Genomic DNA, 115,343 nt, shown 5'->3' with positions numbered 1-115,343 from the left:
GAGCGGCTGGGACGGCATCGACGAATTTGTGGCGGTGGCGGAAGCCGGCAGCTTCTCCCGTGCGGCGGAGCGTCTGCGCGTCTCCTCCTCCCACGTCAGCCGCAGCGTGGCACGGCTGGAGGACCGGTTGCAGGCCCGGCTGTTCTACCGCACCACCCGCAAAGTCAGCCTGACCGAGAGCGGACGCGCCTTCCTGGCCCGTTGCCGGCGGCTGGCGGAGCAGCGCGACGACGCTTTCCTGGCGGTCGGCGCCTTGCAGGGCGGCAGCGACAGCGAGGTGAAGGGATTGCTGCGCATGACCTGCTCCACCGCCTATGGTGAGCAGTTCATCATGCCGCTGATCAACGATCTGATGGAGCGCCACCCACAGTTGAGCATCGAGGTGGAACTGACGAACCGGCAGCTCGATCTGGTGCAAGAGGGGTGCGATCTGGCCATCCGCCTTGGCCGGCTCAGCGAATCGAGCCTGGTGGCGACGCGCATCGCCCCGCGCGTGATGCATCTGTGCGCCGCTCCGGCCTATCTGGAGCGCCACGGCACGCCCGACAGCCTGACCAGCCTCAGCACCCACCAATGCCTGATCGGTACCTCAGATCATTGGCTGTTCGACGACAACGGTCAGGACTGGCTTTTCCGTCCGCGCGGCCGCTGGCGCTGCAACAGCGGATTCTCGGTGCTGGACGCGGCATTGCGCGGCTTTGGACTGTGCCAGTTGCCGGACTATTACGTACGCGGGGCCGTGGCCGAGGGACGGCTGGTTTCGCTGCTGGACCGCCACCGGCCGCCCAACACGGCGGTCTGGGCGGTCTATCCGCAGAAGCGCCATGTGCCGGCCAAAGTCCATGCGGCGATCCGGCACCTGAAGGACGGGCTGGCACGGCGGGCGGAATACCGGTAACGGCAGTCAACCGCGTTCAGCCGTGATGGCGCAGATAGGCGCGCGGGTCGCATTCCTCTCCCAGCGCCATGGCGCGGGCGCGGTGGATGTGCTGCATCAGCACGTCGCGGAACTCCTGCGCCGTCAGGTCGCTCCATTCCGGCGTCTCGCCGGCGAAGGTCATCTGCGCGGCGGTCGCCTCGAACAGCCGCAGCCATTCGTCCGCCTTGCCTGCCGGGTTGTCGTCCTTGCGGAACATCTCCGCCATCATCTTGGTCATCAGCGTGCCAAGGGCCAGCAGGTTCACATGCAGCAGCATGTTGCCCAGCATCACGTCGGGCTTTTCATCGAGCATGGGTTTGTCACTCCGGGCGATGTCGTGACAGGTCACACGGACGGTGTGCCCAAAGCTGGCGCAAAATCTTCCTTGAAAAAGAAAGCCCTCCCCACAGGTGCGGAGAGGGCCAGTTTCGGGAGGACGCCCGAGAGGAAACGGATAAGGGTCAGGCGTGCGCGCCGGCCCCCTGGACCGCCGGCTTCGGTGCTGCCGCGGCGGCCACCGGCTTCTTCAGAATACGCAGGGCGACGGCGGTCACCACGGTGCCGACGACCAGCGCCACCACATAGCCCAGCAGATGCGTCACCGCGTTGGGGATCGGCAGGACGAAGACGCCGCCATGGGGCACCTTCAGCTCCGCCCCCACCGCCATCGACATCGCACCGGTCAGCGCACCGCCGATCATCAGCGACGGGATGACGCGCAGCGGATCACGGGCGGCGAAGGGAATGGCGCCTTCGGTGATGAAGGCAATGCCCAGGACCGCGGCGGCGTTGCCGGCCTCGCGCTCCTCATGGGTGAAACGGTCGGCAAACAGCTTGGTGGCGAGCGCCAGACCCAGCGGCGGCACCATGCCGGCGGCCATGGCGGCGGCCATCGGGGTATAGACCTGGCTGGCGATCAGGCCGGTGGAGAAGGCGTAGGCCGCCTTGTTGACCGGACCGCCCATGTCGAAGGCCATCATGGCGCCGAGCAGCAGGCCGAGCAGGATGGCACTGCTGCCCTGCATGCCCTTCAGCCAGGCGCTCATCCAGGCCAGTGCCTCGGCGACGGGGGTGCCGACGACGTAGATCATCAGCAGGCCGGTCAGCAGCGAGCCCAGCAGCGGAAGGATCAGCACCGGCTTCAACCCTTCCAGGTTGCGGTGCAGCTTGATGTGCCGGTTGAGGAAGGCGGTGCCGTAACCGGCGATGAAGCCGGCGACGATGCCGCCCAGGAAGCCGGCGCCGATGCTGCCGGCAAGCATGCCGCCCACCATGCCGGGGGCAATGCCGGGACGGTCGGCGATGGAATAAGCAATGTAGCCGGCCAGCGCCGGAACCATCAGGGCGAAGGCGCCCTTGGCGCCGATCTGGAACAGGGCATAGCCCAGCGTGCCGGCGTTGGCCTCCTCATAGACGTAGATGCCGCCCAGCGCGAAGGCCAGCGCGATCAGCAGGCCGCCCGTCACCACGAAGGGCAGCATGAAGGACACGCCGGTCATCAGATGCTTATAGGGGCCGGTGCGCTGGGCAGACCGTTCCGCCTTGCCGGCGGCGACGGCATCGGCCAGCGGGACGGCAGCGCCATGCACCTTCGCCTCGGCCAGGGCGCGGTTGACCAGCGCCTTGCCATCGTTGATGGCAGGCTTGGTGCCGCTCATGAACACGCGCTTGCCGGCAAAGCGGGACAGGTCGATCTGTGTGTCGGCGGCAATCAGCACGACGTCCGCCTCGCGGATCTCGTCTTCGGTCAGCGTGTCTCGCGCACCGACGGACCCCTGCGTCTCCACCCGGACCTTGTGGCCCAGTGCCGTCGCCGCCTGCTGGATGCCTTCGGCCGCCATGAAGGTATGGGCGATGCCCGTCGGGCAGGAGGTGATCGCGACGATCCGGCGCTGTGCCGACGCCGCGGTGGAGGCGGCGGAGGACAGCGCCTTCTCCAGCACGGCACCGGCATTGCCCAGCACATCGTCCAGCGAGGCGGTGCTGCGCTTCAGCGTGGCGAACCGTCCGTCATCATGGTCGCCAGTACCGACCAGGATCACCCCGTCGGCTGTTGACAGCTCGGTGGAGTTGAGCGAGGCCTGGATGCCAAGGCTGGTGCGGATCTCGACCTGGATGCGATGGCCGGCCTTCGCCGCCGCCTTGCGCAGGGCTTCGGCTGCCAGAACGGCCTGGGTGGTGAGGTCGCCCGCCGCGATCACGGCCAACAGGTTCGCCATTGTTTCCTCCTGGCGGGTTCGCGCCCGCGCCTGTCACTATGTTGAGTCCAGTCCGATCCCATCGGAAAAATCAGTCAAGTCCGGTCGGCAAGCCGGGTCAGCACCACCTGGGATGCAAGCGACCGCACCGCCGCCGGATCGGGCAGGTTGGGGCCGAAGCAGCCGAGCTTGGCGGCAGCGAACGCCACCGACAGCCGGGCGACATCCTCCAGCCCGCCATCCTGCTGGAAGGCGGCGATCAATCCGGCCACCATGGCGTCGCCCGCCCCGACGGTGCTCAGCGCCTGGACCGGCGGCAGCCGGCCATGCAGGGCGCGCGTTCCATCCACGAACAGTGCACCATCCGCCCCCAGTGACACCACCACCACCGACACGCCGCGCTGCCGCAATTGACGGGCCGCGTCCAGCAGGTCGGCATTGGTCGGCAGTGGCCGGCCGGCCCAATCCTCCAGCTCATGCCGGTTGGGCTTGATGCAGTGTGGCAAGGCACCGGTGGAGGCCAGCGCCGCCGCCAGCGGCGCCCCGCTGCTGTCCAGCACGACGCGGGCGCCCGCCGACGCGAAATCGGCGGTCAGCGTGCCGTAGGCATCGACGGGCAGACCCTCGGGTAGGCTGCCGGCCAGCAGGACCGGTGTTCCCGGACCGATCAGCCGGCGGACCGCCTCCTGTACCCGGTCGAGCGCGCTTTCGTCGGCACTCAGGCCCGGCAGGTTGATGTCCGTGGTGTCGTTGGCCGAGAGATCGGCGATCTTGATGTTGACGCGCGTCTCGCCCGAAAGCCGCAGGAAGGCGTCGGCGATGCCCTTGCCCTGGAACAGCGCCTCGAAGGGCGCGGCGTTCGTGGTGCCGAGCAGGCCGGTGGCAACCACTGGCACGCCCCAGTCGGCTAGGCAGCTGGCGACGTTCACGCCCTTGCCGCCGGCATTGTGGCGCACCGCCTTGGCGCGGTGGACGCTGCCGGGCTTCAGCGCCTCGACCGTGATGGTCTGGTCGATGGCCGGATTCAGCGTGACGGTGACGACGGGATTCGTCATGACGCTTCCCCCTCCAGCGCCCGCACCTCGTCGGAGGACTCGCAGTCCAGTGCCCGCTGGGCCAGCACCCGCAGGCCGGCGAGGTCGCTGACGCGCAGCTTGTCCTTGACGCCGGGGATGTCGCGCGGGGTCATCGACAGCTCGCGGACACCGAGACCGGCCAGCAGGGCGGCGCCGAACGGGTCGCCGGCGATGCCACCGCAGACGCCGACCCAGCGGCCATGCTTTTCCGCCCCTTCCACCGTCAGGCGGATCAGGCGCAGCACCGACGGGTGCAGGCTGTCGGCCTCCGCCGCCAGTTCGGGGTGCTGGCGATCGATGGCCAGCGCGTACTGCGTCAGGTCATTGGTGCCGATGGAGAAGAAATCGACATGGCGGGCCAGCACATCGGCCTGGATGGCGGCGGCCGGCACCTCGACCATGATGCCCAGCGGCACCACCGGGGCGTCCAGCTCCGTCCGGATGCGGTCGCAGACGGTGCGCAGCGTCTCGATCTCACGCAGCGTGGTGATCATTGGGAACATGATCAGCAGCGCGCCCGGCTTGGCTCCCTTGGCGGCGCGGTAGAGGGCGCGCAGCTGCGGCTCCAGCAGTTCGGGATGGCGCAGCAGCAGGCGGGCGCCGCGGACGCCGAGGAACGGGTTCTCCTCATGCGGCAGCTGAAGGTGCGGCACCTGCTTGTCGCCGCCGATGTCCAGCGCGCGGACGATCAGCGGACGGCCATCCAGCGCTTCCAGCATGGCGCGGTAGGTCTCGTACTGCTCCTCCTCGCTCGGCGCATCGCCGCGCTCCAGGAACAGGAACTCGGTACGCATCAGACCGACGCCCTCGCCACCCTGCGACAGGGCCATCGCCACCTGATCGGGGCGGTTGACGTTCGCGCCGATCTCCACCGTGTGGCCGTCGCGGGTACGGGCCGGCAGGCTGCGCCGTTCCTCCTGCTGGGCCTTCTTGACGCGCTGCTCCTCGATCCAGCCATGGGCAGCGGCGAGGTCGGTGTCGGTGGGGTCGAGATAGAGCTGGCCGGACTGGCCGTCGAGAATCGCAGTGGTGCCATTGGCAAGCTCGGTCAGCGCGCCACCGCCCGCCACCATCGCCGGCAGCCCCAGCGTGCGCGCCAGGATCGCGGTGTGGGAGGTCGGACCACCCTGCACCGTCGCCAGACCGATGACGCGGCCCATGTCGAGGGCGGCGGTGTCGGACGGCGACAGGTCGTCGGCGACCAGGATGCAGGGGGTGTCCGGCAGGTCGCGGATCGAGCCGCCGCGCAGATCCGGATCGATGCGGGTCAGTACCCGGCGGCCGACGTCGCGCAGGTCGGCGGCACGTCCGGCCAGCACCGGGTTGGGGTTGGCGGCCAGCTTGGCGGCGCTGCGCTCCACCGCCTCGTTCCACGACCAGCCGGGGCCATGCCCCTCCACCATCAGCTGGCAGGCCAGCGTGATGACGTCGGTGTCGTTCAGAAGCTCCGCCTGGGCGGCGAAGATGCCGGCCTCCGCCGGACCCAGCCGGCGGGCGGTGTCGTCAGCCAGCGCCTTCAACTGCTGGCGGGTCAGGTTCAGCGCTTCGTGCAGGCGGTTGCCGCCTTCCAGCAGCGGGGCCGGGCGGTCGGAAACCGTCAGGTCGGCCTTCGGCATCACATGGACCGGACCGATGGCGAGGCCTGGGCTCGCGCCGATGCCGGCGACCACAGGCATCTCGCGGCCAGCCGAGGGCGGCGGGGTCCAGCCCTGCACCACCGCCTTCGCCTTACGCGCCGCGGCGGCGGCATCCGCCTTCTCCCGCGCGCTGAGGCCGGTGATGGTGGCGCGCAGCCGGTTCAGCACCGCCCGCGCGTCGGGACCGTCGGCCGATACGGTGATGTGGTCGCCGGGATGCAGGCCCAGTTGCAGCAGCGCCACCAGCGTCTTGCCGTCGGCGGTCTCCTCGCCATGCCGCACACGGATCCGGCCGGATGCCGCACGGGCGGCCTCCACCCAGGCGGCGGCGGGACGGGCATGCAGGCCGGTCGGGTAATCGACGACCCATTCGAAGCTTTCGGCGAGGTCGTCGGACTCCGACGCAGGTGCCGCCGGCGTGGTCGTCTCGTCCGACAGGGCGGCGGCGAGGTCGGCGGGATTGCCGGTGGTGAACAGGGCATTCAGCCGCGCCTCGTCCTGCATCAGGCGGGTCAGGCGGCGCAGGATGGCGATGTGGGCATCGGACTGCGCGGCGATGGCGACCACCAGCCGGGCGGTCTGCCCGTCGTTCCACACCACGCCGTCCGGCACCTGGAGAATCGCGATGCCGTTGCGGCGGACCAGATTGCGGTCGTCCACCATGCCGTGCGGGATGGCGACGCCGTGGCCGAGGAAGGTGTTCGCCACCGTTTCGCGCCGGATCATGCTGTCGGCATAGGCGGGATCGATGCAGCCCGCGGCGATCAGAAGCTGCGCCGCCTCGCGGATTGCCGCCTCCTTCCCGGCCGGGGCGGCGCCCAGGCGGATCAAATCGGGGGGAAGGCTCAAGGGATGCGTGTCGGTGGCCATGGCGACCGTCTCCTCCGCGGGTTCTTGTCTGTCCTGTTGGAGATAGTGAAAACGATTACAGTTGGACTGTCAACGCTTGTTGCGTTGCAACATCTGGACTTTTCTGGATAACCAGCTTGTCAGACGAACGAAAATGGGGAATGCTTCGAGCAATTATCTGGAAACGTTTTCAGATATCGCGCCGCCCTGGTCATCCTCGGCCCTCAAGGCTAAGGTCGCTTCCCCAAATCGGGACACCTTCCACACGATCGGTCTGGACATGAGCGTCTCGGGAAAAATCGCCAGCATCAAGGACGTGGCCCTGGCCGCCGGGGTGTCGGTCGCCACCGTGTCGCGGGTGCTGAGCAACGGTCCGGTCAGCGATGCTCTGCGCAAGCGGGTTGAGGATGCCGTGCGCGCCACCGGCTACCGCCCCAACCTGTCGGCGCGGCGCCTGCGGTCCCAGCATTCGCAGACCATCGGACTGGTGGTGTCGGACATCCGCAACCCCTTTTTCACCGCCGTCAGCCGCGCGGTGGAGGACGCGGCCTATCGCGCCGGCATGCGCGTCATCCTGTGCAACAGCGACGAGAATCCGGAGCGGGAGGAGCTGTATCTGCGCCTGATGCAGGAAGAGCGGATCACCGGCCTGATCTTCGCCCCGACCCGCGCGATGCTCGACCGGCTGGACGGTCTGGACCTCGACTTTCCGGTCGTGCTGATCGACCGCAATGCGCCGACCGGCCGGCATGATGCGGTAGTACTGGACAACCCGCGCGCCGCGGCGCTGCTGGTGGAGCATCTGCACGCCCAGGGCTATCGCCGGATCGCCGGCCTGTTCGGCAACACCAGCACCACCGGCCAGGAGCGCCATGAGGGCTATCAGGCCGCCATGACGGTCCGCGGCCTGACCCCGGCGGCTCGCTTCCTCGCCCCCCATGCCGACGCTGCGGAGGCGGCGGTGGTGGAGTGGATGGGGCAACGCGACCGACCGGAGGCCTTCATCGTCAGCAACAGCCTGTTTCTGATGGGCGTGGTCAAGGCCGCCCGCCGGCTGAAGCTGACGATCCCCGACGGGATTGCGGTCGCCGGTTTCGACAATGAACCCTGGACCGAACTGGTCGGCCCCGGCCTGACCGTCATCGAGCAGCCGGTGCAGGACATCGGCCAGTCCGCCATGGCCCTGCTGTTCGAACGGCTGGAGGCGCCGGATCGCCCCAGCCGGCGCCTCGTCCTGGGTGGCACCTGCGTCGTACGCGGCTCCACCGCCGCGCGCATGGCCGACGCCGACTGACGGCAACGACGGCCGGAGCGCTACGGCGTTTCCTCTTCCCCACCCGTGTATGATCTGTCCGGCAACGGGTTACCCCCGATGCCGGACAATGGGCGTCGCCGATAACCAGTGCCCGAAAGATACGCTAGGACTCCCGGTTCTGGCCAACGGATGTTCAAAGAAAAATACTCCCCTGGTGTGTGGGAAGAACAGTTCCGAAAGCGGCGTTGACCCTGGCCCAACACCCCACTACCGTCTTGTTTGCAACGCACAACAAATAATGCCCGCTGATACCAATAACGGCGGCTTTTTATCGTTGTTCCTCTTCCCGATAACTTTTCGACTTATCGGGAAACGTTGGTAGGCCAAGCAATTCTTCACCCGAAAAAGTGCACCGATGATGGTTGCGTCAAATCGGGATCGTGCCTGCAACCAGAACAAGAACCGACAAATCGGGGGGACGCAGTGCGCAGACGTCAAAGGCATCAACGGGGGTGACGGCGCGATGCTGAAGGGTTTGATCGGCATAAGGTCGGCGAAACAGCGGACCGGCTTCGCCCGGCATGGTGTTGCGACGGTGCTCGTCACCGCCGCGACGATGGGGCTGGGGCTGCTGACCGGCATCCTGGTCGCTCGCACCATCGGCCCGGACGGCCGGGGGGCGCTGACCGCGGTGCTGACCACGGTGCAACTGCTGGGCTGGCTGTTCGGCATGGGCTGCGGCAAGGCGGTGACCTATGCGCTGTCGCGGGATCATGCCGCCGGCGGGCGGCTGCTCAGCACCTGGACGCTGATCCTGCTTCCGGTGGCGGCGCTGGCGATCGGTATCGGCCATCTGCTGCTGCCGACGCTGCTGGCGGCCCAGCCGGCGGAGACGCTGGAGCTGGCACGGCTCTATCTGCCGATGATCGCCATGGCCCTGCTGTCGGAGCTGATGCTGGGGCTGATCCTGGGCGACCAGGATTTCCGCAGCTTCAACGCGCTGAACTTCATCCAGCCGGCCGGGGTAGCCATCCTCTATGCCCTGCTGTGGGCCGCCGGCCATTTCACGGTGGAGGCCGCCGTCATCGTCCAGGGGGCGATGAGCACGCTGGTGCTGGTGGCGGCGGCCACGCTGCTGGTCCGCCGCCACGGCTTCGGCCGGCCGGACTTCCTGCTCGGGCGACAGACCGTCTGGTATGCCCTGCGCACCCACGGCGACGTGGTGGGCGGCGTCATCACCCAGCGGCTGGACCTGCTGATCATTCCGGCCTTCCTCCCGGCGGCCCAGGTCGGACTCTATGCCCTGGCGACCAGCTTGTCCTGGCTGATCGTGAGCCTGTCCGGCGCACTCGCCACCGTGGTCATGCCCGCCGCCACCCGGCGGGGCCAGTCGGGGCGCGAATTGGTGCTGAACAGCCTTCAGGCAACCTTCGCCATCGGCGGACTGCTGGGCGGCGGCCTGTTCGTCTTCGCCGACATCGCAATCAGGCTGGTCTATGGCCCGTACTTCGCCGACAGCGCGCTTCCACTGCGGCTGCTGTTGCCGGGTGCGGTTCTTTATGCCGCCGCATCCATCCTGCTGAACGGGCTCTATGCGGAGAACCGGCCCTTCACCGCCACCCTGGCCAATCTGCTGGGCATGGTGGTCACGCTCGGCGGGCTGCTGCTGTTCCTGCGCAGCGGCGGGATCCTGGCCGCAGCCATCGTTTCCACCGTCGCCTACACGCTGGTGTTTGCCACCGCGGCTGCGCTCTATCGCCGGGCGACCGGGCTGTCCTGGCGCGTCTTCCTTCCCGACCCGGCGATGCTCGCAGCCTTGCCGCGGCGCCTGTTCGACAAGCCCTCGTCGGTAACCGCATCCCCGGCCGCCAGCACGGTCGCCAGCACGGCCGGCCCTGCGGGCAAGTGACCGAACCCACCGGAAATTCTCCAGGAACTGAGGAAACCGCAATGCGACTGTCGCTCTTGACGCCCGAATACCCACCCGGCGAAAAGCTCGGCGGTATCGCCACGCACACCCACACGATGGCCCGTGCGCTGGCACGGCTCGGCCATACCGTTCAGGTGGTGACCCCATGGAAGGCCGGCGGCCTGCCGGCCGGCACCGCCATCGAGGACGGCGTGACGGTGCAGCGCGTCGATCCGGGTCCGCGCGTGCAGGCGGTGCTGGACCGCTTCCGCACCAACCGCCGGCTGGCCGATGCCGTCCGCGCCTTCCGTCCCGACGTCGTTCATGCGGCGGAGTTCGATGCCGACGCCTGGTGGCTGACCCGCTTCAGCACGATTCCGGTGGTGACGCGGCTGGCGACGCCGACCGGGCTGGTGATGGACACCAACAGCCAGCCCTGGGTGCCGCACACCCATCTGTTGAACGCGCTGGAACGCGACCAGACCAAGCGCAGTGCGGCGATCTACGCCTCCACCCGCGCCATCGCCCGGCGGGTTGCCGATTACTGGCGCATCCCGCCGGAGCTAATCCAGGTCATCCCCAACAGCATCGACCTTGCCGCGGTGGCGGTGAACCAGACGGCCGAACCGCCGATCGAGCTGCCGAAGCGCTTCATCGCCTTCTTCGGCCGTCTGGAGGGGCGTAAGGGCATCGCCACGCTGGGCCGTGCCATACCAAGCGTGCTGGCCGCCAACCCCGACCTGCATCTGATGATGATCGGCGGAGAGGATCCGGCCAGCGCCGCCGTGATCGACCAGTTCCGCCGCGACGTGGCGCCGGTCGCCGGCCGTGTTCATTTCACTGGTGCCCTGCCGCGCAACGACGCGCTGGCCGTGGTGGCGCGGGCGGAAATGGCGGTCGTCCCCTCCCTGTGGGAAAGCTTCGGTTTCGTTGTGGTGGAGGCGATGGCGCTCGGCGTGCCGGTGGTCGCCAGCGACTGCGGCGGCTTCCCGGAGATCATCGAGCATGGCCGTACCGGCTGGCTGGTCCCGCCCGGGGAGGCGGAACCGTTGCGCGACATGCTGATCGCCCGGCTGGCCGACCCCGACGGGCTGAAGGCGGTCGCCGCGGCCGGTCTGGAGCACGCGAAGAGCTTCGACGTCGACACCGTCGCCGCCCGGGTTGCCGCTCTGCTGGAGAATGCCAAGGCCGAGCGCACGCAGGCCGCCGGCTCCGGTATCTACAATAACGGCTACCGCCGTCATTTCCGCCCCGACCACCCGACCACCCCCTTCTACCGCATCTATGACGAGAAGCGGCGCGCGGTGGCGGCGGAGCTGGAACGGCTGCCGCGGATGCGCATCCTCGATGTCGGCGGCGGGTACGGTCGCATCACCGGACCGTTCGCCGGCCGGCACGACGTGACGCTGGTCGACATCTCGCATGACATGCTGGCGGAGGCGAAGGAACGCTTCCCCGCCCTAACCGTCCAGCAGGCCGACGCCCGCAAGCTGCCCTTCCCCGACGACAGCTTCGACCTCGTCATCGCCATGGATCTGCTCTGCCATCTGCCGGACCTGGAGGCCGGCGTGCGCGAGCTGCAACGGGTGGTCAAGCCCGGTGGCCGGATCGCCTGCGACACCACCAATGCGAATCCGCTGTGGGTGATCGCCTATCCCCGCTACTACCGGTGGCGGCCGGACCGGCTGCTGGCGACCATGCGCTGCCACGGCGTGCTGCCGGAATGGAAGGCGCTGGTCCGCCACCATTGGGCGCCGGAGATGCGCAAGGCCATCGCCGCCACCGGCCTGACCCTGCAGAAGACCGATCATTTCGGCCCGCCGGGGGTGGCGAAGTGGCATCTGTGGTGGTGCCGGCGCGGCGGCAAAGGGTCGGAGGGGCACGCATCGTGACGAAACCGCCCCTTCTCCTCTTCCTCGCCCATGGCGGCGACCCGCATCGCGTCGCCATGGCGCCGGCGCTGGCCGCCGCGGCGGAACGCGCCGGCTGGACCTTCGACCTCTATTACGACGGGCGTCGCAGCGGCCGCCATTTCGGCGGCTGGGAGGACGGTAACCGCACCGAGGCGACCGGCACCGGCAGCCTGATGGCCGGCGGCCGGCATCTGGACCACGCTCTATGGCTGACCACCCGCTTCCGTGTCGTGGCGTTGGGCGACCCGGCTTCTCCTCTGTGGCCGGTGGTGGAGGCGGGAGGCGAAAGCGCCCTGCGCAGCACCGATCCGGCCGCACTCTATGAGACCGCCTTCCGCCTGCTGGGCCAGCCGATCCCGGAAGAGGTCGCGGTGCTGGACATGGCGCCGCAGACCCCGCTCGGCATCGTTGCGGCGCCGTTCCTCTATCCGCAGCTGATGGCGGCCCCCTGCCTCGGCATCGACATCAGCGCCGATGCCGGACTGCGGGACCGGTTGGAGGCGTTGGGCGCCCGGCGTTTCACCGGCCATTGCGTCGACCCGGTGCGCGCCCGCGGTTTCCCCGGCGGTCTCGACGCAGCCGAGGGCAAGGTCGCGGGGGAGAGCTATGCCAGCTTCAGCGCCGCGCTGGCCCGACGGCATGCCGGCTGGGGCCACGGCACCCTGTTGGGCGACCCCGACCTGATCGCCGCCCAACTGCCGCTGGCGGCGACCAAGCGCCTGCTGCCGCTCTACGGCCGGCCGCAGACCGACGTGATCGAACGTGCCGCGGACCTGATCCAGGCCGGCGCCGACCCGGTCTACGGCCGGCAGTTCGACGATCACGACTTCTTCGCGCTGGGCCGGCTGGGCCGCGGGTTGCAGATCGTCGATCCCGATCCGCCCTTCGCCAGCACCGCCGCGGTGCCGCTGCGCATCGCCGAGCCGCCACGCCCCTTCACCGATTACGAGCCGGACGACGCCACGCTGCGCCGCTGGGCGTCGGAGGGGCGGGTGCTGACCACGCTGGTGCTGTGGTCCGGCATGATCCGCGAGCTGCACTGCATCCCACGCATCCTCGATCTGGTGGCGGCGACCGGCCTGCGTTGCGGACTGGTGGTCACCGTCGACAGCCTGACTCAGTCCAGCCCCGCCGATCTCGCCCTGCTGTCGGTGCCGGAGGAGCGCGGCGGTGTGCTGGGCCGGGTGGAGCTTCTGCTGGGCAGCACCGGCCGCGGCGTCTGTGCCGAGGGCGAAATGCCGGATGGCGAACTGGCCCGCCTGCTGACCGACGCCCGGGCGGAGATTGCCACCATGCTGCCGCCCGGGCTGATACCGCGCGGCTGGTGGCCGCTGGTCGACTCCCCTCTGGTGCCGGGCCGCACCCCGCGCCTGCATTGGGAGGAGGGGCGGCCCGTCCTGCGCATCTCCCCCCGCCCGCGCCCATCGGAAACCCCGGCGGCGAGCGTCGAGACGGTACCGGAAGGCACGCCGCGCACAGCCCCCCGAACCGGCACATCGGCAATGGATGCCCGGCGCATGATCGGCAATGCGTTGCGCCGCTACCGGCTCGACCGCTTTTACGAGGCGTGGCGTCCCTATGACAGCGCCCGCCCTGGTCTCCTGCGGCCGGAGGTCGCCGCCGCCGTCCAATCCGCCGGTTTCGATTACATGTGGACCAAATCCGGGTTCGGCTCCGCCGAGCCGATGGTGACCGACGGCGGCTTTGTCGCCCTGCCCTTCACCGCCGGCGACTGGGACGGCTGGTCCCCCTTCTACACCATCCGCAACACCACTCAGGTCCGCGCCGCCGAACGCCGCCTGACGCACGACGGCCGACCGGGATGGCTGGCGTCCAACATCGATTCCATCCTGTGGATGCTGCCGGGAGAAGTTCTGGAGAAGGGGCGCGCGCTGTTCCAGGTCGCCCAACTCGTCGCCAATGGCGGCGGGACCGGAACGCTGGTCAACGTCACACCCAACACCGTCGCCCGCTACGCCCGCATCCTGGCGGAGGCGAAGGCCGGACATACCGTTTCCACGCCCCCGAAGCTGCCGCCGGTTCTGCCACCGGAAGCCCCGAACGATACCCGCCAGCCCAGCCGTGACCCGGCCGAGGTCGCCTGAGCCATCTCAGCCGTCTTGCATCACCGCGCACAGTTCGCCCGAGAGGAAGGAGTTCAGCCCATGGACGCACCGGAACACCGATTGCCGTCAGGCACGGCCGGGTTCGCTGCCGGCTTCGTCGCACCGCCGGTCGGAACGGGTGCCGACAAGGTTGACGTCAGTCGGTTGGCCCAGATGCTGTGGCGGCAGAAATGGCTGATCCTCGGGCTGACAGCGGTGCTGTGGTTACCGGCGCTGCTGCTGATCAATGCCATGACCCCGCTCTACAGTTCCTCCGCCGTCGTGGTGATCGACCCGCATCCGAACCGCGTCATCAACATCCCGTCCGTCTCCGAGCCGATGGGGATCTATCTCGACACCGTCAACACGGAGGTCGAAATCCTGCGCTCCCGCGACCTCGCTGCCCGTGTGGCGGAAGCGCTGAACCTGGGACAGGAACCGGAATATGCCGCGACCACCGACAAGCCGGGCCTGCTGACCCCGCTGATGGAGGAAGGCCGCGCCCTGCTGACGGAGGTGGCAGCGCTGCTGCCGGAACCGCTGGCCGTCCTTGTGACGCCGCCGCCACGCCCGGCCCCGCCGACCGGCAATGCGCAGGAGAGGGAAAATGCCCGCCTGACCGACGCCTTCCAGAAGAACCTGCGCATCAGCCCCGGCGTGCAGTCGCGCGCCATCCGCATCACGGTGGAGGCGAAGGACCCGCAGCTCGCCGCCCGCGCCGCCAACGCGGTCGCCGACGCCTACCTCGCCCTCCAGGTGGAGGCGAAGCGCAAGGCCACCCAGAACGCCAGCGAATGGCTGCAAAGCCGTCTGGACGAACTGCGCCAGGACATGACCTCCACCGGCCGCGCGGCGGTCGAGGCGATGCGGTCGGAAACCGGCCTGGTGAAGGGCCGCGACGCTCCGCTGGTGAATGAGGAGATGTCTGCCCTCAATGCCCAGCTCGCGGAGGCGCGGACCGCCCATGCCAACGCCCAGGCCCGGCTGCGCCAGTTGCAGTCTGTCCGGCCGGGCAATCCGGAATCGCTGACCGGTGCCGACATCGGCGGTGATCCGCTGATCACCACCCTGCGCCAGCGTCAGGCGGCGCTGAACGCCCAGCTTGCGGAACTGCGGGCCCAATACGGCGACCGCCACCCGGCGCTGAACCGGCCGACCGCGGAGTTGCGCGAACTGAACGCCACCCTCGCCACCGAGGTCGACCGCGTGGTCCGCAGCCTGCGGGGCGAGGTGGAACAGCAGGTCGCCAAGATCCAGGATCTGTCCCGCCGTCTTGAAGGTCTGCGGACGGAATCCTTCGACACGCTCCAGGCCGACGTGAAGCTGCGCGACCTTCAGCGGCAGGCCGATGCGTCCGACGACAATTATCGCCGCGCCGTCACGCGCCTGAAGGAAACCCAGGTGCTCCAGGCGCTGGAGATGACCCCAGACGTGCGCGTCGTCTCGGCCGCCGCCGTTCCGGGCGGGCCGGTGGGGCCGGGCAAGGCGGTACTGGCCGGCTTGGCAGCCGTCGTCTGCGGCGCCATCGCCACCGGTGTCGCCCTGGTGCGCACCATGCGGCAGCGCGGGGTCTACAGCTCCCATCAGGTGGAGGCGGTGCTGGGCCTGCCCGCCGTCGGCATCGTGCCGCTGCTGGGCCGGACCAAGCGGTCCGCCAGTGCCGAAGCCGATCGTGATCCCTATTCCAACACCGGTGGCGGCGACTTCGCCGAGGCTGTCTGGCGGCTCTGCGCCCGGCTGCATCTGGTCCGCACCGGGGCCGAGCCGGCCAGCATCAAGGGCGGCGAGGTGGTGATGCTGACCTCGTCTGTGGCGGGAGAGGGCAAGACGACGCTGGCGGTCGCCCTGTCCGCCTTCCTGGCCGATACCGGCCGCCGGGTCGTCATCGTCGATTGCGATACTCGCCGCCCTGCCGTCCACCGGCTTCTCGGTGGCGTCCGTCCGCCCAAGGGGCTGACCGACCTGCTGGAAGGCGACGCGACGCTCGATCAGGTGGTGCATGTCGACGACCGTCGCCGTGTGGCGGTGATCGCGGCCGGCCGGCCGGTCGACCGTCCGCAGATCCTGCTCGGTTCCAAGGCCATGCTGTCGCTGCTGGTGGAGCTTGCCGAACGCTACGATGTGGTCGTCCTCGACACGCCGCCGGTGCTGTCGGTATCGGACGCGCTGATCCTGGCACCGCTGGCCGACCGCGTCCTCTATGTCGTGCGCTGGGCGCGCACCGCTTCCAGCCTTGCCAGCGCCGGGATCAAGCAGGTGCGGCAGGTCGGCGGGCGGATCGGCGGGGCGGTGCTGTCGATGGTGAATGCCCGCGAGCATGCGAACCTCGAATATGGCGCCCGCCCGCCCAGCGGCCGCTCCTACCGCCTACGCCGCATCGCCTGAGTTTGAATCCTCGGCTCACGTGAGCGCCGGTCCCTTTCGGGAGAACCCACCATGAAAGTCGCGATCGTCCATTACTGGCTCGTCGGGATGCGCGGGGGCGAGAAGGTCATCGAAGCCCTGTGCGAGCTGTATCCGGAGGCCGACATCTTCACCCATGTCTACCGGCCGGAGCGCATATCACCTGTCATCCGCAGCCACCGGGTCACCACGACCTTCATCGACCGGCTGCCGATGGCCCACCGGATGTACCAGAAATACCTGCCGCTGATGCCGCTGGCGCTGGAACAGCTCGACCTCAGCGCCTACGACCTCGTCATCAGCAGCGAATCCGGCCCGGCGAAGGGTGTGCTGACGCGGCCCGATGCGCTGCATGTCTGCTACTGCCACACGCCGATGCGCTATGTGTGGAGCGGCTATCACGATTACCTGCATTCGGCCGGCCCGATGGTGCGGCCGCTGATGCCCTATGCCATCCACCGGCTTCGGCAATGGGATCTGGCGACGGCGGCGCGGGTCGACCGCTTCATCGCCAACTCGCACACGGTGGCTCAGCGCATCTGGCGGGTCTATCGCCGCGACGCCACCGTCATCCACCCTCCGGTGGAGACGCAGCGCTTCGCTACGGTCACCTCTGCCGACGGTGGTGACCGGAGCGACCATTACCTGTTCGTCAGCCAGCTCGTTTCCTACAAGCGGGCCGACATCGCCATCGAGGCCTTCAACCGCATGGGCCGCAAGCTGGTCGTCGTCGGCGAGGGGGAGGAGTTCAAACGGCTGAAGCAGATGGCCGGACCGACGGTGGAACTGGTCGGCCACTGCTCCCCGGCGGCGCTCGACCGCCACTATGCCTCCTGCCGGGCGCTGATCTTCACGGCGAACGAGGATTTCGGCATCGTCCCGGTGGAGGCGATGGCCGCCGGCCGGCCGGTGATCGCACTGAACCGAGGCGGCGCCACCGAGACGGTGCGCGACGGCCTGTCCGGCCTGTTCTTCGACCAGCAGACGCCGGAAGGCCTGATCGAGGCGGTGGAGCGGTTCGAGGCGCAGGAACCCCGCTTCAACCCCGTTGCCATCCGCGCCCACGCCGCCCGCTTCGACCGCGACGTGTTCAAAATGCGCCTGCGCGAGACCATCGACAGCTGGATGAACGGCGAGGAAGCCTCCCTGGCACCGGAACGGTCCAAGACTGCCAGCCGCCGCGGTCGGGAGCTGGCCCCGGCATGAGCGGCAACATGACCCCGTCAACCATGGCCCGCCCGGTGTCACTGGTCCCGATCGATCCCGACACCGTCGAGCGGCTGGGCGTCACCGTCATCGTCCCGACCTACCGCCGGCCGGACCAGCTCGCCGGCTGTCTGGAGGGGTTGGTCCGCCAGACGCTGGCACCGGTCCAGGTGGTTGTCACCGTGCGTGACAGCGACCCGGACTCCGCAAAGGTCGCCCGCCGCTACTCCCCTGCCCTGCCGGTCCAGATCGTCGGCATCGACGTGCCGGGGCAGGTCGCCGCCATCAATCGCGGCATGGACCATGCCCGTGGCGATATCGTCGCCATCACCGACGACGATGCCGTTCCCCATCCCGACTGGGTCGAGCGGATCGAGGCCTGGTATCGCACCGATCCCCGCATCGGCGGTGTCGGCGGTCGCGATCATGTCTATCACGGCACCGTACCCGAAACCGGGGAGGCGGAGGTGGTCGGCCGGCTGCAATGGTTCGGCCGGGTCATCGGCAACCACCATCTGGGTGTCGGCCCGGGGCGGGACGTCGACGTGCTGAAGGGCGCCAACTGGAGCTTCCGCCGCACGGCAATCGCCGGCCAGCGACTGAACACCCGGCTGCGCGGCAGCGGCGCCCAGGTCCGCAACGAGGTGGATTTCTGCCTGCGGCTGTCCCGCCAGGGCTGGCGGTTGGTCTACGACCCGCTGGTGGCGGTCGATCACTTTCCGGCCGTGCGCTTCGACATCGACCAGCGCGGAGCCGACCATTTCCATCCGCTGGCGCAGGAAAACGCGACCTTCAACGACACGTTGGCCCTGATGGCCCATTTCGGCCCGGCCAACCGCGCCGCCTTCGCCGCCTGGGCGATGCTGGTGGGAACCTGCGAGTTTCCGGGTCTGGCACAATGGGCAAGACTGAGGCTGCGCGGCGACCGGCATGCCGGGGCGAAGCTGCGCGCCACGCTGCGCGGCCGGCTGGCGGGGATGCGTGACTGGCGGGAGACACCGGCATGACCGTCGTCACCACTGGCCTGGAGCGGAGCCATCATGGTGCGGGTCACGCCATCGGCGACCTGCCGTCCGTCGGCAAGCTGGCGGCACCGGTCTTCTGGTTCCTGGTGGCGATGCCGGTGCTGGTCGGCAAGGCCGGCCTGCTGGAGATCATCTTCCCGGTCGGCGCGCTTACCGTCGGCGCGCTGCTGGTGACGCGCGACCCCGCCCGCTTCGCCGCCTTCACCTGGTGGCTGTGGTTCCTGACGCCGGAGGTGCGGCGGCTGGTCGATTACCAAGCGGGGTGGAGCGTCATCAGCCCGGTCATGGTGACGCCCTTCGCCGTCGGCGCGATGACCTGGTTGGTGATCGGACAATATCTGCCGATGTTGCGCTACCGCGCCTATTTCGGTTTCGTGCCGGTGATGCTCGGCATCTTCTACGCCTATTTCAACGGCATTACCCAGGCCGGTGTGGCGGCGGCGACCTTCGCCCTGCTGAACTGGCTGGTCCCAGTAACGCTGGGGCTTTACGTCGCACTCCACTGGCCGCTCTACCCGCAGATGCGCGATGCGGTGCTGCGCGCCTTCGTGCTGGGGCTGGCGCTGGTCGGCGGCTATGGCCTGATCCAATATTTCGTCATGCCGGCCTGGGATGCGCGCTGGCTGATCAATGTCGGCATGACCAACCAGGGCATGCCGCTGCCGATGCAGGTGCGGGTGTTCAGCACGCTGAACTCCTCCGGTCCGATGGCCTTCCTGCTGGTGACCGGGCTGGTGGTGCTGCCGGCGGCGCGCGGCATTCTCGTTCCCGTCGCAGGCGCCCTGGCGCTGGGGTCGCTGCTGCTCAGCCTCGTGCGGGCGGCGTGGCTGGCGGGACTGTTCTCCTTCGCGTGGCTGCTGCTGACCATGCCGGGCCGGCACCGGCTGCGGCTGGTCGCGGTCGGTGTCGGGCTGGTGCTGTGCTCCCTGCCGCTCCTCAGTGTGCCGATGGTCAGTCAGGCCATCATCTCCCGCTTTGACACGCTGAACTCGATGGAGAACGACCGCAGCTATCAGGAGCGGCAGGAGTTCTACGGCCGCTTCCTGATCCAGGCGCTGACCGAGGTGCGCGGCGCCGGGCTCGGCACCATCGACACCGCGACCAAGCTGACCAACGAGGACGGGCAGTTGGGCGCCATGGCCTTCTTCGACAGTGGCATCCTGCGCGTGCCCTACGAGCTCGGCTGGCCCGGCACGCTGGGCTATGTCACCGGCATCATCGCATTGACGGTTGGGATGCTGCGCCGCGGCGGTGCGCCGCCAGACCCGTTCGCCCGCTGTGCCGAGACGGCGGCACTGACCATCCTCGGCTGCATGGTGTTCGAACACACGCTGGTGAAGGTGACGGGCGTCGGCTTCTGGTTTTTCCTGGGCATGGCAATGGCCGCCAAGAACCACGGGCTGGCCAGTCAGCAGGCCGCCATTCAACCCACAGGTCCGGGCCGCCAATTCCAAGAGGACAAGCAATGGACGGAAGCCTGATCCCGCCCGATAGTCTGCCAGGGGAGATGCGGGAGGCCAGCGTGCTTCAACTCGGGCTGGGCTGGTTCCCGGAAAACCATGGCGGGGCGGAGAACATGTTCTACCATCTCGCCCGTTACCTGCCGCAGCAGGGCATCGCCTTTTCCGGGCTGGTGCTTGGCAATGTTTCGGAGACGCTGGACAACGGCGCCCGCATCGACAGCTTCGCCCCGCCGACGGCCTCGCTGCCGCGCCGGCTGGCCGCGGCGCGGGTCGCCATCGCGGAGGCGCTGCGCCGGCAGGGGCCGGACCTCGTCGCGTCGCATTTCGCGCTGAACACGGTGGGCGCCCTGCCCGCCCTGCGCAACCGGCCGCTGGTCGTCCATTTCCATGGCCCCTGGGCGCTGGAAAGTGCGGCGGAGGGCGCCGGTCCGCTGGCAGTGCGGCTGAAATTCATGGTGGAACGGCTGGTCTATCACCGCGCCGCCCGTTTCGTCGTGCTGTCACGCTCCTTCGCCGCCATCCTGGCTGAGAGTTACGGTGTGCGGCCGGAGCGCATTCACCGGGTACCGGGCGGCGTGGATGCCGACCGCTACGACTTGCCGGACAGCAAGCATCAGGCGCGTGCCCGCCTCGGCTGGCCGCAGGGGCGGCCCACCGTACTGACGGTTCGCCGGCTGGTGAAGCGCATGGGGTTGACCGCGCTGGTCGATGCGATGGTGGAGTTGCGCCGGCGGGTGCCCGACGTTCTGCTGGTCGTCGCCGGTCGCGGGCCGGAGGCGGCGGCCCTTCAGGACCGCATCGGCGCGCTGGGGCTCGAGGAGCATGTCCGGCTGCTCGGCTTCGTTCCCGACGCCCATCTGCCGCTGGCCTACCGCGCCGCCGATCTGTGCGTGATGCCGTCGCAGGCGCTGGAGGGCTTCGGCCTGACCGCGCTGGAATCGCTCGCTGCCGGCACGCCGGTGATGGTCACCCCGGTCGGCGGCCTGCCGGAGGTGGTGGAAGAGCTGGACGGCGACCTCGTATTGGCAGGCACCGACGCGCAGTCGATCGGCATCGGCCTTGCTGAGGCGCTGACCGGCGTCCGCCGCCTGCCGGATGCCGCTGCTTGCCAAGCACTGGTGCGCAGCCGCTTCGATTGGCCGGTCATCGCCGCCCGCACCGCAGCGGTCTATCGCGGCGCCCTGCAATGAGCACCCCCTGATGAGCACCATCGTCATCCTCTGCGACCACGCCCACCCCAGCGGCGGGCTGGCGAAGGTCGCCATCGCAAGCGCCGTCGGGTTGGCCGGGCGCGGCCACCGGGTCCAATTCTTCACTGCCGTGCCGCCCATCGATCCGGCGCTGCTGACCGATGGCATCACCGTCCACTGCCTGGAGCAGCCCGACCTGAAGGGCAACGCCGACCGCGTCCAGGCCGCGCTGCGCGGCATCTGGAACCGCGAGGCGGCGCGCGCGCTGGAAGGCTTGCTCGGCACCTGTCCGGCCAACGACACGGTGGTCCATATCCATGGCTGGGCCAAGGCGCTGTCCCCCAGCGTCTTCCCGGTCTGCCGCAAGTCCGGCCTGCCGGTGCTGCTGACCTTGCACGACTATTTCCCGCTCTGCCCCAACGGCGCCTTCTTCGTCTTTCCCGAAGGCGTCAACTGCCCGCACCGGGCACTGTCCGCAGGCTGCCTCGCCACCGACTGCGATGCCCGCGCCCGGCACCACAAATGGTGGCGGGCGGCCCGTCATGCAGCGGGGGCGCTGGCCGGCGGTTTTACCGGGGGCATGGCGCTGGTGACGCTCAGCGACCGCCAGCGCGCGGTGATCGCCTCCCATCTGCCACCCGGGACCGTAACCCTGCCCATCCCGAACCCGGTGGAGGTTGAGGACCATGGCCCCGCTCCAGTTGCCGCCAACCGACAAGTGCTGTTCGTCGGTCGCCTGTCGCGCGAGAAGGGTGCTGCTCTGATGGCCGGCGCGGCGGCACAGGCCGGCTGCCCGGTGCGCTTCGTCGGCGACGGCGACGAGGCGGACGCGGTCCGCCGGCTGAACCCGGAAGCGGAGCTTGCCGGCTGGCTGCCACCCGACGCGGTGCTGGAAGAGATGCGGCGGGCACGCGCACTGGTGGTTCCGTCACTGTGGTACGAGACCTTCGGCCTTGCCGCCTATGAAGCTCTGGCAAATGGCGTTCCCGTCATCGTCAGCGACAATTGCGCGGCGGCGGAAGCGGTGCTGCCCGGCGAGAACGGCTTCCTGTTCCGCAGCGGCGACGCTGCCGACCTCGCCCGTTGCCTGAAACAGCTCTCCCAGGATGCGGAGGTCGAGCGGATGGGCCGCAACGCCTACGACCGCTATTGGCGGGCCCCTTTCACGCTGGACCGCCATCTCGACCGGGTGGAGGAGGTCTATCGCACGGCTCTCAGCAGCGGGCTCAGTCACCCGGTGCGGGCGCGGGCGCCATGAGCTGGGGGGCCGGCTGCCGTATCGGCAGGCGCGCGCTGCTGTCGGCAGCGCTCTCCTTCCCCGCAGCCGTGCAAGCCGCTCAGGGCAAATCCCTGCGCCCACCCCCTGACCCGCCGCGGAACGGCCCGGCCCTGTCGATCCGCGACCGCGGTGCCATCGGCGACGGGCGCAGCCATCCCCTGTCGGAACGCTACAAAAGCCTGGAGGCGGCACGGCGCGTCCATCCGCATGTCCGCTCCCTGGATCAGGAATGCGACTGGGCCGCCCTGCAAGGCGCCGTCCTGGAACTCTCGCGCGCCGGTCAGGGCGGAACGGTGCTGGTTCCACCCGGCCAGTACCGGCTGGACGGCGAGATCATCCTGCCGAACCTCGACCGCTATGATGACGCCTTCAACGAGGTGGAGATCGTCGGCGCCGGCATGCGTGCCTCGCTGCTGTCCTGGCCGGTGGATCTCGGGCCGGGCCGCTTCGCCATCCGCTGCGGCAGCCGGCAGGGTGCACGGGACGACAACAAGGGCTATCAGCGCAGCCGCATCGCGCATCTCAGCCTGCGCGGGCCGAAGCCCGGCAACCGGCCGGGCGATGCGCCGCCGGGCATGGGGGGGATCGCCCTGACTTCCCGCTTCCTGCTGGAACGGGTCGGGGTGTTCGGCTTCCGCGTCGGGGTGGATGTCTGGCGCGACCATTCCTCGCTGATCTCCTGCCAGCTGACCAAGAACCACATCGGCGCCTATTGGTCGGAGGGGACCGACAGCTTCGGCGACCATCTGTTCCTAGACACCGATCTTGCCGGCAACACGCTGGCCTCCATCGCCGTGGCGCCGGAGAACGGCATCGACCATTCCAGCTTCCTCTCCTGCCATTTCGGCTTCTCCCCCTACGCCATCCTGGCGGAGGACGGGGCGCCGAAGCGGACCTTCCTGTCCAACAACAAGTTCCTGGACTGCGCCTTCGAGGCCTGCGGCAACGGCTGGATCCAGGGGCCGATGGCGGAGATGTACGGCAATGTCCTGATCGGGTGCAGCGGCTCGCTCATGCCCGACTACCGCCTGCCCAAACGGCCGGTCACCGGCCTGATCGTGGTGCGGTCGCTGGAGCGCAACCAGTTCACCGGCGGCAGCGCCAGCTTCGGCGACGGCACCAACGACCGAGCCGCCGACATCGAGACCGCAGCATTGGTCGCGTCGTCCGCCGTCGGCAACCGGTTCGAGGATGCGGAACGACTGATCCGTCTCGGCCGCGACGGCTTGGCCCCGGCGCTCAGTGTCTCCGGCGCCTGCCGAGCCAACCGGTTCGAGGCGGTGGACTGCACCGGCGAGTTCCGCAAGGTGGGTTCCGGCGGCGTCGATGCCGGCAATCTGGTTCAACGCGATTACGACCGGGTGCGCCGGCTGGAGCAGGACCATCCGGCCGACGGCGTCGCGCTGACCTCCGCCCCCGCCGGCGGCATCGTGCCCGTCGCCACCAGCGGCACCGCACCGGTCGGCAAGACCCGCGCCGCGGTCCGCATGGGCAGTCTTCTGCACCCAGCAGGCGGGCTTCCCCAGCGGGTCGATTCCACCCCTGGGCCGTTCTTACCGGTCGGCATCGCCGCGACCGACGCTCCGGCGGGAAGCGACAGCGTCATGATGGACTTGCGGCTGGCGTCGCGCTGACGGCCGTTCAGGGAGACGACCCGACCAGCAGCCGCTGCGCCTCGGCCACCTGCCCCGAAGGCCCCGGTTCCTCCAGCAGGTCGGCATAGCGCCCGGCCGTCACCGACCAATCCTGGCCTTCGGCGATGCGGCGGCCGGCGTCGCCCATGCGACGGCGAAGCACCGGGTCGACGGCGAGACTGCGCATGGCGCGCACCAGTTCGGCATGCGCGTCCGGATGGTCCAGCAGAATGGCCGCCCCGTCTTCCAGCAGCCTGCCGGCACCGGCCAGCCGGGTGGTGATGACCGGCAGGCCGCTCGCCGCCGCCTCCAGCAGGACGAGGCCGAAGGGCTCGTAACGGGTCGGGAAGACGAAGAGGTCGGCCGCCCGCATCAGTGCCGCCACATCGCGCCGGTGGCCGAGGAAGCGGACGCGCTCTTCCACGCCCAGCGTCCGCGCCATCGCCGGAAACGGCCCGCCGCGCTCGTCGCCGACCACTGCCAGCGCCAGATCCGGCACCTCGGCCAGGGCATGCAGCACCCCGTCCAGATTCTTGCGGTCGCTGCGGGCATCGCCGACGAACAGCGCCACCGGCCGGCCGGGTGATAGGCCGAACAGCGCCGGGTCCGGCGTGCCCGGTCGGAACTCCCCGACATCGACGCCATTGTCGATCACGCTCAGCCGCTCCGGTTCGATGCCGTCCCGAAAAAGTTCGTCGGCGACGGTGCGCGACACCGCCACCAGCCGGCCGGCACGGCGGAAGCTCCAGCGCTCGAACCCGACATTCAGCAGCGTGTAGACCACCCGGTAGAGCGACAGAGGCGAGACGCCCTTGCGGATCGGGTGGGTGGGGGAGCGCATCCAGGCGGAATGGACGAAATGCACCGCATTCACGTCCGACCGCGCCCAGCTGACGAAGCCGTTCACCACCACGCGATCAATCCCCGTCCGCCTTTCCCGCGCCAGAGCCCGGCTGGCTCGCCAAGCGAACAGCTGGTCCTTTGCCAACTGTGTCGGCACGCCTCCCCCGTCGAGCCGGATCCAGCGCAGGCGGGGATGACGCGTCAACTCGTCGGCCAGCTCGGACGCGATGGCGACGACCTCATGCCCGCGGCGTAGCAGTTCCTCGACCACGACGGCGTTCACGCGCCCCTGCCCGTCATGGCGGACGATCTTCTGCGTAACGACGGCGATGCGCAGGGATTGGGTGCGCATTGGAGGTCTCCTGCCCTGCCTGATCTGCGGTATCCGCGGCGGTTCGTGCCGAAGTGGACCACGGAGCCGGAACCGACGCCAAACAAACGAAAGATACGATCTTCACACAACAGGCTTAAGACTGCCGGTGCCGGACCAAGTCTTTCAGTGTCTGAAGCATTCGCAGGCTCAAAATCGATTTTCCAGGAAGAGTCAAAGATGAGACGGAGTCATGTCCCAACAATGACTCTCTCAATTACATAACCATTCGTGCGACTACTCCCAACGAGAAGGGTAATCCGACCGATACGGGTACCCCAGTTTCGGAAGATCTTAATATCAGATTAATAGGAGTCGTGCCGATGTCGCCCACCGGGTCCAATCTCATCGATGTCACCTTTGCGATCGACGCTTGGGGACAGGCTGCCGGCGGCATCTGGCCGCATCTGGCGCTCAAGCTCGATGGCACGACCATCGGCCAGGCGACGGTGAACAGCAGTACCGCAGGCCGCTACACCATCACCGCCAAGGTTGCCGCCGACAGCGCACACAACCTTCAGCTCGTCTACGACAATGACGGGATGTCCGGCGGTGCAGACCGCAACCTGTTCGTCCGCGCCGTGTCGGTGAACGGCACGGCAATTGCCGCTACCGATCCGTCGGTCACCTATGACAAGGGTGCGGTGGACGGGAAGGACGTGGTGAAGGGCCAGGAAGCCCTCTATTGGGGCGGCGCGCTGAACATGCCGCTGCCTGCCTCCCTATTCCCGGCAACCCCGGCGGCCGACGCGATCCTTGCAACTCCGGTGGCGACCGCGGCCGCGACCAAGTCCTACAGCGTGGTCGTCAATGCCTGGGGTACCAGCGCCGGCGGCGTGCCGCCACATTTCAAGCTGCTGGTCGACGGCAAGGCGGTGGGCGACGCCAAGGTGGCCGCCACCAGCCAGACCGCCTACAAGTTCACGGTCGATCTCGACCCGAGCGTGGCGCACAAGGTCCAGGTCCAGTACGACAACGACGCCGTCGTCAACGGACAGGACCGCAGCCTCTATGTCGGCTCCGTCGTGGTGAACGGGCACAGCGTCGCCTCCACCGCCGCCGGCGTCACCTACGACCGCGGCGCACTGGACGGCAAGGATGTCATCGCCGGCCAGCAGGGGCTGTGGTGGAATGGCACGCTGAACATTCCCGTTACCAAGGACATGCTGGCCAGCACCACGACGACCACTCCCACAGTTCCCACCACTCCGACGGCACCGGCCGTCACGCTGCCGAAAAACGACCACAGCGCCAGCGCCGGGGTCAGCAGCGACCGGCCGCCGCTGATGTCGGACGTGTCGACCATTTCCTGGGGGGCCGACCGCGGGCTGGCACCGCAGCACCTGTTCTGGGAGTCGGTGCCCGACTACTCCAACGCCGCCCATCTGAAGGAGACACGCGACGTTGCCGCCGGCCATCTGGCCGATGGGGTGATGCCGCTGATCGGCCTGCAACTGTGGGAGGATACCTTTGAATCCTCGCAGAGCGGCGGCGAGTTCGCCAGCCTCGGCGGCCACAAGGCGTGGGTGTCCTGGGTGAAGGCCCATCCGCAGTATCTGGGCCGCGACGGCGACGGCAACATCCTGAATTCCGACAGCAGCAACCCCTATGGCTGGGGCTATGTCAGCCCGCTGATGCCGCTGGACGCCAAGGACGCGCCGGCCGGTTGGACCGGCGGCACCGCCTATTACGCCGACTGGATGGCCGATAAGCTGGGGCGCCTGTCCGCCCTGACCGGCACCCGCGGCTATGAATTGGCCGATTTCTTCGACGGCAGCCCGCATTCCGGCGTAATGGACTTCTTCAACAGCCGCATGATTGCGGAATTCAGCAGCAAGACCGGCATCAAGGTGGCCGGCAGCACGCTGGCGCAGCAGGCGCAGGACATCGTCGACAATCACCCGACCCAGTGGCTGGACTACTTCGTCGACGGCTGGGCCTATGGCTGGAAGGCGCTGGACGACGCAATCGTCAAGAACACCGGCAAGGCGGCCTGGCTGACCACCCAGGTATCGTTCACCCCGGCGGCGATGCGCGAGTTCGCCGGGGTCGACGTCCGCGTGATCGCCGACAAGATGAACGAGAAGGACATCCTGTTCAACGTGCAGACCCTCGAGCGCTTCGAGATGCAGCACAAGCAGGCTCCGGCCTCCTACGAGCAGGCAATGCTGGGCATCCATGCCGCCCGCGCGCCGGACGCCCATTTCGGCCATATGATGTCCTCGTCCGAGGATGATTACTGGGGCGCGGTGAACAGCCTCTACACCGGCGTCACCGGCACGGTGCGCGACGAGCTGGGCTGGGGCCGTCTGGAACAAACCTGGCTGCAAAGCGGCTGGACGATGATCGCCGACGACCAGGGCGGCATGCGCCGGGCGGCGGAGCAGTGGTCGCGCAGCTACCACGACTGGGGCGAGGTGAAGCAGCCCTGGCTGGACATGCTGCGCGACATCGTGCCGACCCGCCCCTTCGGCCCGGCGCTCTATTACAGCGCCAATGCCGAAAAGGCGATGAATGCGCTGGAACCGGCCGGCAATTCCATCGGCAATGCCTATCTCGGCGAATTGCTGGAACCGATCACCAAGCTGCACGATGCCGGTGTGCCCTTCGGCTATTACGTCAGCGACGCCGCCCTGTCGACGATGACCAAGGCCAGCACGCCGAGCGCCTTCATCATTCCGCAGGCGACCTACGAGGGGCACAACCTGTTCAGCGACGCCGAAATCGCGGCCCTGAAGGCCAAGGCCCCGGTTCTGATCGGTGACGAGGCGCTGAACTATCACCACCCGCTGAGCTTCACCGACAAGGATCCGGACGCCCAGATCACCGGCTACGGCTTCTACGACCAGAAGGACCGGCTGATCGTGGTCGCCTCCGACCGGGTCGATTTCAACGACACCGCGGCGCGTAAGGCGGTGGCCACCCATGTGGAACTTCAGCTCGCCAATGGCCACTACACGGTACAGGACCTGATCCACAACACCACGCAGGGCTTCGACGTGGTGAACGGTGTCGGCGGCTTCGACACCACTATCGCCCGCTGGGATACCGGCGTCTACGCCGTCACCCACGACGTGGCAGCCTAGGCCCCGGTACAGCTTACCGGAACGAACATGGAGACCCATTTATCGGGTCTCCATGTTCGTTTGCATGGTCAACGAAAATTCTCCTGGTAACGGCTGCTTAAGAGTCTATATTATCGATGGTGAACTCGCATGCGGTCGATAGCGGCGAAGTCAATCCATCTAATATAAGTTGATGAGTGGTAAATTTCCTCTTCTGCTATTGTCAATATCGTTTGACCACCATCTCTTCGGACCGTTCCCATTTGGCGATCCCCACCGGAGATGCCATTGTCTTTAACGGGTAATCACCTCCATATCCCCGCGCAAGAATGACTTATTACTACCGGCCTTCTGACGAAGGACTCTGCCCGGACAGTGGGGTTCTCCCCCCCACTGAGCCTGGAACAATTCCAAAAGTGCAGCAGACAATGCCGTGAGTGCCGGATCATAGTTTGATCTAAATTCGATCGGGCGAGCACGAGATCACCGATACAACGTGCATCGTCCATCGGAACTGTGGCATTGCGCGGCCGAGCGCGGCGATATCGGAGACTGCGGAGGCAACGGTCCGAACGGGGGGCCGAAGATCGACCGCCGGGCAAAAGAACCCGGCAGACCTGCATTGCCACGCACCGGTACCGCCGACGTCCAAGCACAGCGTCCAGGGGGGAAAGCCTGCCTTCCGGCTGCGCGATGCCGTCCACCATTTCGTCTATACTGGGGGAGACGGACATGTCCGATCGCATTCGTGTGATTGTTCACAATCAAAGTCGATTGCTGCGCGAATCCATCCTGAACATCCTGGACGATTGCTTCGAGGTCATCGATCCGCAAAGCCGGCTTGTAACTGGCCTCTCACCCAAGACGATGTGGAATGGCCGGACAAACGGCGGCCCCGACCGCTATTCCGCCGGCATCTCGGCCGGCGGGGCTGTGCTCACGCTGGAAGCGCCGCCCGGAAACGTCTCCGCCGACCGGGCCGCCGACATTGTGCTGTTCGACCTCGCCTCTCTGAAGACCGACGCCTGGAATTTCCGCAGCTGGTACGGCGAGCAGGCCAAGCTGGCGATGATCGCCGACGAATTTTCGGCCCATCACATGCGGATGGCCCTGCGGTTCGGGGTGCGCGGCTATCTGCTGAACCGGATGGCGCCGACAGCCTTCGTCCTGGCCCTGCGCCTGATCCATGCCGGCGAGCCGGTGGTGCCGGAGGAGTGCTTCGACTATTTCTCCCCCACCGCGCTGCGCCGTGGCGGCGAGGATGGGGCGATGACCCAGCACGAAACCGAACTGCTGGGCTATCCCGGCCTTTATCCGCGCCACGCGCGCATCCTGAAGCTGATCATGGACGGATGCAGCAACAAGGAGATCGCGCGCGAGATGGTGATGACCGAGGATCTGGTCAAGCTGCACGTCCGCCACATCATGCAGACCATCAATGTCCGCAACCGCACCCAAGCTGCCCTGTGGGCCGCCCAGAGCGGCATCATCCAGGAGATGGAGTATTTCCTGGAGCGGACAGCGCCTTGAAAACGGCGTGATGGCATGCAGTCCCCTCTCCTGCCCCGCGGGAGAGGGTGGTTTTCAGGCGGGAACCACGCTGTTGCCGAGAAAGACTTCGAACTGATCGATCGGCAGCGGTCGGCTGATCAGGTAGCCCTGGATGCGGGTGCAGCGCTGCTGGCGCAGCATGTCGGCCTGTTCCTGCGTTTCCACCCCCTCGGCGATGGTGTCGAAGCCCAGGCTTTCGGCGAGGTTCACGATGGTGCCGACGATCGCCGGGTCAGTGGTGGATTTGACGATGTCGCGGACGAAGCTGCGGTCGATCTTCAGCGTGTCGATGGGGAAGCGCTTCAGATAGGCCAGCGAGGAATAGCCGGTGCCGAAATCGTCGATGGACAACCTGACGCCGATATCCTTCAGTCCATTGAGGATCGTCACCGCCTTTTCGATGTCGCCGATCATCGCCCCTTCGGTCAGTTCCAGTTCCAGCCGGTCTGCCGGGATGCCGGCGGACTCCACGACGCTGCGCACGAAGCCGACGAGGCGGGCGTCCTGGAACTGGCGTGGCGACAGGTTCACCGAAACCGACGGGATCGGCAGGTCGCGCTGGATCCAGTCGGCCAGCCGGCGGCAGGATTCGATCAGCGTCCAGGCGCCGATTTCCCAGATCAGGCCGGTCTCCTCGGCCAGTGGAATGAACTCCGCCGGGCTGACCATGCCGCGCACCGGGTGGCGCCAGCGGATCAGCGCCTCCGCCCCGATGGTGCGATTGCCGGCAAGATCGATCTTCGGCTGGAAATGCAGCTCGAACTCGCCGCCGCCGCTTGCCCGGCGCAGGTCGCTCTCCAGCCCCAGGGTGAAGCCCGACCGTTCGCGCATCCCGGCGTCGTAGAAGACGTATTTGTGCTCCGGGTTGCGCTTGGCATGGTACATCGCCAGATCGGCGTTGCGCAGAAGCTGGTCCGCCGTGTCGCCATCATCGGGATAGAAGGCGATGCCGATGGAGGCACCGCAAAAAAGCTCCTGATTATGGACGCTGAACGGCTCCGACATCGAATAGAGCACTTTTTCAACCAGCCGGGCGCCGGCGGAACGATCGGCGGCATCGGGGGCGACGATCAGGAACTCGTCCCCGCCCAGCCGGCCGACGGTGTCGGTCATGCGGGTGCAGTTGCGCAGCCGCTTGGCCACCAGCTTCAGCAGCTCGTCGCCGGCATGGTGGCCCAGCGTGTCGTTGACCTGCTTGAAGCGGTTGAGGTCGAGGAAGGCGACGGCGACCTTGCTCTTGCTGCGCTGCGCCCGGGCGATGGCCTCCTCAAGCCGTTCGCAGACCAGCCAGCGGTTGGGAAGGTCGGTCAGCCTGTCGAAGCTGGCCTGATAGCGGATCTGGTGTTCCTGCGACTTGCGCTGGCTGATGTCGGCGATGGTCAGGACATAATGTTCCAGCACGCCGTTCGGCGCGCGGACCGACGTCACCGAAAGGGCGGCGGCGAAGGCGTCGCCGGAATGGCGGAAGCTGGTGACTTCCCCCTGCCAGCGCCCCATCTGCCGCGCCGTGGTCCAGACTGTATCGATGAACTCACGCTCGTGCGAGCCGGGGGCAAAGAGCACCAGCGGCCGGCGCAGCAGTTCCTCCCGCTGGAAGCCGGTCATGATCTCGTAGGCGGGGTTGATCGCCTGGACCGTCAGCTCGGGGTCGACGATCAGGATGCCGTCGGCGACGCTGTCGAACACGGTGGCGAGCAGCCGGATCTTCTCCTCGTGCTGCTTGCGTTCCGTGATGTCCTGGACGGTGCCTTCGTAATAGCGGATGCGGCCGGCGGCGTCGCGCACGCAGCGCGCGCTTTCGGAGATCCAGATGATGGAGCCGTCGCGGCGGAAGACACGCGCCTCGAAACTATGGACGCGGTCCTGGCGGGCCATCAGATCGGCGAAGGCCTCGCGCTTGCCGGGATCGACATAGAGCTGGCAGGCGATATCAGTGAGGTTGGCGATCAGGTCTTCGGGAGAAGCATAGCCGTAGATGTCGGCAAGTGCCGGATTGACCCGCAGGTAACGGCCGTCGACGGTGGTCTGATAGATGCCCTCGACAGCATTCTCGAAGATGCTGCGATACTGCTCTTCAGTCTCATGACTCATGGTACGCGCCTCATCCGACGCCAATCCCGAACCGCCTGGAAACAACATAAGCCTGCAACTCAAACAACGATTGTGGAACTGCCACCTTTCCGCAATGCGGCAAAGTAGACGCCGGTTCGATGAGCCCCGTCAAGCGACATCACCGATACTGTGTCATAGTACGAAGGGAAAATATAACAAAAAGGTAACCGAACCTGACCATTGCCAGAGGATCAACCTCCCATTTCCCGCCAAAGCATTGATTCGGAATGATAGTGCTTCAGGAGACGGTTAAAATTCTGAAAGACTTCCTCCCTGTCGCCGCGGCGGCGACAGCAGCTTACTTGTCAGGTCTCACAATCGCCCCCGCTCGAATGGCTGTTTTTTATCCAGCACCGCCCAGTCTTTGGGCAACTGTGACTCATCTTGGTGTTGCAGCCATAGCGGCAGTGATCGAAATGCCGCCGGTTTGCTGCACTCCGGCGTTTGGCACACCCCGTGCAGATGACATTCCGTTCAAGCCAACGGCGGTTTGACCAGCGCGGACCCAAAGACTGAGGCCCGCACCCAAATCACACGCATGGCGTCCTGCCTCTCCCCGCCCCGCACCGGACCGGTGCCGCGCGGGCTCCACCGGACGCTGCGTGCCGTTTCTTCAGCGCTTGTTCCAAGGGGACTTGTCATGTCGTATCTGGTGCCCTCCGAGTTCGTCACCAAAATGGTGGATGCCGGCGAATCCAAGATTTTGATGTCCACCCGCGACACGGTCATCCGCGCCTACATGGCCGGGGCGATCCTGGCGCTGGCGGCGGTCTTCGCCGTTACGGTCACGGTCCAGACGGGATTTCCGATCATCGGCGCCATCCTGTTCCCGGTCGGCTTCTGCATGCTGTACCTGCTGGGCTTCGACCTGCTGACCGGCGTGTTCGTGCTGACGCCGCTGGCGCTGATCGACAAGCGGCCGGGCGTTACCATCGGCGGCGTGCTGCGCAACTGGGGACTGGTCTTCGTCGGCAATTTCCTGGGCGCGCTGACGGTGGCGCTCATGATGGCCGTCGTCTTCACCTACGGCTTCTCCACCCCGCCGGACAAGGTCGGCTCGGTCATCTCCCACATCGGCGAGAACCGGACGCTGGGCTATGCGCAGTATGGCGCGGCCGGCATGCTGACCATCTTCCTGCGCGGCATGCTGTGCAACTGGATGGTCTCCACCGGCGTGGTCGGCGCCATGATCTCCACCTCGGTCAGCGGCAAGGTGATCGCCATGTGGATGCCGATCATGCTGTTCTTCGGCATGACCTTCGAGCATTCGGTGGTGAACATGTTCCTGTTCCCGTCGGCGATGCTGATGGGCGGCAACTTCTCGATCATGGACTACATGATCTGGAATGAACTGCCGACGGTGCTGGGCAACCTGATCGGTGGTCTGGCCTTTACCGGCCTGACGCTTTACGCCACCCATGTCCGCACGGCGCCCAAGCGCCGCCTGCAGCAGACCAGCCTGCAGCCGGCCGAATAAGCCGTCCTGCCCGTTCATCCGCCACCACCCCGGTCCGTCTTGGGCCGGGGTTTTCCTTGAGTGGAACAGGTACTGTGAAAGAGTTGCGGATCTCCATCGGACAGTGCTCCGACAAGGGTCGGAAGGAGTCCAACCAGGATTTCCACGGGGCGCTGATCCCGACCGCACCGCTGCTGGACATGAAGGGCATCGCGGTGGCGCTGGCCGACGGCATCAGCACCAGCCGGGTCAGCCACATCGCCAGCGAATCCGTAGTGAAGAGCTTCCTGACCGACTATTACTGCACGCCGGAAAGCTGGTCGGTGAGGACGGCGGCTCAGCGGGTGCTGACTGCGACCAACAGCTGGCTGCACGCCCAGAACCGGCGCAGCGAGTACCGTTACGACCAGGATCGCGGCTATGCCTGCACGCTGAGCGCGCTGGTGCTGAAATCCGCCACCGCGCACCTGTTCCATGTCGGCGATTCCCGCATCTACCGTGTCGCCGGCCGGTCGCTGGAACAGCTGACCACCGACCACCGGGTGGTGGTTTCGTCGGAGGTCAGCTATCTCGGCCGGGCGATTGGCGTGGTGCCGCATGTGGAGATCGACTGCCGCGAGTTGCCGGTCGAGCCCGGCGACGTCTTTCTGCTGGCGACCGACGGCGTCTATGAGCATGTCGATGCCGAATTTTTAATCAGCACCATCGCCGATCACGCCGACGACCTTGACCGCGCGGCCCGACTCGCCGTCGAGGAGGCGCTGCGGCGCGGCAGTTCCGACAACCTGACCCTCCAGATCATCCGGATCGACACGGTCCCTGACGCCGATGCCGGCGACCTGTTCCACCGTCTGTCCGACCTGCCCCTGCCGCCCCTGCTGGAGCCGAGGACGGAGTTCGAGGGCTACCGCATCCTCCGCGAACTGTATGCCAGCAGCCGCAGTCACGTCTATCTGGCCCAGGACGGCCTGGGTGGTCCCGCGGTGGCGCTGAAGGTGCCGGCCATCGACCGGCGCGATGACCGCGCCCATCTCCGCCGCTTCCTAATGGAGGAGTGGATCGCCCGCCGGCTCAACAGCCCTCATGTGCTGAAGCCGCCGCCGCAGAGCCGGCCGCGCCGCCACCTCTATGTCGTCACCGAGTATCTGGAGGGGCAGACGCTGACCCAATGGATGCGCGACCATCCCAGCTCCGACCTGCCCACGGTGCGCTCTATCGTCGAGCAGATCGGCAAGGGGCTTCAGGCCTTCCACCGGTTGGAGATGCTGCACCAGGATCTGCGGCCGGACAATGTGATGATCGACGGCACTGGGACAGTTAAAATTGTCGATTTCGGCTCGGTCCTGGTACCCGGCATCCTGGAGACCATGCCCGACGCCGACCGCGGCGAGATTTTGGGCACGCTGCAATACACCGCCCCGGAATACCTGCTGGGCGAGGGCGGAACGCCGGCATCGGATCTCTATGCGCTCGGCGTCATCGCCTATCAGATGCTGACCGGCCGCCTGCCCTATGGCACCGATGCCGCGACGGCCACCACGCGGGCGCGCCAGCGCAAGCTCACCTATCGCACGGCCCTGAACGACCAGCGGGACATTCCCGCCTGGATCGACGGGGTTCTGCGCAAGGCGGTCCATCCGGACCCGGCCAAGCGCTATCAGGAATTGTCGGAGTTCCTGTACGACCTGCGCCACCCGCGCAAGCATGTGGCGGGTACCCGCCGCCCGTTGATCGACCGCAACCCGCTGGCCTTCTGGCAGGGGCTGTCGGCGTTCCTGGCATTGGCCGTGCTGGTCCTGCTGGCCGGCCGCATCTGATCGGCCAGCCGGCAGGACAGGTGCTCGATCAGTGCCCGTGGGCGACCTTGGCGCCTTCCTTCAGCTTGAACAGGCGCGAGCAGTAGGGGCATTCGACCTGGCCTTCGCGATCCAGGGTCAGATAGACCAGCGGATGGCCCAGCGCGCCGCCGCCGCCGTCGCACCCGACGGTCGAGGTTTCAACAAGGATCGTCTCGGTCGGCTGCATGGCAGTCATCCTCTGTTTTGACAGGCGCGCCGGTTCACGCCATCGTGGACACGCCCGCTGTCCGGGCACCCCGATCGGGGTTCCGCGCGCGCGGGCCGGATGATACCCATCGTGCGCCGCGGATCAACGGGGGAAACCACCGGACGCGCGGGCTTTTTCATCAACCGCAATCATCATGGTTCAGGATCAATGGCCGCGCCCACCGATACCCCCACGCCCGTCTCGCTCCCGGCCAATGCGGTGGAGCTGCGCGGCCTGACCAAGATCTACCAGCCGACCGGCAAGGCCGGGCCGAAGCATGCGCTGAAGGGCATCGACCTCGCCATTCCGCGCGGGTCGTTGTTCGGCCTGCTCGGCCCCAACGGCGCGGGCAAGTCGACGATGATCAACATCCTGGCCGGGCTGGTGAACAAGACCGGCGGCACCGCCAGCATCTGGGGCCACGAGGTGTCGGAGCATCCGCGCCGCGCTCGCGCCTCCATCGGCGTGGTGCCGCAGGAACTGAACATGGACCCCTTCTTCACCCCGCGCGAGATGCTGGAGCTTCAGGCCGGCCTCTACGGCGTGCCTAAGAAGGAGCGCCGGACGGAAGAACTGCTGGACGCCGTCGGGCTGGCCGACAAGGCCGATGCCCACGCCCGCTCGCTGTCCGGTGGCATGAAGCGCCGGCTGATGGTGGCCAAGGCGATGGTCCACACCCCGCCGGTGCTGATCCTCGATGAACCCACCGCCGGCGTCGACGTGGAGTTGCGCCGCCAGCTCTGGGACTACGTGCGTGTCCTCAACAAGTCCGGCACAACCGTGCTGCTGACCACCCACTACCTCCAGGAGGCGGAGGAGCTGTGCGACACCATCGCCATCATCAACCACGGTCAGGTGGTGGCGTGCGAGCCGAAGACGACGCTGCTGCGGCGGGTCGACAACAAGGCGCTATGCCTGACGCTGGAGCGCGACCTGACCGCCGCCCCGCCGTCGCTGGACGGCTATACGGTGGAATTGCCGGAGCCGCGGCGGATGATCGTCCGCTATCAGCCGAGCCGCCAGCGTGCCGGCGCCATCCTGTCGGCCCTGGCGGCATCGGGAATTGGGATCGTCGATGTCACGACCGAGGAATCGGATCTTGAAGATATATTCCTCCAACTGACGGGTGGTGCTCACAGCGACACAGGGGTAATCCATGCGGCATAGCGGATTGGCGGCTGTTTTCGGGTTGGGGCTTCTGCTTGGCGGCTGTGCCGCGGATTTCCAACCGATGGGGATGGCCGTCGCCCAGCCGCAGTTGAACGACAAGGTGCTGATCACCGCCGACGGCTTCGAGCTGCCCATGCGCTCCTGGCTGCCGGCCGACGGCAAGGTGCGGGCCGCAGTTGTGGCCCTGCACGGCTACAACGACTATTCCAACGCCTTCGACGGTGCCGGCCGCGATTTCGCCACTGCCGGCATCGCCACTTACGCCTATGACCAGCGCGGTTTCGGCGCTACCCGCGAACGCGGTGTCTGGGCCGGCACCCCCACCTTGGTCAGCGATGCCCGCACGGCGGTGGAGATGGTGCGCAAGCGCCATCCCGGCGTACCGGTCTATCTGATGGGCGAGAGCATGGGCGGGGCGGTGGTGCTGACCGCGATGACCGGCCCCAACCCGCCCAAGGTCGACGGTACCATCCTGGTCGCTCCCGCCGTCTGGGGCCGGCAGGCCATGGGCTTCTTCCCGCGCGCCGCCTTGTGGATCACCTACAACCTCGTGCCCGGCATGGTGGTGCATCCGCCGAAGGACCTCGACATCCACCCGTCCGACAATATCGAGATGCTGCGGGCGCTGGGCCGCGACCCCCTGGTCATCAAGGGCTCCCGCGTCGACGCGCTGGAGGGATTGACCGACCTGATGGGATCGGCACTCGACGCCTGCCAGCATCTCCAGACGCCATCGCTGGTGCTCTATGGCGCCCATGAGGAGGTTCTGCCGCCGCGGCCGGTGGAGCGCGCTCTGAAGGACTTCGAAGCCGGCGGGCGGCATGTCGTCGCCGTCTATCCCGACGGCTATCACATGCTGCTGCGCGACTTGAAGGGCAGGCTGGTGGTCAACGACGTCATTGCCTGGATAGAAAACCCCAAGGTGCCGCTCGCCAGCGGAGCCGATCGGGCGCCGAGGGCTCTGCTGGCCGCCAAGTAAAGCCGGACATATAAAGGCGGGGCATATTTTTATCACAGGAACCTGCGCAATTGCCGGTCCGACGGATTGTTCTTGATCCATCGTGACCTGCGGCATTGGCAGAGGGTTGCCTGATGAATGATAACCCCGCTCTCGACCTGCGGTTGTCCCCGGAGGAGGTCCGGGCGGTGGCCGCCGAATTCAAGGTTTCTCCGTTCTGGGTGCGATTGGCCCTGCTTTTCCGCCCGGCGAACCGCGCGGCCCTGGTGGCATTGCTGGGTTGGGCCAGCGGATTGCCGCTTCCACCTACCTGAAAGGGGCGGCCCGGGACATGGGACCTTTGCAGCCAAAGGTATAGTACCCGTTAGGACCAAAGCCACTCTGCCAGTTCCAGCGGTTGAGAGCTAAGGTACCGCATAAGCGGACACCGCCAGTCCCCATTGGCAGTCCCCGTTGGGAGGAACCATGCACAGCGTCGAATCCCAGGTTACCCCGTCCGGCGCCACGCGCGCCGTACCGACCGCCCAGACGACCATGTCCTCTACCATGGATGTCCAGATCATTGCCGACCGTTACGGCTGGACCACGCCGATGGCCCGCTGGTGGATGTCCTTCGCCGCCTGCTCCGTCGGCCAGAAACCGGACGCGATGATAGACTTCCTCGACAAGACGGTCGGGGGCGTGACGATGATCCGCCGGCGGTGATCGGTGCATTGAAGGAATTGAAAAGAGCGGCCCTGTGAGGCCGCTCTTTTCGTATCCGGCTTGATGGCGAGGTCAGACCCCTGGCGGCACGATCCGCCAGATCGCCGCCGGGTTGCGGTGAGGATCCAGCCAGACATGCTGGAACTTGCCGATCCAGGTGAAGCGGTGGCCGCTGAACAGGTCCTCCACTTGGACATGGGCGCCATCGGGCAGGCCGAGTTCCCACAGCGGCACCTCAATGGTCCCGCCATGACCGTTGTGCGGATCGAGGTTTACCGCGATCAGGATCACATTGTCCTTCGCCGCCGTCATCTTGCCGTAGAGCAGGATGTTGTCGTCGAAGGCGTTGTAGAAGCGCAGGTTGGTGAACTGCTGCAGCGCCGGGTTCTCGCGGCGGATGCGGTTAATGGCGGTCACATAGTCGCGGATGTTGCCGGGCTTGTTCCAGTCCCAGTGGCGGATCTCGTACTTCTCTGAATGGTTGTATTCCTCCTTGCCGGGATAGGCCTCCGCCTCGCACAGCAGATAGGGACCGTAAAGCCCGTAGACGCCGGCCAGCGTCGCCGCCAGCACCGCCCGCATCATGTGTGCTGGCCGGCCGCCACGGGTCAGGATCGGCGGCAGAATGTCCGGCGTGTTGGCGAAGAAGTTCGGCCGCATATACTCCCGCGATTCACCCTGGGTCAGCTCGGTCAGATATTCGGTCAGCTCCGCCTTGGTGGTGCGCCAGGTGAAATAGCTGTAGGACTGGGTGAAGCCGACCTTGGCCAGCCGCTTCATCAGCTTGGGCCGGGTGAAGGCTTCGGCCAGGAACAGGGCGTCGGGGTAGCGGTCCTGCACCTCGCGGATCATCCATTCCCAGAAGGGGAATGGCTTGGTGTGGGGGTTGTCGACACGGAAGATGCGCACCCCCTCCCCGCACCACATCAGCACGACGTCGCGCAGCGCGTACCACAAATCCGGATAGGACTGGCGGTAGAAACTGACATTGACGATGTCCTGGTACTTCTTGGGCGGATTCTCGGCGTAGCGGATGGTGCCGTCGGGCCGCCAGTAGAACCAGTGCGGATGCTCCTTCACCCAGGGATGATCGGGGGAGCACTGGACGGCGAAGTCCAGCGCGATCTCTATGCCATGGCGCTTAGCCTCGCGCACCAACCGGCGGAAGCTGTCGAAGTCGCCGATCATCGGATCGATGGCATCGTGCCCGCCCTCCTCGGCGCCGATGGCATAGGGCACGCCGGGATCGTCGGGACCGGGGTTCAGCGTGTTGTTCTTGCCCTTGCGGAAGGCACGGCCGATGGGATGGACCGGCGGGAAATACAGCACGTCGAAGCCCATGTCGCGCACCATGGGCAGCAGGTTCACCACGTCATCGAAGGTGCCCGGACGCGACGGGTCGGGCGAGGCGGAACGCGGGAAGATCTCGAACCATGCCGAATAGGCACCGGCGGTGCGGTCGACATAGACCTCCAGTTCGCGCACATAGCGGGACTTGTACTGCCGCTCGCCATACTGCTTCATGACCCGGCGCGGTTCGTCTGACAGGGCGTAGTCGATGGCCTCGCGGCCGGTGAGCGACTGCATCCGCTCGATCACCGCCTGCAAGGCGGCGCGGCCGTCACCATGGTTCAGGTCCAGCGCCTGCTCGACGAAGCGGCGGCCCTCCACCAGTTCCAGATCGACGACCATGCCGGCATCGACCTTCTTCTTGAAGTCGGCGCGCCAGCTTTCCCAGACGTCGCGCCAAGCTTCGATGCTGTATGTGTAGCGGGCGTTGCGGGTCAGCGGCACGTGGCCAACCCAGCGGTCGTTCTCGTGGAGGCGCATCGGCGCTTCGTTCCACGCCTCGTCGCCGTTCGCCTTGTACATCACGGAAGCCGCCAGTACGAAGGTGCCGTCGGTGTAGATGTCGGCCCACACCTCCATCACGTCGCCGACCGCGCGCTTGATGGCGAAGCGGCCGCCGTCCAGTTCCGGATAGACGTTCTCGATAGTCATGCGGCCGGCGGCGATGGAATCCATCCATTCCCGCTCCTCCACGTCGTGCAGTTCGACCGGGTGGCTGCGGGCAGCGCGGGCGCGGAAAACGCGCAGTTCCATCGGGCGCAGCATCATCGCCGCACCCGGCTCCATCGGCAGCGGATCGGCCTCCGGCGTCACGTCCTCGAACGCCTCGAAGGTGCCGCCGGTCGCTGCCAGCACCGGCCCGACATCCAACGTGTGCGGCCGGTTCTCATCCGGGTTCAGCACCAGGATCGCGCAGCCGTCGGGCTGGTCGAGTGCTGCGCCGTCCACCTGCCGGATCAGCCCCAGCACCGGGCTGTGGGGCGAGGTGACGCGGCGCTGCGGTCCCTCGACATTCAGCGCCGGGGTAGCGGCCTTCATGGCGTTGACGGCGCCGATGAAGCCGGTCAGGTCCAGCTTCGGCTGCTCCCAATCGGCCGGGCCGGTGCGCACCACGTCCAGCTTGCGGGTGAAGCCATATTCGAAGCCGACCGGCATCATCACGCCGGTGGAGAAGCTGGCGGCGAACAGGTAATGCATCTTCAGCTGGGCGGCGAGCCGCACCGCGTCCTGGCTGCCGACCTCCGCCGCCAGACGGTCGGTGTCGTGGCTTTCCGGGAAGGCGATGGAGGGGGCGATCCAGCGGAACTCCTCATACTGGTCCAGCAGCCAGTCGGCCTTGAAATCCCACCATTTGGCGCTGTTGAACAGGAAGTCGAAGCCGGCGCCGCAAAGCTCGCGCACCTGCTCCACTGTACAGCCCAACGTCTCGGCGAAGAACTTCACTTCCGGGTTCACCGCATGGGCGGCCTCGATCAGGCTCCTCCATACCTCCGCCGGGACCTGATAGGCGGCGTCGCAGCGGAAACCCCGCACGCCCAGCCCGATATAGTGGCGCAGATAGTCGGACCAGTAGCCGACCAGCCCGGCCCGCGACTCCGCCTGATCATAGTCCAGCGAGGCGAGATCGCCCCACACCGTGACATGGGTAGTGTTGTTGGGATCGACGGCACCCGGGCGGTGCAGGTCGCCGTCCGGGCCGCGCTTGTACCAGTCAGGATGGCGGTCGACCAGCAGAGCGTCGCGGGAGGTGTGGTTGATGACGAAGTCCATCATCACCGACTGGCCATGCGCCGTGGCCTCCGCCGTAAAGCGCCGCAGCAGTTCGTCGTCGCTCTCGTGCGACCCGCCGCGGAGCGCGTCGTGCAGGCGGTAGGGATCCTTGATGGCGTACAGGCTGCCGGAGAATCCAGGCTGATGGATCGGGTTCAGAAAGATCCAGTCGAATCCCATCCCCTGGATCCGTGGCAGGTGCCCGGCCCAATCGCGCACAGGACCGACCAGGGTCGGAAACAGGTTGTAAATGCGCGGTCCGACGATGCTCATGGAACCCCCTTCCTTGACCCTGCTTCTCCGTTGACAGCCTGCCGCTCCGCGTTGTGGGATCGACGAAGCGGCATCGGTACTGTTCCCCTCAAGGGTGTGCCGGCGCCGAAACGAAAGCCGACACCATGCCCCCGCCGGACAACCCGCCGGGGCGGTGAAGGTTCCGCCCGCCCTGTCGGCAACCCGCGACCGACCCCACCAGCACAGGATGCAGCGCATGGCCGAGAAGCCCGGCAAGGTCTCGAAAATCCGCCTCGGTAAACTGGACCAGAACAAGGTGCGGATCGATACGGCGGAGGAATACGACCGCCGACTCGGCAAGCTTCAGAAGGAACTGCTGCACATCCAGCAGACCTATTGGCACGAAAAGCGCCGTGCCATCGTGGTGTTCGAAGGCTGGGACGCGGCCGGCAAGGGTGGGGCCATTCGCCGCATGACCGAGCCGCTTGACCCCCGCGGCTTTCATGTCTGGCCGATCTCCGCCCCGACGGCGGAGGAGCAGGGAAAGCATTACCTGTACCGCTTTTGGACCAAGCTGCCGGCCGCCGGCACCTTCGCTATCTTCGACCGCTCCTGGTATGGCCGCGTCATGGTGGAGCGGGTGGAGAAGTTCGCCGCCAAGGACCAGTGGAAGCGCGCCTATGACGAGATCAACGAGTTCGAACGGCTGCTGACCGACGACGGCGTGCGCATCGTCAAGCTGTTCCTGCACATCACCCCGGAAGAACAGCTCGAGCGGTTCCGCGAGCGGATGAAGAACCCTTACAAGCGCTGGAAGCTGACGGAAGAGGATCTGCGCAACCGCGCCAAATGGGACGACTACGTCAAGGCGGCGGAGGCGATGTTCGACCGCACCTCCACCATCAATGCTCCCTGGCATGCGGTGGAGGCGAACTCCAAATGGTACGCCCGCCTCAAGGTGCTGGAGATCGTTACCGGCGCCCTGAAGGAGGGCGTGAACATCGCTCCGCCGCCGATCAACGGCAATGTCGCAAAAATCGCCGCGGAGGTGCTGGGCATCCAGCCCGACCAATCGTCAAACGGCATGTCCGACGAGGAACGGCGCGGTCAGGGATAGGCTGCGCCATTCAGTCCGTCGCCGGCACCACCCAGGGCCGACGCTTCGCGTCTGTCCGGTCGAAGGCATCGATGGCGTCCTGATGGCGCAGAGTCAGCGCCACGTCGTCCAGCCCTTCGACCAGACATTCCTTCCTGAACGGGTCAATGGCAAAGGACAGCGCCTGTCCGTCCGGGCCAATCAGGGTCTGGGCCGGCAAATCCACGGTGACTGTGGCGCCCGGCATCTCCTGCAACTGGCGGCGCAGGCCTGTCACCACCTCCTCGGGCAGGGTGACGGTCAGCAGGCCGTTCTTTGCGGCATTGGCGGCGAAGATGTCGCCGAAGCTGGGGGCGACGACGCAGCGAAATCCGCCGTCCACCAGAGCATAGACCGCCCCTTCGCGGGAGGAGCCGCAGCCGAAATTTCGGTCGGTCACCAGAATACGGGCGCGGCCATAGGCCGGGTCGTCCAACGGGAAGCCTGGCTTGCGCTCGTCATGGAACAGGAAGTTGCCGTAGCCGGCGCTGCGCGGCTTCTTCAGGAAACGGGCGGGCAGAAGCTGGTCGGTGTCGATGTTGGCGATGTCGAGCGGCACCGCCGGTGCGGTCAGCGTGACGAACGGGTCCATCCTATGCGGCTCCCAGCTTGCGGACATCGGTCAGGCGCCCAGTCACGGCGGCAGCGGCAGCCATCGCCGGGCTCATCAGATGGGTGCGGGCGTTCGGCCCCTGACGGCCGGGGAAGTTGCGGTTGGTGGTGGAGGCGCAGCGTTCCCCGGCCTGAACGAGGTCGCCGTTGATGCCCACGCACATGGAGCAGCCGGGCTCCCCCCATTCCAGCCCGGAGTCGATGAAGACGCGCTCCAGTCCTTCCGCCTCCGCCTGCCGGCGCACCGGGGCCGATCCCGGCACCACCAGCCCCGGCACAACCGCCCGCCGGCCGCGCAGCACCTCCGCGGCGGCACGCAGATCCTCCAGCCGGGCGTTGGTGCAGGAGCCGATGAAGACGCGGTCGATCGCCACCTCCTCCAGCGCCATGCCGGGGGCCAGACCCATGTAATCCAGCATCTTGCGCATCTGGCCGGCGCGGACCGGATCGGCCTCGGCAGCGGGATCGGGAACCGTCGCCGTGACCGGAACCGCCGTCTCCGGACTGGTGCCCCAGGTCACCACCGGGGCGATGTCCGCAGCGTCCAGCGTCATTTCGCGGTCGAAAGCGGCACCATCATCGCTGGGCAGGGTCCGCCACTGCTCCACCGCGCGGTCGAACGGATCACCCTTGGGAGCGAAAGGCCGCCCCTCGATCCAGGAGAAGGTGGTATCGTCGGGCGCGATCATACCAGCCCGCGCGCCCGCCTCGATCGACATGTTGCAGATAGTCAGCCGGCCTTCCATCGACAGGGCGCGGATGGCGCTGCCAGCATATTCGATGACATGACCGGCGGCCCCGTCGGCGCCGATGGCGGCGATCACCGCCAGGATCAGGTCCTTGGCCGTCACATGCGGACCCAGCATCTCGTCCACCGTGATGCGCATGGTCTTGGGCCGGCGCTGCCACAGGGTCTGGGTCGCCAGCACATGCGACACCTCGGTGGCACCGATGCCGAAGGCCAGCGCCCCGAAGGCCCCATGGGTGGAGGTGTGGCTGTCGCCGCAGACGATGGTCAGGCCGGGTAGCGTCAGCCCCTGTTCCGGCGCCAGCACATGGACGATGCCCTGCGCCGGATCATGCAGGCCGAAATGGCGCAGACCGTGGCGGCCGGCATTCGCCTCCAGCATCGTCACCATGTTGGCGATCTCGGGGTCGGCGATCGGCTTGGACCGGCTGTGCGAGGGCACATAATGGTCGGCGACGGCGAAGGTCAGCTCCGGCCGGCGCACCTTGCGGCCGGCATGGTCGATCATGCCGAAGGCGTGGAAGGAGCCCTCGTGCAGGAAATGACGGTCGATGGCGAGCAGGGCCTGACCGTCCGGCCGGGTCGCCACGACATGGGCGTCCCAGACTTTTTCGAACAGGCTGCGTGGCTGTTGCGTCATTGGCTGGTTTCCCCACTAACGGCGCCTGCCGCAGCCGTCCCGGCGATGCGCCCCAGCGCCACCGCGGTCAGCAGGCCATTGCCGGACAGATAGCCGGACGCCTTGGAACCCGAGACGCCGCAAGCGGCGCCGCCGGCGGCATAGAGGTTGGGCAGCGGCTTCCCCTGTCCGTTCAAGACTCGCGCGTCGTCACCGACGACCAGCCCGCCCTGGGTGTGGAACAGGGCACCGGTGACGCGGACGGCCCGGTAGGGCGGCACCAGCGGGGCCGAGCCAGCGAAGCTGCGGCCGAAATCGTCGGTTCCGCCCTCCGCCTTCAACCGGTCAATGTCGGCCATCGTAGCGGTCAGCGCGTCGGCGTCGATCTTCATCAGACGGGCAAGCTCGGCGGGGGTATTGGCGCTCAGCACCGCGCCCATCGCCTCGGCCTGCCGGAAATCCTCGAACTGGCGGGCGATGGCGGCGATGCGGTCGTCGAAGACGGTCCAGGCGATTCCGTCGGGCTGGCGCAGCACGATGGCGGCCTGCTCCGAATAGCCCTGCGCCTCGTTGGAAAAGCGCCGGCCTTCCGCATTCAACTGTACGCCGCCCTCGGTGATCGTCGCCCAGGTGACGAGGATGCCGGCCGGATGTGCGACCGACCCGTGGCCCTGGTGCCCCGACAGATGCCGGGTGGCGGCGCCGAGCGCCTCGCCCCACAGCAGCGCGTCGCCCTGGTTGCCGGGATGGCCGAAATAGAGCGCGTCGGCCAGTTCCGGCACATGCCGCTCGACCAGTGCCTTGTTGCCGCCATAACCGTTGCAGGCGAGGATCAATGCGCCGCAGCCGACCCGCTCGACGCTGCCGTCGGGCCGGGTGATCTCGACGCCGCGAACTGCCGCGCCGGCGGCATAGAGGGCGGTGACATGCGCCTCGCACAGCACGTCGATGCCGGCGGCCTCGACCGCACCGCGCAGCCGGTCGATCAGCTCCGCCCCCGCCCGGCTCGGCAGCCCGTGCATGCGCCGGGCGCTATGGCCGGGATAGCTGAAATTGTCCACCACCGAGAAGGGCAACCCATAGCGGTCGGCCAGCCATTCCAGCGCTGGTCCGATCGCCTGAGCCACGCGGGCGACCGCAGCCGGGTCCGACTCCCCCTTCGCCTTGGCGATGATGTCGGCGGCGAAGCGCTCCGGGCTGTCCTCGATGCCGGCGTCACGCTGCCAGCGGGTGCCCGGCGCCGGGATCAGTCCGGCCGACAGGGCGGTGGACCCCTGCGGCAGCGCGTCGCGCTCCAGCACCAGCACGCCTGCACCCTGTTCATGGGCGGCGAGCGCGGCGACCATGCCGGCCGCCCCACCGCCGATCACGACGACCGGGACGGTGAACTCGAACGCCACGCCATCGGCGGGCAGGATGCGGCTCATGAGTTGGCAACCTCCTCCAGCATCGCCGCGACGGTCGCCACCCGGCAGATCGGGCGCAGGGCGGCGACGGAGACCTCATGCACCTCGCGGCTGAAGGCGGCGCAGCCGTCCTCCAGCAGGATGGTGTCGAAATCGCGGACATGGGCGTCGCGCACGGTCGAGGCGACGCCGCCGTTGGTGACGATGCCGCAGACCAGCAGCCGCTCGACCCCGCATTTCCGCAAGACCCATTCCAGCCGGGACATGTAAAAGGCGGAATAGGCGATCTTCTCCACCTCGACATCGACGGGCTGGAGCGTGTCCACCGTGCGGTGTCCCCAGTTCCCCGGCTGGAAATCGCCCTTCACCAGGAAGGGCCGCAACCTCTTCAAGTGAGGCGAGATCATCGGCTCGCCGCCGCGGCCGGGCACGAGCGTGAAGTTGGTCGAGATCACCCAGCCGCCCCGCGCGCGCAGCAGATCGGCCAGCGGCCTCACCCGCTCCGGCAGCGCCAGGATCTCCGGTGCCGTCTGCCCGGCCCGGCCATAGGCACCTTCCAGGTGAATGAAGTCGTTCTGGAGGTCGCAGACCAGCAGGGCGGTGCGCTCGATGGGAACGGCGACGGCGCTCATCGGCCGCTCCTTTCGACGATGACGTTGCCGAAGCCGTCGACGCGGGCGCTGAGGTCGGGATCGATGACGGTGGTGGCGTCCGGCTGCTCCAGGATCGCCGGCCCCTGGATCACCGCGCCGACCGGCAGGTCGAGCCGGTTGTAGACCGCCGCCTCGTGCCAAGCCCCGTCGAACCACACCGGCCGAGACCCGGCATAGGCGCCCTCCACCGTGGTGCCCGCCGCCGGAGCAAGGGCGGAGAGGTCGAAATGCGGACGGCGGCCGATGGCGGCGATGCGCAGGTTGACGATCTTGGCGCCCACCCCCGGCAGCAGCCGGCTGAAGGACGCCTGATAGGCGCGCTCGAAGGCGGCGCGGATGGTCGCCTCATCGACGCCGGTGGTGCCATTCTCGACCGACACCGGCAGCGACACGGCGACCGTGTGGGTCTGGCCGATGTAGTGCATGTCCAGTTCGAAGACGAGGTCGATGCGCTCGACGCTGAGACCGGCAGCCTCGACCACGGCGCGGGCGGCGGACGCCTCCTCGACCATGCGGCGGTCGAGCGAGCCGGCATCGATGCCGGCCAAGGGCAGGTTGACCGTCTGCACCTGATCATGGCGGATATCGGCGATGACGCAGCCGAGCGCCGAGGTCACGCCGGGGAAGCGCGGCACCAGCGCCGCCTTCAAGCCCACCTCCTTGATCAGCGCGCCGACATGCAGCGCCCCGCCGCCGCCGAAGGGCACGGCGGCGAACTTGGCCGGATCGTGGCCGCGCTCGATGGAGACGAGGCGGATGGCGCCGGCCATCTTGCTGTTGGCGATGCGCACCACGGCCTCCGCCGCCGCCATGACGTCGAGACCGAGCGGCTCGGCGACATGAGTGGCGATGGCGGTTCGGGCGGCGTCAACGTCCAGCCGCGCCAGCTTGCCGCCGATGGGACGCTCGGCATTGATGCGGCCGAGCAGCACGTTGGCGTCGGTCAGCGTCGGACGGGTGTTGCCCTGGCCATAGCAGACCGGCCCCGGACGTGAGCCGGCGCTCTCCGGCCCGACCTGGAGCATGCCGCCGGGATCGACCCCGGCGATGGAGCCACCACCGGCGCCGATGGTGGTGATCTCGATCATCGGGGTGCGGACGACCAGACCGAAATCGATGGTGGTCTGGGCGGCGAGCATGGTCTGCCCTTCCACCACCAGCGACACGTCGAAGCTGGTGCCGCCGAGGTCGCCGGTGATGACGTTGGGGAAACCCGCCGCCTTGGAAATCGCCGCCGCGGCGATGACGCCGGCCGCCGGCCCCGACAGGGCGGTGCGCACCGGCAAACGCCGGGCGGTGTCGGTGGACATCACGCCGCCGTTCGACTGAACGATGTGGAAGCGTCCACCGAACCCCTCCCCCGCCAGCGCATTGTCGAGCTTGGCGAGATAGCTGCCGACCACCGGCTGGAGATAGGCGTTCAGCGCGGTGGTTGAGGTGCGTTCGAACTCGCGGATTTCCGGCAGGATGCGCGACGAGCATTCGAGGTTGGCGTTCGGCCAGACCTCGCGCGCCGCCTCCAGCGCCGCCAGTTCGTTGGCCGGATTGGCGTAGGCGTTGATGAAGACGATGGCGAGCGCCTCTGCTCCCTGCCCGGCCAGCTTGCGGGCGGCGGCGCGGACTTCCTCCGGATCGATCTCGCTGCGGACCGTGCCGTCGGCCAGCGTGCGCTCCGCCACCTCCAGCCGCATATCGCGGTCGACCACGGGCACGAAGTCGCCCCACAGGCCCCAGGTATGGCGGCGGTCGCGGCGGCGCATCTCCAGCACGTCGCGGAAGCCGACGGTGGTGATCAGGCCGACCTTGGCCCCCTTGCGCTCCAGCAGCGCGTTGGTGCCGACGGTGGTGCCGTGGACAATGGAGGCGAGATCGGCCACCGGACCGAAGCTCTGCAGGCCGGCGAGAAAGCCCACCGCCTCGTCGCCGCGGTTGGAGGGGACCTTGGCGGTGCGGAAGCTGCCGCGCGCCTCGTCGTAATGGAAGAGGTCGGTGAAGGTGCCGCCGACATCGACGCCGACGATGGCACCCTTGGCCGTACCCGTGGAGATACCGTTGCTCATGGTCTTGCTTCCGGATTCGTCAGGCGGCGGGGGATTCGCGCAAGGCAGCAGTGGCGGAAATGTCGAGCACGCCGTCATCGGTCAGCGCCACGCCATAGGCGCTGCGCGCAGCTTCGTGGCCCAGGTAACCGAGCCGTACGTCCCGAGCCACAGCCTCCGCATCGCGCCGCTTTGGGTCGCCCCAGCCGCCGCCGCCCGGTGTCTCCAGCCGCACGCGCTGGCCGTCGCGGATCTTCACATCGGTGACCTTGGAGGAGAGCGGCGGCGACGTCTCTCCCTCGTCGCTCTGCCAGGTGAAGCGGTTCAGCGCTGCGGGCGTGCCACCGGCCACGCCGAAGGGCGCGAAGACGCCACGCTCGCCCAGCAGGAAGACGTCGGCGTCGGTCAGCGCCTCGATCTCATACACGGCCCCCAAACCGCCGCGATGCAGGCCGGCGCCGGCGGAATCCGGACGCAAAGCCCACTGGGTGAACATCACCGGATAGGCCGCCTCCAGAATTTCCACCGGCGGGATGGTGGCGGTGGAGATAGGGTTGTTGGCGTGGTTCAAGCCGTCCGTCTCCGGATTGCCGCCCAGCCCGCCGCCGAAGAAGGAGAACATCACCCAGCGCGAGCCGTCCTTGCGGTGGCCGGCCAGCGACAGCGCGTTGATGGTGCCGAAGGGGGCGGCGGTGGCGCGGGCTGGATCGGCCAGGGCCAGCGCACCGAACACCACGCCGATCACCCGCAGGATGGTCTCGGTATAACCGCCCACCGGCTTGGGCGGCTTGACCGCCAGCAACGTGCTTTCGGGAATGACGAAGGTGATCGGGTTCAGGCAGCCGGCATTGGCCGGCACGTCGGTGAAGACATGCTTCAGCGCGACGTAGCAGCAGGCGACCGCGGTGGAATAGGCGATGTTCAGCGGCCCGGCGCAGGGGGCGGACGACCGCGAGAAGTCGAGCGTCATCCGGTCGCCAGCGATGGTCAGATCCAGCGCGATGAGCAGCCGGTCCGCTGTGATGCCGTCATTGTCGAGATAATCCTCGAAGCTGTAGGTGCCGTCCGGCAGCTTGGACACGGCGCTGCGCATCAGTGCATCGGCCCGCGCGGTAAAGGCGTCGAACGCGGCGGCGACCGTCTCCTCGCCATGCTCGTCCAGCAGCTCGGTCAGACGGCGCACGCCCAGATCCAGAGCGTTCAGCTGGCCGTTCAGGTCGCCATAGTTCGACACCGGCACACGGGAGTTGGCGGCGAGGATCGCCAGCAGGTCGTGGTTCATCACTCCGGCCTTGACCAGCTTCACCGGCGGAATCCGCACGCCCTCCTGGAAGCTGTCGGTGGCGCGGGCGTTGAAATTGCCCGGCACGTTGCCGCCGATGTCGAGCCAGTGGCCGACTGACGCCATCCAGCAGAACAGTTGCCCATTGCGGAAGATCGGCCGCACCAGCCGGAAATCGTTGAGGTGGGTGCCGCCGTCATAGGGGTCGTTGAACAGGAAGATGTCTTCCGGGTGGAGATCGCCTTCCTTCGCCACCTTGTCGATCACCGCCTTGACCGCGAAGGCCATGGCGCCGACGAAGATCGGCAAACCATTAGTGCCTTGGACCAGCGTGGCGCCGGTTTCTGCATGGTAGAGGCCGTGGCAGGCGTCGCGCGCCTCGGCGATGATCGGGTTGAAGGCGGAGCGGTAGAGCGTTGCGTCCATCTCGTCGGCGATCTGCTCCAGCCGGCCCTTCAGGACGGCCAGCGTGACGGGGTCGATTGCGGTGGTTCCGGTGGTCATGCTGCGTCCTCGCGCTTGGCGGGTGCAAAGTCCTTATAAGTCTCGCCGAGCGCCAGCATCTCCGGCGTGCCGATCAGCGCGTTCAGCGCGTTGAAGTCGAACATGCGGTCGCGGAAGGGCTGGGTGGTGCCGTGCTGCGCCAGCGACCCGTAATAGTCCTGAGCCTGCCGGGCGAGCGCCCGCACGATGCCGCCGGGGAAGATCACCAGCCGGTAACCCAGTTCGCCCAGGTCGGCGGCGGAGCTGATCGGCGTTTGCCCGCCCTCCACCATGTTGGCGAGCAGCGGGCGGATGCCGCCCAGGTCGGCGGCGATGGCGGACAGCTGTTCCCGGCTCTTCGGCGCCTCGACGAACAGCACGTCGGCCCCGGCCTCGACATAGAGCCGGGCACGCTCCAGCGCCGCCGGCACGCCCTCCACCGCCACCGCATCGGTGCGGGCGACGATCAGGGTGTTTTCGCTGGCGCGGGCATCGACCGCCGCCTTGATCTTGCCGGCCATCTCGCCGGCCGGGATCACCGCCTTGTCGGTCAGGTGGCCGCAGCGCTTGGGAAAGCTCTGGTCCTCAAGCTGCAGTGCGGTGGCGCCGGCGCGTTCGAACATGCGCACGGTGCGCTGCACGTTCAGGGCGTTGCCGTAGCCGGTGTCGGCATCGACGATCAGCGCCGTCGGCACCCGGTCGCGCACCAGGGCGATGGTATCCGCCACCTCGCTGACCGAGACCAGCCCGATATCGGGCCGGCCGAGCCGGGTATAGGCGATGGCGGCGCCGGACAGGTACAGCGCCTCGAACCCGGCGGCGGTGGCCATCGAAGCGGTGAAGGCGTCATAGACGCCGGGCGCCAGGACAACGCGGTCCTGGGCCAGTCGGTCCCGGAAACTGATGCTGGGGACGGTCATGTCAAGCGCTCCCCCCGGTGCCGGTCCGCGAGGTCGTTGCGGCAGCGCCGGGTCAGGGTTGGGAAATGTCGGGAGAGGGCCGCGGCGCGCATCGCTCACAGCCCCAGATAGGTGCGTTTCAGTTCGGGGTCGCGCGCGATCTCATCGGACGGTCCCGACAGCGCGAAGACGCCGTTTTCAAGGATATAGGCCCGGCGGGCGACCTCCAGAGACTGGACGACGTTCTGCTCGACCAGCAGGATCGCCAGCCCATCGGCGTTCAGCCTGCGGATCAGTCCGAACATCTCCTCCACCACCAGCGGCGAGAGGCCGAGCGACGGCTCGTCGAGGATCAGCAGCAGCGGTTCCGCCATCATGCCGCGGCCGATCGCCAGCATCTGCTGCTCGCCGCCGGATAGGGTGCCGGCGAACTGGCTTTCGCGCTCCTTCAGACGGGGAAATGTCGCAAAGATGCGCTCCAGGTTCCGCGCCCGGTTCGGCTTGCCGCGGCGGTAGCTGCCGAGTTCCAGATTCTCGCGGACCGACAGGTTGGGGAAGATCTTGCGGCCTTCCGGCACCTGGATCAGCCCCTCCTCGACGATGCGCGCGGTGGACTTGCCGTCGATGCGGGTGCCGCCGAACCGGATCTCTCCGGTCCAGGGCGGCAGCACGCCCGACAGCACCTTGTTCAGCGTCGTCTTGCCGACGCCGTTGGATCCCAGCACGGTGACGATCTCGCCGGCATGCACCGCCATGTCGATCCCGCGCAGCACCTCGGTCGCGCCATAGCCGGTCTTCAGCCCGCGGATTTCCAGAAGCTGCTCAGCCATGGGCCGCCCCCTCCGCCTTCAGCCGGTCGGCGGCGCCGTGGCCGAGATAGGCCTCGATCACGCGGGTGTCGGCGCAGACGACGGCGGGCGGCCCCTCGGCGATCATGCGGCCCTGGGCCAGCACATAGACGCGCTCGCACAGGTTCATCACCGCCTGCATGACGTGCTCGATCATCAGGATCGTCACCCCTTCATCGCGGATGCCCCGGATCACCGGGATGATGTCGCGGATCTCCGACGGGTTCAGCCCGGCCAGAACCTCGTCCAGCAGCAGCAGCTTCGGTTCGGTGGCCAACGCGCGGGCCAGTTCCAGCCGCTTGCGCCCGGCCACCGTCAGCCGGCCGGCCGGCCGGTCAAGCTCGGCGCCCAGCCCGACGCGGCGAGCCACATCGCGCGCCTTGGCCGTTGCGTCGGCGCGCTTGGCGTGGCGCAGATAGGCGCCGACCGCAATGTTCTCGCACACCGTCAGCCCGGCGAAGGGCTGGACGATCTGGAAGGTGCGGCCGATGCCGCGCTCCGCCCTTCGATGCGGCTCCTCCGCCGTGATGTCGGTGCCCTCGAAGCGGATGCGTCCGTCGGTCGGCGCAACGAAGCCGGAGATCATCGAGAACAACGTGGTCTTGCCGGCGCCGTTCGGGCCGATCAGCCCGACAATGCCGCCGGGGTGCAGCGACAGGGTCGCGCTGTCCACCGCCATCAGCCCGCCGAACCGCTTGGAAACGCCGTCAACGGCCAGCATGGGAAACCTCCTTGGGTCCGCGCGTGACCATCCCGCGGCCGCGGTCGCGCAACCGTTCCAGCAGGCCCAGGATGCCGCCGCGGGCGAAGGCGACGGCCAGCACCAGCACGCCGCCGAAGACGATCAGGTCGATGCCGGGGATGCGGCCGGCGAACTGCTTGGCGACCTCGCCCAGCCCGTGCAGGGTCAGCGCCCCAACCACCGGGCCGAAGACGGTGCCGACGCCGCCGATGATCGGGGCCAGCAGAAGCTCCACCGAAATCCAGCTGCCATAGGCGATGTTGGCGTCGATATAGAGGAAATACTGGGCATAGAGGCAACCGGACAGCGCCGTGACGCCGCCCGACAGGGCGATGGCGCGCAGCTTCACCGTCAGGGAATTGACGCCCAGCGCCTTGGCCGCGTCCTCATTCTCGCGCACCGCCACCAGCTGCGCCCCGAAGCGGGAGCGCTGGATCCAGCGCGTCAGCAGCAGCACCGCGGCGACCAGAGCCAGCACCAGCCAGTAGAAGACGGCGCGGTCGGCGAATTGCAAATTGGCGGGATGGACATCCAGCTTGATCAGCAGCCCCGCCGCACCGCCGGTGAAGGAGGCGGCATTCGCGAGGATGCGGAACACCTCGGCGAAGGCCAGCGTCACCAGCGCGAAATAGGATCCGCGCAGGCCCGACCGGAAGCTGAGGAAACCGATGACCCAGCCGACCGCTGCACCGGCCGCCACCGCCAGCACCAGACCGGCCCAGGCGTTGACGCCATAGCGCAGTTGCAGGATCGCCGTCACATAGGCGCCGGTGCCGAAGAAGGCGGCATGGCCGAAGCTGAACTGGCCGCCGAATCCGCCGAGGATGTTCCAACCCTGCGCGCCCAGCGCCACGATCAGCATGAAGACCAGGAAGTTCAGCACCGGGCTGGAGGTCACCACCAGGGGCAGCAGCGCCGCCAGGAGGGTGAGGACGGCGATCGGAATCAGGTCGCGCGCGGTCATGCCTTGGCTCCGAACAGTCCGGTCGGCCGCACCAGCAGCACGGCGATGAAGATCAGGAAGATGCCGATCTGGCCCAGGCTGTCGCCCAGGAACAGGCCGCACAGGCTCTCCACCACGCCGATGAACAGGCCGCCCAGCAGCGCGCCGGGCAGCGAGCCCATGCCGCCCAGCACCACCACGGTGAAGGCGACCAGAACGAAGGCGCCGCCGATGCGCGGGTTGACGTAGAAGGTCGGCATCAGCAGCCCTGCCGCGACTGCAAGGCAGGCACAGCCCAGCCCGAAAGTGACGGCATAGACATGCGGCACATCGATGCCGACCAGATTGGCGCCCAGCTTCTCCTTGGCGACGGCGCGGATCGCCTTGCCGGTGTCGGTGCGGTTCAGCACCAGCCACAGCAGACCGGTGACCACCACCGCAACCCCCAGGCCGATCAGCCGCGGATAGCTGAGCAGCAGCGGCCCCAGCGCCACCACCTGGAAGGAATAGTCGGTGTCGAGCGTGCGGGTGTCGGACTGGAACACCGCCAGCAGCAGATTCTCCAGCACGATGGACAGGCCCAGCGTGACCAGCAGGATATTGCCGTCGTCGCCATGGCTGGCCGGCCCGATGACGAAGCGCTGGAGGCCGTAGCCCAGCACGAACATCAGCGGCACCAGCGGCAGGATGGCCAGATAAGGGTCCATCCCCAGCCAGGCCCAGGCGATCCAGACCGCGAACATCGCGCAGGTCAGCAGCGCGCCATGGGCGAAGTTGATGATGTGGAGCACGCCATAGATCAGCGTCAGGCCAAGCGCGATCAGGGCATAGACCGCTCCGGTCATCAGACCGTTCAGCGCCGCTTCCAGGATGATCTGAGGAGAATACATGGCAGCCCGCGCATGAGGGGAATGGTCCCCTCACCCGCTTCCGCCGGAGCGGCAGACCTTGCGGACGAGGGGAATGCGGAGGTGCGACGGCGGGAAAACGGATCAGGCCGCCGGGAAGTTGGCCTTCGCCTCGGCGAATGCGTCGGGGAAGATCACCTTGATGTCCTCACCCTGGATCTGGGTGTTGATCGGGGTGGCGCCCTCGTTCTGGCCATTGACGAACTTGGTCGGGCCGTAGGGCATGATGTGGCCGGCGAAGGTGGAGGCGTTCAGCGCCTCGATGATCTTCTTGCGGTCAGTCGAGGCCGCGCGCTCGATGGCGTCGGCCAGCAGCAGGACGTTCGAATAGTTCAGCGATACATTGTAGGCGAAGGACTTGCCCTGGCCTTCCACCGCCTTGCGCAGGGCAAGCGCCTTCGGGTTCTTCGGATCGTGCCAGTGGTTGCAGTCGATGACGTTCTGCGCCGCCTGCGGGAACTCCTTGACGAAGCGTCCGTTCGACGCCGCCCCGCCGAGAATGGCGTAGATGCCCTTCGGCTTGATGCGCTGCTGCTGCATGGTGCGGGCGAGCAGCACGAACTCGCCGTAATAGTTCGACGGGATCACCAGATCCGGGTTCAGCGAGCGGATGCGCAGCGCCACGTTGGACATGTCGCGCGCCGGGGTCGGATGGGCGATGGTCTCCAGCACCTCGAAGCCGCGCTTGGGCAGTTCGGCCTGCAGCAGCTTGGCGAGGCCGGAGCCGAACAGCCCATCCTCATGCACCAGCACGACGGTCCTGCCCGGCTTGCCCGCCCGCTCGTTGAGGGCGGTCAGGTTGTCCAGCGCCACCTGCGTGACCTTGCCGAAGCCGGGGCTGAAGCGGAAGGTGTTGGTCAGGCCGCGCGCCATGATCTGGTCCGATACGCCGACATCGACCAGATAGGGCAGATCGTAACGCGCCGCCGCCTGCGAGGCGGCAAGGCAGATCGGGCTGGCGAAGCCGCCGACGATGGCGGACACGCCTTCGGCCTGCATGCGCTCGACCTCCTGCGTGCCGGCTTCAGGGGTCGAGCGGGCGTCGCCGAACAGCATTTCCAGCTTGGCGCCGCCCAGCGACTTGATGCCGCCGGCGGCGTTGATCTCGTTGATCGCCATTTCGGCACCCGCTCGGCCGAGGTCGCCGTCATGGGCGAGTGCGCCGGTCACCGGCTGGAGAATGCCGATCTTCACCACCGGGGTCTGCGCCCGCAGGATGGACGGGACTGCAAACGGCAGCGTCGTCGTGACTGCGGCAGCCGCAGCGCCGGCCTTCAGCACCGTGCGGCGGGAGAAGGCGGTGTTCTGAACCGAACGTCCCATAACGCTCAACTCCTCTGTTTGGTTACCCGCGGAGAGCGGGTGGGCTTTTCACCCTGTTTGTTTTTTTCGGTCTTGTTTTTGTCGGCTTTGCTTTTGTCGATGCCGCGCGGCCAGCCGAGCGCCGGACTCCACCGCCGTTCGCCGTCGCTGCCGGTGCGCACCAGATCCATGTGGAAGCTGTAGCGGTCGGGCCGGTACAACGCGTGCAAATGCTCCACGCCGCGGCCCGATGGCTCGTAGACGATGCGGGTCAGGGTCAGCAGCGGCGACCCGATCTCCAGATCCAGTGCCGCCGCCGGCTCGGGACCGGCAAGCGTGGCGTTGATCGCCTGGGTGGCACGCTCCGTCGTCACACCGGAGCGCTCGATCAGTTCCAGCAGCGGACGCGCCGCCAGTTCAGCCTCGGAATAGGTCAGGCCGATCCACTCCGGTACATGGGTGGTCAGGTATGAGAACGGCTCCCCATCGATCAGGCGCACGCGCACCGACCGCTGGACCCGTTCGCCGGGCTTAAGGCCCAGGCTCTCCGCAATGGACTCCGGCGGAACGCCATAGCCGAAAGACAGCAGCTTCACATCGGTGCTGCGGCCCATGTCGATCAGGTGCGACAGCACGTTCGACAGATCGGCGACGATCGGCCGGACGGTCCGCGTATCGTGGACGAAGGTGCCGGAACCGGCCTTGCGCTGCACCAGCCCTTCCTTCTCCAGAAGGTCCAACGCCCGGCGCACGGTGACCCGCGACACGGCATGTTCGGCGGCCAGCACCGGTTCACCCGGCAGGCGCCTGCCCGGCGGCAGTTCGCCGGCGACGATGCGGTCGCGCAGCAGCAGATAGATCCTGCGAGCCTTCAGGGGTTCGACCGCCGACTTCACAGCACTCCACCTCCCCGTCCGCCGGCAATAAACGCCGTCCATCCATCAGACAGGAACCTGTATGATGGATAATACAGCTTTGGTCAACGGCGTTGTGTTGAGTCCGAATGATCTGGAGCTGAACCCGAAGCGATTTCCTAGGTTAAGGCCGGGCAATCAGGTTCGCGAACAGGCGGCGGCGAGCGCCACCGGGAAAGGCCGCAGGACTATCGGCGAAACATGTGCCGGATGCGGGGAAGCCGGCCAGCCCGACCGCTGGAGAGTGACGATGCCATCTCGGCCTGAGCACAGGCGTACTGGTAGGCCATGGAGAGCAGCCCGAGGGCAAAGGCCGGTTCCATCTTGCGGGGAGACAGCAGTTGGTCACAGGAGAAGTCGGCCCCGAAAACCCTGGACCAGAAAAGGTCATCGTCCAGGAACATGACGTTCATGGCCCAGGTCCCGAAGCGCCGCCGCTCGATACCCTCTTCGCAACAGACAACATCGAAAGTGTCGTGACGCGGGTCTTGGATAATGCGGTTGAGCATTTCCCTGACCTCGCGGGCGTCCCCTTCGATGGACACCAGGAAAGCTCCGCCACATTCCACTGCGAACCCGGTAACCCCGGCCTTGCTGTTGTTCTTTGCGGCAGCCAGACACAATCTTTGGATCTCGACGTAGGAAAGTAACCTGGTCAACTGGCTCCTAAAGACGATCTGCAGCATGCCAGTTCTCTCCGCCGGAGAAACTTTCAACCATTCCCATGTCAGCATGCTTACTAAACTATTCAAATACTCGAGAAAATCACTGGATAAAATGCAAAGCATGTCATCCGGTCGGATTCCCTCAACGAAAGACGAGATCCGCTTTGTACTTTAGGTCAGTGGTCACGGCGTCGCGGTCGGGCTGACATGAAATGCGTTCGATCCGATCACTCCGCAGCTTCGCCGTAGGCGTTCGCCTTGGACAGGCCATTCGGTGCGATGTGCAGGATGCGCTGCGGGAACGGGATGGCGATGCCCAACTCGCCGAAGCGCTTCTTCATGCGGCCGTTGAACTCGCGGCCGACGTTCCATTGCTGGATTGGCAGGGTCTTGATACGTGCCTTGATCAGGACGGCGGAGTCCTGGAAGGCGTCGATCCCCAGCACCTCCAGCGGCTCCAGGATCAGCGGCGCGAAGCGCGGGTCGGCGCGCAGCCCCGCCCCGATCTCGTGCAGCACCGACACCACGCGGTCGGCATCCTCGCGATAGGCCACCGTGACGTCGAACACGTAATAGCTGAAGTCCTTGGTCATGTTGGAGATGCTGGTCACCGCGCTGAATGGCACCGTGTGCACTGTCCCGTCGAAATCGCGCAACCGAATGGTCCGGATGGTGATGCCCTCCACCAGCCCGCCCTTGCCACCGACATTGACCACGTCGCCGACCGAGATGGTGTCCTCGAACAAGATGAACAGACCGGTGATGACGTCCTTCACCAGCGTCTGGGCGCCGAAGCCGACGGCAAGGCCGACCACGCCGGCACCGGCCAGCAGCGGCCCGATGTCCAGCCCCAACTCCGACAGGGTGATCAGCGTCACGAGGGTGGTCAGCAATACCATCAACGCATTGCGCAGCAGCGGCAGCAGGGTGCGGATACGGGCACTGCGCTGGATGGTGTGGCCATTGCGGTCGGTGGTGGCGAGGTTGCGCTCGATGACGGCATTGGTCAGTTCCCACACGGCGAGCGCGATCGCGCCCACCAGCAGGATGGCGAGACTGGAGGCGATGAACTGCCAGCCCAAGGCGGTTTCCACCGCGCCGTGGACGTCCAGTCCCCAGGCGTCCAGCACCACCAGCCCGGTCAGGACGGCGACCGACCAATGCAGCAGCCGGGTGCCCGGCCCGACATAGCGCTTGATACGCTGCTCGCCCCAGGTCGAGCGCTGACGGTCCAGCCGCCGCCGCAATGCCGCGGAGCCCTGGGCGATCCCGCGTCCGACGATTCTTGCGATGGCGATCACTGCCATCGAAACGGCGGTCGCCCGCAGGACGAACCATAGCCCACCCTCCACCTCCAGCGCCCAGATGACGAACAGGGCGACGATGTAGAGGATGGCGACGGCATGCCAGACATTGGCGAGACGCCGGCCAGCGGCGCGCAGAAGGCGGCCGGGCCGTGTGGTCCTGGCCACGGGCGGCACCGCCTGCCCCTGCTCCGGAACCGACGGAGCGGCCGAGATTTCCCCGCGCAGCCAGGAGGCGACGGCAACCCGGCTTTGCAGGACCAGGGCGGTCAGCATGATCGCGTCGGCAAGCCCGACCAGTTTCACCAGCGTGTCGTAGGATTGCTCCGGCAGCCCCAGCGTGCGCACGCTTCCGGCGGCGAACAAGCCGTAGACGGTGGTGGAGGCGATGGCCCGGCTCCACATCAGCAACCGACGTGCCGACGCATCGCTCATCGGGATCAACCGCAGATTGGTGGAGCGCGGGGACAGCAGCCCGCGCATCACCAGCAGCACGACCTGCACGAACAGGCTGGCGTTCAGGAAAGCGACGCCGAGCAACCGAATCGTTGCCGGCGGGTCGATCAGCACCAGCACGCCGAAGCCGGCGAAGGCGAAGGCGGCAATGGGCGCCAGATCCATCAGGGCGCGGACCAGCAGCAGCGGGACCTTGGCGATCGCCGAATGGAAAGGCCGCGCTGCCAGGATCGACCGCGGCCGGCTCAGCAGCCGTGTCGTGACCAGCCTGATGCTATGCCCGGCAACGAGGACCAGGGCGAGTTCGGCGAACAGCCACGCCCAGGTCGCCCGCCGCGCCGGGGCCAGCGCCTGGCGCTGAAGCCAGCGCATGCCCTGCGGCGCGTTCAACACCACCTCGCCGGTCGTCCGCACCTCCTCCCCCAGATTGTCCAGCCGTGCCGACAGAACGGTCAGCAGGCGCGTGCCGAGCCCCTCCATCTCCCGCTCGGGCTTGGCCGCCTGTTCGGCCTGCTGCAAGGCCCTCAACTGGTTGAGCAATTCCTCACGCTTGGCTGGACTCTCCAGCGAGTCGATCAGGCGGCCGATTTCCTTCGGATTCGGTTCCGCTGACGACGGCGTTGCTGCCGGGGCCGGCGTCGGCAGCGCCGATTGCGCGGCGGCGGAACCGGCCGAGGCGAGCAAGGAAAGGCCGATGGAGACGAGGCAGAACAGGGTGATGATGGTGCTGCGCGTCCATCGGCAACGGTCTGCGGACGCTCGCGCACTGCATTCGGCAAAAACCATGGGCTCCTGAAGCGTTGGATGGGCAATCCGTCGACAACAGGATGGGGAAGCCGATCGTCACGCCGCCCTGCCGGTCTGCGACGGCATAATCCATAGGCAAGCGCGCCGGGGCAGACAGGATCGAACGGGCGTCACCGGACGGACAGAATGGCAGCCGCCATATCAATTCGATTTTCTTGTCGTTGAAATCGCAACTATGCATTTTCGTTTTTGATCTTCCCGGTCTATCCCTTCGTCACAGGCCCGAGGGGCCGGGTTGCCAGCGATTGCGGCGCGGGTCAGGATCGGCGGGACTCCGGCATTCCGAAGCCTCAGAGCCAACCGTCCATCAGGGGAGACACCACCATGACCATTCCGCCCAGCGAGCAGGTGCAACTCGTCGCCACTCTCGTCGCCAAGCCGGGCCAGGAGCAGGCGCTGGCCGACGCCATCACCACCATCGTGCCGGAGGTGCTGAAGGAGCCGGGCTGCATCGCCTACTCCGCCCATGTCCACCGCGAAAAGCCCGGCACCATCGTGATGTACGAAATCTGGCAGGATCAGGCCGCGCTCGACATCCATGCGAAGGCCGCGGCCTTCACCGGGCTTGCCGCACAGTTCGACACGCTGCTGGGCGAACCGCTGCGCATCGACCTGCTGCGCCGCATCGCCTGATCGGAGCGGCCGGTCAGGCGTCGCCTGCCACCGGCTTGCCAAGGCTCGTGCGTGCCGCCTCCAGAATCTCTTCCGACAGGGCAGGATCGTCGACGGCACGCGCGAGGATCAGGGCGCCGATCATCCCGGACAGGGTGGCGAGCGCCGCCTTGCGTCTCGCCTCCGCCGAACGCCCCGGCACCAGCCGGTCCAGCACGTCCAGAAAGGGCTGCAGCCCACGGGTGAAGGCGTTGCGCGTCATCCCCCCCTGCCGGGCGGCATCGACCCCAAGTGCGGCGATCGGACAGCCGGCGGCGCTATGGTCGCGGTGGCGCAGCGACAGGTAGCTGTCCAGCAGCGCCGCCAGCGCATCGTCGCCCTTTGCCTCTGCCGTCCGTCCCCAATGCTCCGCCGCCCTGCCCATGGCATAGGCGCAGGCTTCCGCCGCCAGATCCTCCTTGGATGCGAACTGGCCATAGAAGCCGCCATGGGTCAGGCCGGCCTCCTTCATCAGGTCGGCGACGCCAATCCCGTTGAAGCCGCGCTCGCGGAACAGTGCGCTCGCCACCTCGACGACGCGTCGGCGATTCTCTGCCGCCTGCTCCTTGCTCACCCGCATGATGCACCTTTCCTGAACCGTCTCTGAAAAGTGATGGGAGACCCGTTGACAAATTATATGACGATCATCATCAATTATGCAAACATGATGACCGTCATTTAATCAGCGCCCCAGCGGGGCTACCTAGCCGGAGACCGCGATCATGCAGAGTGCTTCCAACCAGGATCCCGTCGTCATCGTGTCCGCCGTCCGCACCCCGCTCGGGCGCTTCCAGGGGGAGTTGTCGGCACTGCCGGCCCCAGCACTCGGCGCCCGCGCCATTGCCGCGGCGGTGGAACGTGCTGGCCTGCCGCCAGCCGGCGTCGACGAGGTGCTGTTCGGTTGCGTGCTGCCTGCCGGACAGGGGCAGGCGCCGGCCCGGCAGGCCGCGCGTGGTGCCGGGCTTCCCGATGCGACGGGGGCCACGACGATCAACAAGGTCTGCGGGTCGGGCATGAAGGCGACCATGCTGGCCCATGACCTGATCCGCGCCGGATCGGCGGACATCGTGGTGGCCGGCGGCATGGAGTCGATGACCAACGCCCCCTACCTGCTGGCGAAGGCGCGCGGCGGCTACCGCATCGGCCATGACCGGCTGCTGGACCATATGATGCTGGACGGGCTGGAGGACGCCTATGAGGGCGGCCGCGCCATGGGCGATTTCGGCGAGGCGACGGCGGAGGCCTATGGCTTCACCCGCGCCGAGCAGGACGCCTATGCGGCCCGGACGCTGACCCGGGCCCGTACGGCGATCGAAAGCGGCGCCTTCGCGGCGGAGATCGTGCCCTTCACCATGCCCACCAAGGGTGGGGAGCGGGTGGTCAAGCAGGATGAGAATCCGCTGAAGGTCTCGCCCGACAAGATCCCGGCGCTGAAGCCCGCCTTCCGCCGGGACGGGACGATCACAGCCGCCAGTTCTTCCGCCAATGCCGACGGTGCGGCGGCCCTGGTGCTGACCCGGCGTTCGGTGGCGGAGGCTGCCGGCTTGCCGATCCTGGCGGAAATCCGCGGCCATGCCACCCACAGCCAGGATCCGGCCTGGTTCACCACCGCGCCCATCCCGGCGATGCGGAAGCTGCTGGACAAGATCGGCTGGTCGGTGGGCGATGTCGACCTGTTCGAGATCAACGAGGCCTTCGCCGTCGTCGCCATGGCGGCACAGCGCGATCTGGGCATTGATCCCGAGCGGCTGAACGTCAACGGCGGAGCCTGCGCGCTCGGCCACCCGATCGGCGCCACCGGGGCGCGGCTGATCGTGACGCTGCTGCACGCACTGGCGGCGCGCGGACTGACGCGGGGCGTCGCCTCCCTGTGCATCGGCGGCGGCGAGGCCACCGCCATCGCCATCGAACGGGTCGGCTGAGGCATCCGAGACCGCGGATCTCAGTCCCCCTCCCCCCGGTTCAGCCGGCGCGCCATGGCGTCCAGGAACAGGCGCACGCGCGTCGGCAGCTGCCGCTGCGAGGGAAAGAGCGCGCAGACCGGTGCAGGGTCGCCATGCCAGTCCGGCAGCACCCGCCGCAGCCGGCCGGCAGCCAGATCGTCCTGAACGTCGATTTGCGATTTCCACATCAGACCGCAGCCGGCGAGCGCCCAGTCCTGGGCGACGTCGCCATTGTCGCTGCGCAGGCGGGATGCGGTGTCGACCTCCGCAACCGCACCGCCTGGACCGATCAGGCGCCAGCGCCCGCCGGTACCGCGATACTGGATGCAGTCGTGCCCCTCCAATTCCTGCGGTGAGGCGGGCCAGCCACGACGGTCGAGATAGGCCGGCGCGCCGACCACGACGCGGTGATTGTCAGCCAGCCGGCGCATGACCAGCGCCGAATCCCGGGGCGCACCGATCCGCACCACCACGTCCATCCCCTCGTCGATCAAATCGACCACGCGGTCGGTCAGGCAGAGATCGACGGAAATCCGGGGATAAGCCTCGACAAGCTCGCGGCAGACCGGGCCGACATGCATGCGACCCAGCGCCGCCGGCGCCCCTACCCGCAGAACGCCCTGTGGCTCGACGCGGCCATGGCTCAGCGCTTCCTCCGCCTCCGCGATCTCGGCGAGGATGCGCTGGGCGTGCCGGTATAGCCGCTGTCCTTCCTCCGTCAGGGCAAGGCGCCGGGTGCTGCGGGCGACCAGCCGCGTGTCGGTCCGCCGCTCCAGCGTCGCCAGCCGCTTGCTGACGACGCTCAGCGCCAGATTCATCTCTCTCCCGGCGGCGGACAGGCTGCCCGCGGCAACGATGCGGACGAAGGTGCGAAGCTCGTCGATGTCATCCAGCATGCACGCAGCATTCTTTCCATCTGGTGGAGAGTGTGTCGATCAGGCGGAGGATACTGCGCGATCCGGAGAGGTTCTAGATTTCCCTTCGGACGGCCGGTGACGCCGGACAGTCGTCCCTCCCTCCTCCGAAGGACATGCATCATGACCGAGACTTTGAAGAACACGCGCGTGCTGGTGATCGGCGGCAGCTCCGGTATCGGCTTGGCGACCGCGACCGCCGCTGCCCAAGCTGGCGCGTCCGTCACCATCGCTTCGCGGTCGCGCGATAAGTTGGACGCGGCGGTCGCCAGGATCGGCGGCGAGGCGCGCGCCGTCATGCTCGACACCCGCGACCTGGAGGCGGTCGAACGCTTCTTCGCCGAAGAGCAGGCTTGGGACCATGTCGTCGTCTCTGCCGCGCAGACGCCGGGCGGACCGGTGCACAGCCTTGCCATCACCGATGCGCGCACCGCCATGGACAGCAAGTTCTGGGGCGCCTATCACGTCGCCCGCGCCGCAAAGATCCGGGAGGCCGGGTCGCTGACCTTCATCTCCGGGTTCCTCAGCGTCCGCCCCTCAGCGACCTCGGTCCTGCAAGGCGCCATCAACGCGGCGCTGGAAGCGCTGGCCCGCGGGCTGGCGCTGGAACTCGCCCCGGTCCGGGTCAACGCCGTGTCACCCGGCCTGATCGCAACGCCGCTGTGGTCCGGCCTGCCCGAGGAGAAGCGCGAGGCGATGTTCGCCGGCGCCGCCCAGCGCCTGCCCGCCCGCCGGGTCGGTCAGGCCGGGGACATCGCCAATGCCGTGCTGTTCCTCGCCACTACGCCCTTCGCGACCGGCTCCACCGTCCGGGTGGACGGCGGCGGCGCCATCGCCTGAAGCGTACGCCCCATTTCCGCACTTCATGCCCTGGAAAACATCATGCACGTCGCTGTCCAAAAATTCGCCCGCGCCGCCCTGTTCGCGGCAGTCCTGGGCGCCATCCCCGCCGGCAGCGCCCTGGCCGCCGATGGCGTCACCATCCGCGAGTTGATCATCGCCACACCACAGCCCGAGGCCCGGAGCGGTGCCGCCGTCAAAGCGGCCCGCGCCTTCTACGAGTTCTGGAACAGCGGAGACACCGCCCATCTGAAGCAGGCGATTTCCGACCGCTTCACCGACCGCACCCTGCCCGCCGGCCGGCCGCAGGGTCCGGAGGGGCCTGCCTTCGCCTCCCGCAGCTTCCGCACCGCCGTACCGGACCTGGGCCTCACGGTGGAGAAGATGATCGTGGCCGGCGATTACGTCACCGTCCATATGGTCTTCACCGGCCATTTCAGCGGCAAGTTCGGCGACATGTCCGGCAAGGGCCAGCCGATCCGCTTCATCGCCACCGATCTGCTGAAGGTGGAAGACGGGCAGATCACCGACAACTGGCATATCGAGGACAACCTGCCCCTGTTCCAGCAGATGGGACTGGCAAAAGTCGGCCCGTGAGCCGACCGTACGATGGCGACACATCATGGGGACTGATCGCAGGCAGTTCCGTGAACTAGTTTCTCTGGCTCCACCGCCGCCACACCGCGGCGGGCAGACCGGAGGATCGAGACCATGGACATCACGCGCGCCGGCTCGCAGCCATCCGCCAGGGGACCAGCCGACTGGTTCACCGGAACCGTCCGCATCGACCCGCTGTTCCAGCCGCACCCGCCAGCCCGAGCGACGGCCGCAAGCGTCACCTTCGAACCCGGTGCCCGCACCGCGTGGCACACCCATCCGCTGGGACAGACACTGATCGTCACCGCCGGCTGCGGCCGTGTGCAGCGCGAGGGCGGCCCGGTTGAAGAGATCCGGCCAGGTGACGTGGTCTGGTTCGCGCCGGGCGAACGGCACTGGCATGGTGCCTCGCCTACCACGGCCATGACGCACATCGCCATCCAGGAGCAGCTTGACGGCAAGGCGGTCGACTGGATGGAAAAGGTGACGGACGAACAGTATGGCGCCTGACGCCGTCCGGCCGAAGGACGAATGCCGAGAGAAACGAGGAATTTCCCCATGACTGTGAAAGCCTGTGGCGTCCATGCTGCCGACAGGCCGCTGGAACCAATGGAACCATCGGCTTGTCAGTTCGGCGTCGCCCAAGCCGGCGGCCAGTGGTGGACAAAGCCGGCGTCGCGCTCCAATCGCCGGCCCAGGGCGATCAGCCGACCCTCCTCCCCCGGACGTGCGATCAACTGAATGCCGAAGGGAAGCCCGTCCGCATCGCCGGCCGGAAGGGTCAGCACCGGAAATCCGACCAGCGTCACGATGGCGGTCACGCCGAGATAATCCAGGATCGTGTCCACCGGCCTGCCGTCGATGGAGGTCACTTCGCCAGCCTCGTTCGGCCATGGCAACACACCGCAGGCCGGGGCCACGAGCACATCGATCTCCCGGAACAATGCGACGAAGCGGCGGTACAGCGCCGTGCGCGCCGCCTGTGCCTCCAGATAGGCTTGGGCGGTGATGCCGCTCCCCGCTTCGATGTTCCAGCGCACGGTATCGGTCAGCCGGTCGCCATGGCTTTCCAGCAGCGGGCCGTAGGCATGACGGATCTGCGCGGTGCGCAGCGTACGGAAGGTCGCCATGGCATCGCCGCACTCGGGATGACGACGGACGACCGGCCCCACCACGGCTTCCAGCCGGGCGACCGCCGCGCTGAAACGCTCCCGCACCGCCTGCGAGACGGCAGCGGCGCCGAAATCGACCGTCGCGCCCAGCCGTGAGCCCCGCTCGCCGTCGCGGTCATCGCGGAACGGCGGCATCAGCGACGTCGGATCGCCGGGATCCATGCCGGCCATGACACCGAGCAGCAGGGCACAGTCCCCGGTGTCGCGCGCAATCACGCCGTGGGTCGCCAGCGTATCCCAACCCAGCGGCCGTTTCGGAGCCGGGATCAGACCGGGCGTCGGCCGGATGGAGGCGACGCCGCAGAAGCTGGCCGGCACCCTCACCGATCCGCCGAAATCGGTGCCGTGCGCCAGCGGCGTCATGCCGGTGGCGACGGCGACCGCCGCGCCGCCGCTCGATCCGCCGGAGGTCAGCTGCCGGTCGAACGGGTTGCGTGTCGGCCCTGCCAGACGGTTGCCGCAGATGGCGCCGAAGCCGAATTCCGGCGTGTTGGTCTTGCCGATGACGATGCCGCCGGCCGCCTCGATCCGCGCCACCGCGACATCATCCGCGGCCGGCACATGATCGGCATAAAGCTCCGACCCATAGGTCGTCCGGATGCCGGCCGTGTCCGTCAGATCCTTGATGGCCACCGGCACCCCGTGCAGCGGTCCGACCGGCCGCCCCGTCGCCGCCAGCGCGGCGTCGAGCGACTCTGCCCGTTCCATCGCCTTGTCCGCCGAAACAGTGATGAAGGCGGAGAAGGCAGGGTCGGCAGCTGCGATCCGATTCAAATGCGCCTGCGTCACCGCGCGGGCCGAAAGCTCTCCGCCGGCGAGACGGGCCGCCAAGGATATCGCGCTGTCCTGCCACACTGCGTCGATCTGCACAGACATCCATCACCCCCAGCAAGGCGAAAAAAGCGGCAACTGCATCAAGCTGACGCTCAAGAACGCATCATGCCTGCTTCCGCGAAAAGGGCCAAGCTTTCAAATATAGCTATACCATGTTGATAATCATTGAAAAATGAGAAATCGGCATGCTGTTTGCTAAGAGGATATGCATTCCAATGGCAACGCAAGAGGGACGGTACCGCCATGGTCAGCGCTTCGCCCAACGGCCCGGCTTCCCCACGCGGACAAACGCTCCTTCTGGATGGCATCACCCAACGCTACGGCGCCTCGCTTGCCGTGAACGAGGTCACGCTCGACATCCGCGGCGGCGAACTCGTGGCCCTGCTCGGCCCGTCGGGCTGCGGCAAGACGACCCTGCTCAGGATCATCGCCGGCTTCCTGGCGCAGACCAAGGGTCATGTGATGGTCGGCGGGCAAAGCGTGGACGGCCTGCCGCCCAACCGCCGGTCGGTCGGCATCGTCTTCCAGAACTATGCGCTGTTCCCGCACATGACGGTGGCGGAAAACGTCGCCTACGGGCTGGATGCGCGCGGCGTCGACCGCGCCACCCAGCGCAGTGAGGCCCAGCGCATGCTGGACTTGGTCAAGCTCGGCTATCTGGGCGACCGTACCCCGCGCCAGCTGTCCGGCGGGCAGCAGCAGCGCGTGGCGCTGGCCCGCGCGCTGGCGGTCAACCCGTCGATCCTGCTGCTGGACGAACCCTTCGCCGCGCTCGACAAGAATCTGCGCCTCGACATGCAGATCGAGGTCAAGCGGATCCAGCGCCTGTCCGGCATCACCACCATCCTCGTCACCCACGACCAGGAGGAGGCGCTGTCGATGGCCGACCGCGTCGCAGTGCTGAGCCAGGGCCGGCTTGAGCAATTCTCTCCGCCGACCGAGATCTACGACGCGCCCGACAGCCTGTTCGTCAACACCTTCGTCGGTTCGGCCAACCTGCTGGGCGGTGTGCTGCTGGACTGCGACCGCTCCACCGGACGGGTACGGCTCGACGCCGGCGGGTTGATCGAGACGCGCGCGCCCAAGGGCGATCTGCAGCCCGGCGCCCGCGTCACCGTCTGCCTGCGCCCCGAACATCTCAGCGTCGATCCAGCGACGAGCGACGCCGAGACGCTGAACGGCGTGGTGGAGATGGGGCTGCCGCTGGGCGCCACCGTCATCCACGAGATCCGCATCGGCGACGGCACCGCCGTCAAGGTATCGGAACCGCGCATCCAGCGCACCGACCTGCTGGCTCCCGGCACCCCGGTGCGGCTGGCGCCGGTGGCCCCCCGCCTCGCCTCGGTCTTCGCCGCGGCCTGAAATTCCTTTCCGATCCATCCACCTCCCTCCTCCCACCTTCAGGAGTGAACGATGCTGCTGACCCGCCGCAATCTAATGCAGACGGCGCTGACGCTGGGTGCCATGCACGCCTTCCCCGGCCTGACCTGGGCGCAGGCGCGCCCGCTGGTCTTCGCGACCTTTACCGGCAGCTGGGAGGAAGCCCACAAGGCGGTGCTCGTCCCCGCTTTCCGCAAGGCGGCGGACAACGCCAACATCGTTCTGGACCCGATGCTGTCGGTCGACCAGATCGCCAAGGTGAACGCCGCCAAGTCCAACCCGCCGATCGACGTCATGCTGCATGATCCAGGTCCGGCGCTCCAGGCTGTCGCGCAGGACCTCGTCGAACCCTATCCGGTCGAAAAGAGCGCCTACTACAGGGACCTGATCCCGGCGGCGCAGGTGCCGACGGGGCCGGCGCCCTTCTTCCAGGTGGTCGGCATCACCTACAATCCGGAAACGGTGAAGACGCCGCCGACCTCCTGGGCCGACCTGTGGAAGCCGGAATTCAAGGGCCGCGTCGGCATCACCAACCTGAACTCGACGCTCGGCACCGGCTTCATGGTGGAACTCGCCAAGATGCATGGCGGGTCGGAGGCCAACATCGACCCGGCCTTCAAGGCGATCGAGGCGCTGCGCCCCAGCCTCGCAGCCGTAGCCGCGAACCCCGGCCAGCTCGCCACCCTGTTCCAGCAGGGCCAGATCGACATTTCCCCCGGCAACTTCAACGCCATCCAGATCCTGAAGGCGCGTGGCGTCCCGGTGGAGTTCGTCATTCCCAAGGAAGGCGCCATCGCCTTCAAGACGACCATCCACATCGTCAAGAACTCCCCCAACAAGGAGCTGGCCTTCAAGCTGATCGAGGCCGCCCTGTCGCCGGAAGTGCAGGCGACGCTGATGGAGGAACCGTACCTGATCGTGCCGACCAACACCAAGGTCGCGATCAAGGGCGAGTTGGCCAAGACGCTTGCCAAGGACCATGCCGAGATCGCGAAGAAGTTCGTGTTCCAGGACTGGGGCAAGATCAACGAGCAGCGCGCCGCCTGGATCGAACGGTTCAACCGCGAAATCCGCGTCTGATCCCCCCACGAGCCCGCCAGCCGGAGGAGGCGCCCCATGGCCGCGACGTTGCGCGACGTCACCACCTACGACCTGAAGCTCGCGGCTCCGCTGGCGGCGGGCTTCGTCCTGTTCTTCGTCACGCCGCTGGCGATCCTGCTGGCGCTGAGTTTCCAGACCGACCCGCAGGGCGGCCATTACGGACTGACCCAGTATGTCGCTTTCCTGGGCGACAGCTTCAGCCTTGGGGTGCTGGGATCCACCCTGTGGCTAGGAGTCAAGGTGACGGTGCTGACCCTGCTGCTGGGCTATCCGGTGGCATGGCTGCACCAGCGCTCCCCCGGCTGGGCCAGGGGCCTCATCATGCTGCTGGTGCTGCTGCCGCTGCTGACCAGCGTGGTGGTGCGCACCTTCGCCTGGGTGGTCATCCTGGGCCGGCAGGGTATCGTCAACGCGACGCTGGCCTGGCTGGGGCTGATCGACACGCCGCTGAAGCTGCTCTACACCGAGGGCGGGGTGGTGGTGGCTCTGGCCCAGGTGCAAATGCCGCTGATGGTGCTGCCGATCATCACCGCACTCAGCCGCATCGACCCGAACCTTGCCGACGCCTCGTCGGTGCTGGGAGCCGGTCACTGGCGGACCTTCCGCAAGGTGATCCTGCCGCTGTCGTTGCCGGGCATCGTCGCCGGCTGCCTGCTGACCTACGCCGCGGCGATCACCGCCTTCATCACCCAAAGCCTGATCGGCGGCGGACAGATGCTGTTCATGCCGATGTACATCTACCAGCAGGCCTCCACCCTGCAGAACTGGCCCTTCGCCGCGGCGATCTCCATCGTCTTCCTGGTGTCGGTTCTGCTGGTGGTGTCGATCTTCAACGCGCTGGGCCGCCTGTCGCGCGGCTATGCCGACGCCTGACCCGGGGAGGCCGCCATGTCCAAAATCAATCCCGGCGACCGCCGCATCGATCTCGATGCGCTTAGCTTCCGCGTCGTCATGACCGCCATCGCGTTGGCGGCATTGGTCCTGCTGGTCGCCCCCACGGTGGTGGTGATCTGGGTGTCCTTCACCAGCGGCTATTCCCTGAAATTCCCGCCGCCCGGCTATTCGCTGCGCTGGTATGGGGAGCTTTGGAACGCCTGGCAGCTCCAGTTCGCCATGATGAACAGCCTGAAGGTGGCGGCCTGGGCGACCGGCCTGTCGATCCTGCTGGGAGTTTCCGCATCGCTGGGCATCGCCCGGTCGCCGACGCTGACGGCCAAGGTGCTGGACAGCCTGTTCCTGTCGCCGCTGGTGCTGCCGGCGCTCGCCTTCGGCCTGTCGTCGCTGATGTTCTTCTCGATGATCGGGGTGCCGGTGTCGCCGCTCACGCTCGTCATCGGCCACACCGTCGTGTCGGTGCCCTTCGTGGTGCGCAACACCGTGGCGTCGCTGGCCCAGATGAACCCATCGCTGCTGGAGGCCTCGTCCAGCCTGGGCGCCGGGCGCTGGTACGGCTTCCGCCGCGTCACCCTGCCGCTGATCCGGCCCGGCATCATGGCCGGCGGCTTCATCGCCTTCATGGCGTCCTTCGACAACGTCCCCGTCTCGCTGTTCCTGCGCGACGCCGCCACCGACATGCTGCCGATCCGCATGTGGCAGGATCTGGAAGGCCGGCTGGACGTCACCGTCGCGGCGCTGTCCGGGGTGCTGATCGTCGCTACCATCGCCCTGATGCTGGTGATGGAACGCGTCGCCGGCCTTTCCAAACGGTTGACCTGACCCCTGTCATACACCCAGAAAGAGAGAAACCCCGTAAGGCGTGAACTTGAAGGGCAGATGCAGATGGCGGTCGAGGTCGGTAACGACGAAGCGGAACGGAACGATGTCGAGGAAGCGGGCCTGTTCCTCCGCATAGCCCGCGGCGCGCAGCCAGTCGCCGACATGGAACAGCACCTCGTGCGGGCCTGCCGCGATGCCATCGCCACGCACGGTGGGATGGTCGAGCTGCCCGTTGGTGCCGAGGTCTCCGGCCGCCAGCAGCCGGCGTTCCGGCGTCAGCGCGTAAAGCTCCACCCGCATACCCTCTGCGGCGATGCCGCGCGCCACGTCCACGCCATGGATCGAAATTCCGCCCGCCATGCTGCCTCCGTCTCCGGTTCGCCGAAATGGTAGCCGAGACGACGACGGCAGCGCCAGCACCGCCAAAGCCATTGGTGCAACCGCCGCTCCTGCCCGCACTCGCCGGCATGACCGGCTTGCAGGCGCTGGTGGCGCTCGCCCTGTTCGCGCCGGGCGTGCTGGCGCCGCGCATGGGGATCAACCCGGCGGGGCTGGGCCTGTTCACCACCACCGGCTTTGCGGTCGGGATGGCGGCCTCGCTGGGTGGGGGCGTGCTGACCGGGCGGCTGGGCGCATTCCGCATGGCCAGCTTCTGTGCGGTGGCGGTGGCCGCTGCCATGCTGTGCGCGATGATGGGCAGTGGCGCAACCGCACTTCTGGCCGCTGGAATTGCCATCGGCCTCGCCTGCGGACCGGAGACACCGGCCAGCGCCGCCATCCTCGGCCGGCTGGTGCGGGAGGCCGACCGGCCGATGGTGTTCTCCGTCCGCCAGACCGGCAACCAGATCGGCGCCATGGCCGGATCGCTGGCCTTGCCGGTATTGGCGGCCCTCACCGATCCCCGTGCCGGCTATGCCGCCATCGCCGCTCTGGCGCTGGTCTGCATCCCGATCTTCGAGCGGCTGCGGCCAGCCTACGACCCGCTGACCCGCAATGCCGCGGCCGGGTTCGGACTGGGCACGGCGATGCGGCTGCTGTACGCCGATCCGGCACTGCGGCGGATGGCGCTGGTCTCCGCCCCCTATGCGGCGAGCCAGCTGACGCTGAACGGCTTCTTCGTCGTTTTCGCTGTGGCGGAGTTGGGGCTTGAGCATGTCGCCGCCGGGGTGGCGCTGGCCGCCGGGCAGGCGGGCGGGTTGGCCGGACGGCTCGGCTGGGGCGTCGTCGCCTCGCGCTGGGTGGTGCCGCGCCGGCTGGTCGGGCTGCTGGGGCTGGGCATGGCCGCGGCGTCGATCCTGGTGGCATTGACCGGAGCCTCCCTGCCCTTCCCGGTGCTGGTGGTTGCGACCTTCCTGTTCGGACTGACGGCCAGCGGCTGGAACGGCGTCTTCCTGGCGGAGGTCGCGCGGCTGGCGCCAGCCGGCCGCATCGGCGAAGCCACGGGCGCGGTGATGGTCGGCGGCTTCGCCGGACTGATCGCCGCACCGGTCCTGCTGGTCGCCGTCGCCGCGGTCAGCAGCCTCGCCACCGGCTATGTCGTGGTGGGCCTGCTGGCAGCGCTGGCCGGCCTCAGCCTTCTGGGAAACAGGCGATGACCCGGTTCCCACGCGCCACCGCCGTGGCCGAGGCCGTCCGCGCCGGCCACAGCAGCGCCCGTGCCGAGACCGAGGCTGCGCTGGTCCGCATCGCCGACGGCAATCCGGCACTGAATGCCTTCGTGACGGTCGATGCCGAACGGGCGCTGTCGGAGGCGGAGGCGATCGACCGCCGCTTGGCCGCCGGGGAACGGCCATTGCTGGCCGGTGTTCCGGTCGCCGTCAAGGACACCATCTGGGTCGCCGGACGCCGCGTCACCCAGGGGTCGCGGCTGTTCGGAAGCTTCCGTGCCCCGGCGGACGCAATCGCGGTGGAGCGCCTGCGCGCTGCCGGCGCCGTCATCCTCGGCATGGCCAACAGCTCCGAATTCGCCTGCAAGGGGGTCACCACCAACCCGCTGTTCGGACCGACGCGCCACCCGCAGCACCCGAACCTGACGCCCGGCGGGTCGAGCGGTGGACCGGCGGTGGCGGTGGCCGGCGGGCTGGTGCCGCTGGCGCTCGGCACCGATGCCGGCGGGTCGAGCCGCCGCCCGCCCGCCCATGTCGGCGCGGTGGGGTTCAAGCCGTCCTTCGGCGCCATCCCCTATGGTCCAGGCTTCGCCGAACCCTTCACCGGCATCGCCGTGATGGCCCCCATCGCCGCCGACGTTGCCGACGCGGCGCTGATGTTCGAGGCTCTGTGCGGCCCTGATCCGCGCGATCCCGACTCCATCGCCGTCGCCCCGATGGAGTCCCGGCCGCCGGAAAGCCTGTCCGTCGCCTACAGCCCGCGCTTCGGTCTGGACACGCCAATCGACGAGGATGTGCGGCAGGCGGTAGAATCCGCTGTCGAAGCGCTGGAACGGGCGGGGACACACGTCGTCCGGCGCGATCTGTCCTGGCCGGCCGGGGTGACGGAAACCGCGCTGATGCCCTTGCAACATGCAGGGCTGGCGGCGCTCTACGGCGACGCCTTCCGTCGCGACCCGGCCCTGTTCGATCCTGACATCGCCGTGCAGATCGAACGGGGCCTGACCCTGACGGGGGCGGAGGTCGCGGCGGCGCAATTGTTGGGGGTGGAGGTCGCACGCTCGCTGGCCGCCTTCTTCACCGGCGCGGACCTGTTGATCGGTCCGACGACGCCCTGCGTCGCTTGGCCGCTCGACCGGCTGGGGCCGGACACCATCGGCGGGCAGGTGGTGCCGCCGCGAGCCCATGCCGTCTTTACCCCGCTGTTCAACCACGCCAAGGTTCCCGCTCTCAGCCTCCCCTGCGGCACCGGCCGTAATGGGCTGCCCGTAGGGTTGCAGGTCATCGCTCCGCGTGGGCTGGACCGCCGGGTGCTGCGCTTCGCCGCCTACAGTGAAACGGTGCTCGCCGCCGGCGGGCAGGGACACCCCGGATGAGCATGGAAAACGACATTCCCGGGGACGTTCCTCGGGACACTCCCGAAACCGAAGCCGCTCCCCGGCGGCGGCGTGTGGCGCCGCCCCCGCCGCTGGCGGAAATGGCTGTGGACCACCTGCGCGCCATGATCATCTATGGCGAATTGCCGCCATCGGCCCGCCTGATCGAGCCGGAACTGAGCGAGAAGCTCGGCATCTCCCGCACCCCCCTGCGCGAGGCGCTGAAGCTGCTGGCCGCCGACGGGCTGGTGATGCTGCGGCCCAACCGCAATGCCATCGTCGCCCCGCTCGACGCCGACGAGTTGATCCACCTGTTCGAGGCCGAAGGCTGCATCGAGAGCTTCGCGGCGAAGCTCGCCGCCGAACGGATGACCGCCGCCGACCTGCGTCGGCTGCGCAACTTCCAGGACAGGATCGAGGCGTTGCAGGGGGCCGGTGCGCTGGAGGAGTATTTCTCGATCAACCAGAAAATCCACCGGCTGATCGTATCCGGCGCCAAGAATCCGGCGCTGGTCGATGCGCATGACCGGCTGCTCGGTCGACTGGCGCGGGCTCGCTACTTCGCGCTGGGCGCCCAGGGGCGCTGGAAGGAATCGGTGCTGGAGCACCGCGAGATCCTGGCGGCGATGGAGGACCGCGACGGCGAGACCGCCCAGCGCCTGTTCATGCACCATGTCGGCCGCACCGGCGAAGTGGTGGCCGCCGCCTGCGCCTCGGCCAAGGCACGGCGGGCGGGGTAGCGGCCGTCCACAGGGCCAGTCAAAACGGCAAAACGGGTGCCGGGGCGCCCTTGGGTCGGGCGGGTGCCGGCAGCCACAGGGCAGGAACTCGCCGCACCCCGGCTGAACCAGAAGCGCACCGTCGCGGCAGACCATCGTCCCGCGGGGATCGTCGCCACCGGCCAGCCAATGACCTCCATCCCCTCATAGAGGGTGTATAGTCCACATTGTGGTGCAGCATGGCGTTGGTGACGGTCACCCGCCGGGCCGGGTCCCACAGGGCGATGTCGGCATCGGCCCCCACCGCGATGGTGCCCTTGCGCGGATGCAGCCCGTATATGCGGGCGGGGCTGTCGGCGTCGACCTCCTTACGACCTGGGGCGAGACCGGCGCCCAGCGCCGCGATCGTCCCGCCACGCACGCCGACGTCGGCCCTGAACACGTCCGACGCCGTGGCGACCGTGCCGTTGCGGATGACCAGATCGAACTCCATGCTCCCCTCCCTCTTGTCAGCCGTCAGCCGTACAGGTCCCGGAACAGGCTGCCCCAGCCCTGGACCCGGCGGGTGTCGACGCCGGTCATGCGCAACGCCTTCCACACCACGGTCGACACGGTGTCGTAGACAGGGATTCCCAACGCCTTCTCCACCCGTTCGGCCACCGGAGCGCCGCGCATGTTGGTGCAGATGATGGCGATGGCCTCCGGCTTCGCCTCCGCCACCTCGGCGCACAGGCGCTCGATCCGCTCCTCGCTGACCTCGGAGAAGGAGAAGTTACCACGGTCGTTCAGATGGCGCTCCGCCACCACCTCGAAGCCGGCAGCGTTGTAATTGGCGACCATCCGCTCCTGGATCTCGTCCAGATAGGGGCTGACGATGGCGAAGCGCCTGCGGCCGGTGGTTTCCAGAATCTCGTTCAGCGCCAGCATGGAAGTGCAGGCCGGGATGCCGGTCTCCGCCGTGATGGCGCGGCAAAGCTGTTCGTCGGCGTCGAAGCCGAGCCAGCCGGCCGAGGTGCCGTTCCAGCCGATCACGTTGAGCTTCGCGTCGGCCAGCAGGCGGGCGGCGTCCAGGAAGGGTGCATCGGCGAACTGGTCAAGCGCTGCGGCACGCAGCGAAATCTCCTTCACGGTGAAGCGGCCGAAATGGGCCGACACCTCCGGCAATCCACTCAGCATGGCGGAGGTCACCGGCTCCAGAACCGTGTTGGACGAGGGGGTCAGCATCCCCAGAAGGACGCGCTTGGTCGGGTCGGGCGTGCTCATGTTCGGTCCTTGGCTTCAGTTTGTCTGGGTTCAGCCGCAAGATCCCCTCAGTCGCAAGGCACGTGCCAGATTGTATACAGAATGGAGAAATCAATTTTTCTCTTTTATATAAGCGAGTTATCTCTATTTGATCTGGAGGACTCTCGTCGACCTCGCTTGCCTTGTTTTTGAGCGTATGGCATCGTTCGCGCACCGCTGCACAAGCAAGCAGCATGTTGAGCGCTGCCGGATCGACCATGGACACCGTGAAGACCGCAAGGGCCTCCGCCGGGCCGATCCGCCGGGAAACACTGCATCACGGTGCCGTCGCGGAACTGCGCGCGATGATCCTGTCCGGCGAATTGCGGCCGGGCAACCGGGTGCCGGAAGTCCAGCTGTGCGAGCAGCTCGGCATCTCCCGCACACCCTTGCGGGAGGCGTTGCGCGTCCTGGCGGCGGAGGGGTTGGTGGAGCTTCGCCCGCACCGCGGCGCCGTGGTGACGCCCATCGATCCAAAGGAAATTGCCGCCGTCTTCGAAGTGATGGAAGCGCTGGAAGCGCTTGCGGGCAGCCTTTGCTGCCAGAGGGGAACGCTGGAGGAGTTCGCCGAACTCGACCGGCTCCATGCCCAACTGCACGCCCGGTTCGATGCCGGCGACCGGCCGGCCTACTTCATGACCGACCGCCGGATCCACATCCGGATCGTCGCAATGGCACGCAACCCGTCGCTGGAGGCGACCTATGCCGGCTTCGCCTCAAAGATCCTCCGCGCCCGGTCGCTAGCCAATGACGATGCGGAACGCTGGCGGAACTCCCTCGGCGAACATGACGGCTTCATGGCCGCATTCCGGCAGCGCGACGCGGCGGCGGCCGGTAGCCTCCTGGCAGCCCACAGCCGTCAAACCGCGGAAGCCGTCCTCACGGTGCTGAACGGCTGCGGCAAGCCATCGCCGGTACAGCCCGCATGCCGTCCCGCCGATCACACACCCGCTTCATCCGACGCACCCGGCTTGGGCACAGTCGTCGATCCGGAGGGCGGGGGGGGCACCTCGTCGCTGCCTTCGCTGCGGTCGCGGTAGAGGGCGGCCCGCGCCAGCAGCATCAGCGTGATCGGAGTGGTGACCACCATCAGGGCGGTGATCAGCAGCTCGTGCAGGATCGCCCGGGACTCCAGAACGGAGAAGATCAGCATCGAGGCCAGCAGGATGCAGCCGATCCCCAGGGTCGAGCCGAGTGTCGGGGCGTGGACCCGCTGGTAGAAGCTGCCGAAACGCAGCAACCCGACAGTTCCGATCAGGGTCAACCCGGCGCCGGCCAGCAGCAGCAGGGCTGCGGGAACGGCTGCCCAGGCGGGGAGATCGGCCAGATGGTTGTTCATTCGATGACCTCGCCGCGCATCAGGAACTTCGCCAGCGCCGCCGTCGACACGAAGCCGAGCAGCGCGATGATCAGAGCCGCTTCGAAATAGAGGATGCTGCCATTGCGGATGCCGAAGGTCAGCAGCAGCATGGTCGCCGTGACGTAGAGGGTGTCCAGCCCCAGCACCCGGTCCTGTGCCCGCGGTCCGCGCAGCACCCGGAAGCTCGCGAAGGCCATGGCGACGACCAGCAGGATCTGGGTCAGGAAGATGGTGCCCATCAACAGGGTCAGGGTCATTCGAACAGCTCCATCAACCGTGTCTCGTAACGGCCCTTGATGGTGTCGATCCACTCCTGTTCGTCCACAAGGTCGAGGATGTGCAGGAGGATGGTATTGCGGCGGCGATCATAGGCGACCCACACCGTGCCGGGCGTGGCGGTGACGATGCAGGCGAGCGTCGCCAGCCCATAGGGCGCCCTCAGATCGAGCGGGATACGCACGAAACCGGATACCCGCCCGCCGCCGCCCGGGCGCAGGATGATTTTGGCGACCGCCCAGTTCGAGCGCAGTATGTCCACCAGCACCACGCCCAACAGCGACAGGGCCGCCCACGGACGGCGGAAGCGCCCGCCCGGCAGGTCGAGCACGCCGAGCGTCGCGGCTGTCGCCAGCGACAGCAGGCCGCCCAGGATGACGGTGCCGGGGGCCATGCTCTCGTTCAGCAGCAGCCAGACCGCCAGCAGTGTCGCCGTCATCAGCGGATAGGGCAGCCACCGCCTCATCAGCCGTCTCATCGGACACCTCCTGCCACTGGGAGTCCGGACAGCACGGCGCCGGTATAGTCCTGCGGCGCATGCAACGACCGTGCGGTGTCTTCCATATAGCGCATCGCCGGCCCAGCCTGGACGGTCAGCGCCAGATTGAGGGCAAGCAGCAACAGGACAGGTGCGATCTCCGCCACCCGTACCCGCGGAACCTCAGCGGCGGGCGAGGCCCAGAAGGCGTCGATGCCCGCCCGCGTCATCGCCACCACCGTCGCCAGCCCGGACAGCACCAGCGCCGCCAGCAGGATCCAGGTGGTGACGGCAACCTCCGGTCCGGCGGCCAGCAGCGGCGACAGGATGGCAAATTTGGCGAGGAACCCCGACAGCGGCGGCAGGCCGGCCAGCAGCAGCGCGCTGGACAGGAAGCCGATGCCAAGGATTGCCATCGTCGCCGGGATGGCGACGCCAGCCCCGCCATCATCCGCATCCTCGTCGTCGCCCTCACCGAAAGCCTCGCGGGTCACCGCCAGCACGTCGGCGCCGACGCCGCGGCCGCGCTCCACCAACTCGATCAGCAGGAAGAAGCCGGCAACCGCCAGGACGGAACTGGTCAGGTAGAACAGTGCCCCGCCGGTCACCGACATCCGGCCGGCGCCGATGGCGGCCAGCAGGGTACCGGACGACACCAGCACGATGGCCCCGGCCAGCCGTGCCGTGTTCTGGGTCGCCAGCACGGCAATCGAGCCGAAGCCGACGGTCAGCAGCCCGCCGACCAGCAGAACCATACCGCCGAAGCCGCCCGACTCCCCCGCCCCGTCGCCGAACACCAGCAGCCACAGCCGCAGCACGGCATAGATGCCGACCTTGCTGAGGACCGAGACGATGGCGGCGGAGGCCGAACCCAGCGTGGAATAGGTGTTGGGCAGCCAGAAGCCCAGCGGCCACATCCCAGCCTTGATCAGGAAGGCAAGGCCGAGAATCGCCGCCCCGGCTTCCAGCAACCCGCGGTCCTCGGCCGCCAGGTCGGCGACCCGGCCGGCGAGATCGGCCATGTTGAGGGTGCCGGAAATGCCATAGATCATGCTGACGCCGATCAGGAACAGCAGCGACGCCGACAGGTTGATCGCGATATAATGCAGCCCCGCCCGCACCCGCGCCAGCCCAGAGCCATGCAAAGCGAGGCCGTAGGAGGCCGCCAGCATGATCTCGAAGAAGACGAACAGGTTGAACAGGTCGCCGGTCAGGAAGGCCCCGTTCAGCCCCATCAGCTGGAACTGGAACAGCGGATGGAAATGCGCCCCGGCCTTCTGCCAGCGCGGCAGCGAGAAAGTCAGGGCGGCGACGCCCAGGATTCCGGTCAGCACCAGCATCAGGGCGGCGAAGCGGTCCAGCACCAGCACGATGCCGAAATTCGCCGGCCAGCTGCCGAGCCGGTAGACGCGGACACCGGCAGCCCCGGCATCAGCGACGGTCAGCGCCAGCACGGCCAGCCCCAGCAACGCCAGCGCCGATGCCATGCCGATCGCCGCCTTCAGCGTCCGCTGCCGCTCGTCGATCAGCATCATTACCGCCCCCGCCAGCAGGGGCAGGACGATGGGGGCGATCGTCAGATGGTCCATCCAGCCGCTCACCGGCCGCTCTCCTTTCCGTCGACATGGTCGGTGCCGGTCAGGCCGCGGGCGGCGAGCAACAGAACCAGGAAAAGGGCGGTGGTGGCGAAGCCGATGACGATCGCCGTCAGCACCAGCGCCTGCGGCACCGGGTCGGCGTGCATGGCGAGCGTGCCGGCCCGTCCGCCCTCAAGGATCGGCGCCGCCCCGGTGCGCAGGCCGCCGGTGGAGAAGATGAACAGGTTGACGGCATAGGACAAAAGCGACAGCCCGACGATCACCTGGAAGGTGCGGGGCCGCAGCAGCAGCCACACGCCGGAGCCGGTCAGCACGCCGATGCCGAGCGAAAGGATCAGTTCCATCAGTCGTCTCCCACGGCAGTCTCTCCCACGGGGGTCGGCACCGGTTCGGGCACCGCCGGAACCTCCGGCAGGCGCGGTGCGGCAACGCGGTGGCCGCGCAAGGATTGGCGGGCCAGCGCGATCAGCATCAGGATGGTGGCGCCGACCACCAGGGCAAAGACGCCGATGTCGAACAGCAGCGCGCTCGCCACCGGGATCTTGCCCAGCACCGGAATCTGCGAATAGGCGAAATAGCTGGTCAGGAACGGCCGGCCGGCCACCCAGGCACCGAGTCCGGTGCCGGCGGCCAGCAGCAGGCCGATGCCCATCCAGCGCATCGGCAGCACGCGCAGCCGCGCCTCGACCCACTGGGTGCCGCCGAACATGTATTGCAGGATCATGGCGATGGCGACGGTCAGCCCGGCGGCGAAGCCGCCGCCCGGCAAATCGTGGCCGCGCAACAGCAGGAACAACGCCACCAGCAGGATCACCGGGAACAGCAGGCGGGCGATCAGCGACGGGATGAACAGCCAGTCGGCCACCGTGTCGCCGTCCTTGCGGTCGGGCCGCGAGGCGTCGAAGGCGCTCTGGTCGCGCTGCTGCTCGGGAACGTCGACGCTGTCGGACGCCGGGCGGAAGCGGCGCAACAGCGCATAGGCGGTCATTGCCACCACCCCCAGCACGGCAATCTCGCCCATCGTGTCGAAACCGCGGAAATCGACAAGGATGACGTTGACGACGTTGGTGCCGCCGCCCTCGCTGTAGGCCAGTTCCAGGAAATGGCGTGCCAGCAGTTCCGGCGGGAAGCGCGTCATCACCCCGAAGGCCAGCCCGGCCATGCCGGCCCCGGCAGCGGCGGCGATGCCAAGGTCGCGCAGGCGGCGGGTCAGCGTGACCGCCTCCGACCCGCGGCTGCCGGGGGTGTCCATCCGCTTGGGCAGCCAGCGCAGACCAAGCAACAGCAGGATGGTGGTGACCACCTCGACCAGCAGCTGGGTCAGGGCGAGGTCGGGGGCGGAGAACCAGACGAAGGTGACGCAGACCACCAGCCCGGTGCCGCCGAGCATGATCAGCGCCGCCAGCCGGTGGAACTTCGCCTGCCAGGCGGCGCCCAGCGCGCAGGCGGCGCCCAGCAGCCAGATCAGCGCCAGCACCGGGTCGATGCCCGACGGCGCCAGATTGCCCGGCCCCACCCCGCGCGACCACACCGTCCAGCCGCCGGCCAGCACCGCGGCGGTCACCACCAGCCGCAGCTGCGGTTGCAGGCGGCGGGTGCCCAGCAGCCCCTCCGCCGTGCGGGCGAGGCGCCAGGATAGGAAGACCATCGTCCGCTCGAACATCCGCCGGCCTTCCAGGCTGCGGATCAGCGGCGGCCCCTCGATCCCCTTGGCGAGATGGCTCTGCAGCAGCCGGTAGAGGATCAGCCCGGCGGCGAAGGCGGCCATGCTCATCACCAGCGGCAGGTTGAAGCCGTGCCAGACCGCGAGGCTGTAGTCCGGCGTCGCAGCACCCAGGGCGGCGCGGGCGGCCATGTCGAGATAGGGGCCGACGGTGGCGGCCGGCAGGATGCCGATGACGATGCAGGCCAGCACCAGCACCTCGACCGGGAAGCGCATCCAGGCCGGCGGCTCGTGCGGCTCATGCGGCAGGCCGACCGGGTCCGGCCCGAAGAAGGTGCCGTGGATGAAGCGCAGCGAATAAGCGACACTAAAGGCGCTGGCCACCATCGCCGCGACCGGCAGCACGTCGAAGAAGACCGGCAGCGGATCCTTGGCGGACAGCGCCTCGGCGAAGAACATCTCCTTCGACAGGAAGCCGTTCAGCAGCGGCACGCCCGCCATGGCGCCGGCGGCGATCAGGGCGAGGCGGGCGGTGAAGGGCATGAAGCGGTTCAAGCCCGACAGGCGCCGGATGTCGCGCGTCCCCGTCTCGTGGTCGATGATGCCGGCGGCCATGAACAGCGACGCCTTGAAGGTCGCGTGGTTGATGACGTGGAAGATCGCCGCCACCATCGCCAGTTCGCTGTTGAAGCCGAGCAGCAGGGTGATGAGCCCGAGATGGCTGATCGTCGAATAGGCCAGCAGTCCCTTCAGGTCATGCTGGAAGATGGCGATGTAGGCGCCGAGCAGCAGGGTAGCGAGGCCGGCTGAGCCTACGATCCAGAACCACGCCTCGGTCCCCGCCAGCACCGGCCACAGCCGGGCCATCAGGAAGATGCCGGCCTTCACCAGCGTCGCCGAATGCAGGTAGGCCGACACCGGGGTCGGTGCCGCCATGGCGTGCGGCAACCAGAAATGGAAGGGGAACTGCGCGCTCTTGGTCAGGGCGCCGAGCAGGATCAGCACCAGGGCCGGCAGGTAGAGCGGATGGGCGCGGATACGGCCGCCAGCCGCCAGCACGGCGTCCAGATCGTAGCTGCCGACGATGTGGCCGAGGATCAGCACGCCGGCGAACAGGCAGAGGCCGCCGGTCGCCGTGACCGTCAGCGCCATGCGCGCACCGTCTCGCGCGGCGGCGGCGTGGTGCCAGTAACCGATCAGCAGGAAGGAGAAGAGGCTGGTCAGTTCCCAGAAAAAGGCGAGCTGGATCAGGTTGCCCGACAGCACCACCCCGGTCATCGACCCCATGAAGGCGAGCAGGAAGGCGAAGAAGCGCGGCACCGGATCCTCGGCCGCCATGTAGTAGCGGGCATAGACCACCACCAGCGCGCCGACCCCGAACACCAGCCCGGCAAAGAGCCAAGCGAAGCCGTCCATCCGCAGCGAGAAGTCCAGCCCGAGCGACGGCATCCAGGTCGCCGAAAGGCGCAACACGCCGCCCGCCGAGACCGTCGGATAGGCCGCCCACACCATCGCCAGCCCGATCAGCGTCACGCCCCCGGCCAAATACGCCGCCGCGTTGCGCGCATGCGTGGGCAGCAGACCGGCGGCGGCGGCACCGGCGAAGGGCAAGGCGATGGCGATCAGGAGCGGGAGTGCGTCGGGCATGAAATCCTACGGCAGACTGGCGACGGACTGGAACGGCGGCGATGGAGGGTGTCAGAAGCCGGGAGTTGCGTCGTTGCAGTCCCGGTCCTCCTCATCCTGGGCAACGGCCTGGAGGACGATCTGGGCCGCATCCTCGGGCGTCTTCGCGCCGCGCAGCCGGCGCAGCGACTGCGGATCGCGCAGCGCTCCACAGATTTCCGCCATCGCCGACAGCAGTCCCTTCCGGTTCGATGCCGGCCACAACGCCAGGAAGACGAGATCGACCGGCTCCTCATCGCGCGCATCGAAATCGACGGCGCGCTGAAGACGGGCGAAGAGGACGACGGGGGCTGCAAGATCGGGAAGCTCGGTATGGGGAAGCGCCACGCCCCTGCCGAGCGCCGTGGAACCGATCTTCTCCCGCGCCAGCAGGGCCTCCAGGATTTCCGACGCCGGCCGGCCGCTGCGGCCGGCGGCCTCCACAGACAGCTGGTCGAGCAGTGCCGCCTTGCTGCCGGGAACGGCATCCAGGATGACGTCGTCCACGGAAAAAAGCTCAGTGATGGCCATCCGGTTCTCCATTAGGGCCAGAAAGGCGATGCGGGCACCAGAGGTCGGCAAGCACCGACGCCACCGATCAGCACGTCGCAGGGCAGTACATCGATCACTTCGGACGCGGTACTGCCCAGCAGGGCGCGGAAAACGCCGCTGCGCCGGACCGAGCCTATTGCGACCAGATCGTATCGCCCCTGCCGGGCCAGATCGACGATCTGCCGTGCCGGGGAGCCAGCGAGCAGGATCGTCTCCACCACTGGTCCGTCCGGCGGCTCGTCACCCGGGATGCCGAGCACTGTCCGGAAATCGTGCTCGACCTGTGCCTTGTCCAGTGCCGACGTTTCCGGCAGGTCCGTGACATGCAGCAGGTGGATGCAGCCCTCCCGCATCAGCATCCGCGCGCCCTCCACCGACGGTCGCGACCGTTCGGAGAAGTCGACCGGCACCAGCGCCCGCAGATAGGGCTGGAGCGGTTTGTCGCGCACGATCAGCATCGGCGTTCCATCGGCGATCGCGATGCGTTCGACGGTGGAGGCCAGGAACAGGTCCGCCACCCTGTCGCGCTGGTGCAGACCCACCACCAGAAGGTCCGGCCGCCACAGCCCGGCATAGCCGGCGACCCGGTGTTCCACCGCATCGCCGCGCACTGCCACCGCCTGGGCCCGGATGCCGGCCCCATCGCTCGCGGCCAGGATGTGGCGCTGCAATTCGCTTTCCACATGGTGCAGCGGCAGGCAGCCATAGCGCCCGCCGTTGCCGTCGACGACATGCAGCGCCGTCAGCTCCGCATCGAACCGGCGGGCGAGTTGGACGGCGCGCTCCAGCGCACGGTCCGACTTCGGTTCCAGGTCGGTTGCCAGCAGAATGCGCTTGAGGCTTGCCCTCGTGACGCCTGTCATCGTGACGGTCCCGGTATCGTGAGGTCTCCGGTCTTCTGTTCCGGTGCGGGCCGTTCCCTGCCGAAGATCACTCCGCAGGGAACCATTCAATGATCGGAAGTCGGCCGCAGTCTGTCCATGCCGGGAAATACGGACCCGAAAACGCCACGCAAGGCGTTGCATGGTGTCCGTAGTAATACGGTGCGAGTGATTTCACCTGATGCAGTCGGAGCAGGTTGGCGTTACCATTGTAGCATGTCGCAGATTGCCCGCCGCCAATGGATGTTCATTCCGGCCTATCTGGCCGCCCACATGTTCCTGGATTGGATCAGCTTCATCCATGCGGTCTCCGCCATCAACATCACGCCATGGAACCCGCCGGCCGGGCTGATGATGGGGGTGTCGGTGCTGCTCGGCGTTCGCGCCGTGCCACTGGTCTGGCTGGCTCTGACCGCCGCCGACTTCGTTGTCCGGGATCTGCCCGTGGCGCTGTGGACTCCGCTTCTGGCAAACGGCGTCGTTGCCGCGGGCTATGGGATCGCCGGCTGGCTGCTGCGCCGCGTGATCGATCCGGGGCTGTCGCGGCTGCGCGACATCGTCCTGCTGCTGGGCGGCAGCGCCGTAGCGGTCCTGGCTATCGGGCTCTGCTTCATCGCCATCCACACCACGGCCGAGCTGTTCGAGTGGAGGCACTTTCCGGAGGTGCTGCTGCGCTATTGGACGGGCGAGGTCATCGGCATCGCCGTTCTGACACCGATGGTGCTGATCGGCCGGCGCATGCCGATGCTGCGCTGGTCCTGGATCGGTGCCGCAGAGATCCTGGCTTGGGGCTCATTGATCGCCTTCACCCTGTGGCTAGATTTCGGCCCTCTGGCCTCTTCGCAATACGAGCACTTCTATCTGCTGTTCCTGCCGGCGATGGGGATCGCCGTACGGCATGGGCTGGGAGGTGCGGTACTGGCCTCGGCCGCCACCCAGGCCGGGCTGATCGCCGCCATCCAGATGACCGGCGTCGACACCGCGCGCATGGCGCATTTCCAGTTGCTGATGCTGACGCTGGCCGTCACCATCCTGCTGCTGGGTGCCGTGGTCAGCGAACGCCGACGGGCGGAGGACCGGCTGCGGGTGCGGCAATCCGACCTCGCCCACGCCTCCCGCCTGATCGAGGCGGGCGAGATGGCGGCGGCGCTGGCCCACGAGTTGAACCAGCCGCTGGCGGCGGCCATGGGTTACGCCCGCGCCGCCCGCAAGGTCGCGCGGATCGAGGGTGCCTCCCCCCGCCTGACCGAGATCCTTGACAAGACCGTCACCCAGGCCGAACGGGCCGACCGCGTCATCCGCAGCCTGCGCGACTTCGTGCGCAAGGGTGCCCGCGACCGCAACCCGCTGCCGGTCGCCACGCTGATCGTCGACTGCCTGACGCTGGCCGGGCCGCTCGCCAGCCGCCATGCTGTAGAGATTACGGCGGAAGTCGACCCCGCCCTGCCGGCCATAGCAGGGGATGCCGTCCAATTGCAGCAGGCGATCCTCAACCTCGTCCGCAACGCGGCCGAAGCGATGGGCGACGCCCAGACTTATCCGGCCCGGCGCCGCATCGTGATCTTCGCCGGCGCCGCCGAGCGCGGCTTCGTCGCCATCGGCGTGCGCGACACCGGCCCCGGCCTCGCCGAGGTGGTGGAGCGCAACCTGTTCGCCCCCTTCGTCACCACCAAGCCGACCGGCATGGGGCTTGGGCTGTCCATCGTCCGCACCATCGTTGAAAGCCATGGCGGCACCCTGACCGCACGCGGCGGAACAGACGGGGGAACCGTGTTCCAGTTCACCATTCCCGTCCATGCGGCGGGCCAAGCGGGAGAGCTTGCATGACGACCGAGACGCCCCCCACCACACCCACGGCGTTCGTGGTGGACGACGACGAGGCCGTGCGCGACGCCTTGGCGCTCCATCTGGATCTGGCCGGGCTGGCCGTGCGCTGCTGCGCGTCGGCAGCAGAATTCCTGGAAACGGCCTCCCCGGACCAGCCGGGCTGCGCCATCCTCGACATCCGCATGCCGGGCATGGACGGGCTGGATTTGCAGCAGGAGATGATCCGGCGCGGCTTGACCCTGCCGGTGATCGTCATCACCGGCCATGGCGACGTCACCGCAGCGGTGCGGGCCTTCCGGGCCGGTGCGGTGGATTTCCTGCAAAAGCCGTTCGACGAGGATCTGCTGATCGAGCGGGTGCAGGAGGCGTTCGAACGCGACCTCGCCGCCCGCCGCGCCGATGGCGAGACCGGCGAGATCCGCCGCCGCCTCGCCCTGCTCAGCCCGCGCGAACTGGAGGTGATGGAAATGGTCGCCCAGGGACTGCCCAACAAGACGATCGCCCACCTTCTCGCCATCGGCATCCGCACGGTGGAGACTCACCGCGCCCGCGTGCTGGAAAAGATGGAAGCCCGCAATGCTCCGGAACTGGCACTGATGCGGACGAAGCTGGGCGATCGGCTGGAGTGAGGTGTCTGCCAGCAAAGGAGACGGCAGGTTTGGCAATCTGCGGAGAGTGTCAGCACTCCGGCAAATTCACCGCAAGCCCGCCCAGGCTGGTCTCCTTGAACTTGGTGCTCATTTCCTCGCCGGTCTGCCGCATCGCCTGGATGCAGTTGTCGAGCGGCATGAAATGCTGGCCGTCGCCGCGCAGCGCCAGGGAGGCTGCGGCCACCGCCTTGGTCGCACCGATGGCGTTGCGTTCGATGCAGGGCACCTGGACCAGACCGGCGACCGGATCACAGGTCATGCCGAGGTGATGCTCCAGTGCGATTTCCGCCGCATTCTCCACCTGCTCCGGCGTTCCGCCCAGCACCGCGCACAGACCCGCCGCGGCCATGGCGGCGGCCGATCCGACCTCGCCCTGGCACCCGGCCTCGGCCCCGGAAATCGACGCGTTGTGCTTGATCAAGCCGCCGATTGCTGCTGCGGTCAGCAGAAAATCGGCGACCTTCGCCGGTTCCGCCCCGGCGCAATGATCGAGGTAATAGCGGATCACCGCCGGAACGACGCCGGCCGCCCCATTGGTCGGTGCGGTCACCACCTTGCCGCCGGCCGCATTCTCCTCATTGACCGCCATCGCATAGATGCTGAGCCAGTCGGAGGCGACATGCGGAAGGCTTGAATTCGCCCCGCGCTCGCGCAGAAGCTGCTGATGGATGGCCTTGGCCCGCCGCTTCACCTTCAGGCTGCCGGGCAACTGGCCGTCGAGGCTGAGGCCACGCTCGATGCAGCCGTTCATTGCCGCCCAGATGTCGCCGAGCTTCTCCTCCACCTCGATGGCGGAGCGCACGACGACTTCGTTGGCACGCTTCATCTCGGCGATCGACGCACCGCTTTCCCGCGCCATCCGCAGCATCGCCGCGGCGTTGTGGAAGGGATAGGGCCAACCGGCGGCCTCTTTCTGGAATGCCGCCGGCGGGGACTCCCGTTCCGCCGCCGTGACGACGAAGCCACCGCCGATCGAATAGAAGATTTCCGACAGCACCAACTTGCCGGCCCGGTCCAAAGCCTGGAAAATCAGTCCGTTGGCATGGCCCGGCAGTGGCGGCCCGAAGTCGAAGACCAGATCGGTTTCCGGATCGAAGTCCAGCGCTGGCAGGCCGGCGGGGTGCAGCTTCCGAGTCTGCCAAAGCTCGGCGATGCGCTCTTCGGCTTCATCGACGTCGAGGCTGTCCGGCCGGTAATCGAGCAGCCCAAGCAGCACGGCACGGTCCGTCGCATGTCCCTTACCGGTGAAAGCGAGCGAGCCGTGCAGCCGGACCCGGATCGCCGCGGGCATGGTTTCCTCCTGCGCCCGCAGCATGTCGAGGAACCGCACCGCCGCGGTCATCGGGCCCATCGTGTGCGACGACGACGGGCCGATGCCGATCTTGAACACATCGAAAACGCTGAGAAACATCGGGCGCCTCGTCAGAATTCGTGAGTTTTTGAAAGCTGTTATCGGCCGTCATCCCCGCGAAGGCGGGGATCCGGGCGGCTCCGCGTCAAAGCTCTTGGAACGGTTGGATTCCCGCCTTCGCGGGAATGACGGCCGAGAGAAGTGCATGATGAGATCCGATGCGAAGCAGCATCTCTCGGCGGAACCTGCAAAAACTCACAAACTCTCAGCCATAGATCGGGAAGCGCTCGCACAATTCGCGAACCTCGCCATGCACGCGCTTCTCGACCTCGGCATTGCCGTCCGGTCCGGCGGCGGCAAGCGCGTCGACGACGGTCAGGATCAGCTCGCCGATACGGGCGAACTCCGCCTCGCCGAAGCCGCGGGTGGTGCCCGCCGCGGTGCCGAGCCGGATGCCGGAGGTCACCGCCGGCTTTTCCGGGTCGAACGGGATAGCGTTCTTGTTGCAGGTCAGTCCGGCCCGCTCCAGCGCGCGTTCGGCGTCGCGGCCCTTCACGCCCTTCGGCCGCAGATCGACCAGCACCATATGGCAGTCGGTGCCGCCGGAGACGATGTCCAAGCCACCCTTCACCAACGTGTGGGACAGCACCTTGGCGTTCGTCACCACCTGCGCGGCATAGGCCTTGAACTCCGGGGTCAGCGCCTCGCCGAAGGCCACGGCCTTGGCGGCGATGACATGCATCAGCGGACCGCCCTGGTTGCCCGGGAACACCGCGGAGTTGAACTTCTTGGCCAGCGCCTCGTCGTTGGTCAGGATCATGCCGCCGCGCGGACCGCGCAGGGTCTTGTGCGTGGTGGTGGTCACCACATGGGCATGCGGCAGCGGATCCGGGTAGTTGCCGGTGGCGACCAGCCCGGCATAATGGGCCATATCCACCATCAGATAGGCCCCGACCTCGTCGGCGATGCGGCGGAACTCGGCAAAATCGATCACCCGCGGGTAGGCCGAGGCGCCGGCGACGATCAGCTTCGGCTTGGTCTCCAGTGCCTTGGCGCGCAGAGCGTCATAATCGATCCGCTGGTCGCTCTCGCGCACCTCATAGCTGACGATGTCGAACCACTTGCCCGACATCGTCACCGGCGAGCCGTGGGTCAGGTGCCCGCCATGGGCCAGCGACATGCCCATCACCCGGTCGCCCGGTTGAAGCAGGGCCAGGAAGACGGCCTGGTTGGCCTGGGCGCCGGAATGCGGCTGGACATTGACGAAGCCGGCACCGAACAGCTTCTTGGCGCGCTCAATGGCGATGGTCTCGACCTCGTCCACGAACTCGCAGCCGCCGTAATAGCGGCGGCCCGGATAGCCCTCGGCGTATTTGTTGGTGAGGATCGAACCCTGGGCGGCCAGCACGTCCGCCGAGACGATGTTTTCCGAGGCGATCAGCTCGATCTCGTACTTCTGACGGTTCAGTTCACGCCCAATGGCTGCCGCGATCGCGGAATCGGTGAGATCGGGCTTCGACAGGGTCTGATGACGGGTCATGTGCGTTTCTCTCGATCAGAGGCCGAGCGCGATTTCGCGGCTAACGGCGTGCAGGATTCCCCAGACATGGTCGGCGAAGGAGCGCCAGACCTCGATCCGGAAGCGGTTCTTGTCCTCGCGGATCAGGACGATCTGCGCCTTGTCGAAGAGGGTGCGGCAGCCGGTGCCGACCGCCATCGCGTCGACATCGAAGGCGATTGCCGCGCGCAGGGCGAGCGCCGCGGCCTCCCCCTCCACCAGGATGCCGACCTCGCGATGGCCGATGTCGACCAGGCTGTGCGGCTCCTGGAGAGCGGCGAAGGCGTCGGCGATGCCGTCGCTCTCGGCGACCGGCGCCGTCAGCACCCACTCGTCGGGGCCGAGTTGCAGCGCCATCCGGCCGCCTGCCTCCACCAGCCTGCCGATGCGGGTGGGGAGCGGTGTGCCGAAGGCGGCCCCGGCCGACTGCGCGGCGGCGGGATCGATCCGCAGGCTGAAGCGGGCGACATCCTCGGCGGCACGGATGCTCAGCCGGCTTGCGGTGTCGCCGGGGATGGTCTTGCCCAGCAACGGGTGATTGGCCAGAAGCACGGGTGAGCCTCCTATGCGCTGAGACGCGTGTTCTCGGGATCGACGAACACCATGCCGGTGATCGTTGCGGCATGGACCTTGTCCGGCATCGGGACATGTACGGTCTGGCCCTGAAGCGACCGGCCGCCCTGGATCACCGCCAGGGCGATGGACCGCCCCAGCTCGGCACTCCAGTAGGACGAGGTCACATGGCCGACCATGTCCATCGGCACCGGCTGGTTCGGGTCGAGGACGATCTGCGCCCCCTCCTCCAGCACCGTCTTCGGATCGCTGGTCAGCAGGCCGACCAGCTGCTTGCGGTTCGGCACCAGCATGTCCGGACGGGACAGGGACCGCTTGCCGACGAAGTCCGGCTTGGTCTTGCCGACGGCCCAGGACAGGCCGGCGTCGTCCGGCGTCAGCGTGCCATCCGTGTCCTGGCCGACGATGATGTAGCCCTTCTCGGCACGCAGGACGTGCATCGTCTCGGTGCCGTAGGGGGTGATGCCGAAGCGCTGGCCGGCCTCGAACAGCTTTTCCCACACCGCACGGCCGTAGCGGGCCGGCACGTTGATCTCGAAGCCGAGTTCGCCGGTGAAGGACACGCGGAAAAGCCGGGTCGGCACACCGAAGATTTTCCCGGTCGCCACCGCCATGTGCGGGAAGGCGCCTTCCGACAGGTCGATGCCCTCGACGAAGGGTTCGATCAGCTTGCGGGCGTTCGGACCTTGCAGCGCGATCACCGACCATTGCTCGGTGGTCGAGGTCAGCCAGACTTTCAGGTCCGGCCATTCGGTCTGGAGGTAATCCTCCATCATGTTCAGCACGCGGGCGGCACCGCCGGTGGTGGTGGTGACGTGGAAGCGGTCATGGGACAGACGCCCGATCACGCCGTCGTCGCGGATGAAGCCGTCCTCGCCCAGCAGCAGGCCGTAGCGGCAGCGGCCGGGGGCCAGCTTGGTCCAGGCGTTGGTGTACATACGGTTCATGAACTCGGCGGCGTCGGGACCGACGATCTCGATCTTGCCGAGGGTGGAGGCGTCAAACATGCCGAGCGACGACCGCACCGCCTTGCATTCGCGCGCCACCGCCGCGTGCATGTCCTCGCCGACCTGCGGGAAGTACCAGGCGCGGCGCCACAGCGACACCGGCTCGAACACCGCGCCGTTCTCCGCCGCCCAGCCGTCGATCGGCGTCTTGCGGGTCACCTCGAACAGTTCACCCTTGTTATAGCCGGCAAAGGTGCCGAAGCTGGTCGGGGTGTAGGGCGGGCGGAAGGTGGTCAGGCCCACCGCGGGGATCGGCCGCTTCAGCGCATCGGACGCCACGGCCAGACCGTTGATGTTGGACGTCTTGCCCTGGTCGGTCGCCATGCCGTTGGTGGTGTAGCGCTTGATGTGCTCGATCGACTTGAAGCCTTCGCGCACCGCCAGCCGGATGTCCTTGGCCATCACGTCGTTCTGGAAATCGACGAACGCCTTGGCATGGCCCGGATCGCGGTCGGTCGGCAGTTCCCGACCGGTCACCCCGGTGAAGGAAAGCTCGCCTTCCACATGGTAGGAGGCCGGCTGGGCGGTGAAGCCGGCATCCGCCGCGGCGGCGGCACCGGCGGCGGCACCGTCCTCGAAGGCGGCCTTCAGCCCGAAACGGCCCTTGCCAGCGCCGGCCAGACGGCACTCTTCCTTGCCGCGGCCGGGCAGGAACATCTGGCCGTCCTCGTTCCAGGTCAGCGACCCCTGGGTGTGCGAGAACAGGTGGATGCTGGGGGTCCAGCCGCCCGACATCAGCAGGGCGTCGCAGGCGATGGTCTCGGCGCCGCCGACCTTGCCTCCAGTGGTGACCGGGTTCACGCGCACCGAGGAGACGCGGAGCCGGCCCTTGGTCCCGGTGATGGTCCAGCCGATCAGCGTTTTGATGCGGAGCGCATCGGCCGCTGCCACCAATTGGGTCGGGACAGTCCCGCGGACATCGACGATGGCCGCGACCTCCACCCCCGCCTTGGCCAGATCGAAGGCGGCGTGCCAGGCGCTGTCATGGCTGGTGACGATGACGACCCGGTTGCCGACCTTGACGCCGTAGCGGTTCAGATAGGTGCGCGCGGCCCCGGCCAGCATCACGCCCGGCCGGTCGTTGCCGGCGAACACCAGCGGCTTCTCGATGGCGCCCTGGGCCAGCACCACCTGCTTCGCCCGGACCTTCCACATCCGCTCGCGCGGAGCGCCGTCCGGCACGATGCTCAGATGGTCGGTCAGGCGCTGGCAGAGGCCGACGAAATTCTGGTGGTAATAGCCGATCGCCGTCGTGCGCGGCAGCACCGTGACGTTCGGCATCGCCGCCAGCGCGGCGTTGGTGTCCTCCAGCCAGTCCCAAGCCAGTTGCCCGTTGATCTCGGCCGTCGGCTCCGACAGCAGTGAGCCGCCGATTTCCGACTGCTCGTCGCACAGGATGACCGAGGCGCCGCTGCGCCCGGCTTCCAGCGCGGCGGCCAGACCGGCGGCACCGCCACCGACCACCAGCACGTCGCAATGGGCGAAACGGCTGGCGTAGACATCGGGATCGGGCGCGGTCGGCGCCTTGCCGAGGCCGGCGGCGTTGCGGATCACCGGCTCATAGACCTTGTCCCAGAAGCTCTTCGGCCACATGAAGGTCTTGTAGTAGAAGCCGGCCGAGAACAGCATGTACAGCGCGTCGTTCACCGCGCCGATGTCACGGGTCAGCGACGGCCAGCGGTTCTGGCTCTCGGTCTTCAGCCCTTCGAAGACCTCCAGCACCGTCGCCCGGGTGTTCGGCTCGAACCGCCCGTTGCCGCGGTTGCTGCCGACCAGCGCGTTCGGCTCTTCCGACCCGGCGGACAGGATGCCGCGCGGCCGGTGGTACTTGAAGGACCGTCCGACGAGATGGACGCCGTTCGCCAGGAGCGCGGAGGCCAGGGTGTCGCCCTCGCAACCGGTATAGTCGACGCCGTCGAAGCTGAAGCGGACCTGACGGCTGCGGTTGACCCTGCCCTTGCCGGCAATGCGGAAATTGCTCATGGACGTGCTTCCTCGGCAGGGGTGGCGGCGCTGGAGGCGCTGACCGCGAGCGCGATCTCCTCGTCGCTCGGACGCGGAGTCCCCGCCTTGTAGGTCATGGCGAACTTGTCGGTCACGGTGTCGCGCACCGCGTTGAAGAAGCGGCCGCAGCCGTGCATGTGGCGCCAGCGCTCGAAATGCCGGCCGCGCGGGTTGGTGCGGATAAAGAGGAAGTCGCGCCATTCCTCGTCGGACAGGGCGGAGGGGTCCGCCGGTCGCGCGATGTGCGCCTCGCCGGCATAGGTGAACTCCACCTCGGGGCGCTCTGCTTCGCAATAGGGGCAGCGGATGAGCAGCATGGTCGTCTCCTCAATGCGCGACGGCGGCGGCGGCGGCCTCGTCGATCAGCCGGCCGGTCTTGAAGCGCTCCAGCGTGAAGGGCGCGTTGATCGGGTGCGGCTCGTCGCGGGCGATGGTGTGGGCGAAGACGTTGGCCGACCCCGGCGTCGCCTTGAAGCCGCCGGTCCCCCAGCCACAATTGACGTACAGCCCCGGCACCGGCGTCTTGCCGATGATCGGCGAGCGGTCGGGCGTGACGTCGACGATGCCGCCCCATTTGCGCAGCATGCGCATGCGGTTGAAGATCGGAAACACCTCGCAGATGGCGGCGACGGTGTGCTCGATCAGCGGCAGGCCGCCGCGCTGGCTGTAGGAGGTGTACTGGTCGGTGCCGGATCCGATCACCAGCTCGCCCTTGTCGGACTGGCTGATATAGGCATGCACGGTGTTGGACATCACCACGCAGGGGAACACCGGCTTCACCGGTTCCGACACCAGTGCCTGCAACGGATAGCTTTCCAGCGGCAGCCGGACTCCAGCGGTGTCCATCACCACCGAGGTGTTACCGGCGGCCGACACCGCGACCTTCTTCGCCTTGATGAAGCCGCGCGCCGTCTCCACGCCGGTGACGTGGCCGGAGGCGTCGCGGCGGATGGCGGTCACCGGGCAGTTCTGGATGATGTCGACCCCGCGCGCCGAGGCGGCCCGCGCATAGCCCCAGGCCACCGCATCGTGGCGGGCGGTACCGCCGCGCCGCTGCAACGCGGCACCCATCACCGGATAGCGGGCGTTGGCGGCGATGTTCAGCGGCGGGCAATATTCCTTGGCCTGCTCCGGCGTCAGCCACTCGTTGTCGATGCCATTCAGGCGGTTGGAGTGGATGTGGCGCTTGAAGCTCTGGATGTCATGGACCGTGTGCGCCAGCATCATCACGCCGCGCTGCGAGAACATGACGTTGTAGTTCAGCTCCTGGCTCAGCCCTTCCCACAGCTTCACCGCATGCTCGTAGAGCCGGGCGCTCTCATCGTACAGGTAGTTGGAGCGGATGATGGTGGTGTTGCGGCCGGTATTGCCGCCGCCGAGCCACCCCTTCTCCACCACCGCGACGTTGGTGATGCCGTGTTCCTTGGCGAGATAATAGGCCGCACCCAGACCATGCCCGCCCGCACCGACGATCACGACGTCATATTCGGATTTCGGTTCCGCATCGGGCCATTGAGGCTGCCAGTTCTTGTTGCCGGTCAGCGCGTTGGTCAACAGCGAGGAAAATGAGAAGCGGGTCATGGCAGCACCGCGAAGTTCAATGTGCTGACAGTATCGGGAAGCGACCCACCATTGGACAGAATGGATGCGTCAGTTTAATGTCACCTGTGCGACGGTGCGTCCGACGGAGGTCACATGACGAACAGCATCGGGGCCGGCAATGCCAGGGCCAACGCCATCGGACCGGGCCGGTTCCCAAACCGCCCCGCGGCACCACGCCTGTCGGTCGGCTTCATTCTCGCCCATCGCTTCACGCTGTGCGCCTTCGCCAACTTCGTCGACGTGCTGCGGCTCGCCGCCGACGAAGGCGACCGCAGCCGGCCGATCCTGTGCGATTGGGCGGTGCTGTCGGACCAGATGCGCCCGGTGGCGTCGAGCTGCGGCATGCTGGTCCAGCCGACCGAGCGGCTGAGCGACCCGGCAAAGTTCGACTACATCGTCGTGATCGGCGGGCTGATCGACGAGATCTCCAACCTCAGCCCCGACTACATCCGCTACCTGCGTCAGGCGGCCGCATCGAAGATCCCGCTGGTGGGGGTCTGCACCGGTGCCTTCATCCTTCAGCGGGCTGGGCTGATGGACGGCTATCGCTGCTGCATCAGCTGGTTCCACCATGCCGATTTCCTGGAGCAGTTCGACGGCATCACGCCGGTGTCCGACCAGATCTTCATCGTTGACCGCGACCGGCTGACCTGCTCGGGCGGGACCAGTTCGGCCCATCTCGCCGCCTATCTCGTCGAAAAGCATGTCGGGCGCGCCCAGGCGCGCAAGAGCCTGCACATCATGATCATCGACGATGCGCTGCGCGGGGAGAAACCGCAGCCGGGCATCCCGCTGGATTTCTCCACCAACGACGAGGTGGTGCGGAAGGCGCTGCTGCTGATGCAGCAGAACATCGACGTCCCCTTATCGGTAGCGGAGATGGCCCGTCGCCTGGGTGCCGCCCGGCGCCAGATGGAACGCCATTTCCAGAACGCGCTGGGCATGACGCCGAGCGAGGCCTACCGGATCATGCGGCTGGAGCATGCCGAATTCCTGCTGCGCAACACCGAGCAGTCGGTGACGGAAGTCGCCGCCGCCGTCGGCTTCTGCGATTCGTCGCACTTCGTCCGCGCCTTCAAGGAACGACGCGGCATGACACCCTCCGTCTTCCGCAAGGGCTGAGACTCCGCCACGGCCGTTCCATTCAACGCCGGTGACGCACCCGTACAATCGGCGGGTGGATCCTTTCGCCATGCTGTGTCCAACGAAACAGTCGGGAGCACGGAGCATCCATCGTGCCCCTGACCAGCATCGCGGCAACCCGCCTTCCGCGGCTTGCCGGACAGACAAGGATGGCGAACATGCTCGACGACAACGACACCATGCAGATGCACTGGCGTGAAACCGGCATTCCCGAAGAACTGTGCCGGGAACTCGCCCTGGCGTCGACACCGATGCGTCTGCACGCCCATCCGCCGGTGCGCACCGTCGCCGATGCCGAGGAGCACTGGCGCAGCGTTCCCGGCGTGCACACCAAGAACCTGCTTCTGAAGGATGCCAAGGGCGTGCTGTGGCTGGTGGTGCTGCCACATGACCAGTCGGTGAACATGAAGGAACTGGCGCCGGTCATCGGCTCGGCCAAGCTGTCCTTCGCCTCGCCAGTCACGCTGGAACAGGTTCTGTCGATCGAGCCGGGCGGGGTCAGCCCGCTGGCCCTGGTGGCGGACAAGGAGCGCCGCGTCCGTCTGGTGCTGGAACGCCGTGTCCTTGCCGGCGACGTCGTCAATTTCCACCCGATGACGAACCGCGCAACGCTCTCGATGCACCCCGATGACCTGTCGGCCTTCCTCAACCGGCTCGGTTATGAGCCGACGATCGTCGACCTCGCCTGACCGCCAATTCTTCCGCGCGAGACCCGTGATGCGCCCCAATTACAACCCGTTCTACATGACCGTCAGCTGCCGGAGCCGGCCCGGGATCATCTCCGCCATCTCGACCTACCTGTCGGACCGCGACTGCGACATCATGGAAAGCGCGCAGTTCGTCGACCATGATGGCAAGCATTTCTTCCTGCGGATGGCCTTCGACGCGCCGGACTCGATCCGGAGCGAAGCCGTTCTCCTCGAAGACCTGCAACCCATCGTGGACCGCTTCGCGATGACCCTGACTCTGCGGGACGCCCGGCGGCGGCCGAAGATCCTCATCATGGTTTCGAAGTTCGGCCATTGCCTGAACGATCTTCTGTACCGCCACAGCATCGGGGCGCTGCCTATCGACATCGTCGGCGTCGTTTCCAACCACGATGCCTTCAGGTCTCAGGTCGAATCGCACGGCATTGCCTATCACCATCTTCCGGTTTCGCCCAGCAACAAGCTGGAGCAGGAAATCCGCCTGATGGAGATCGTGGAGACGAACGACGTCGAACTCGTCGTGCTCGCCCGCTACATGCAGGTGCTCTCGCAGGACCTCTGCACGCGGATGGCCGGGCGGGTCATCAACATCCACCACAGCTTCCTGCCCAGCTTCAAGGGCGCCAAGCCCTATCATCAGGCCTACACCCGCGGCGTGAAGCTGATCGGCGCCACGGCCCACTACGTCACCGACGATCTCGACGAAGGCCCGATCATCGAACAGGAGGTGGCGCGCGTCGATCACTCCATGTCGCCCGATGATCTGGTCGCCATCGGCCGCGACGTCGAAAGCGTCGTCCTGGCACGCGCCATCCGGCTGCACATCGAGGCGCGCGTCATGGTCCACGACCATCGGGCGATCGTCCTGCGGTAACAAAAGGAGTTCAGCGATCTTGCAACTCATCGACGAAAACGCCACCCAGGCGGTCCGCCGTGCCTTCGCGTCGGGCGGCCTCGCCGCGGCGGTGCAGGAACTGCGCCGCCATGTCGTCATCGAGGATGAACGCATGGCACTCGCCACGGTCGAGGCGTTCCTTGCCAGTGTCCAGAACGGCGACACCCGGCTATAAGGACGCCGTTCCCGCCCGATCGGGAATGTCGGCCCCGACATGTGGGCGTTTCCCCTCCGGCGGATCAAGCGATGTCCCTCATCCAACCGATCGTCCCGCTCCTCCTCGCAGTGTTCCTGATGATGGGCGGTACGGGCGCGCTGACGACCATCGTCAGTGTCCGCCTCGATGCCGCTGGCGCCTCGCCCATCCTGCTCGGCGCCCTGACCGCCGCCTATTACCTGGGGGTGACGATCGGATCGACGCAGGCCTACCGGCTCGTCGGGCAGGTCGGCCACATCCGCGCCTTCAGCGCCTCCGCGACCGTCATGGTCGCGGCGACCCTGGGACACACGCTGGGCTCCGACCCTGCGGCCTGGATCGCCCTTCGCCTCGTTGAGGGCTGCTGCATGGCCGGCTTGTTCGTCTGCATCGAAAGCTGGCTGAACCAGAGCGCTACATCCGCCACGCGCGGGCAGATCCTGGCCCTCTACATGATCGCCCTCTATGGCGCGCAAGGGGCCGGCCAGTATCTGATGGTCATCAACGATCCGCATGGCTTCAGGCAGTTCGTCCTGGTGTCGATCCTGGTTTCCCTGGCTCTTCTGCCGGTCGCGCTGAGCCGCAAGGCCCCGCCCCTGCTTCAGAAGCTGGAGCCCGTCCGCATCGGACACCTTTATCGCGCAAGTCCTCTGGGGTTCGCCGGGACGGTGATCAGCGGGCTGGTGGTCGGCGCCTTCTATGGGCTGGGTCCGGTCTATATCCGGCATCTGGGTTATGATCTGGGCCAGTCGGCGACTTTCGTCAGCGCCGCCATCGTCGGCGGCATGATCCTCCAATGGCCCTTCGGCAAGCTGTCGGATCTGTTCGACCGTCGGCTGGTTCTGGTTGGCCTGTTCGCTGCCCTGACCGTCATCAGCATCGGCATGACGATGCTGACGCTGAGCGGATTTGCGCCGCTGCTGGCCGGCATCGCCCTGTTCGGCGGCATCATCTTCGCGATCTATCCGATCTGCGTCTCGCACACCAACGACTTTCTGACGCCTGCCGAGATGGTGCCGGCGAGCGGCGGCATGGTTCTGGGCTTCTCGATGGGTGCCATCGCCGGCCCCTTCCTGGCCTCCCTGGTGATGGCAGTGTTCGAACAGGATGGATTGTTCCTGTTTTCCGCCCTGGTGGCCGCGACGGCCCTGGCGTTCGCACTCTGGCGCATGACGGTCCGCCCCCCCGTTCCCATAGACCAGCGCCTCCCCTTCCTGCCCCAGGCGCCGATTGCGGGGCCTCTGGATGGCGTGCAGGCCAGTGGAGAGACTCTCGGGAGCGACATCGGAGAGGCGGCTCCCGGAACAGAATCCTCCAGGTCATAAAAACCTATCGGCAACGAAGATCTCGACAGCAAAGAGCCCGCGCTCCTGATTGGAGGCGGGCTCTTCTTCTGTTCGGTTACAGGGAAAGATACGACTTACCCAGAGCAGCATCGGCTTGCTGCGTTGCGCCGATGCGTCACTCCTGCGGATCGAGCATGAAGTGCCGGACCTTGTGCCGGTTCTCGATCAGTTCGTCGAGGGTGGGTTCGTTGCGCATCGCACGCCCGATGGCGATCTTGGTCGCTTCGTAATTGGTGCGATAGAGATCGGCGCGATCGAGGTTTGGATCGGTGGGGCAGCGGGGATCGATCCAGACCATCACCAGAATGCACAGGTCATTGATCCCGTCGCGCGGCAGAACGCCGTCGATGACGCAATCCAGCACCGCGTCGGCGGTGGCAGCCTGGACGACGCCGCCGAACAGGTCGACATAGGCGCTGGACTTCATCGTCACCTTGGACACCATCATGGTGGCCGGACGAACCATCTGGTTGCAGTCCCGCACCGCGAACATGCGGGTATGGCCGGCGGTCTGCCCCATCATGGTGGCGAACGCATGGCCGGCCGGACCATCAACGGTGCCGATCACGATCTCGGGCATCGCGTCGGTGAACTGGCCTTCCTTGGCGAAGACGGTGGCTTCGCCGACACGGAACAGCGGATTGCTCATGGGATCGTTGCTTTCTTGAAAAAGGGTGGTGTTGCCGGTCATCCGGTGCGGATGCCGTCCAGCAACTGTTCGATGCTGCGGCGCAGCCGTTCGGTCTGGCCGGCCAGATCCGCAGCGGCGGTCAACACGTGCCGTGTCGCGCTTTCGGTATCGCGGGCACCACCGGTGACATGCCGGGCATTGCGCGCGACCACGCCCACCCCAGATGCCGCCTGGTCTATGCTGGTGTGAATGGTGGCCGATGCGGCGGCCTGCGCCTCCATCGACCGGGCAATCGCCAGCGAGATGGTGCTGATCTCCTCGATCACCGCGGTGATGCTCTGGAGGGACTGGGCGGCGTTGCCGGTCGCATCCTGCATCGCCTGGATCCGCAGCGAGACGTCCTGCGTCGCCTTGGCGGTCTGGCTGGCGAGCTGACGCACCTCCTGCGCCACCACCGCAAAGCCCTTGCCGGCCTCGCCGGCGCGCGCCGCCTCGATGGTGGCATTCAGAGCCAGCAGATTGGTCTGTCCGGTGATTTCGTCGATGATGCGGACGACGTTGCCGATATCCTCGGCCGACTTCCGCAGACTATGCACCGACTGGTCGGCCTTGCGGGCCTGCTCCACCGCCGACGAGGCGATGCGGGCGGAATCGTCGATGCGAAGGCGGATGTCCTCCAGCGAGCGGAAGGTGTCGTCGGCCAGGGCGGCGACGGACTGGACATTGCTCGCGATCTGCTCCGCCGCCACGACGGTCTCGCCCGCCTGTTCGTTGGTGCGGTCGATGATGCCGGTCAGCTGGCGCGCGGTGCCGTCGAGCGCACCCGCCGACGATTCCACCGTGTCCAGCCCCTCCATCGCCGTCCGTTCGAAATGGGAAATCAGCTTCTCCAGATGGGCGGAGCGCAGGCGCTCGCGCCGTCGCGCCGCAATGTCCTGGAAGGTGGTCCGAACATGGTCGTTCGTCGGCGTCTCCAGGATTTCGTCCAGAGTGCCGATCTGGGTGATGCGTCCGGCTTCCATGACGGCGATCCGGTCCGCAAGCCGCATCGCCTCGTCCGGGTCCTGCGTGGTGAGAAGCATGGCCGCGCCATGCGCCCGCTGCCAGTCGAGGAGTTCCGCCTCCAGTTCCAACCGCAGGACAGGATCGACCCCGGCGAACGGAACATCCATCAGCAGCAGTGACGGATCGCCGATGAGAGACCGCGCCAGACCGATCCGCAGGCGCACTTCGGACGGAATTTCATGCGGGCGCCGGGCGGCGAAATGGGCCAGCCCCATGCGCGTCAGCAGGGCCAGGGCGCGTTCCTGGCGCTCGCGCCGCCGCAAGCCCGCAACCTCAAGCCCGAAGGCAACATTTTCCAGAACAGTGCGGTTCGGCATCAGCGCCACCGCGCCGAACGCCATCGACATCGTCTCGCGACGGGCGGTGATCAGTTCGGCCGGCTTCATCGCCGCCATATCGCGCCCATTCAGGAACACCGTGCCCGACGTCGGCTCGACCAGACGGTTCACCATGCGGATCAGGGTGGACTTGCCGGAATTCAACCGCCCCAGCACAGCGAGGACCTCGCCGGCCGCCAGATCGAACGAAACGTCGGCAACCGCCACCGTCGCGCCGGTTTCCCGTCCGATGTCGGCGTGGTCGATGCCGGCGCGCAGCATGGCCATGGCCCGGGCGGCGCTGCCGCCATAGACCTTGCACAGTCCTTCAGCCGACAACATCGCGGTGGTGGCCGGCACGGTGCCCTGTAGGTGAGCTGACGAGTTCATGGGCGATCCCGATCATGGAAGGACTGAAAGCGGGAATGGCTGGAGACGGCCGTCCGTCACGCTGCTGCGCTTTGAACGGACCGCCTCCTTGAGCAATGCTGGAAACGGCGCGGGAAAGGGGGCGCGGCCACCGCCATTGCGGCGGTGGCACGGCAGCAGGTCAGAGCTTGCCGGTGACCCAGTAGTCGATCCGGGCCTTGTTGTTCTTGATGTAGTTGTCGACCGCCTTCTCATAGCTGGTCTGGCGGGCTTCCTGCATCATCGCCTCCAGATCGCCAATCGGCAGAACCATCCGGTTCAGGAACTCGAAGATTTCCGGGTGATCCTGATAGAAGCCCTTGCGGACGATGGCGTTCACGCTCTCCAGACCGCCCAGCGCGCCCTTCGGATCCTCCAGGTAGCGCAGCTTCCAGTTGGCGAACATCCAGTGCGGGCTCCAGCTCGTCACGACGATCCACTCGTTGCGCTTCATGGCGCGCTCCAGAGCGGCGAGCATCGCGGCATCGCTGGCCGATACCAGCTGCATCCCCTTCAGATCATAGGTCTTCAGCGCCTTTTCCGACGCCTGCATCAGCCCCGATCCCGGATCGATGCCCTGAATCTTGCCACCCAGCTGCTTCTGCACCTCCGGCTTCTTCAGATCCTCGATGGTTTTGACCTGATCGACGGGGATGTAGTCCGGCACCACCCAGCCCAGGCGGGCGCGGGTATAGAGCGGGCCGAGATCGACGATGTCCTTGCCGACCTTGTCGAGATAGGGCTTGTGGGTCAGCGGCTGCCACGACATCAGCATGGCGTCCAGCTTTCCGCTGGCGATGCCTTGATACTGGATGCCGATGTCGGCCATGGTCAGCTCGACCTTGTAGCCGAACCGCTCCTCGATCACGGCTTTGGCCAGTTTGGTCACCGCCTCGGCGTCCGACCAGGCGGTCCAGCCGATGTTGATCGACTTCTCGGCGGCTTGCGCCGAGGTGGCCACCACACCGGTCCCCAGACCGACCGTCATGGCCGCCGACAGCAGCATGCCCAAGGCTTTACCGAAGATTTTCATCAAGAAGCCTCCTCGTATGTTTATTTGTTTGGGCTCGTTTGTTTGGAGTTGCCGGTCCGCCGTGCCGACAGTTGAACGCAGACGCGTGCGCGCGGTCCGGAAAGTCACCTCTGCCTTGCCGGTGAACGCGATTGGCTGACAGACCCGCGTCCGTGGAACGGATGGCCGACCACCTTCCGGAATTGACCGGAACGCTGCTGCCAAACGATGCGGACCTTTATTGGCATCAGTGCTGATTGGACAAGGATGCAGGCCTTGAAAGCAGAAAACCTTCATCACAGCGGCATTTCGTATCGCATTTGCGACAACCCGGTACACACCCGCTCCACCGGCGAATGCTGTTCGATTGACAGACGGATGTTTTGAAATCTTCCATAGAAATAGGGAAACGGAGCCGCAGTCTCCTGAGGGGTGAGACATTATGGAGGTCCAGCGGCTCTCTTTGAATTGCAGGACGCCGTCGACCGACCATCTTCCGATTGAGTAAAGCGTCCGTCACTCTTGAATGATTGCCTCCTGTCGCAAACCGACCATTGCCGAAGCCCAACCTTGCGCAAAAAGACAGCATGGCCTGTCGGCCTTTTTAAAGTTGATGTCGCAATCCAGAACGCGACGTCCCGCGGCCGACGGCAGGCTGGGTGTCGTGGAATCGAAAAAAGCACAGCCTAGTCAAGGTTGAAGAGGTTCCACGAACACACGGCCCCACTCCCGCAGAAGGTCAACCGTCATGGCGTCCGAGATTTCCATTGAAGCCCTGCTGAAGCGCCGAAAGAAGGGGTACAGCCTGGAGGCGCCGTTCTACACCAGCGACGAGATCTTCAAGCTGGACATGGAAATCATTTTCGGCCGCCACTGGCTGCATGTGGGTGTGGAACCGGATGTCCCGGAACCGGGTGACGTGATGGTGGTCGATATCGGCAAGACCTCTGTCATCGTCATGCGCGACGACGACATGGAACTGCGCGCCTTTCACAATGTCTGCCGCCATCGCGGCGCGCGCATCATTCTCAAGGAGAAGACCTCCGTCGGCAATCTGGTGTGCAGCTATCACCAGTGGACCTATGGTCAGGACGGCGAGCTTCTGTTCGCCGAGCATATGGGCAACGATTTCGACCGCAAGTGCCGGAACCTGAAGAAGGTCCACATCCGGTCGGTCGGCGGCCTGATCTTCATCTGCCTGGCGGAGGAGGCTCCGGACGACATCGACCAGATGGCTGCGGTCATCGAGCCCTACATCCTTCCGCACGATCTGAAGAACTGCAAGATCGCCAAGACCGTCGACCTGATCGAGAAGGGCAACTGGAAGCTCACGATGGAGAACAATCGTGAATGCTACCACTGCGTCAGCAACCATCCGGAACTGACCATCCCGCTGTTCGAATACGGCTTCGGTTTCGCCCCCGACGGCACCAACCCGAAGCGGATGGAACATGCCGCCAAATACGATGCGCTGGTGAAATCCTGCCATACCGGCTGGGAAGCGGCGGGTTTCCCCAGCCGCGAGGTCGAACATCTGACCGACACCACCGGCTTCCGCGCCGAGCGCCTGCCGTTGGACGGCGCCGGCGAGGCCCACACCAAGGACACCCGCAGCGCCTCCCAGAAGCTGCTGGGCTCGATCACCGAGCGCAAGCTGGGGGCTTTGTCCTTCTGGACCCAGCCGAATTCCTGGAACCACTTCATGAGCGACCACATCGTCACCTTCTCGGTGTTCCCGCTCGGTCCCGACCGCAACCTGCTGCGCACCCGCTGGCTGGTCCACAAGGACGCCGTCGAGGGCGTCGATTACGACCTGAACCGCCTGACGGAGGTGTGGGAGGCGACCAACCAGCAGGATGCCGATCTGGTCGAGATCTCGCATAACGGCGCCCAAAGCCCCGCCTACGAGCCGGGTCCCTATTCGCCCTACACCGAGCCGCTCGTGGAGAAGTTCACGGAATGGTACGTCGGCCGCATGTCCGAGCATCTGCTGGGCAAGCAGGCCGCGGTGGGCGTCGCCGCCGAGTGAGGCGGCGTAAGCGTGTCCCGGTCTCAAGTGAGCCGGGACACGCTGCCTGTTCACAGCCCGCTTGTTCAGGGCTCGTTTGCTAGGGCTCAGGGGTGAGAGAGATGACGATGCAGCAGGATGCGGGTCCGCCTCCGGTCCGGGACTGGGATCCGGAAACCGACGATACGCTGGTATGCCGGGCGGTGCGGGACGAAACGCACGACGTGAAGACCTTCGTCTTCGCACCAACGAGCCCCTGCCTGTTCCGGTTCAAGCCGGGCCAGTTCATCACGCTGGAACTGCCCATCGGCGGCGAAACCATTCATCGCAGCTACACCGTCTCCTCCTCCGCCGCGCGGCCGCATCGCCTGTCGATCACCGTCAAGCGCGTGCCCGGCGGGCCGGTGTCGAACTGGCTGCACGACAACCTGAAGCCGGGCGACAGGATCCGCGCGGTCGGCCCGCTCGGCGAATTCACGCCCGGCGAGGCCGAAGCCCCGCGGAAGTTCCTGTTCCTGTCCGGCGGCAGCGGCGTCACACCCCTGATGTCGATGACCCGGACCTTCGATGATCTGGGCGAGGATCACGACGTCGTCTTCGTACACGCGGCCCGGACCCCGGCCGACATCGTTTTCCGCCGCGAACTGGATGCGCTGACCGGACCCGGCCGCCGCCTGCGCGTCGCCCATGTCTGCGAAGGCATCGGCGCCGAGGCCCATTGGGCTGGCTTCACCGGCCGGCTGTCGCTGCCGATGCTAGGCCTGATTGCGCCGGACTTCATGGAACGGGAGGTCTATGTCTGTGGTCCCGGACCCTTCATGAAGGCGGTGCGCGCCTTCCTGGAGGGGGGCGGCTTTGACATGGGCCGCTACCATCAGGAAAGCTTCAACTTCGAGGAGATGACGGCCGAACTGGCTGCCGGAGAGCCGACGGCCCAGGCCATGCCGATCCCGCCCGCACCGATCGCGGACGTGTCCCCTTCACAGGGATTCCGTATCGAGTTCGCCAAGACCGGCAAGGTCTTCACATGCCCACCGGACATGGCGCTCGCGGACGCCGCATCGGCCGCCGATATCCGGGTTCCCACATCCTGCTCGCGCGGACTGTGCGGAACCTGCAAGACGAAGTTGATTTCAGGCACGGTGGAGATGAACCACACCGGTGGCATCCGCAAACGCGAAATCGACCAGGGGCTGATCCTGCTCTGTTGCAGCCGGCCAACCAGCGATCTGGTGGTAGAGCGTTAGAAGCATCGCCGATGAATTGTCTTCCGGGGGCAAGCCGCTGACGCTAGAGCGTCCTGCGTTTGATATGAAACGCAGGACGCTTTGGCCTTATGGTGGGCGATCGGATTCACGCGTCAAATCGATTCCGATTTTACGCGATCCGATCTAGCATTCCGAAGGACGGAATAGGGCCGTCAGACTGGGAGGATGCCCTGGTGGGGAAGACAGTGGAATATCGCCGTTTCGGCGGTAGCGGTCCCGCACCACGGCAGGAGGAACGCGCGCTCTTGTCGGTCGGGTTCATCCTGACCAACAACTTCACGTTGACGGCGCTCGCTCCCTTCATCGACGCCCTGCGGCTGGCAGCCGACGAGGGCGACCGGTCGCGGCAGATCCGCTGCCGCTGGACCATCATGGGATCGCGGGCCGAACCGGTGATGTCCAGCTGCGGCATCGGCGTTGCCCGCTGGGAACCGCTGACCGATCCCCGCCGCTTCGACTATGTGGTCGTGGTGGGCGGGCTGTTGCATGGCGGCCCGCAACTGGACGACGAATCGCTGGCCTATCTGCGCGCTGCGGCATCCTATGGCGTGACCCTGATCGGCGTGTGTACCGGCAGCTTCGTGCTGAGCCGCATCGGCCTGATGAAGAACCGCCGCTGTTGCGTCAGCTGGTACCACCACCGCGATTTCATCGAGGAATTTCCCGATCTGGTGCCGGTGGCCGACCAGCTCTACGTGGTCGACCGCGACCGCATCACCTGTTCGGGCGGCGCCGGCGTGGCCGATCTGGCCGCCTTCCTGATCGAGCGCCATCTGGGCCGCGCCACCGCCCAGAAAACCATGCACATCCTGCTGATCGACAAGGCGCGTCCCGCCAGCCAGTCGCAACCGCAGCCGCCGACGGTCGTCGAGATCACCAACGACCGCGTCCGCCGCGCCCTGCTGCTGATGGAGCAGCACATCAGCGACCCGCTGTCGGTGGAGGAGATCGTCCACCGGCTGAACGTCAGCACCCGGCAGTTCGAACGGCTGTTCCGGCTGGCGGTGGGCACCAGCCCGGCCACCTATTACCGCAGCTTGCGCCTGCGCTACGGCCATTGGCTGCTGCGCAACACAAAGCGTTCGGTCACCGCCATCGCGAACGAGGCCGGCTTCGCCGACTGCGCCCATTTCTCCCGCCAGTTCCGGGAGCTGTTCGGCGTTTCGCCATCGGAGGTGCGCCGAACCGCTGGGCCGGATGCCGAAGCCGATCCGCATTTTTCGCCTCTCGACGCCTTCCGGCGCACCAATGGCGACTCCCTGCTCCCCGACCGCCGCCTTTTCGAAGATCCGGAACCGAGGGCGCAAGACGCCGCACAGGTGGACTGACGGGCACGCCCCCGATTTTTCAAAAAATTCAGGCACTTGTTCGATCGGCATCCTCCCGCTGCGTCCCTGTCGCAAAAAGGTAATTCACGGTCGCGGGGGGCAACGCATCAATGACGCCGATGGTGAATTCTTGGCAGGCTCAATACTGGGGATCGTTCCTGCCATGTCCTCACCCGCCGAAGCCCTTCTGAAGCCTCTGCAGATCAAGCATTTGACGATCCGTAACCGCGTGATGAGCACGAGCCATGCGCCGGGTTACGGGTCCGAAGGCAAGCCGAAGGAACGCTACCAGCTCTACCACGAGGAAAAGGCCAAAGGCGGCATCGGCCTGACGATGTTCGGCGGCTCCTCCTCCGTCGCAGTGGATAGCCCGGCGGCGCCGTGGAACCAGATTTCCGTCGCCGACGACAGCGTCATTCCCTTCTTCCGCGAATTCTCCGACCGCGTGCACCGCCACGGTGCGGCGCTGATGATCCAGCTGACCCACATGGGCCGGCGCACCCGCTGGGACACCGAGAACTGGCTGCCCACCGTCTCGGCCTCGGCCGCCCGCGAGCCGGCGCACCGCAACACGCCGAAGGAGATGGAGGATTTCGACTTCAAGCGGATCATCGCCGGCTATGCCGCCGCCGCTCGCCGTTGCAAGGAAGGCGGCCTTGACGGCTTCGAGCTGTCGGCCGCCCATGGCCACCTGATCGACCAGTTCTGGAGCCCCTCGGCCAACCGGCGCACCGACAAGTATGGCGGGAGCCTGGAAAACCGCATGCGCTTCGGCATCGAGGTGTTCGAGGCGATCCGCGCCGAGGTCGGCGACGATTACGTCATCGGCATGCGCATGTCGGGCGACGAGCTGATCGACGACGGCCTCAGCCACGAGGACTGCATCGCCATCGCCCGCAGCTATGCCGAACGCGGGCTGATCGACTTCGTGAATGTGCTGGGCGGACAGGCGCGCGATCATCTGGCGCATGCCATCTCGCTGCCCAACATGTCCTTCCCGGTCGCTCCCTTCCTGCATCTGGCCAGCGGAATCAAGCGCGAGGCCGGCATCCCCGTCTTCCATGCCCAGCGCGTGACCGACCTCGCCACCGCCGCCCGCGCGGTGGAGGACGGGCATGTCGACATGGTTGCCATGACCCGCGCCCACATCGCCGACCCGCATCTTGTGCGCAAGCTGATGGAAGGGCGGCTGGACGATGTGCGTCAATGCGTCGGCGCCGGCTATTGCATCGACCGCATTTATGTCGGCGGCGACGCGCTGTGCATCCAGAACGCCGCGACGGGCCGTGAGCGCAGCATGCCGCACGTGATCCCGAAGGCGGAGCGCAAGCGCCGCGTCGTCGTCGTGGGCGGTGGCCCCGGCGGCCTCGAAGCCGCCCGCGTCTGCGCCGAACGCGGCCATTCGGTCGTCCTCCTCGAACGCAACGCCGCCCCCGGCGGCCAGATCAACATCGCCGCCAAGGCGACCTGGCGCGAGGCGATGAGCGGCATCACCCGCTGGCTGTCCCAGCAGGTCACCAAGCTGGGCGTCGATGTCCGAATGGGGGTGGAGGCCGACCGCGCAGCCGTCGAGGCCGAGAACCCCGACGTGGTGATCCTGGCCACCGGCGGCCGCCCCAACCGCGGCGACTTCAAGGGCGCCGATCTGGCGGTGTCGACCTGGGACATCCTGACCGGGGCGGTCGAACCGACGGGAACCGTGCTGATGTATGACGGTACCGGCCAGCATCACGGCGCCTCCTGCGCGGAATTCATGGCGAAGCGCGGCGCGCTGGTGGAGATCGCCACCCCCGACCGCATGGTCGCGGAGGAGGTCGGCACCACCAACCAGCCGATCCACCTGCGCGAGCTGTACAAGCTGAATGTGGTGATGACCACCAACCACCAGCTCGTGGAAATCTACCCGGAGGGCAACCGCCGCGTCGCCGTCCTGCGCAACGAATACACCCACGAGGAAGAGGAACGGCTGGTCGATCAGATCGTGGTGGAGTTGGGCACCCTGCCCAACGACGGCCTCTATTTCGATCTGAAGGACCGGTCGCTGAACCGCGGCCAAACCGACCTCGACAGCCTGATCGCCGGCCGGCCGCAGCCGGTGCAGGCAAACGGCCATGGCGGCTACACCCTGCATCGCATCGGCGATGCGGTGGCCGGCCGCAACATCCACGCCGCCATCTACGACGCCGCCCGTCTCTGCAAGGACATCTGACACCTCGCCCCCGCCCACGCGACAGGAGCCGTCCGACGTGATCGCTACCGCTCTTACCACCGTCGTCCTTGCCGTCCTCGCCATCGGCGCGGCGTTGGCCGCCTGGCAGTCGCGGCGTTGGCTGGCCGGCCGGCCGGCGACGGTTGGCGTGGTCACCGGCCTGCGCGCCCTGCCCGGCCGCTATCTGGTCGATGTTCATCATGTCGTGGGGCGGACACCGTTCAACGCCCGCTTCCATGCCCTGGTCGCCGGCGGTTTCCTGGCGGCGCTGGTGCTGCTGGTGGCGATGGGCGTCGCCATCGGCGGATCGCGCATCCTCTGGCTGCTGCTGGCACTGGTGCTGGCGATCATGCTGGCGGGTGCCCTGATGGTCCGGCATCGCCGCCGGGTGCTGCGCCCCCGCGAGCTGTCGCAGGGCCGCTTCGCCCGGCTTCCCCTGTCGCTCCTGGGATTTTCCGGCTGCTTGCTGCTGGTGGCGCTCGACCAGTCGCTGGGTGGGGTGATGCCAGAGGCGCTGGCCCTGGTTCTGATCGCAGTCGCCGGAGCGGCGATGGCCGATCTGGTTTGGGGCGTTTGGAAGGGACCGCTGAAGCATGCCGTGCATGGCGCGCTGCATCTGGCCTTCCACCCACGCCCGGCCCGCTTCCACGATGGCAAGGGTCGCGACACCGGACTGAAGCCGCTGACGTTCGCCCCGGCGGAGGATGCCCGCACCGCCGAGCCGGGTAGCCTGGGCGTGGAGCGCCCCGTCGATTTCGCCTGGAACCGGCTGCTCGGCTTCGACGCCTGCGTCCAGTGCGGGCGATGCGAGACGGCCTGCCCGGCCTATGCCGCCGGCCTGCCGCTGAACCCGAAGAAGCTGGTGCAGGATCTGGTCGCCGCCATGGACAGCCAAGCCAGCGACGCCGCCTATGCCGGCAACCCACATCCCGGACGCGGCGTCGGCAAGGCCCATGGCGGAGCGGCGCTGCCGCTGATCGGGCATGATGCGATGATCCATCCTGACACGCTGTGGTCCTGCACCACCTGCCGCGCCTGCGTGCAGGAATGCCCCATGATGATCGAGCATGTGGACGCCGTCGTCGACCTGCGCCGCTTCCAGACGCTGGAGCTGGGCGCCATCCCCGGCAAGGCTGCGGTCATGCTGGAGGAACTGCGCGCCACCGACAATCCCGGCGGCCGCGCGCTCGCCCGGCGCTGGGACTGGGCGGCGGACCTGTCGCTGCCCCGGCTGCCGGCCGGCGGGTCCTGCGATACGCTGCTGTGGGTCGGCGACGGCGCTTTCGACCTGCGGGTCCAGCGTTCGCTGCGGGCGCTGGTCCTGTTGCTGCGCCGTGCCGGTATGGACTTCGCCGTGCTGGGCGAGGAGGAACTGGATTGCGGCGACGTCGCCCGCCGCCTGGGCGACGAGGCGACCTTCCAGTCGCTGGCAACCCGCAACATTGCGACCTTGAACGCCCGCCGCTTCACCCGGATCGTCACCGCCGACCCGCACGCGCTGCACACCCTGCGCAACGAATATCCGGCCTTCGGCGGCAGTTGGACCGTCGTCCACCACACCGCCCTGCTGCTGGAACTGATCACCACCGGCGCGCTGACGGTGACCAAGCCGGTCGGGCGCAGCGTCACCTTCCACGACCCCTGCTATCTCGGCCGCTACAACGGCGAGATCGAGGCGCCGCGCGCCCTGCTCGACGCCATCGGCGTGGAACGACGCGAGATGCTGCGATCCGGCCTGCGATCGAGCTGCTGTGGTGGTGGGGGCGGCGCCCCGCTGACCGACGTGTCGGGCGAACGCCGCATCCCCGACGTTCGCATGGAGCATGTGCGGGAGACCGGCGCCGCGATGGTCGCCGTTGCCTGTCCCAACTGCGCCCTGATGCTGGAAGGCGTCGTCGGCCCCAGGCCGGAGGTGGCGGAGATCGCCGAATTGGTGCTCGCCGCGACGGAGACCGCCCGATGACCAGCCCCCAGATCCGCCACCGCGTCGATCCCCGCGCCGAGCGCGCTGCCCGCACCATCCTGACCGGCCAGCGTCCGCGCCTGCTGCGTCAGCCGGTCGCCACCGCTACGGTCAACGAGCGCCGCCGCGATCCGCGCGCCATCCGCGATGCTGCCCTGGTCCAGCGCCAGCCACGCCCACGTTACGATTGGGCGCGCGATGCGGCCTCGGCCGGCACTACCGCGGCGGTCGGTGTCGCCGTCGCAAACGCGCCCGTGATCCCGCTGCAGGTGATCGCCGAGCCGGCCTATCTGGTCCTCGCCATGCTCGACCGCCCCGGCGGCGAGGTCAGCGAGCATGATCGGCAGGTGATCGCCGCCGCCCGCCTGTTGGCCGATGCCGGCGGCGGAGCGGTGGTGACCGTCGCCACCGGATCGGGCGAAGCCCTGGCGGAGGCCGGGTCCGACCGCCATGTTGCCCTGCCCGACGGCTGGGCTGACGATTACGTGCCGGAACGGCGCGCCGCCGCCGCCGCCGCGCTGATGGCGTCCCTGTCCCCCCGCCACATCCTGTTCCCGGACAGCCCGGACGGCGGCGACCTCGCACGGCGGGTTGCGGCGGCGGCGGGAGAGCGGCTGTTCGCCGGGGTACAAAGCCTCGGCCCCGACCGGGCGACCCGCCAGTCGGCCGGTGGTTCGCTGGAGACCGGGCACCGCCCCACCCGCTTGATGACGGTGGCGGCCGACGCCTTCGCTCCGCTCGACGGCGTGCGGCACGAAGCCCGGCCACTCGACCTCGCCACCCCGGTGGTGGCCGGGGAAGAGGTTCTGCCTCGTCTGGGTTGTGCCCGCCGGCTGGCCGTCGATCCCGACGCGCTGTCGCTGTCGGAAACGGATTTCATCCTCAGCGCCGGCAACGGCGTGACCGACTGGCAGAGCTTCGCCGAGCTGGGCGAGGCGCTGGGCGCCACCCGCGCCGGCAGCCGCGTGGTTTGCGACGCCGGCCATCTGCCGCGCGAGCGGCAGGTCGGTGCCTCCGGCACGGTTGTCAGCGCGCGCTGCTACCTCGCCTTCGGCATCGCCGGAGCACCGCAGCATCTTCAGGGCATCACCGGCGTCAAGCATGTGATCGCCATCAACACCGATCTTCACGCCGAGATGATCAAGCGGGCCGACCTGTCCATCGTCGCCGATGCGCAAGAAATAATGCCCGCCCTGATCCGGCTCATCCGGGAGCGCCGCCATGACTGATGCGGCCATGGGCAACGTTGCCGTCCTGCTGTCCATCGGCCGCCATCCGGTCTCCGGCCGATCCCGCCGCGCCGCTACGGACGCCCAGGCGCTGGAAATGGCGCTGGCACTGCGCCCGCGGCGGCTGACGGCGATCCATGCCGGACCGGCCGCCGATGCCGAAGCGCTGCGTGCCTATCTCGGCATGGGGCTGGAACGGCTGACTCTGCTGGTCCTGCCGGAGGGGGCAGATCCGGTCGAAGCGCTGATCACCCATCTGCGCCACCTCGCCCCGTCGCTGGTCCTGACCGGACGACAGGCGGAGGACGGCGAGAGCAGCGGCATGCTGCCCTACCTGATTGCCCGCGGCCTCGACGCCGCAATCGTCCCCGACGTGGTGCGGATCGGCCCTGCCGATACCCCCGACGCCACATACGGCAAGGCGGACCTCGTCCAGGCGTTGCCGCGCGGACAGCGCCGGGCGCTGACCGTCACCGGACGCCTCATCGCGACCGTCCATCCATCCGCCCCGCCTGCCCGCGCCTCGGCCTTCGGCCCGGCCCGGCGGGGCGTCATCGAGCCGGTGGCGGCCCAGGCGGCCGCCGATCTCTTCCTGTCGGACTGCGAGCATCGGCCATGGCGCCCAAAGCCCAAGCTGATGCGCGTGAAGCGCGGTGGCTCGGCCCTGGACCGGCTGAAGGCGGCGACCGAGAGCAAGAGCGGAAAAGGCCAACTGCTGATCAACCCGACAGCCGAAGCGGGGGCGCTGGCCATCTACGACAACCTTGTCGAACAGGGAATACTTCCATGACCATGCACAACGATCCTCCCAGTACCACAGGTCGCGCTGTCGCTAATCGAGGGGAGGCCTGTCGATGAACACGATGATGCGAAGCGCGGTTTCGGTCGGTGGACCGGCCAGCCTGGGCTTTCCCCGCGGAGCAGCCAGGACGGGCATCGGTGACGACGCGGCGGTCCGCCTGGAGGTGCGGAACGTCTACAAGGTCTTCTCCGCCGATCCCAAGCCCGCGCTGTCGATGCTGCGCCAGGGAGCCAGCAAGGCGGAGGTTCTGGAAAAGCTGAATGTCAATGTCGGTGTCCTCGACGCCAGCTTTCAGGTCCGCGCCGGCGAGATCTTCGTCATCATGGGGCTGTCGGGGTCCGGCAAATCGACCATGATCCGCCTGCTGAACCGGCTGATCGAGCCCAGCAGCGGCGAGATCCTGCTCGACGGCAAGGATCTGGTCAGCATGTCCAAGGCGGAGCTGATCCAGGCCCGCCGCCGCAACATGGGCATGGTCTTCCAATCCTTCGCCCTGATGCCCCATCTGACCGCGCTGGACAACGCCGCCTTCGGCCTGGAAATCTCCGGTGCCTCCAAGGCCGACCGCCACAAGGCGGCCCAACAGGCGCTTGAACAGGTGGGCTTGGGCGCCTACGCCCACCGCTACCCGCGCGAGATGTCCGGCGGCATGCAGCAGCGCGTCGGCCTCGCCCGTGCGCTGGCGAACGACCCGACCATCCTGCTGATGGATGAAGCCTTCTCCGCGCTGGACCCGCTGATCCGCACCGAGATGCAGGACGAGCTGCTGCGCCTCCAGCGCGAACAGCAGCGCACCATCGTCTTCATCTCCCACGACCTTGACGAAGCGATGCGCATCGGCGACCGTATCGCCATCATGGAAGGCGGGCGCATCGTGCAGGTCGGCACGCCTTACGAGATCCTCAGCCGCCCGGCCGACGATTACGTCCGCTCCTTCTTCCGCAATGTCGATGCCTCCAAGGTGCTGCGCGCCGGTGATGTGGCCCGTTACGAGGCGACCAACACGGTCATCCGCCTGCCCGGCGAATTGACGCCCGCCCTACAGCAACTGCGCGAGAACCACCACAATTTCGGCTATGTCCGCACCCAAGACGGCCATTTCGAGGGCATCGTCTCGCAGGCGACGCTGGAGCGCGAATTGAAGGGGCCGCAGCCGCGCTTCGTCAACGCCTTCCTGCCCGACG

The 115,343-nt window shown here is 67.3% G+C and carries 95 protein-coding genes (2 of these 95 running past the window's edge); 49 read left to right on the top strand and 46 right to left on the bottom strand.

Annotated features, from left to right (window positions below; genetic code table 11):
- Nucleotides 1-898 carry the 3' portion of a LysR family transcriptional regulator gene (locus J2848_RS24105; RefSeq protein WP_149232898.1) on the top strand. 2 nt of this gene lie to the left of the window's left edge, so 898 of the gene's 900 nt are visible here — the last part of the coding sequence; the start codon is cut by the window's left edge — 1 of its three bases falls inside, at nt 1; it ends in the stop codon at nt 896-898.
- Nucleotides 899-914: 16 nt separating this feature from the next.
- Here J2848_RS24105 and J2848_RS24100 read toward each other — a convergent pair whose 3' ends face one another.
- The 4 genes from J2848_RS24100 to ptsP all read right to left on the bottom strand — a co-directional run bounded on the left by J2848_RS24100 (nt 915) and on the right by ptsP (nt 6,700).
- Entirely contained in the window at nt 915-1,232 is a 318-nt protein-coding gene (locus J2848_RS24100; RefSeq protein ID WP_149232897.1) for a hypothetical protein, read from the bottom strand.
- A gap of 148 nt (nt 1,233-1,380) precedes the next feature.
- The gene (locus J2848_RS24095) at nt 1,381-3,138 is read right to left on the bottom strand and encodes a PTS fructose transporter subunit IIC (protein ID WP_149232896.1); all 1,758 of its coding nucleotides are present in this window, start codon (nt 3,136-3,138) and stop codon (nt 1,381-1,383) included.
- A 74-nt stretch (nt 3,139-3,212) separates the two neighbouring features.
- Nucleotides 3,213-4,172, bottom strand: coding sequence for a 1-phosphofructokinase (gene pfkB, locus J2848_RS24090; protein WP_149232895.1), 960 nt, complete (start codon nt 4,170-4,172; stop codon nt 3,213-3,215).
- Complete coding sequence (gene ptsP, locus J2848_RS24085; protein WP_149232894.1) at nt 4,169-6,700, bottom strand: phosphoenolpyruvate--protein phosphotransferase; 2,532 nt, start codon at nt 6,698-6,700, stop codon at nt 4,169-4,171. The genes pfkB and ptsP overlap by 4 nt, the downstream gene beginning before the upstream one ends.
- Before the next feature lie 259 nt (nt 6,701-6,959).
- Here ptsP and J2848_RS24080 point away from each other — a divergent pair, with 259 nt between their 5' ends.
- From J2848_RS24080 to J2848_RS24030, 11 genes are all read left to right on the top strand, one after another.
- Nucleotides 6,960-7,973: a LacI family DNA-binding transcriptional regulator gene (locus tag J2848_RS24080; protein WP_149232893.1), complete on the top strand. Its 1,014-nt coding sequence runs from the start codon at nt 6,960-6,962 to the stop codon at nt 7,971-7,973.
- A gap of 484 nt (nt 7,974-8,457) precedes the next feature.
- A complete protein-coding gene (locus tag J2848_RS24075) occupies nt 8,458-9,843 on the top strand; it encodes an oligosaccharide flippase family protein (RefSeq protein WP_149232892.1) in 1,386 nt (461 codons plus the stop codon).
- A gap of 41 nt (nt 9,844-9,884) precedes the next feature.
- Nucleotides 9,885-11,735, top strand: coding sequence for a glycosyltransferase (locus J2848_RS24070; protein WP_149232891.1), 1,851 nt, complete (start codon nt 9,885-9,887; stop codon nt 11,733-11,735).
- Nucleotides 11,732-13,861 (top strand): hypothetical protein, encoded by a 2,130-nt coding sequence (locus J2848_RS24065; RefSeq protein WP_211103226.1) that lies wholly within the window; start codon nt 11,732-11,734, stop codon nt 13,859-13,861. Before J2848_RS24070 ends, J2848_RS24065 begins: the two co-directional genes overlap by 4 nt.
- Nucleotides 13,862-13,921: 60 nt before the next feature.
- A complete protein-coding gene (locus J2848_RS24060; RefSeq protein ID WP_149232890.1) occupies nt 13,922-16,246 on the top strand; it encodes a GumC family protein in 2,325 nt (774 codons plus the stop codon).
- A gap of 51 nt (nt 16,247-16,297) precedes the next feature.
- A complete protein-coding gene (locus tag J2848_RS24055; protein WP_149232889.1) occupies nt 16,298-17,470 on the top strand; it encodes a glycosyltransferase in 1,173 nt (390 codons plus the stop codon).
- Nucleotides 17,467-18,477, top strand: a complete 1,011-nt coding sequence (locus tag J2848_RS24050; protein WP_149232888.1) for a glycosyltransferase family 2 protein — start codon at nt 17,467-17,469, stop codon at nt 18,475-18,477. The genes J2848_RS24055 and J2848_RS24050 overlap by 4 nt, the downstream gene beginning before the upstream one ends.
- Complete coding sequence (locus tag J2848_RS24045; RefSeq protein ID WP_149232887.1) at nt 18,474-19,976, top strand: O-antigen ligase family protein; 1,503 nt, start codon at nt 18,474-18,476, stop codon at nt 19,974-19,976. The genes J2848_RS24050 and J2848_RS24045 overlap by 4 nt, the downstream gene beginning before the upstream one ends.
- The gene (locus J2848_RS24040) at nt 19,961-21,148 is read left to right on the top strand and encodes a glycosyltransferase family 4 protein (protein ID WP_246194011.1); all 1,188 of its coding nucleotides are present in this window, start codon (nt 19,961-19,963) and stop codon (nt 21,146-21,148) included. The genes J2848_RS24045 and J2848_RS24040 overlap by 16 nt, the downstream gene beginning before the upstream one ends.
- Before the next feature lie 10 nt (nt 21,149-21,158).
- Nucleotides 21,159-22,406, top strand: coding sequence for a glycosyltransferase family 4 protein (locus J2848_RS24035; protein WP_149232886.1), 1,248 nt, complete (start codon nt 21,159-21,161; stop codon nt 22,404-22,406).
- Entirely contained in the window at nt 22,403-24,061 is a 1,659-nt protein-coding gene (locus J2848_RS24030) for a DUF2190 family protein (RefSeq protein WP_149232885.1), read from the top strand. Before J2848_RS24035 ends, J2848_RS24030 begins: the two co-directional genes overlap by 4 nt.
- A 7-nt stretch (nt 24,062-24,068) precedes the next feature.
- Here the strand turns inward: J2848_RS24030 and J2848_RS24025 are convergent, their stop codons facing one another.
- Complete coding sequence (locus J2848_RS24025; RefSeq protein WP_149232884.1) at nt 24,069-25,256, bottom strand: glycosyltransferase family 4 protein; 1,188 nt, start codon at nt 25,254-25,256, stop codon at nt 24,069-24,071.
- 341 nt (nt 25,257-25,597) lie between these two features.
- Between J2848_RS24025 and J2848_RS24020 the strand changes: the two genes are divergently transcribed.
- Complete coding sequence (locus tag J2848_RS24020; RefSeq protein ID WP_246194010.1) at nt 25,598-28,360, top strand: carbohydrate-binding domain-containing protein; 2,763 nt, start codon at nt 25,598-25,600, stop codon at nt 28,358-28,360.
- Between the two features lie 711 nt (nt 28,361-29,071).
- Nucleotides 29,072-29,869: a LuxR C-terminal-related transcriptional regulator gene (locus J2848_RS24015; protein ID WP_149232882.1), complete on the top strand. Its 798-nt coding sequence runs from the start codon at nt 29,072-29,074 to the stop codon at nt 29,867-29,869.
- A 54-nt stretch (nt 29,870-29,923) separates the two neighbouring features.
- Here J2848_RS24015 and J2848_RS24010 read toward each other — a convergent pair whose 3' ends face one another.
- Nucleotides 29,924-31,981, bottom strand: a complete 2,058-nt coding sequence (locus J2848_RS24010) for a sensor domain-containing protein (protein WP_149232881.1) — start codon at nt 31,979-31,981, stop codon at nt 29,924-29,926.
- A 661-nt stretch (nt 31,982-32,642) separates the two neighbouring features.
- Between J2848_RS24010 and J2848_RS24005 the strand changes: the two genes are divergently transcribed.
- Both J2848_RS24005 and J2848_RS24000 read left to right on the top strand, forming a co-directional pair.
- A complete protein-coding gene (locus J2848_RS24005) occupies nt 32,643-33,479 on the top strand; it encodes a formate/nitrite transporter family protein (RefSeq protein ID WP_149232880.1) in 837 nt (278 codons plus the stop codon).
- A 74-nt stretch (nt 33,480-33,553) separates the two neighbouring features.
- On the top strand, nt 33,554-35,275 hold the full coding sequence (locus J2848_RS24000) for a bifunctional protein-serine/threonine kinase/phosphatase (protein ID WP_170307122.1): 1,722 nt from the start codon (nt 33,554-33,556) through the stop codon (nt 35,273-35,275).
- A 28-nt stretch (nt 35,276-35,303) separates the two neighbouring features.
- Here J2848_RS24000 and J2848_RS23995 read toward each other — a convergent pair whose 3' ends face one another.
- On the bottom strand, nt 35,304-35,483 hold the full coding sequence (locus tag J2848_RS23995) for a zinc-finger domain-containing protein (protein WP_412504566.1): 180 nt from the start codon (nt 35,481-35,483) through the stop codon (nt 35,304-35,306).
- A gap of 189 nt (nt 35,484-35,672) precedes the next feature.
- Here J2848_RS23995 and J2848_RS23990 point away from each other — a divergent pair, with 189 nt between their 5' ends.
- The 4 genes from J2848_RS23990 to J2848_RS23980 all read left to right on the top strand — a co-directional run bounded on the left by J2848_RS23990 (nt 35,673) and on the right by J2848_RS23980 (nt 38,337).
- A complete protein-coding gene (locus tag J2848_RS23990; RefSeq protein WP_149232879.1) occupies nt 35,673-36,671 on the top strand; it encodes an ABC transporter ATP-binding protein in 999 nt (332 codons plus the stop codon).
- A 64-nt stretch (nt 36,672-36,735) separates the two neighbouring features.
- Nucleotides 36,736-37,653 (top strand): alpha/beta hydrolase, encoded by a 918-nt coding sequence (locus J2848_RS23985; protein ID WP_246194009.1) that lies wholly within the window; start codon nt 36,736-36,738, stop codon nt 37,651-37,653.
- A 167-nt stretch (nt 37,654-37,820) separates the two neighbouring features.
- A complete protein-coding gene (locus tag J2848_RS35975) occupies nt 37,821-37,946 on the top strand; it encodes a hypothetical protein (RefSeq protein WP_281288604.1) in 126 nt (41 codons plus the stop codon).
- 151 nt (nt 37,947-38,097) lie between these two features.
- Nucleotides 38,098-38,337 (top strand): hypothetical protein, encoded by a 240-nt coding sequence (locus J2848_RS23980; protein WP_149232877.1) that lies wholly within the window; start codon nt 38,098-38,100, stop codon nt 38,335-38,337.
- Nucleotides 38,338-38,409: 72 nt separating this feature from the next.
- On the opposite strand, the gene J2848_RS23975 is transcribed toward J2848_RS23980, so the two are convergent.
- Nucleotides 38,410-41,730, bottom strand: coding sequence for a maltotransferase domain-containing protein (locus tag J2848_RS23975; RefSeq protein ID WP_149232876.1), 3,321 nt, complete (start codon nt 41,728-41,730; stop codon nt 38,410-38,412).
- Nucleotides 41,731-41,947: 217 nt separating this feature from the next.
- Here J2848_RS23975 and J2848_RS23970 point away from each other — a divergent pair, with 217 nt between their 5' ends.
- A complete protein-coding gene (locus J2848_RS23970) occupies nt 41,948-42,808 on the top strand; it encodes a polyphosphate kinase 2 family protein (RefSeq protein WP_246194008.1) in 861 nt (286 codons plus the stop codon).
- A 10-nt stretch (nt 42,809-42,818) separates the two neighbouring features.
- Here J2848_RS23970 and leuD read toward each other — a convergent pair whose 3' ends face one another.
- The 15 genes from leuD to J2848_RS23895 form a co-directional block, all read right to left on the bottom strand.
- Nucleotides 42,819-43,418: a 3-isopropylmalate dehydratase small subunit gene (gene leuD / locus J2848_RS23965; protein ID WP_149232875.1), complete on the bottom strand. Its 600-nt coding sequence runs from the start codon at nt 43,416-43,418 to the stop codon at nt 42,819-42,821.
- Between the two features lies 1 nt (nt 43,419).
- Entirely contained in the window at nt 43,420-44,826 is a 1,407-nt protein-coding gene (gene leuC, locus J2848_RS23960; RefSeq protein ID WP_149232874.1) for a 3-isopropylmalate dehydratase large subunit, read from the bottom strand.
- Nucleotides 44,823-46,232 (bottom strand): FAD-dependent oxidoreductase, encoded by a 1,410-nt coding sequence (locus tag J2848_RS23955; RefSeq protein ID WP_149232873.1) that lies wholly within the window; start codon nt 46,230-46,232, stop codon nt 44,823-44,825. Before J2848_RS23955 ends, leuC begins: the two co-directional genes overlap by 4 nt.
- Nucleotides 46,229-46,843 carry a cysteine hydrolase family protein gene (locus tag J2848_RS23950; protein ID WP_149232872.1) on the bottom strand — a complete coding sequence of 205 codons (615 nt, stop codon included), beginning with the start codon at nt 46,841-46,843 and terminating at the stop codon, nt 46,229-46,231. Before J2848_RS23950 ends, J2848_RS23955 begins: the two co-directional genes overlap by 4 nt.
- Complete coding sequence (locus J2848_RS23945) at nt 46,840-48,924, bottom strand: hydantoinase/oxoprolinase family protein (RefSeq protein WP_149232871.1); 2,085 nt, start codon at nt 48,922-48,924, stop codon at nt 46,840-46,842. Before J2848_RS23945 ends, J2848_RS23950 begins: the two co-directional genes overlap by 4 nt.
- 19 nt (nt 48,925-48,943) lie before the next feature.
- Entirely contained in the window at nt 48,944-50,689 is a 1,746-nt protein-coding gene (locus J2848_RS23940) for a hydantoinase B/oxoprolinase family protein (RefSeq protein WP_149232870.1), read from the bottom strand.
- Nucleotides 50,686-51,588 carry an isocitrate lyase/PEP mutase family protein gene (locus J2848_RS23935; RefSeq protein WP_211103225.1) on the bottom strand — a complete coding sequence of 301 codons (903 nt, stop codon included), beginning with the start codon at nt 51,586-51,588 and terminating at the stop codon, nt 50,686-50,688. Before J2848_RS23935 ends, J2848_RS23940 begins: the two co-directional genes overlap by 4 nt.
- A 95-nt stretch (nt 51,589-51,683) precedes the next feature.
- Nucleotides 51,684-52,397, bottom strand: coding sequence for an ABC transporter ATP-binding protein (locus J2848_RS23930; protein WP_149232869.1), 714 nt, complete (start codon nt 52,395-52,397; stop codon nt 51,684-51,686).
- The gene (locus tag J2848_RS23925; protein ID WP_149232868.1) at nt 52,390-53,136 is read right to left on the bottom strand and encodes an ABC transporter ATP-binding protein; all 747 of its coding nucleotides are present in this window, start codon (nt 53,134-53,136) and stop codon (nt 52,390-52,392) included. The genes J2848_RS23930 and J2848_RS23925 overlap by 8 nt, the downstream gene beginning before the upstream one ends.
- Nucleotides 53,123-54,121: a branched-chain amino acid ABC transporter permease gene (locus J2848_RS23920; RefSeq protein WP_149232867.1), complete on the bottom strand. Its 999-nt coding sequence runs from the start codon at nt 54,119-54,121 to the stop codon at nt 53,123-53,125. The genes J2848_RS23925 and J2848_RS23920 overlap by 14 nt, the downstream gene beginning before the upstream one ends.
- Entirely contained in the window at nt 54,118-54,990 is an 873-nt protein-coding gene (locus J2848_RS23915) for a branched-chain amino acid ABC transporter permease (RefSeq protein ID WP_149232866.1), read from the bottom strand. Before J2848_RS23915 ends, J2848_RS23920 begins: the two co-directional genes overlap by 4 nt.
- A 102-nt stretch (nt 54,991-55,092) precedes the next feature.
- A complete protein-coding gene (locus tag J2848_RS23910; RefSeq protein ID WP_149232865.1) occupies nt 55,093-56,331 on the bottom strand; it encodes an ABC transporter substrate-binding protein in 1,239 nt (412 codons plus the stop codon).
- Between the two features lie 5 nt (nt 56,332-56,336).
- A complete protein-coding gene (locus tag J2848_RS23905) occupies nt 56,337-57,206 on the bottom strand; it encodes a GntR family transcriptional regulator (protein WP_149232864.1) in 870 nt (289 codons plus the stop codon).
- Nucleotides 57,207-57,412: 206 nt separating this feature from the next.
- Nucleotides 57,413-57,910, bottom strand: coding sequence for a BLUF domain-containing protein (locus J2848_RS23900; protein WP_170307121.1), 498 nt, complete (start codon nt 57,908-57,910; stop codon nt 57,413-57,415).
- Nucleotides 57,911-58,116: 206 nt separating this feature from the next.
- Entirely contained in the window at nt 58,117-60,435 is a 2,319-nt protein-coding gene (locus tag J2848_RS23895) for a mechanosensitive ion channel domain-containing protein (protein ID WP_149232862.1), read from the bottom strand.
- A 345-nt stretch (nt 60,436-60,780) separates the two neighbouring features.
- On the opposite strand from J2848_RS23895, the gene J2848_RS23890 reads away from it, so the two are divergent.
- On the top strand, nt 60,781-61,089 hold the full coding sequence (locus J2848_RS23890; protein WP_149232861.1) for a putative quinol monooxygenase: 309 nt from the start codon (nt 60,781-60,783) through the stop codon (nt 61,087-61,089).
- A 13-nt stretch (nt 61,090-61,102) separates the two neighbouring features.
- Here J2848_RS23890 and J2848_RS23885 read toward each other — a convergent pair whose 3' ends face one another.
- On the bottom strand, nt 61,103-61,687 hold the full coding sequence (locus tag J2848_RS23885; RefSeq protein WP_149232860.1) for a TetR/AcrR family transcriptional regulator: 585 nt from the start codon (nt 61,685-61,687) through the stop codon (nt 61,103-61,105).
- Nucleotides 61,688-61,829: 142 nt separating this feature from the next.
- On the opposite strand from J2848_RS23885, the gene J2848_RS23880 reads away from it, so the two are divergent.
- Nucleotides 61,830-63,029, top strand: coding sequence for an acetyl-CoA C-acyltransferase (locus J2848_RS23880; protein ID WP_149232859.1), 1,200 nt, complete (start codon nt 61,830-61,832; stop codon nt 63,027-63,029).
- 20 nt (nt 63,030-63,049) lie between these two features.
- Here the strand turns inward: J2848_RS23880 and J2848_RS23875 are convergent, their stop codons facing one another.
- Complete coding sequence (locus J2848_RS23875; protein ID WP_149232858.1) at nt 63,050-63,946, bottom strand: LysR family transcriptional regulator; 897 nt, start codon at nt 63,944-63,946, stop codon at nt 63,050-63,052.
- Between the two features lie 141 nt (nt 63,947-64,087).
- Here J2848_RS23875 and J2848_RS23870 point away from each other — a divergent pair, with 141 nt between their 5' ends.
- The 3 genes from J2848_RS23870 (at nt 64,088) to J2848_RS23860 (ending at nt 65,911) form a co-directional block, all read left to right on the top strand.
- Nucleotides 64,088-64,804 carry an SDR family oxidoreductase gene (locus J2848_RS23870; protein WP_149232857.1) on the top strand — a complete coding sequence of 239 codons (717 nt, stop codon included), beginning with the start codon at nt 64,088-64,090 and terminating at the stop codon, nt 64,802-64,804.
- A gap of 42 nt (nt 64,805-64,846) precedes the next feature.
- Complete coding sequence (locus J2848_RS23865) at nt 64,847-65,401, top strand: ester cyclase (RefSeq protein ID WP_149232856.1); 555 nt, start codon at nt 64,847-64,849, stop codon at nt 65,399-65,401.
- A gap of 114 nt (nt 65,402-65,515) precedes the next feature.
- On the top strand, nt 65,516-65,911 hold the full coding sequence (locus J2848_RS23860) for a (R)-mandelonitrile lyase (RefSeq protein WP_149232855.1): 396 nt from the start codon (nt 65,516-65,518) through the stop codon (nt 65,909-65,911).
- A 116-nt stretch (nt 65,912-66,027) separates the two neighbouring features.
- Here the strand turns inward: J2848_RS23860 and J2848_RS23855 are convergent, their stop codons facing one another.
- Nucleotides 66,028-67,449: an amidase gene (locus J2848_RS23855; protein WP_149232854.1), complete on the bottom strand. Its 1,422-nt coding sequence runs from the start codon at nt 67,447-67,449 to the stop codon at nt 66,028-66,030.
- A 201-nt stretch (nt 67,450-67,650) separates the two neighbouring features.
- Here J2848_RS23855 and J2848_RS23850 point away from each other — a divergent pair, with 201 nt between their 5' ends.
- The 4 genes from J2848_RS23850 to J2848_RS23835 are packed head-to-tail and all read left to right on the top strand — an operon-like array spanning nt 67,651 to nt 71,604.
- Nucleotides 67,651-68,769: an ABC transporter ATP-binding protein gene (locus J2848_RS23850; RefSeq protein ID WP_149232853.1), complete on the top strand. Its 1,119-nt coding sequence runs from the start codon at nt 67,651-67,653 to the stop codon at nt 68,767-68,769.
- Nucleotides 68,770-68,820: 51 nt separating this feature from the next.
- The gene (locus J2848_RS23845; protein ID WP_149232852.1) at nt 68,821-69,867 is read left to right on the top strand and encodes an ABC transporter substrate-binding protein; all 1,047 of its coding nucleotides are present in this window, start codon (nt 68,821-68,823) and stop codon (nt 69,865-69,867) included.
- A 36-nt stretch (nt 69,868-69,903) separates the two neighbouring features.
- Nucleotides 69,904-70,761 carry an ABC transporter permease gene (locus tag J2848_RS23840; RefSeq protein ID WP_149232851.1) on the top strand — a complete coding sequence of 286 codons (858 nt, stop codon included), beginning with the start codon at nt 69,904-69,906 and terminating at the stop codon, nt 70,759-70,761.
- Between the two features lie 15 nt (nt 70,762-70,776).
- Complete coding sequence (locus tag J2848_RS23835) at nt 70,777-71,604, top strand: ABC transporter permease (protein WP_149232850.1); 828 nt, start codon at nt 70,777-70,779, stop codon at nt 71,602-71,604.
- Nucleotides 71,605-71,610: 6 nt separating this feature from the next.
- On the opposite strand, the gene J2848_RS23830 is transcribed toward J2848_RS23835, so the two are convergent.
- The gene (locus J2848_RS23830; RefSeq protein ID WP_149232849.1) at nt 71,611-71,964 is read right to left on the bottom strand and encodes a hydroxyisourate hydrolase; all 354 of its coding nucleotides are present in this window, start codon (nt 71,962-71,964) and stop codon (nt 71,611-71,613) included.
- Nucleotides 71,965-72,038: 74 nt separating this feature from the next.
- Between J2848_RS23830 and J2848_RS23825 the strand changes: the two genes are divergently transcribed.
- From J2848_RS23825 to J2848_RS23815, 3 genes are read left to right on the top strand one after another with little or no spacing between them, the layout of a single operon-like run.
- Nucleotides 72,039-73,199: an MFS transporter gene (locus J2848_RS23825; protein ID WP_246194007.1), complete on the top strand. Its 1,161-nt coding sequence runs from the start codon at nt 72,039-72,041 to the stop codon at nt 73,197-73,199.
- The gene (locus J2848_RS23820; protein ID WP_149232847.1) at nt 73,196-74,587 is read left to right on the top strand and encodes an amidase; all 1,392 of its coding nucleotides are present in this window, start codon (nt 73,196-73,198) and stop codon (nt 74,585-74,587) included. Before J2848_RS23825 ends, J2848_RS23820 begins: the two co-directional genes overlap by 4 nt.
- Nucleotides 74,584-75,327, top strand: coding sequence for a GntR family transcriptional regulator (locus J2848_RS23815; RefSeq protein WP_149232846.1), 744 nt, complete (start codon nt 74,584-74,586; stop codon nt 75,325-75,327). Before J2848_RS23820 ends, J2848_RS23815 begins: the two co-directional genes overlap by 4 nt.
- 19 nt (nt 75,328-75,346) lie before the next feature.
- On the opposite strand, the gene J2848_RS23810 is transcribed toward J2848_RS23815, so the two are convergent.
- Together J2848_RS23810 and J2848_RS23805 are read right to left on the bottom strand one after the other, a co-directional pair.
- Nucleotides 75,347-75,799, bottom strand: coding sequence for an amidohydrolase family protein (locus J2848_RS23810; protein ID WP_170307120.1), 453 nt, complete (start codon nt 75,797-75,799; stop codon nt 75,347-75,349).
- 23 nt (nt 75,800-75,822) lie between these two features.
- Nucleotides 75,823-76,569, bottom strand: a complete 747-nt coding sequence (locus tag J2848_RS23805; RefSeq protein WP_149232845.1) for a maleate cis-trans isomerase family protein — start codon at nt 76,567-76,569, stop codon at nt 75,823-75,825.
- Between the two features lie 236 nt (nt 76,570-76,805).
- On the opposite strand from J2848_RS23805, the gene J2848_RS23800 reads away from it, so the two are divergent.
- Nucleotides 76,806-77,627: a GntR family transcriptional regulator gene (locus J2848_RS23800; RefSeq protein ID WP_149232844.1), complete on the top strand. Its 822-nt coding sequence runs from the start codon at nt 76,806-76,808 to the stop codon at nt 77,625-77,627.
- Here the strand turns inward: J2848_RS23800 and mnhG are convergent.
- The 8 genes from mnhG to J2848_RS23760 are packed head-to-tail and all read right to left on the bottom strand — an operon-like array spanning nt 77,528 to nt 85,042.
- A complete protein-coding gene (gene mnhG, locus J2848_RS23795; RefSeq protein ID WP_149232843.1) occupies nt 77,528-77,926 on the bottom strand; it encodes a monovalent cation/H(+) antiporter subunit G in 399 nt (132 codons plus the stop codon). The two genes, J2848_RS23800 and mnhG, sit on opposite strands and share 100 nt — an antisense overlap.
- Nucleotides 77,923-78,204, bottom strand: coding sequence for a K+/H+ antiporter subunit F (locus J2848_RS23790; RefSeq protein WP_149232842.1), 282 nt, complete (start codon nt 78,202-78,204; stop codon nt 77,923-77,925). The genes mnhG and J2848_RS23790 overlap by 4 nt, the downstream gene beginning before the upstream one ends.
- Entirely contained in the window at nt 78,201-78,701 is a 501-nt protein-coding gene (locus tag J2848_RS23785; RefSeq protein ID WP_246194005.1) for a Na+/H+ antiporter subunit E, read from the bottom strand. Before J2848_RS23785 ends, J2848_RS23790 begins: the two co-directional genes overlap by 4 nt.
- Entirely contained in the window at nt 78,698-80,302 is a 1,605-nt protein-coding gene (locus J2848_RS23780; RefSeq protein ID WP_246194004.1) for a monovalent cation/H+ antiporter subunit D, read from the bottom strand. The genes J2848_RS23785 and J2848_RS23780 overlap by 4 nt, the downstream gene beginning before the upstream one ends.
- A complete protein-coding gene (locus J2848_RS23775; protein WP_109085712.1) occupies nt 80,299-80,643 on the bottom strand; it encodes a Na+/H+ antiporter subunit C in 345 nt (114 codons plus the stop codon). The genes J2848_RS23780 and J2848_RS23775 overlap by 4 nt, the downstream gene beginning before the upstream one ends.
- Nucleotides 80,643-83,609 carry a monovalent cation/H+ antiporter subunit A gene (locus tag J2848_RS23770; protein WP_149232841.1) on the bottom strand — a complete coding sequence of 989 codons (2,967 nt, stop codon included), beginning with the start codon at nt 83,607-83,609 and terminating at the stop codon, nt 80,643-80,645. The genes J2848_RS23775 and J2848_RS23770 overlap by 1 nt, the downstream gene beginning before the upstream one ends.
- A gap of 51 nt (nt 83,610-83,660) precedes the next feature.
- Nucleotides 83,661-84,158, bottom strand: coding sequence for a PTS sugar transporter subunit IIA (locus J2848_RS23765; protein ID WP_149232840.1), 498 nt, complete (start codon nt 84,156-84,158; stop codon nt 83,661-83,663).
- Nucleotides 84,159-84,169: 11 nt separating this feature from the next.
- On the bottom strand, nt 84,170-85,042 hold the full coding sequence (locus J2848_RS23760) for a universal stress protein (RefSeq protein ID WP_149232839.1): 873 nt from the start codon (nt 85,040-85,042) through the stop codon (nt 84,170-84,172).
- Nucleotides 85,043-85,276: 234 nt separating this feature from the next.
- Here J2848_RS23760 and J2848_RS23755 point away from each other — a divergent pair, with 234 nt between their 5' ends.
- Together J2848_RS23755 and J2848_RS23750 are read left to right on the top strand one after the other, a co-directional pair.
- A complete protein-coding gene (locus tag J2848_RS23755; protein ID WP_246194003.1) occupies nt 85,277-86,887 on the top strand; it encodes an ATP-binding protein in 1,611 nt (536 codons plus the stop codon).
- Nucleotides 86,884-87,516: a response regulator transcription factor gene (locus J2848_RS23750; RefSeq protein ID WP_149232838.1), complete on the top strand. Its 633-nt coding sequence runs from the start codon at nt 86,884-86,886 to the stop codon at nt 87,514-87,516. The genes J2848_RS23755 and J2848_RS23750 overlap by 4 nt, the downstream gene beginning before the upstream one ends.
- Before the next feature lie 49 nt (nt 87,517-87,565).
- Here J2848_RS23750 and J2848_RS23745 read toward each other — a convergent pair whose 3' ends face one another.
- The 6 genes from J2848_RS23745 to J2848_RS23720 all read right to left on the bottom strand — a co-directional run bounded on the left by J2848_RS23745 (nt 87,566) and on the right by J2848_RS23720 (nt 95,611).
- The gene (locus J2848_RS23745; RefSeq protein WP_149232837.1) at nt 87,566-88,948 is read right to left on the bottom strand and encodes an L-serine ammonia-lyase; all 1,383 of its coding nucleotides are present in this window, start codon (nt 88,946-88,948) and stop codon (nt 87,566-87,568) included.
- Between the two features lie 205 nt (nt 88,949-89,153).
- Entirely contained in the window at nt 89,154-90,428 is a 1,275-nt protein-coding gene (gene glyA, locus J2848_RS23740; RefSeq protein WP_149232836.1) for a serine hydroxymethyltransferase, read from the bottom strand.
- 15 nt (nt 90,429-90,443) lie between these two features.
- Nucleotides 90,444-90,998, bottom strand: a complete 555-nt coding sequence (locus J2848_RS23735; protein WP_149232835.1) for a sarcosine oxidase subunit gamma — start codon at nt 90,996-90,998, stop codon at nt 90,444-90,446.
- An 11-nt stretch (nt 90,999-91,009) separates the two neighbouring features.
- The gene (locus J2848_RS23730) at nt 91,010-94,009 is read right to left on the bottom strand and encodes a sarcosine oxidase subunit alpha (protein ID WP_149232834.1); all 3,000 of its coding nucleotides are present in this window, start codon (nt 94,007-94,009) and stop codon (nt 91,010-91,012) included.
- On the bottom strand, nt 94,006-94,347 hold the full coding sequence (locus J2848_RS23725) for a sarcosine oxidase subunit delta (protein WP_149232833.1): 342 nt from the start codon (nt 94,345-94,347) through the stop codon (nt 94,006-94,008). Before J2848_RS23725 ends, J2848_RS23730 begins: the two co-directional genes overlap by 4 nt.
- Before the next feature lie 10 nt (nt 94,348-94,357).
- Nucleotides 94,358-95,611, bottom strand: a complete 1,254-nt coding sequence (locus J2848_RS23720; protein WP_149232832.1) for a sarcosine oxidase subunit beta family protein — start codon at nt 95,609-95,611, stop codon at nt 94,358-94,360.
- 114 nt (nt 95,612-95,725) lie between these two features.
- On the opposite strand from J2848_RS23720, the gene J2848_RS23715 reads away from it, so the two are divergent.
- From J2848_RS23715 to J2848_RS23695, 5 genes are all read left to right on the top strand, one after another.
- The gene (locus J2848_RS23715; protein WP_149232831.1) at nt 95,726-96,754 is read left to right on the top strand and encodes a GlxA family transcriptional regulator; all 1,029 of its coding nucleotides are present in this window, start codon (nt 95,726-95,728) and stop codon (nt 96,752-96,754) included.
- A gap of 179 nt (nt 96,755-96,933) precedes the next feature.
- A complete protein-coding gene (locus J2848_RS23710) occupies nt 96,934-97,464 on the top strand; it encodes a YbaK/EbsC family protein (RefSeq protein WP_149232830.1) in 531 nt (176 codons plus the stop codon).
- A gap of 28 nt (nt 97,465-97,492) precedes the next feature.
- Complete coding sequence (gene purU, locus J2848_RS23705; RefSeq protein ID WP_246194002.1) at nt 97,493-98,356, top strand: formyltetrahydrofolate deformylase; 864 nt, start codon at nt 97,493-97,495, stop codon at nt 98,354-98,356.
- A gap of 19 nt (nt 98,357-98,375) precedes the next feature.
- Nucleotides 98,376-98,552 carry a hypothetical protein gene (locus tag J2848_RS23700; protein ID WP_170307118.1) on the top strand — a complete coding sequence of 59 codons (177 nt, stop codon included), beginning with the start codon at nt 98,376-98,378 and terminating at the stop codon, nt 98,550-98,552.
- 71 nt (nt 98,553-98,623) lie between these two features.
- Nucleotides 98,624-99,898: an MFS transporter gene (locus J2848_RS23695; RefSeq protein ID WP_246194001.1), complete on the top strand. Its 1,275-nt coding sequence runs from the start codon at nt 98,624-98,626 to the stop codon at nt 99,896-99,898.
- Between the two features lie 136 nt (nt 99,899-100,034).
- Here the strand turns inward: J2848_RS23695 and fae are convergent, their stop codons facing one another.
- From fae to J2848_RS23680, 3 genes are all read right to left on the bottom strand, one after another.
- Nucleotides 100,035-100,568, bottom strand: a complete 534-nt coding sequence (gene fae, locus J2848_RS23690) for a formaldehyde-activating enzyme (protein WP_149232829.1) — start codon at nt 100,566-100,568, stop codon at nt 100,035-100,037.
- A 38-nt stretch (nt 100,569-100,606) separates the two neighbouring features.
- Nucleotides 100,607-102,322, bottom strand: coding sequence for a methyl-accepting chemotaxis protein (locus tag J2848_RS23685; protein WP_246194000.1), 1,716 nt, complete (start codon nt 102,320-102,322; stop codon nt 100,607-100,609).
- Between the two features lie 160 nt (nt 102,323-102,482).
- Complete coding sequence (locus J2848_RS23680; protein ID WP_149232828.1) at nt 102,483-103,373, bottom strand: glycine betaine ABC transporter substrate-binding protein; 891 nt, start codon at nt 103,371-103,373, stop codon at nt 102,483-102,485.
- A gap of 727 nt (nt 103,374-104,100) precedes the next feature.
- Here J2848_RS23680 and J2848_RS23675 point away from each other — a divergent pair.
- The 8 genes from J2848_RS23675 to proV all read left to right on the top strand — a co-directional run.
- Nucleotides 104,101-105,381, top strand: coding sequence for an aromatic ring-hydroxylating oxygenase subunit alpha (locus J2848_RS23675; RefSeq protein WP_149232827.1), 1,281 nt, complete (start codon nt 104,101-104,103; stop codon nt 105,379-105,381).
- 101 nt (nt 105,382-105,482) lie between these two features.
- A complete protein-coding gene (locus J2848_RS23670) occupies nt 105,483-106,607 on the top strand; it encodes an FAD-binding oxidoreductase (protein WP_246193999.1) in 1,125 nt (374 codons plus the stop codon).
- Nucleotides 106,608-106,801: 194 nt separating this feature from the next.
- Nucleotides 106,802-107,956 (top strand): GlxA family transcriptional regulator, encoded by a 1,155-nt coding sequence (locus J2848_RS23665; protein WP_149232826.1) that lies wholly within the window; start codon nt 106,802-106,804, stop codon nt 107,954-107,956.
- A 163-nt stretch (nt 107,957-108,119) separates the two neighbouring features.
- Nucleotides 108,120-110,165 carry an NADH:flavin oxidoreductase gene (locus J2848_RS23660; protein WP_149232825.1) on the top strand — a complete coding sequence of 682 codons (2,046 nt, stop codon included), beginning with the start codon at nt 108,120-108,122 and terminating at the stop codon, nt 110,163-110,165.
- Between the two features lie 37 nt (nt 110,166-110,202).
- A complete protein-coding gene (locus tag J2848_RS23655) occupies nt 110,203-112,128 on the top strand; it encodes a DUF3483 domain-containing protein (RefSeq protein WP_149232824.1) in 1,926 nt (641 codons plus the stop codon).
- Complete coding sequence (locus tag J2848_RS23650; RefSeq protein ID WP_149232823.1) at nt 112,125-113,357, top strand: electron transfer flavoprotein subunit alpha/FixB family protein; 1,233 nt, start codon at nt 112,125-112,127, stop codon at nt 113,355-113,357. The genes J2848_RS23655 and J2848_RS23650 overlap by 4 nt, the downstream gene beginning before the upstream one ends.
- The gene (locus J2848_RS23645) at nt 113,350-114,147 is read left to right on the top strand and encodes an adenine nucleotide alpha hydrolase family protein (RefSeq protein WP_170307117.1); all 798 of its coding nucleotides are present in this window, start codon (nt 113,350-113,352) and stop codon (nt 114,145-114,147) included. The genes J2848_RS23650 and J2848_RS23645 overlap by 8 nt, the downstream gene beginning before the upstream one ends.
- A 64-nt stretch (nt 114,148-114,211) precedes the next feature.
- Nucleotides 114,212-115,343, top strand: the 5' portion of a protein-coding gene (gene proV / locus J2848_RS23640) for a glycine betaine/L-proline ABC transporter ATP-binding protein ProV (protein WP_149232822.1). 152 nt of this gene lie beyond the right edge of the window; 1,132 of the gene's 1,284 nt are visible here — the first part of the coding sequence; its start codon is at nt 114,212-114,214; the stop codon falls past the right edge of the window.

Source organism: Azospirillum lipoferum, assembly GCF_024170005.1.
Classification (GTDB): Bacteria; Pseudomonadota; Alphaproteobacteria; order Azospirillales; family Azospirillaceae; genus Azospirillum; species Azospirillum lipoferum.
Note: the sequence above shows the minus strand (reverse complement) of the source record. Positions and strands in the feature narration are given on the sequence as shown.

What these genes read in the sequence shown, in the direction of transcription:
- J2848_RS24100 (WP_149232897.1), bottom strand. Translation starts at nt 1,232, where the DNA reads ATGCTCGATGAAAAGCCCGACGTGATGCTGGGCAACATGCTGCTGCAT.
- J2848_RS24095 (WP_149232896.1), bottom strand. Translation starts at nt 3,138, where the DNA reads ATGGCGAACCTGTTGGCCGTGATCGCGGCGGGCGACCTCACCACCCAG.
- pfkB (WP_149232895.1), bottom strand. Translation starts at nt 4,172, where the DNA reads ATGACGAATCCCGTCGTCACCGTCACGCTGAATCCGGCCATCGACCAG.
- ptsP (WP_149232894.1), bottom strand. Translation starts at nt 6,700, where the DNA reads ATGGCCACCGACACGCATCCCTTGAGCCTTCCCCCCGATTTGATCCGC.
- J2848_RS24080 (WP_149232893.1), top strand. Translation starts at nt 6,960, where the DNA reads ATGAGCGTCTCGGGAAAAATCGCCAGCATCAAGGACGTGGCCCTGGCC.
- J2848_RS24075 (WP_149232892.1), top strand. Translation starts at nt 8,458, where the DNA reads ATGCTGAAGGGTTTGATCGGCATAAGGTCGGCGAAACAGCGGACCGGC.
- J2848_RS24070 (WP_149232891.1), top strand. Translation starts at nt 9,885, where the DNA reads ATGCGACTGTCGCTCTTGACGCCCGAATACCCACCCGGCGAAAAGCTC.
- J2848_RS24060 (WP_149232890.1), top strand. Translation starts at nt 13,922, where the DNA reads ATGGACGCACCGGAACACCGATTGCCGTCAGGCACGGCCGGGTTCGCT.
- J2848_RS24055 (WP_149232889.1), top strand. Translation starts at nt 16,298, where the DNA reads ATGAAAGTCGCGATCGTCCATTACTGGCTCGTCGGGATGCGCGGGGGC.
- J2848_RS24050 (WP_149232888.1), top strand. Translation starts at nt 17,467, where the DNA reads ATGAGCGGCAACATGACCCCGTCAACCATGGCCCGCCCGGTGTCACTG.
- J2848_RS24045 (WP_149232887.1), top strand. Translation starts at nt 18,474, where the DNA reads ATGACCGTCGTCACCACTGGCCTGGAGCGGAGCCATCATGGTGCGGGT.
- J2848_RS24040 (WP_246194011.1), top strand. Translation starts at nt 19,961, where the DNA reads ATGGACGGAAGCCTGATCCCGCCCGATAGTCTGCCAGGGGAGATGCGG.
- J2848_RS24035 (WP_149232886.1), top strand. Translation starts at nt 21,159, where the DNA reads ATGAGCACCATCGTCATCCTCTGCGACCACGCCCACCCCAGCGGCGGG.
- J2848_RS24030 (WP_149232885.1), top strand. Translation starts at nt 22,403, where the DNA reads ATGAGCTGGGGGGCCGGCTGCCGTATCGGCAGGCGCGCGCTGCTGTCG.
- J2848_RS24025 (WP_149232884.1), bottom strand. Translation starts at nt 25,256, where the DNA reads ATGCGCACCCAATCCCTGCGCATCGCCGTCGTTACGCAGAAGATCGTC.
- J2848_RS24020 (WP_246194010.1), top strand. Translation starts at nt 25,598, where the DNA reads ATGTCGCCCACCGGGTCCAATCTCATCGATGTCACCTTTGCGATCGAC.
- J2848_RS24015 (WP_149232882.1), top strand. Translation starts at nt 29,072, where the DNA reads ATGTCCGATCGCATTCGTGTGATTGTTCACAATCAAAGTCGATTGCTG.
- J2848_RS24010 (WP_149232881.1), bottom strand. Translation starts at nt 31,981, where the DNA reads ATGAGTCATGAGACTGAAGAGCAGTATCGCAGCATCTTCGAGAATGCT.
- J2848_RS24005 (WP_149232880.1), top strand. Translation starts at nt 32,643, where the DNA reads ATGTCGTATCTGGTGCCCTCCGAGTTCGTCACCAAAATGGTGGATGCC.
- J2848_RS23995 (WP_412504566.1), bottom strand. Translation starts at nt 35,483, where the DNA reads ATGCAGCCGACCGAGACGATCCTTGTTGAAACCTCGACCGTCGGGTGC.
- J2848_RS23990 (WP_149232879.1), top strand. Translation starts at nt 35,673, where the DNA reads ATGGCCGCGCCCACCGATACCCCCACGCCCGTCTCGCTCCCGGCCAAT.
- J2848_RS23985 (WP_246194009.1), top strand. Translation starts at nt 36,736, where the DNA reads ATGGGGATGGCCGTCGCCCAGCCGCAGTTGAACGACAAGGTGCTGATC.
- J2848_RS23980 (WP_149232877.1), top strand. Translation starts at nt 38,098, where the DNA reads ATGCACAGCGTCGAATCCCAGGTTACCCCGTCCGGCGCCACGCGCGCC.
- J2848_RS23975 (WP_149232876.1), bottom strand. Translation starts at nt 41,730, where the DNA reads ATGAGCATCGTCGGACCGCGCATTTACAACCTGTTTCCGACCCTGGTC.
- J2848_RS23970 (WP_246194008.1), top strand. Translation starts at nt 41,948, where the DNA reads ATGGCCGAGAAGCCCGGCAAGGTCTCGAAAATCCGCCTCGGTAAACTG.
- leuD (WP_149232875.1), bottom strand. Translation starts at nt 43,418, where the DNA reads ATGGACCCGTTCGTCACGCTGACCGCACCGGCGGTGCCGCTCGACATC.
- leuC (WP_149232874.1), bottom strand. Translation starts at nt 44,826, where the DNA reads ATGACGCAACAGCCACGCAGCCTGTTCGAAAAAGTCTGGGACGCCCAT.
- J2848_RS23955 (WP_149232873.1), bottom strand. Translation starts at nt 46,232, where the DNA reads ATGAGCCGCATCCTGCCCGCCGATGGCGTGGCGTTCGAGTTCACCGTC.
- J2848_RS23950 (WP_149232872.1), bottom strand. Translation starts at nt 46,843, where the DNA reads ATGAGCGCCGTCGCCGTTCCCATCGAGCGCACCGCCCTGCTGGTCTGC.
- J2848_RS23945 (WP_149232871.1), bottom strand. Translation starts at nt 48,924, where the DNA reads ATGAGCAACGGTATCTCCACGGGTACGGCCAAGGGTGCCATCGTCGGC.
- J2848_RS23940 (WP_149232870.1), bottom strand. Translation starts at nt 50,689, where the DNA reads ATGACCACCGGAACCACCGCAATCGACCCCGTCACGCTGGCCGTCCTG.
- J2848_RS23935 (WP_211103225.1), bottom strand. Translation starts at nt 51,588, where the DNA reads ATGACCGTCCCCAGCATCAGTTTCCGGGACCGACTGGCCCAGGACCGC.
- J2848_RS23930 (WP_149232869.1), bottom strand. Translation starts at nt 52,397, where the DNA reads ATGGCTGAGCAGCTTCTGGAAATCCGCGGGCTGAAGACCGGCTATGGC.
- J2848_RS23925 (WP_149232868.1), bottom strand. Translation starts at nt 53,136, where the DNA reads ATGCTGGCCGTTGACGGCGTTTCCAAGCGGTTCGGCGGGCTGATGGCG.
- J2848_RS23920 (WP_149232867.1), bottom strand. Translation starts at nt 54,121, where the DNA reads ATGACCGCGCGCGACCTGATTCCGATCGCCGTCCTCACCCTCCTGGCG.
- J2848_RS23915 (WP_149232866.1), bottom strand. Translation starts at nt 54,990, where the DNA reads ATGTATTCTCCTCAGATCATCCTGGAAGCGGCGCTGAACGGTCTGATG.
- J2848_RS23910 (WP_149232865.1), bottom strand. Translation starts at nt 56,331, where the DNA reads ATGGGACGTTCGGTTCAGAACACCGCCTTCTCCCGCCGCACGGTGCTG.
- J2848_RS23900 (WP_170307121.1), bottom strand. Translation starts at nt 57,910, where the DNA reads ATGCTGCAGATCGTCTTTAGGAGCCAGTTGACCAGGTTACTTTCCTAC.
- J2848_RS23895 (WP_149232862.1), bottom strand. Translation starts at nt 60,435, where the DNA reads ATGGTTTTTGCCGAATGCAGTGCGCGAGCGTCCGCAGACCGTTGCCGA.
- J2848_RS23890 (WP_149232861.1), top strand. Translation starts at nt 60,781, where the DNA reads ATGACCATTCCGCCCAGCGAGCAGGTGCAACTCGTCGCCACTCTCGTC.
- J2848_RS23885 (WP_149232860.1), bottom strand. Translation starts at nt 61,687, where the DNA reads ATGCGGGTGAGCAAGGAGCAGGCGGCAGAGAATCGCCGACGCGTCGTC.
- J2848_RS23880 (WP_149232859.1), top strand. Translation starts at nt 61,830, where the DNA reads ATGCAGAGTGCTTCCAACCAGGATCCCGTCGTCATCGTGTCCGCCGTC.
- J2848_RS23875 (WP_149232858.1), bottom strand. Translation starts at nt 63,946, where the DNA reads ATGCTGGATGACATCGACGAGCTTCGCACCTTCGTCCGCATCGTTGCC.
- J2848_RS23870 (WP_149232857.1), top strand. Translation starts at nt 64,088, where the DNA reads ATGACCGAGACTTTGAAGAACACGCGCGTGCTGGTGATCGGCGGCAGC.
- J2848_RS23865 (WP_149232856.1), top strand. Translation starts at nt 64,847, where the DNA reads ATGCACGTCGCTGTCCAAAAATTCGCCCGCGCCGCCCTGTTCGCGGCA.
- J2848_RS23860 (WP_149232855.1), top strand. Translation starts at nt 65,516, where the DNA reads ATGGACATCACGCGCGCCGGCTCGCAGCCATCCGCCAGGGGACCAGCC.
- J2848_RS23855 (WP_149232854.1), bottom strand. Translation starts at nt 67,449, where the DNA reads ATGTCTGTGCAGATCGACGCAGTGTGGCAGGACAGCGCGATATCCTTG.
- J2848_RS23850 (WP_149232853.1), top strand. Translation starts at nt 67,651, where the DNA reads ATGGTCAGCGCTTCGCCCAACGGCCCGGCTTCCCCACGCGGACAAACG.
- J2848_RS23845 (WP_149232852.1), top strand. Translation starts at nt 68,821, where the DNA reads ATGCTGCTGACCCGCCGCAATCTAATGCAGACGGCGCTGACGCTGGGT.
- J2848_RS23840 (WP_149232851.1), top strand. Translation starts at nt 69,904, where the DNA reads ATGGCCGCGACGTTGCGCGACGTCACCACCTACGACCTGAAGCTCGCG.
- J2848_RS23835 (WP_149232850.1), top strand. Translation starts at nt 70,777, where the DNA reads ATGTCCAAAATCAATCCCGGCGACCGCCGCATCGATCTCGATGCGCTT.
- J2848_RS23830 (WP_149232849.1), bottom strand. Translation starts at nt 71,964, where the DNA reads ATGGCGGGCGGAATTTCGATCCATGGCGTGGACGTGGCGCGCGGCATC.
- J2848_RS23820 (WP_149232847.1), top strand. Translation starts at nt 73,196, where the DNA reads ATGACCCGGTTCCCACGCGCCACCGCCGTGGCCGAGGCCGTCCGCGCC.
- J2848_RS23815 (WP_149232846.1), top strand. Translation starts at nt 74,584, where the DNA reads ATGAGCATGGAAAACGACATTCCCGGGGACGTTCCTCGGGACACTCCC.
- J2848_RS23810 (WP_170307120.1), bottom strand. Translation starts at nt 75,799, where the DNA reads ATGGAGTTCGATCTGGTCATCCGCAACGGCACGGTCGCCACGGCGTCG.
- J2848_RS23805 (WP_149232845.1), bottom strand. Translation starts at nt 76,569, where the DNA reads ATGAGCACGCCCGACCCGACCAAGCGCGTCCTTCTGGGGATGCTGACC.
- J2848_RS23800 (WP_149232844.1), top strand. Translation starts at nt 76,806, where the DNA reads ATGGACACCGTGAAGACCGCAAGGGCCTCCGCCGGGCCGATCCGCCGG.
- mnhG (WP_149232843.1), bottom strand. Translation starts at nt 77,926, where the DNA reads ATGAACAACCATCTGGCCGATCTCCCCGCCTGGGCAGCCGTTCCCGCA.
- J2848_RS23790 (WP_149232842.1), bottom strand. Translation starts at nt 78,204, where the DNA reads ATGACCCTGACCCTGTTGATGGGCACCATCTTCCTGACCCAGATCCTG.
- J2848_RS23785 (WP_246194005.1), bottom strand. Translation starts at nt 78,701, where the DNA reads ATGAGACGGCTGATGAGGCGGTGGCTGCCCTATCCGCTGATGACGGCG.
- J2848_RS23775 (WP_109085712.1), bottom strand. Translation starts at nt 80,643, where the DNA reads ATGGAACTGATCCTTTCGCTCGGCATCGGCGTGCTGACCGGCTCCGGC.
- J2848_RS23770 (WP_149232841.1), bottom strand. Translation starts at nt 83,609, where the DNA reads ATGCCCGACGCACTCCCGCTCCTGATCGCCATCGCCTTGCCCTTCGCC.
- J2848_RS23765 (WP_149232840.1), bottom strand. Translation starts at nt 84,158, where the DNA reads ATGGCCATCACTGAGCTTTTTTCCGTGGACGACGTCATCCTGGATGCC.
- J2848_RS23760 (WP_149232839.1), bottom strand. Translation starts at nt 85,042, where the DNA reads ATGACAGGCGTCACGAGGGCAAGCCTCAAGCGCATTCTGCTGGCAACC.
- J2848_RS23755 (WP_246194003.1), top strand. Translation starts at nt 85,277, where the DNA reads ATGTCGCAGATTGCCCGCCGCCAATGGATGTTCATTCCGGCCTATCTG.
- J2848_RS23750 (WP_149232838.1), top strand. Translation starts at nt 86,884, where the DNA reads ATGACGACCGAGACGCCCCCCACCACACCCACGGCGTTCGTGGTGGAC.
- J2848_RS23745 (WP_149232837.1), bottom strand. Translation starts at nt 88,948, where the DNA reads ATGTTTCTCAGCGTTTTCGATGTGTTCAAGATCGGCATCGGCCCGTCG.
- glyA (WP_149232836.1), bottom strand. Translation starts at nt 90,428, where the DNA reads ATGACCCGTCATCAGACCCTGTCGAAGCCCGATCTCACCGATTCCGCG.
- J2848_RS23730 (WP_149232834.1), bottom strand. Translation starts at nt 94,009, where the DNA reads ATGAGCAATTTCCGCATTGCCGGCAAGGGCAGGGTCAACCGCAGCCGT.
- J2848_RS23725 (WP_149232833.1), bottom strand. Translation starts at nt 94,347, where the DNA reads ATGCTGCTCATCCGCTGCCCCTATTGCGAAGCAGAGCGCCCCGAGGTG.
- J2848_RS23720 (WP_149232832.1), bottom strand. Translation starts at nt 95,611, where the DNA reads ATGACCCGCTTCTCATTTTCCTCGCTGTTGACCAACGCGCTGACCGGC.
- J2848_RS23715 (WP_149232831.1), top strand. Translation starts at nt 95,726, where the DNA reads ATGACGAACAGCATCGGGGCCGGCAATGCCAGGGCCAACGCCATCGGA.
- J2848_RS23710 (WP_149232830.1), top strand. Translation starts at nt 96,934, where the DNA reads ATGCTCGACGACAACGACACCATGCAGATGCACTGGCGTGAAACCGGC.
- purU (WP_246194002.1), top strand. Translation starts at nt 97,493, where the DNA reads ATGCGCCCCAATTACAACCCGTTCTACATGACCGTCAGCTGCCGGAGC.
- J2848_RS23695 (WP_246194001.1), top strand. Translation starts at nt 98,624, where the DNA reads ATGTCCCTCATCCAACCGATCGTCCCGCTCCTCCTCGCAGTGTTCCTG.
- fae (WP_149232829.1), bottom strand. Translation starts at nt 100,568, where the DNA reads ATGAGCAATCCGCTGTTCCGTGTCGGCGAAGCCACCGTCTTCGCCAAG.
- J2848_RS23685 (WP_246194000.1), bottom strand. Translation starts at nt 102,322, where the DNA reads ATGAACTCGTCAGCTCACCTACAGGGCACCGTGCCGGCCACCACCGCG.
- J2848_RS23680 (WP_149232828.1), bottom strand. Translation starts at nt 103,373, where the DNA reads ATGAAAATCTTCGGTAAAGCCTTGGGCATGCTGCTGTCGGCGGCCATG.
- J2848_RS23675 (WP_149232827.1), top strand. Translation starts at nt 104,101, where the DNA reads ATGGCGTCCGAGATTTCCATTGAAGCCCTGCTGAAGCGCCGAAAGAAG.
- J2848_RS23670 (WP_246193999.1), top strand. Translation starts at nt 105,483, where the DNA reads ATGACGATGCAGCAGGATGCGGGTCCGCCTCCGGTCCGGGACTGGGAT.
- J2848_RS23660 (WP_149232825.1), top strand. Translation starts at nt 108,120, where the DNA reads ATGTCCTCACCCGCCGAAGCCCTTCTGAAGCCTCTGCAGATCAAGCAT.
- J2848_RS23650 (WP_149232823.1), top strand. Translation starts at nt 112,125, where the DNA reads ATGACCAGCCCCCAGATCCGCCACCGCGTCGATCCCCGCGCCGAGCGC.
- J2848_RS23645 (WP_170307117.1), top strand. Translation starts at nt 113,350, where the DNA reads ATGACTGATGCGGCCATGGGCAACGTTGCCGTCCTGCTGTCCATCGGC.